The 111,331-nt window shown below is 70.7% G+C and carries 116 protein-coding genes and 1 pseudogene (2 of these 117 cut by a window edge); 44 read left to right on the forward strand and 73 right to left on the reverse strand.

Going from position 1 to position 111,331, the window contains the following annotated elements; all coding sequences use genetic code 11:
• The 3 genes from radA to AB0I04_RS16455 form a co-directional block, all read left to right on the forward strand.
• Positions 1-1,140 carry the 3' portion of a DNA repair protein RadA gene (radA, locus tag AB0I04_RS16445; protein WP_360884887.1) on the forward strand. Its footprint begins 261 nt before the window's first position, so only the last 1,140 of its 1,401 coding nucleotides appear in the window; the start codon falls outside the window, past its left edge; it ends in the stop codon at positions 1,138-1,140.
• A gap of 93 nt (positions 1,141-1,233) precedes the next feature.
• Positions 1,234-2,313 (forward strand): DNA integrity scanning diadenylate cyclase DisA, encoded by a 1,080-nt coding sequence (gene disA / locus AB0I04_RS16450; protein ID WP_360884890.1) that lies wholly within the window; start codon positions 1,234-1,236, stop codon positions 2,311-2,313.
• A 302-nt stretch (positions 2,314-2,615) separates the two neighbouring features.
• Entirely contained in the window at positions 2,616-3,755 is a 1,140-nt protein-coding gene (locus tag AB0I04_RS16455) for a serine hydrolase domain-containing protein (RefSeq protein ID WP_360884893.1), read from the forward strand.
• Positions 3,756-3,762: 7 nt separating this feature from the next.
• On the opposite strand, the gene AB0I04_RS16460 is transcribed toward AB0I04_RS16455, so the two are convergent.
• Positions 3,763-4,608 carry an SDR family NAD(P)-dependent oxidoreductase gene (locus AB0I04_RS16460; protein ID WP_360884896.1) on the reverse strand — a complete coding sequence of 282 codons (846 nt, stop codon included), beginning with the start codon at positions 4,606-4,608 and terminating at the stop codon, positions 3,763-3,765.
• A 94-nt stretch (positions 4,609-4,702) separates the two neighbouring features.
• Between AB0I04_RS16460 and AB0I04_RS16465 the strand changes: the two genes are divergently transcribed.
• Positions 4,703-5,275 carry a TetR family transcriptional regulator gene (locus tag AB0I04_RS16465; protein ID WP_360884899.1) on the forward strand — a complete coding sequence of 191 codons (573 nt, stop codon included), beginning with the start codon at positions 4,703-4,705 and terminating at the stop codon, positions 5,273-5,275.
• 4 nt (positions 5,276-5,279) lie between these two features.
• Here the strand turns inward: AB0I04_RS16465 and AB0I04_RS16470 are convergent, their stop codons facing one another.
• The gene (locus AB0I04_RS16470) at positions 5,280-5,948 is read right to left on the reverse strand and encodes a hypothetical protein (protein WP_360884902.1); all 669 of its coding nucleotides are present in this window, start codon (positions 5,946-5,948) and stop codon (positions 5,280-5,282) included.
• 65 nt (positions 5,949-6,013) lie between these two features.
• Here AB0I04_RS16470 and AB0I04_RS16475 point away from each other — a divergent pair, with 65 nt between their 5' ends.
• Positions 6,014-6,889, forward strand: a complete 876-nt coding sequence (locus tag AB0I04_RS16475) for an A/G-specific adenine glycosylase (RefSeq protein ID WP_360884905.1) — start codon at positions 6,014-6,016, stop codon at positions 6,887-6,889.
• A 20-nt stretch (positions 6,890-6,909) separates the two neighbouring features.
• Positions 6,910-7,437, forward strand: coding sequence for a DinB family protein (locus tag AB0I04_RS16480; protein ID WP_360884908.1), 528 nt, complete (start codon positions 6,910-6,912; stop codon positions 7,435-7,437).
• A 100-nt stretch (positions 7,438-7,537) separates the two neighbouring features.
• Here the strand turns inward: AB0I04_RS16480 and AB0I04_RS16485 are convergent, their stop codons facing one another.
• Positions 7,538-8,380 carry an SDR family NAD(P)-dependent oxidoreductase gene (locus tag AB0I04_RS16485; RefSeq protein ID WP_360884910.1) on the reverse strand — a complete coding sequence of 281 codons (843 nt, stop codon included), beginning with the start codon at positions 8,378-8,380 and terminating at the stop codon, positions 7,538-7,540.
• 12 nt (positions 8,381-8,392) lie between these two features.
• The gene (locus AB0I04_RS16490) at positions 8,393-9,271 is read right to left on the reverse strand and encodes an SDR family NAD(P)-dependent oxidoreductase (RefSeq protein ID WP_360884913.1); all 879 of its coding nucleotides are present in this window, start codon (positions 9,269-9,271) and stop codon (positions 8,393-8,395) included.
• Between the two features lie 76 nt (positions 9,272-9,347).
• Here AB0I04_RS16490 and AB0I04_RS16495 point away from each other — a divergent pair, with 76 nt between their 5' ends.
• A complete protein-coding gene (locus AB0I04_RS16495; protein WP_360884916.1) occupies positions 9,348-9,959 on the forward strand; it encodes a PadR family transcriptional regulator in 612 nt (203 codons plus the stop codon).
• A 10-nt stretch (positions 9,960-9,969) separates the two neighbouring features.
• On the opposite strand, the gene AB0I04_RS16500 is transcribed toward AB0I04_RS16495, so the two are convergent.
• The 4 genes from AB0I04_RS16500 to AB0I04_RS16515 form a co-directional block, all read right to left on the reverse strand.
• Complete coding sequence (locus tag AB0I04_RS16500; RefSeq protein ID WP_360884919.1) at positions 9,970-10,761, reverse strand: SAM-dependent methyltransferase; 792 nt, start codon at positions 10,759-10,761, stop codon at positions 9,970-9,972.
• Between the two features lie 218 nt (positions 10,762-10,979).
• On the reverse strand, positions 10,980-13,487 hold the full coding sequence (locus tag AB0I04_RS16505) for an ATP-dependent Clp protease ATP-binding subunit (protein WP_360884922.1): 2,508 nt from the start codon (positions 13,485-13,487) through the stop codon (positions 10,980-10,982).
• A 243-nt stretch (positions 13,488-13,730) separates the two neighbouring features.
• Positions 13,731-14,051, reverse strand: a complete 321-nt coding sequence (locus AB0I04_RS16510; RefSeq protein ID WP_252779361.1) for an Lsr2 family protein — start codon at positions 14,049-14,051, stop codon at positions 13,731-13,733.
• A 146-nt stretch (positions 14,052-14,197) separates the two neighbouring features.
• Positions 14,198-14,341 (reverse strand): hypothetical protein, encoded by a 144-nt coding sequence (locus tag AB0I04_RS16515; RefSeq protein ID WP_360884925.1) that lies wholly within the window; start codon positions 14,339-14,341, stop codon positions 14,198-14,200.
• 523 nt (positions 14,342-14,864) lie between these two features.
• On the opposite strand from AB0I04_RS16515, the gene AB0I04_RS16520 reads away from it, so the two are divergent.
• The gene (locus tag AB0I04_RS16520) at positions 14,865-18,158 is read left to right on the forward strand and encodes a UvrD-helicase domain-containing protein (RefSeq protein WP_360885342.1); all 3,294 of its coding nucleotides are present in this window, start codon (positions 14,865-14,867) and stop codon (positions 18,156-18,158) included.
• Here AB0I04_RS16520 and AB0I04_RS16525 read toward each other — a convergent pair.
• Genes AB0I04_RS16525 through AB0I04_RS16540 form a run of 4 tightly spaced genes read right to left on the reverse strand, consistent with a single transcriptional unit; the run spans position 18,144 to position 20,073 of the window.
• Positions 18,144-18,701, reverse strand: coding sequence for an RDD family protein (locus AB0I04_RS16525; RefSeq protein ID WP_360884928.1), 558 nt, complete (start codon positions 18,699-18,701; stop codon positions 18,144-18,146). The two genes, AB0I04_RS16520 and AB0I04_RS16525, sit on opposite strands and share 15 nt — an antisense overlap.
• Positions 18,698-19,285 carry an RDD family protein gene (locus tag AB0I04_RS16530; protein ID WP_360884931.1) on the reverse strand — a complete coding sequence of 196 codons (588 nt, stop codon included), beginning with the start codon at positions 19,283-19,285 and terminating at the stop codon, positions 18,698-18,700. Before AB0I04_RS16530 ends, AB0I04_RS16525 begins: the two co-directional genes overlap by 4 nt.
• Positions 19,286-19,288: 3 nt before the next feature.
• The gene (locus AB0I04_RS16535) at positions 19,289-19,798 is read right to left on the reverse strand and encodes an amino-acid N-acetyltransferase (RefSeq protein WP_360884933.1); all 510 of its coding nucleotides are present in this window, start codon (positions 19,796-19,798) and stop codon (positions 19,289-19,291) included.
• Positions 19,799-19,842: 44 nt separating this feature from the next.
• Complete coding sequence (locus tag AB0I04_RS16540) at positions 19,843-20,073, reverse strand: LuxR C-terminal-related transcriptional regulator (protein ID WP_360884936.1); 231 nt, start codon at positions 20,071-20,073, stop codon at positions 19,843-19,845.
• A gap of 503 nt (positions 20,074-20,576) precedes the next feature.
• Here AB0I04_RS16540 and AB0I04_RS16545 point away from each other — a divergent pair.
• Genes AB0I04_RS16545 through AB0I04_RS16555 form a run of 3 tightly spaced genes read left to right on the forward strand, consistent with a single transcriptional unit; the run spans position 20,577 to position 22,953 of the window.
• Positions 20,577-21,548 (forward strand): LacI family DNA-binding transcriptional regulator, encoded by a 972-nt coding sequence (locus tag AB0I04_RS16545; protein WP_360884938.1) that lies wholly within the window; start codon positions 20,577-20,579, stop codon positions 21,546-21,548.
• 41 nt (positions 21,549-21,589) lie between these two features.
• Positions 21,590-21,931 (forward strand): PadR family transcriptional regulator, encoded by a 342-nt coding sequence (locus AB0I04_RS16550; protein ID WP_360884941.1) that lies wholly within the window; start codon positions 21,590-21,592, stop codon positions 21,929-21,931.
• A complete protein-coding gene (locus AB0I04_RS16555) occupies positions 21,928-22,953 on the forward strand; it encodes a hypothetical protein (RefSeq protein WP_360884944.1) in 1,026 nt (341 codons plus the stop codon). Before AB0I04_RS16550 ends, AB0I04_RS16555 begins: the two co-directional genes overlap by 4 nt.
• An 81-nt stretch (positions 22,954-23,034) precedes the next feature.
• Here AB0I04_RS16555 and ugpC read toward each other — a convergent pair whose 3' ends face one another.
• The gene (gene ugpC / locus AB0I04_RS16560) at positions 23,035-24,258 is read right to left on the reverse strand and encodes a sn-glycerol-3-phosphate ABC transporter ATP-binding protein UgpC (RefSeq protein ID WP_360884946.1); all 1,224 of its coding nucleotides are present in this window, start codon (positions 24,256-24,258) and stop codon (positions 23,035-23,037) included.
• A gap of 159 nt (positions 24,259-24,417) precedes the next feature.
• Between ugpC and AB0I04_RS16565 the strand changes: the two genes are divergently transcribed.
• Positions 24,418-25,185 carry an IclR family transcriptional regulator gene (locus tag AB0I04_RS16565; protein WP_360884949.1) on the forward strand — a complete coding sequence of 256 codons (768 nt, stop codon included), beginning with the start codon at positions 24,418-24,420 and terminating at the stop codon, positions 25,183-25,185.
• 150 nt (positions 25,186-25,335) lie between these two features.
• The gene (locus AB0I04_RS16570) at positions 25,336-25,527 is read left to right on the forward strand and encodes a DUF5999 family protein (protein ID WP_360885345.1); all 192 of its coding nucleotides are present in this window, start codon (positions 25,336-25,338) and stop codon (positions 25,525-25,527) included.
• Between the two features lie 168 nt (positions 25,528-25,695).
• On the opposite strand, the gene AB0I04_RS16575 is transcribed toward AB0I04_RS16570, so the two are convergent.
• The 4 genes from AB0I04_RS16575 to AB0I04_RS16590 all read right to left on the reverse strand — a co-directional run bounded on the left by AB0I04_RS16575 (position 25,696) and on the right by AB0I04_RS16590 (position 28,133).
• On the reverse strand, positions 25,696-26,262 hold the full coding sequence (locus AB0I04_RS16575; RefSeq protein ID WP_360884952.1) for a hypothetical protein: 567 nt from the start codon (positions 26,260-26,262) through the stop codon (positions 25,696-25,698).
• A 160-nt stretch (positions 26,263-26,422) separates the two neighbouring features.
• Positions 26,423-26,755, reverse strand: a complete 333-nt coding sequence (locus AB0I04_RS16580; protein WP_360884955.1) for a hypothetical protein — start codon at positions 26,753-26,755, stop codon at positions 26,423-26,425.
• Positions 26,756-26,763: 8 nt separating this feature from the next.
• A complete protein-coding gene (locus AB0I04_RS16585) occupies positions 26,764-27,978 on the reverse strand; it encodes an MFS transporter (RefSeq protein WP_360884957.1) in 1,215 nt (404 codons plus the stop codon).
• On the reverse strand, positions 27,975-28,133 hold the full coding sequence (locus tag AB0I04_RS16590) for a hypothetical protein (protein ID WP_360884960.1): 159 nt from the start codon (positions 28,131-28,133) through the stop codon (positions 27,975-27,977). The genes AB0I04_RS16585 and AB0I04_RS16590 overlap by 4 nt, the downstream gene beginning before the upstream one ends.
• Before the next feature lie 357 nt (positions 28,134-28,490).
• Here AB0I04_RS16590 and AB0I04_RS16595 point away from each other — a divergent pair, with 357 nt between their 5' ends.
• The 6 genes from AB0I04_RS16595 to AB0I04_RS16620 all read left to right on the forward strand — a co-directional run bounded on the left by AB0I04_RS16595 (position 28,491) and on the right by AB0I04_RS16620 (position 33,198).
• Positions 28,491-30,443 (forward strand): tetratricopeptide repeat protein, encoded by a 1,953-nt coding sequence (locus tag AB0I04_RS16595; RefSeq protein ID WP_360884963.1) that lies wholly within the window; start codon positions 28,491-28,493, stop codon positions 30,441-30,443.
• 18 nt (positions 30,444-30,461) lie between these two features.
• A complete protein-coding gene (locus AB0I04_RS16600; RefSeq protein WP_360884966.1) occupies positions 30,462-30,935 on the forward strand; it encodes a GNAT family N-acetyltransferase in 474 nt (157 codons plus the stop codon).
• A complete protein-coding gene (locus tag AB0I04_RS16605) occupies positions 30,932-31,708 on the forward strand; it encodes a helix-turn-helix transcriptional regulator (protein WP_360884969.1) in 777 nt (258 codons plus the stop codon). Before AB0I04_RS16600 ends, AB0I04_RS16605 begins: the two co-directional genes overlap by 4 nt.
• A 5-nt stretch (positions 31,709-31,713) precedes the next feature.
• The gene (locus AB0I04_RS16610; RefSeq protein ID WP_360885348.1) at positions 31,714-31,866 is read left to right on the forward strand and encodes a DUF397 domain-containing protein; all 153 of its coding nucleotides are present in this window, start codon (positions 31,714-31,716) and stop codon (positions 31,864-31,866) included.
• A 153-nt stretch (positions 31,867-32,019) separates the two neighbouring features.
• The gene (locus AB0I04_RS16615) at positions 32,020-32,619 is read left to right on the forward strand and encodes a DUF1266 domain-containing protein (protein WP_360884972.1); all 600 of its coding nucleotides are present in this window, start codon (positions 32,020-32,022) and stop codon (positions 32,617-32,619) included.
• A 45-nt stretch (positions 32,620-32,664) separates the two neighbouring features.
• Positions 32,665-33,198 carry a GNAT family N-acetyltransferase gene (locus AB0I04_RS16620; RefSeq protein ID WP_360884974.1) on the forward strand — a complete coding sequence of 178 codons (534 nt, stop codon included), beginning with the start codon at positions 32,665-32,667 and terminating at the stop codon, positions 33,196-33,198.
• A gap of 18 nt (positions 33,199-33,216) precedes the next feature.
• Here AB0I04_RS16620 and AB0I04_RS16625 read toward each other — a convergent pair whose 3' ends face one another.
• The 5 genes from AB0I04_RS16625 to AB0I04_RS16645 form a co-directional block, all read right to left on the reverse strand.
• On the reverse strand, positions 33,217-33,672 hold the full coding sequence (locus AB0I04_RS16625; protein ID WP_360884977.1) for a DoxX family protein: 456 nt from the start codon (positions 33,670-33,672) through the stop codon (positions 33,217-33,219).
• 210 nt (positions 33,673-33,882) lie between these two features.
• Positions 33,883-35,370, reverse strand: a complete 1,488-nt coding sequence (lysX, locus tag AB0I04_RS16630; RefSeq protein ID WP_360884980.1) for a bifunctional lysylphosphatidylglycerol synthetase/lysine--tRNA ligase LysX — start codon at positions 35,368-35,370, stop codon at positions 33,883-33,885.
• 90 nt (positions 35,371-35,460) lie between these two features.
• On the reverse strand, positions 35,461-36,252 hold the full coding sequence (locus AB0I04_RS16635; protein WP_360884982.1) for a type III pantothenate kinase: 792 nt from the start codon (positions 36,250-36,252) through the stop codon (positions 35,461-35,463).
• Positions 36,252-37,148 carry a carboxylating nicotinate-nucleotide diphosphorylase gene (nadC, locus tag AB0I04_RS16640; protein ID WP_360884985.1) on the reverse strand — a complete coding sequence of 299 codons (897 nt, stop codon included), beginning with the start codon at positions 37,146-37,148 and terminating at the stop codon, positions 36,252-36,254. The genes AB0I04_RS16635 and nadC overlap by 1 nt, the downstream gene beginning before the upstream one ends.
• A 65-nt stretch (positions 37,149-37,213) precedes the next feature.
• Positions 37,214-38,842, reverse strand: coding sequence for an L-aspartate oxidase (locus AB0I04_RS16645; protein ID WP_360884988.1), 1,629 nt, complete (start codon positions 38,840-38,842; stop codon positions 37,214-37,216).
• 180 nt (positions 38,843-39,022) lie between these two features.
• Between AB0I04_RS16645 and AB0I04_RS16650 the strand changes: the two genes are divergently transcribed.
• Positions 39,023-39,679 (forward strand): response regulator transcription factor, encoded by a 657-nt coding sequence (locus AB0I04_RS16650; protein ID WP_360884991.1) that lies wholly within the window; start codon positions 39,023-39,025, stop codon positions 39,677-39,679.
• Positions 39,680-39,735: 56 nt separating this feature from the next.
• The gene (locus AB0I04_RS16655; protein ID WP_360884993.1) at positions 39,736-40,632 is read left to right on the forward strand and encodes an LLM class flavin-dependent oxidoreductase; all 897 of its coding nucleotides are present in this window, start codon (positions 39,736-39,738) and stop codon (positions 40,630-40,632) included.
• 13 nt (positions 40,633-40,645) lie between these two features.
• Here the strand turns inward: AB0I04_RS16655 and AB0I04_RS16660 are convergent, their stop codons facing one another.
• Complete coding sequence (locus AB0I04_RS16660) at positions 40,646-41,242, reverse strand: TetR family transcriptional regulator (RefSeq protein WP_360884995.1); 597 nt, start codon at positions 41,240-41,242, stop codon at positions 40,646-40,648.
• Between the two features lie 89 nt (positions 41,243-41,331).
• On the opposite strand from AB0I04_RS16660, the gene AB0I04_RS16665 reads away from it, so the two are divergent.
• Positions 41,332-42,276 carry a nuclear transport factor 2 family protein gene (locus tag AB0I04_RS16665; RefSeq protein ID WP_360884997.1) on the forward strand — a complete coding sequence of 315 codons (945 nt, stop codon included), beginning with the start codon at positions 41,332-41,334 and terminating at the stop codon, positions 42,274-42,276.
• A 16-nt stretch (positions 42,277-42,292) separates the two neighbouring features.
• Here AB0I04_RS16665 and panD read toward each other — a convergent pair whose 3' ends face one another.
• From panD to AB0I04_RS16705, 8 genes are all read right to left on the reverse strand, one after another.
• Positions 42,293-42,718, reverse strand: a complete 426-nt coding sequence (panD, locus tag AB0I04_RS16670; RefSeq protein ID WP_360885001.1) for an aspartate 1-decarboxylase — start codon at positions 42,716-42,718, stop codon at positions 42,293-42,295.
• Positions 42,719-42,843: 125 nt separating this feature from the next.
• Positions 42,844-43,713: a pantoate--beta-alanine ligase gene (gene panC, locus AB0I04_RS16675; RefSeq protein WP_360885003.1), complete on the reverse strand. Its 870-nt coding sequence runs from the start codon at positions 43,711-43,713 to the stop codon at positions 42,844-42,846.
• Entirely contained in the window at positions 43,710-44,627 is a 918-nt protein-coding gene (locus AB0I04_RS16680) for a DUF2520 domain-containing protein (protein WP_360885005.1), read from the reverse strand. Before AB0I04_RS16680 ends, panC begins: the two co-directional genes overlap by 4 nt.
• A 188-nt stretch (positions 44,628-44,815) precedes the next feature.
• A complete protein-coding gene (locus tag AB0I04_RS16685; RefSeq protein ID WP_360885007.1) occupies positions 44,816-45,139 on the reverse strand; it encodes a chaplin in 324 nt (107 codons plus the stop codon).
• 164 nt (positions 45,140-45,303) lie between these two features.
• Positions 45,304-47,814, reverse strand: a complete 2,511-nt coding sequence (locus tag AB0I04_RS16690) for an FtsX-like permease family protein (RefSeq protein WP_360885010.1) — start codon at positions 47,812-47,814, stop codon at positions 45,304-45,306.
• 1 nt (position 47,815) lies between these two features.
• The gene (locus AB0I04_RS16695; RefSeq protein WP_360885013.1) at positions 47,816-48,562 is read right to left on the reverse strand and encodes an ABC transporter ATP-binding protein; all 747 of its coding nucleotides are present in this window, start codon (positions 48,560-48,562) and stop codon (positions 47,816-47,818) included.
• A gap of 232 nt (positions 48,563-48,794) precedes the next feature.
• Positions 48,795-49,478: a response regulator transcription factor gene (locus tag AB0I04_RS16700; RefSeq protein WP_360885015.1), complete on the reverse strand. Its 684-nt coding sequence runs from the start codon at positions 49,476-49,478 to the stop codon at positions 48,795-48,797.
• On the reverse strand, positions 49,475-50,686 hold the full coding sequence (locus tag AB0I04_RS16705) for a sensor histidine kinase (protein ID WP_360885018.1): 1,212 nt from the start codon (positions 50,684-50,686) through the stop codon (positions 49,475-49,477). The genes AB0I04_RS16700 and AB0I04_RS16705 overlap by 4 nt, the downstream gene beginning before the upstream one ends.
• A gap of 90 nt (positions 50,687-50,776) precedes the next feature.
• Here AB0I04_RS16705 and AB0I04_RS16710 point away from each other — a divergent pair, with 90 nt between their 5' ends.
• The gene (locus AB0I04_RS16710) at positions 50,777-51,784 is read left to right on the forward strand and encodes an SAM-dependent methyltransferase (protein ID WP_360885020.1); all 1,008 of its coding nucleotides are present in this window, start codon (positions 50,777-50,779) and stop codon (positions 51,782-51,784) included.
• 110 nt (positions 51,785-51,894) lie between these two features.
• On the opposite strand, the gene AB0I04_RS16715 is transcribed toward AB0I04_RS16710, so the two are convergent.
• From AB0I04_RS16715 to AB0I04_RS16725, 3 genes are all read right to left on the reverse strand, one after another.
• On the reverse strand, positions 51,895-53,085 hold the full coding sequence (locus AB0I04_RS16715) for a cytochrome P450 (protein WP_360885023.1): 1,191 nt from the start codon (positions 53,083-53,085) through the stop codon (positions 51,895-51,897).
• 138 nt (positions 53,086-53,223) lie between these two features.
• Entirely contained in the window at positions 53,224-54,675 is a 1,452-nt protein-coding gene (locus tag AB0I04_RS16720; RefSeq protein WP_360885026.1) for a PH domain-containing protein, read from the reverse strand.
• Positions 54,672-55,337: a PH domain-containing protein gene (locus AB0I04_RS16725; RefSeq protein ID WP_360885029.1), complete on the reverse strand. Its 666-nt coding sequence runs from the start codon at positions 55,335-55,337 to the stop codon at positions 54,672-54,674. Before AB0I04_RS16725 ends, AB0I04_RS16720 begins: the two co-directional genes overlap by 4 nt.
• 178 nt (positions 55,338-55,515) lie before the next feature.
• On the opposite strand from AB0I04_RS16725, the gene AB0I04_RS16730 reads away from it, so the two are divergent.
• Complete coding sequence (locus AB0I04_RS16730) at positions 55,516-56,670, forward strand: NADH-quinone oxidoreductase subunit D (RefSeq protein ID WP_360885031.1); 1,155 nt, start codon at positions 55,516-55,518, stop codon at positions 56,668-56,670.
• A 58-nt stretch (positions 56,671-56,728) separates the two neighbouring features.
• On the opposite strand, the gene AB0I04_RS16735 is transcribed toward AB0I04_RS16730, so the two are convergent.
• Positions 56,729-57,607: a CU044_5270 family protein gene (locus tag AB0I04_RS16735; RefSeq protein WP_360885034.1), complete on the reverse strand. Its 879-nt coding sequence runs from the start codon at positions 57,605-57,607 to the stop codon at positions 56,729-56,731.
• A 12-nt stretch (positions 57,608-57,619) separates the two neighbouring features.
• A complete protein-coding gene (locus AB0I04_RS16740) occupies positions 57,620-58,195 on the reverse strand; it encodes an RNA polymerase sigma factor (RefSeq protein ID WP_360885037.1) in 576 nt (191 codons plus the stop codon).
• A gap of 32 nt (positions 58,196-58,227) precedes the next feature.
• Here AB0I04_RS16740 and AB0I04_RS16745 point away from each other — a divergent pair, with 32 nt between their 5' ends.
• The gene (locus AB0I04_RS16745; protein WP_360885039.1) at positions 58,228-58,482 is read left to right on the forward strand and encodes a hypothetical protein; all 255 of its coding nucleotides are present in this window, start codon (positions 58,228-58,230) and stop codon (positions 58,480-58,482) included.
• A gap of 56 nt (positions 58,483-58,538) precedes the next feature.
• Here the strand turns inward: AB0I04_RS16745 and AB0I04_RS16750 are convergent, their stop codons facing one another.
• Genes AB0I04_RS16750 through AB0I04_RS16770 form a run of 5 tightly spaced genes read right to left on the reverse strand, consistent with a single transcriptional unit; the run spans position 58,539 to position 62,879 of the window.
• A complete protein-coding gene (locus AB0I04_RS16750; protein ID WP_360885041.1) occupies positions 58,539-58,982 on the reverse strand; it encodes a PT domain-containing protein in 444 nt (147 codons plus the stop codon).
• A 34-nt stretch (positions 58,983-59,016) separates the two neighbouring features.
• The gene (locus AB0I04_RS16755; RefSeq protein ID WP_360885044.1) at positions 59,017-59,646 is read right to left on the reverse strand and encodes a hypothetical protein; all 630 of its coding nucleotides are present in this window, start codon (positions 59,644-59,646) and stop codon (positions 59,017-59,019) included.
• A 16-nt stretch (positions 59,647-59,662) separates the two neighbouring features.
• Positions 59,663-60,925, reverse strand: coding sequence for an ABC transporter permease (locus AB0I04_RS16760; protein ID WP_360885045.1), 1,263 nt, complete (start codon positions 60,923-60,925; stop codon positions 59,663-59,665).
• The gene (locus tag AB0I04_RS16765) at positions 60,922-61,665 is read right to left on the reverse strand and encodes an ABC transporter ATP-binding protein (protein ID WP_360885048.1); all 744 of its coding nucleotides are present in this window, start codon (positions 61,663-61,665) and stop codon (positions 60,922-60,924) included. Before AB0I04_RS16765 ends, AB0I04_RS16760 begins: the two co-directional genes overlap by 4 nt.
• Positions 61,662-62,879: an HlyD family efflux transporter periplasmic adaptor subunit gene (locus tag AB0I04_RS16770; protein ID WP_360885051.1), complete on the reverse strand. Its 1,218-nt coding sequence runs from the start codon at positions 62,877-62,879 to the stop codon at positions 61,662-61,664. Before AB0I04_RS16770 ends, AB0I04_RS16765 begins: the two co-directional genes overlap by 4 nt.
• Before the next feature lie 179 nt (positions 62,880-63,058).
• Between AB0I04_RS16770 and AB0I04_RS16775 the strand changes: the two genes are divergently transcribed.
• Positions 63,059-64,285, forward strand: a complete 1,227-nt coding sequence (locus AB0I04_RS16775; protein ID WP_360885054.1) for an efflux RND transporter periplasmic adaptor subunit — start codon at positions 63,059-63,061, stop codon at positions 64,283-64,285.
• 4 nt (positions 64,286-64,289) lie between these two features.
• On the opposite strand, the gene AB0I04_RS16780 is transcribed toward AB0I04_RS16775, so the two are convergent.
• The gene (locus AB0I04_RS16780) at positions 64,290-65,777 is read right to left on the reverse strand and encodes a hypothetical protein (RefSeq protein WP_360885057.1); all 1,488 of its coding nucleotides are present in this window, start codon (positions 65,775-65,777) and stop codon (positions 64,290-64,292) included.
• 146 nt (positions 65,778-65,923) lie between these two features.
• Between AB0I04_RS16780 and AB0I04_RS16785 the strand changes: the two genes are divergently transcribed.
• Both AB0I04_RS16785 and AB0I04_RS16790 read left to right on the forward strand, forming a co-directional pair.
• Complete coding sequence (locus AB0I04_RS16785) at positions 65,924-66,499, forward strand: TetR/AcrR family transcriptional regulator (protein WP_360885060.1); 576 nt, start codon at positions 65,924-65,926, stop codon at positions 66,497-66,499.
• A gap of 68 nt (positions 66,500-66,567) precedes the next feature.
• Entirely contained in the window at positions 66,568-67,356 is a 789-nt protein-coding gene (locus AB0I04_RS16790) for an SDR family oxidoreductase (RefSeq protein ID WP_360885063.1), read from the forward strand.
• Positions 67,357-67,408: 52 nt separating this feature from the next.
• On the opposite strand, the gene AB0I04_RS16795 is transcribed toward AB0I04_RS16790, so the two are convergent.
• Positions 67,409-68,278, reverse strand: a complete 870-nt coding sequence (locus tag AB0I04_RS16795) for an alpha/beta hydrolase (RefSeq protein ID WP_360885066.1) — start codon at positions 68,276-68,278, stop codon at positions 67,409-67,411.
• Between the two features lie 140 nt (positions 68,279-68,418).
• On the opposite strand from AB0I04_RS16795, the gene AB0I04_RS16800 reads away from it, so the two are divergent.
• Positions 68,419-69,036: a PadR family transcriptional regulator gene (locus tag AB0I04_RS16800; protein ID WP_360885069.1), complete on the forward strand. Its 618-nt coding sequence runs from the start codon at positions 68,419-68,421 to the stop codon at positions 69,034-69,036.
• A gap of 15 nt (positions 69,037-69,051) precedes the next feature.
• Here AB0I04_RS16800 and AB0I04_RS16805 read toward each other — a convergent pair whose 3' ends face one another.
• On the reverse strand, positions 69,052-70,527 hold the full coding sequence (locus AB0I04_RS16805; RefSeq protein WP_360885071.1) for an MFS transporter: 1,476 nt from the start codon (positions 70,525-70,527) through the stop codon (positions 69,052-69,054).
• Positions 70,528-70,640: 113 nt separating this feature from the next.
• On the opposite strand from AB0I04_RS16805, the gene AB0I04_RS16810 reads away from it, so the two are divergent.
• Entirely contained in the window at positions 70,641-71,522 is an 882-nt protein-coding gene (locus AB0I04_RS16810; protein WP_360885074.1) for a LysR family transcriptional regulator, read from the forward strand.
• A gap of 28 nt (positions 71,523-71,550) precedes the next feature.
• Here AB0I04_RS16810 and AB0I04_RS16815 read toward each other — a convergent pair whose 3' ends face one another.
• Positions 71,551-71,952, reverse strand: a complete 402-nt coding sequence (locus AB0I04_RS16815) for a carboxymuconolactone decarboxylase family protein (protein ID WP_360885077.1) — start codon at positions 71,950-71,952, stop codon at positions 71,551-71,553.
• Positions 71,953-72,077: 125 nt separating this feature from the next.
• On the opposite strand from AB0I04_RS16815, the gene AB0I04_RS16820 reads away from it, so the two are divergent.
• The 3 genes from AB0I04_RS16820 to AB0I04_RS16830 all read left to right on the forward strand — a co-directional run bounded on the left by AB0I04_RS16820 (position 72,078) and on the right by AB0I04_RS16830 (position 75,354).
• Positions 72,078-72,956: a LysR family transcriptional regulator gene (locus tag AB0I04_RS16820; RefSeq protein ID WP_360885080.1), complete on the forward strand. Its 879-nt coding sequence runs from the start codon at positions 72,078-72,080 to the stop codon at positions 72,954-72,956.
• A 123-nt stretch (positions 72,957-73,079) separates the two neighbouring features.
• Positions 73,080-73,919 carry a GH25 family lysozyme gene (locus tag AB0I04_RS16825; protein ID WP_360885081.1) on the forward strand — a complete coding sequence of 280 codons (840 nt, stop codon included), beginning with the start codon at positions 73,080-73,082 and terminating at the stop codon, positions 73,917-73,919.
• Positions 73,920-74,061: 142 nt separating this feature from the next.
• Positions 74,062-75,354: a protein kinase gene (locus AB0I04_RS16830; RefSeq protein WP_360885084.1), complete on the forward strand. Its 1,293-nt coding sequence runs from the start codon at positions 74,062-74,064 to the stop codon at positions 75,352-75,354.
• A gap of 76 nt (positions 75,355-75,430) precedes the next feature.
• Here AB0I04_RS16830 and AB0I04_RS16835 read toward each other — a convergent pair whose 3' ends face one another.
• Positions 75,431-76,366 (reverse strand): SDR family oxidoreductase, encoded by a 936-nt coding sequence (locus AB0I04_RS16835; RefSeq protein WP_360885087.1) that lies wholly within the window; start codon positions 76,364-76,366, stop codon positions 75,431-75,433.
• A gap of 124 nt (positions 76,367-76,490) precedes the next feature.
• Between AB0I04_RS16835 and AB0I04_RS16840 the strand changes: the two genes are divergently transcribed.
• Positions 76,491-77,108, forward strand: coding sequence for a TetR family transcriptional regulator (locus AB0I04_RS16840; RefSeq protein WP_360885089.1), 618 nt, complete (start codon positions 76,491-76,493; stop codon positions 77,106-77,108).
• Positions 77,109-77,110: 2 nt separating this feature from the next.
• Positions 77,111-77,443, forward strand: coding sequence for an ATP-binding protein (locus AB0I04_RS16845; RefSeq protein ID WP_360885092.1), 333 nt, complete (start codon positions 77,111-77,113; stop codon positions 77,441-77,443).
• Between the two features lie 45 nt (positions 77,444-77,488).
• On the opposite strand, the gene AB0I04_RS16850 is transcribed toward AB0I04_RS16845, so the two are convergent.
• Positions 77,489-78,355: a TetR/AcrR family transcriptional regulator C-terminal ligand-binding domain-containing protein gene (locus AB0I04_RS16850; RefSeq protein WP_360885350.1), complete on the reverse strand. Its 867-nt coding sequence runs from the start codon at positions 78,353-78,355 to the stop codon at positions 77,489-77,491.
• Between the two features lie 144 nt (positions 78,356-78,499).
• On the opposite strand from AB0I04_RS16850, the gene AB0I04_RS16855 reads away from it, so the two are divergent.
• From AB0I04_RS16855 to AB0I04_RS16870, 4 genes are all read left to right on the forward strand, one after another.
• Positions 78,500-79,672 (forward strand): serine hydrolase domain-containing protein, encoded by a 1,173-nt coding sequence (locus AB0I04_RS16855; protein WP_360885094.1) that lies wholly within the window; start codon positions 78,500-78,502, stop codon positions 79,670-79,672.
• A gap of 110 nt (positions 79,673-79,782) precedes the next feature.
• On the forward strand, positions 79,783-79,977 hold the full coding sequence (locus AB0I04_RS16860; protein ID WP_360885097.1) for a hypothetical protein: 195 nt from the start codon (positions 79,783-79,785) through the stop codon (positions 79,975-79,977).
• Positions 79,977-80,576 (forward strand): TetR family transcriptional regulator, encoded by a 600-nt coding sequence (locus AB0I04_RS16865; protein WP_360885100.1) that lies wholly within the window; start codon positions 79,977-79,979, stop codon positions 80,574-80,576. Before AB0I04_RS16860 ends, AB0I04_RS16865 begins: the two co-directional genes overlap by 1 nt.
• A gap of 98 nt (positions 80,577-80,674) precedes the next feature.
• Positions 80,675-81,610, forward strand: a complete 936-nt coding sequence (locus AB0I04_RS16870) for an NADP-dependent oxidoreductase (RefSeq protein WP_360885102.1) — start codon at positions 80,675-80,677, stop codon at positions 81,608-81,610.
• Between the two features lie 211 nt (positions 81,611-81,821).
• Here AB0I04_RS16870 and AB0I04_RS16875 read toward each other — a convergent pair.
• Positions 81,822-82,157 (reverse strand): annotated as a pseudogene (locus tag AB0I04_RS16875) (LuxR C-terminal-related transcriptional regulator); the annotation flags it as partial.
• A gap of 14 nt (positions 82,158-82,171) precedes the next feature.
• Between AB0I04_RS16875 and AB0I04_RS16880 the strand changes: the two are divergent.
• Positions 82,172-82,333: a hypothetical protein gene (locus AB0I04_RS16880; RefSeq protein ID WP_360885105.1), complete on the forward strand. Its 162-nt coding sequence runs from the start codon at positions 82,172-82,174 to the stop codon at positions 82,331-82,333.
• 15 nt (positions 82,334-82,348) lie between these two features.
• Here the strand turns inward: AB0I04_RS16880 and AB0I04_RS16885 are convergent, their stop codons facing one another.
• The 19 genes from AB0I04_RS16885 to dacB form a co-directional block, all read right to left on the reverse strand.
• The gene (locus tag AB0I04_RS16885; RefSeq protein ID WP_360885108.1) at positions 82,349-83,320 is read right to left on the reverse strand and encodes a hypothetical protein; all 972 of its coding nucleotides are present in this window, start codon (positions 83,318-83,320) and stop codon (positions 82,349-82,351) included.
• On the reverse strand, positions 83,317-83,913 hold the full coding sequence (locus AB0I04_RS16890) for a PadR family transcriptional regulator (protein ID WP_360885110.1): 597 nt from the start codon (positions 83,911-83,913) through the stop codon (positions 83,317-83,319). Before AB0I04_RS16890 ends, AB0I04_RS16885 begins: the two co-directional genes overlap by 4 nt.
• Before the next feature lie 161 nt (positions 83,914-84,074).
• On the reverse strand, positions 84,075-84,299 hold the full coding sequence (locus tag AB0I04_RS16895; protein WP_360885113.1) for a helix-turn-helix transcriptional regulator: 225 nt from the start codon (positions 84,297-84,299) through the stop codon (positions 84,075-84,077).
• The gene (locus tag AB0I04_RS16900; protein ID WP_360885116.1) at positions 84,299-84,913 is read right to left on the reverse strand and encodes a DUF2975 domain-containing protein; all 615 of its coding nucleotides are present in this window, start codon (positions 84,911-84,913) and stop codon (positions 84,299-84,301) included. Before AB0I04_RS16900 ends, AB0I04_RS16895 begins: the two co-directional genes overlap by 1 nt.
• Positions 84,914-85,003: 90 nt before the next feature.
• Positions 85,004-85,861, reverse strand: coding sequence for a haloalkane dehalogenase (locus AB0I04_RS16905; RefSeq protein ID WP_360885119.1), 858 nt, complete (start codon positions 85,859-85,861; stop codon positions 85,004-85,006).
• Position 85,862: 1 nt separating this feature from the next.
• The gene (locus AB0I04_RS16910; RefSeq protein ID WP_360885122.1) at positions 85,863-86,333 is read right to left on the reverse strand and encodes a MarR family transcriptional regulator; all 471 of its coding nucleotides are present in this window, start codon (positions 86,331-86,333) and stop codon (positions 85,863-85,865) included.
• 78 nt (positions 86,334-86,411) lie between these two features.
• Positions 86,412-86,753 (reverse strand): MmcQ/YjbR family DNA-binding protein, encoded by a 342-nt coding sequence (locus AB0I04_RS16915; protein WP_360885124.1) that lies wholly within the window; start codon positions 86,751-86,753, stop codon positions 86,412-86,414.
• A 56-nt stretch (positions 86,754-86,809) separates the two neighbouring features.
• A complete protein-coding gene (locus tag AB0I04_RS16920; RefSeq protein ID WP_360885127.1) occupies positions 86,810-87,283 on the reverse strand; it encodes a DUF3180 domain-containing protein in 474 nt (157 codons plus the stop codon).
• Positions 87,280-87,801 carry a 2-amino-4-hydroxy-6-hydroxymethyldihydropteridine diphosphokinase gene (gene folK / locus AB0I04_RS16925; protein WP_360885130.1) on the reverse strand — a complete coding sequence of 174 codons (522 nt, stop codon included), beginning with the start codon at positions 87,799-87,801 and terminating at the stop codon, positions 87,280-87,282. Before folK ends, AB0I04_RS16920 begins: the two co-directional genes overlap by 4 nt.
• Positions 87,798-88,163, reverse strand: a complete 366-nt coding sequence (folB, locus tag AB0I04_RS16930) for a dihydroneopterin aldolase (RefSeq protein WP_360885133.1) — start codon at positions 88,161-88,163, stop codon at positions 87,798-87,800. Before folB ends, folK begins: the two co-directional genes overlap by 4 nt.
• A 52-nt stretch (positions 88,164-88,215) precedes the next feature.
• Positions 88,216-88,650, reverse strand: a complete 435-nt coding sequence (locus tag AB0I04_RS16935; protein WP_360885136.1) for a nuclear transport factor 2 family protein — start codon at positions 88,648-88,650, stop codon at positions 88,216-88,218.
• The gene (gene folP, locus AB0I04_RS16940; RefSeq protein WP_360885353.1) at positions 88,647-89,450 is read right to left on the reverse strand and encodes a dihydropteroate synthase; all 804 of its coding nucleotides are present in this window, start codon (positions 89,448-89,450) and stop codon (positions 88,647-88,649) included. Before folP ends, AB0I04_RS16935 begins: the two co-directional genes overlap by 4 nt.
• A 90-nt stretch (positions 89,451-89,540) precedes the next feature.
• The gene (locus AB0I04_RS16945) at positions 89,541-91,301 is read right to left on the reverse strand and encodes a GNAT family N-acetyltransferase (protein WP_360885139.1); all 1,761 of its coding nucleotides are present in this window, start codon (positions 91,299-91,301) and stop codon (positions 89,541-89,543) included.
• Positions 91,302-91,447: 146 nt separating this feature from the next.
• Entirely contained in the window at positions 91,448-92,044 is a 597-nt protein-coding gene (gene folE / locus AB0I04_RS16950; RefSeq protein WP_360885142.1) for a GTP cyclohydrolase I FolE, read from the reverse strand.
• Positions 92,041-94,056, reverse strand: coding sequence for an ATP-dependent zinc metalloprotease FtsH (gene ftsH / locus AB0I04_RS16955; RefSeq protein WP_360885145.1), 2,016 nt, complete (start codon positions 94,054-94,056; stop codon positions 92,041-92,043). Before ftsH ends, folE begins: the two co-directional genes overlap by 4 nt.
• Before the next feature lie 193 nt (positions 94,057-94,249).
• Positions 94,250-94,822, reverse strand: coding sequence for a hypoxanthine phosphoribosyltransferase (hpt, locus tag AB0I04_RS16960; protein ID WP_360885148.1), 573 nt, complete (start codon positions 94,820-94,822; stop codon positions 94,250-94,252).
• Positions 94,823-94,859: 37 nt separating this feature from the next.
• A complete protein-coding gene (tilS, locus tag AB0I04_RS16965; protein ID WP_360885151.1) occupies positions 94,860-95,876 on the reverse strand; it encodes a tRNA lysidine(34) synthetase TilS in 1,017 nt (338 codons plus the stop codon).
• Between the two features lie 129 nt (positions 95,877-96,005).
• Positions 96,006-97,124, reverse strand: coding sequence for a zinc-dependent metalloprotease (locus tag AB0I04_RS16970; RefSeq protein WP_360885356.1), 1,119 nt, complete (start codon positions 97,122-97,124; stop codon positions 96,006-96,008).
• Positions 97,125-97,409: 285 nt separating this feature from the next.
• Positions 97,410-98,789, reverse strand: coding sequence for a D-alanyl-D-alanine carboxypeptidase/D-alanyl-D-alanine-endopeptidase (dacB, locus tag AB0I04_RS16975; protein ID WP_360885153.1), 1,380 nt, complete (start codon positions 98,787-98,789; stop codon positions 97,410-97,412).
• A 106-nt stretch (positions 98,790-98,895) separates the two neighbouring features.
• Here dacB and AB0I04_RS16980 point away from each other — a divergent pair, with 106 nt between their 5' ends.
• Positions 98,896-99,384 carry an inorganic diphosphatase gene (locus AB0I04_RS16980; protein ID WP_360885156.1) on the forward strand — a complete coding sequence of 163 codons (489 nt, stop codon included), beginning with the start codon at positions 98,896-98,898 and terminating at the stop codon, positions 99,382-99,384.
• On the opposite strand, the gene AB0I04_RS16985 is transcribed toward AB0I04_RS16980, so the two are convergent.
• The 5 genes from AB0I04_RS16985 to AB0I04_RS17005 form a co-directional block, all read right to left on the reverse strand.
• Complete coding sequence (locus AB0I04_RS16985) at positions 99,378-100,661, reverse strand: NlpC/P60 family protein (RefSeq protein WP_360885158.1); 1,284 nt, start codon at positions 100,659-100,661, stop codon at positions 99,378-99,380. The two genes, AB0I04_RS16980 and AB0I04_RS16985, sit on opposite strands and share 7 nt — an antisense overlap.
• A 539-nt stretch (positions 100,662-101,200) precedes the next feature.
• Positions 101,201-101,911: a hypothetical protein gene (locus tag AB0I04_RS16990; RefSeq protein WP_360885161.1), complete on the reverse strand. Its 711-nt coding sequence runs from the start codon at positions 101,909-101,911 to the stop codon at positions 101,201-101,203.
• Positions 101,908-103,701: a hypothetical protein gene (locus AB0I04_RS16995; RefSeq protein ID WP_360885164.1), complete on the reverse strand. Its 1,794-nt coding sequence runs from the start codon at positions 103,699-103,701 to the stop codon at positions 101,908-101,910. The genes AB0I04_RS16990 and AB0I04_RS16995 overlap by 4 nt, the downstream gene beginning before the upstream one ends.
• A gap of 208 nt (positions 103,702-103,909) precedes the next feature.
• Complete coding sequence (locus AB0I04_RS17000) at positions 103,910-104,971, reverse strand: saccharopine dehydrogenase NADP-binding domain-containing protein (RefSeq protein WP_360885167.1); 1,062 nt, start codon at positions 104,969-104,971, stop codon at positions 103,910-103,912.
• A gap of 78 nt (positions 104,972-105,049) precedes the next feature.
• Positions 105,050-105,778, reverse strand: coding sequence for a nuclease-related domain-containing protein (locus AB0I04_RS17005; protein ID WP_360885170.1), 729 nt, complete (start codon positions 105,776-105,778; stop codon positions 105,050-105,052).
• A 139-nt stretch (positions 105,779-105,917) separates the two neighbouring features.
• Here AB0I04_RS17005 and AB0I04_RS17010 point away from each other — a divergent pair, with 139 nt between their 5' ends.
• The 3 genes from AB0I04_RS17010 (at position 105,918) to AB0I04_RS17020 (ending at position 110,409) form a co-directional block, all read left to right on the forward strand.
• Positions 105,918-107,069, forward strand: a complete 1,152-nt coding sequence (locus AB0I04_RS17010) for a MerR family transcriptional regulator (RefSeq protein WP_360885173.1) — start codon at positions 105,918-105,920, stop codon at positions 107,067-107,069.
• A complete protein-coding gene (locus AB0I04_RS17015) occupies positions 107,066-109,666 on the forward strand; it encodes a VIT domain-containing protein (RefSeq protein ID WP_360885176.1) in 2,601 nt (866 codons plus the stop codon). Before AB0I04_RS17010 ends, AB0I04_RS17015 begins: the two co-directional genes overlap by 4 nt.
• 359 nt (positions 109,667-110,025) lie before the next feature.
• Positions 110,026-110,409: an ACT domain-containing protein gene (locus AB0I04_RS17020; RefSeq protein ID WP_360885179.1), complete on the forward strand. Its 384-nt coding sequence runs from the start codon at positions 110,026-110,028 to the stop codon at positions 110,407-110,409.
• Between the two features lie 39 nt (positions 110,410-110,448).
• Here the strand turns inward: AB0I04_RS17020 and AB0I04_RS17025 are convergent, their stop codons facing one another.
• Positions 110,449-111,331: the 3' portion of a hypothetical protein gene (locus AB0I04_RS17025; protein WP_360885182.1), read on the reverse strand. It continues 95 nt past the right edge of the window; only the last 883 of its 978 coding nucleotides appear in the window; its start codon lies beyond the right edge, outside the window; the stop codon is at positions 110,449-110,451.

Genomic DNA, 111,331 nt, shown 5'->3' on the forward strand with positions numbered 1-111,331 from the left:
GCGGTGGTGCTGCTGGCCGGCGAGCCCGGCATCGGCAAGTCCACCCTGCTGCTGGAGGTCGCGGCCCTGCACGCCGGCCGCGGCACCGCGCTGTACGTCACGGGCGAGGAGTCGGCCGAGCAGGTCCGGCTGCGGGCCGACCGGACCGGCTCGATCGCCGACCGGCTCTACCTCGCCGCCGAGACCGACCTGGCCGCCGTCCTCGGCCAGATCGACGCCGTGCAGCCCGAGCTGGTGGTCGTCGACTCGATCCAGACGATCGGCTCGGCGGAGATCGACGGCGCCGCCGGCGGCGTCAGCCAGGTCCGCGAGGTGGCCGCCAACCTGATCCGGGTCGCCAAGGAGCGCGGCATCACCACGGTCGTCGTCGGCCACGTGACCAAGGACGGCTCGATCGCCGGCCCCCGCGTCCTGGAGCACCTCGTCGACGTCGTCCTCTACTTCGAAGGCGACCGGCACAGCCGGCTGCGCATGATCCGCGCGGTGAAGAACCGCTACGGACCGACCGACGAGCTGGGCTGCTTCGACCTGTCGGAGATGGGGATCATCGGGCTCGCCGACCCCAGCGGCCTGTTCCTGACCCGCCAGGAGAAGCCCGCCCCGGGCACCTGCGTGACCGTCACGCTGGAGGGCCGGCGGCCGCTGGTGGCCGAGGTGCAGTCGCTGGTCGCCCCGTCGCCGCTCGCCAACCCCCGGCGGATGACCTCCGGGCTCGACTCCTCCCGGGTCGCGATGATGCTCGCCGTGCTGCAGCGCCGCTGCCGCATCAAGCTGCACGACCGCGACGTGTACGCCGCGACGGTGGGCGGCGTGCGGCTCGGCGAGCCGTCCGTCGACCTGGCCGTGGCGCTCGCCATCACCGGGGCGGCCAACGACGCCACGCTCCCCTCCGACCTGGTCGCCTTCGGTGAGGTCGGGCTGGCCGGCGAGGTCCGCGGCGTACAGGCGGCCAAGCGGCGCCTGTCCGAGGCGGCCCGACTCGGCTACCGGCGCGCCATCGTCCCGGGCGGGTCGCTCGATCCGACGAAGGGCCGCACGAGTGGCACGATCGTGACGGATGAGGGTATGCAAGTGGCAGAAGTGGATGACGTGTGGACGGCGCTCGGCATCGCGTTCGCCGTCGCCGGCGCGGACGCATGAGGCCGGGCGCGCCACGACCGAGCGAGGGGAGCGGGGTCGGCTTTCCGCGTTCACCGATAAACTGACCGCCGTCCAGCGACCTCCGGGGGTCACGTGCCAGCACAAGACAAGGGCAGAGACGAGCGACGCCGCGCAACCCTTGCCGGCATCGCTCCAGGTACGCAGCTCCGCGACGGGCTGGAACGCATTCTTCGCGGCCACACCGGCGCGCTCATCGTGATGGGGTACGACCGCGTCGTCGCCGGGCTGTGCACGGGCGGGTTCGAGCTCGACGTCGAGTTCTCCTCCACCCGGCTGCGCGAGCTGGCCAAGATGGACGGCGCCATCGTCATCGACGCCAACTGCACCCGCATCGTGCGCGCCGGCGTGCACCTCATGCCGGATCCGACGATCCCGACCGAGGAGTCCGGCACCCGGCACCGCACGGCCGAGCGGGTCGCCCGCCAGACCGGCTACGCGGTGCTGTCGGTCAGCCAGTCGATGCGGATCATCGCGCTCTACCTCGACGGCCAGCGTTACGTCCTGGAGGACTCCGCCGCGATCCTGTCCCGCGCCAACCAGGCCCTCGCCACGCTCGAGCGCTACAAGCTGCGGCTCGACGAGGTGTCGGGCACGCTGTCGGCGCTGGAGATCGAGGACCTCGTCACCGCCCGCGACGTCAGCGCGGTCGTGCAGCGACTGGAGATGGTCCGCCGCATCGCCGACGAGATCAACGGCTACGTCGTCGAGCTCGGCACCGACGGGCGGTTGCTGTCCCTCCAGCTCGACGAGCTGGTCTCCGGCGTCGACGTCGACCGGGAGCTGATCGTCCGCGACTATCAGCCGGAGGACCACGCCCGTTCGGTCGCGGAGGTCCTCGACGCGCTCAACCAGCTTTCGGCCAACGAGCTCCTCGACCTGGCCACCGTGGCCGAGGTCCTCGACTTCGGCGGCAACGACCCGCTCGACACGCCGGTAAGCCCCAAGGGTTACCGCCTGCTCGCCAAGGTCCCGCGTCTGCCGAGCCTGTTGGTCGAGCGGCTCGTCGAGCACTTCGGCGGCCTGCAGAAGCTCCTCGCCGCCAGCATCGACGACCTGCAGTCGGTCGGCGGCGTCGGCGAGTCCCGGGCCCGCAGCGTCCGCGAGGGCCTGTCGCGCCTGGCCGAGTCCTCGATCCTCGAGCGCTACGTCTGAGCCGGCGCCCTTCTTCCGAAGCCGATCCAGGCCCCCAACGTCAGGGGATACCGGCCTCGATTCGGGTCAGTCGGGTGGCGAGGATTTCTTCGAACGTGCCGCGGCGGTCCGCCCCGAGAGGGCGGACGTCGCGGCGAGCTTACGCACGCTGAACGACTCGGCGTCGCTCGTGCGCGGCAACTCCGCCGCCGTGTCCAGAATCTCACCGGTCGACCAACGCCTTCGGCCTGCCATCTCACCCCTCTCGTCCAGATTCAGAGCAGTGCGCTTGCCGTTGCACGCGGTGCGTGCATAATAAGGACATGTTGCAGAACCGACTGGATCCCGCAGAGCTGAACGCCGCCATCGAGAATGTCCACCGCGCCGGGATGCCGGGCCTGTTCGCCGAGGTACGTGACGGCGACCAGGTCTGGCGCGGCGCCGCCGGGGTCGCCGACATCGCCACCGGTCGTCCCGTCACCGCCGACATGCGGCACCGCGTCGGCAGCATCACCAAGACCTTCACCGCCGCCGCGGTGCTGCAGCAGGTCGAGAGCGGTCAGATCGGTCTCGACACGCCGATCGGCCGTTACCTGCCGAGGTTGGTTCCCGGAGAACGCGGGGACGCGATCACGGTCCGAACGTTGATCAACCACACCAGCGGGCTCGCCGAATACCTGCCTTACGCCTACCCCTCGCTCAAGGCGTTCCCCGCCCTGGCGGACACCACGCCCCAGAGCCTGGACGACAACCGGCTCACGCGATTCCACCCCACCGAACTGATCGAGATGGGGGTCACCGCACCTGCCGTCGGCACCCCGGGCGGCACTCCGGGGGTGTACTCCAACACCAACTACCTGCTCCTCGGCGAACTCCTGGAACAGGTGACCGGCACGACGGCCGAGAAGTACATCACCCAGAACGTCATCGAACGCGCCGGGCTCCGAGACACCGAACTCCCCGCCGAACCGTACGTGGGCGGGCCGCACTCGCAGATGTACGAGGCGTGGCTCGGCATGATCGACCCGCCGCGCGACTACAGCGTCTATGACATGTCATTCGTGGGACCGGCGGCCTCGCTCATATCGACCGTCGCGGACCTCAATCGCTTCTTCGGCATGCTGCTCGCCGGACAGATCGTCAGCCACTCGTCGCTGGCGCAGATGCAACGCACCGTCCCGGTCATCTCCCAAGAGGGCAGGACGATCGACTACGGCCTCGGCCTGCACCCGATGGCGGCTCCCGGCCAGGGCACCTTCTGGGGCCATGGCGGCACGGTCTGGGGTGCCGGAGCGATATCCATGACCCGTGCCGACGGCAAGCGGCAGATGTCCATCGCGGTGAACCTGCAGAGGTGGAACAGGCTCGACTCCTCGGGCAGGCCGCAGCCCCATCCCATCGACGATGCGCTCGCGGCCCTCCACCAGGTGGCGATGTACGGAACCCCGCCGGAAGAGCGATGACCCCCTGTCACCGGCGGGGCGCGGCCACCTGGGCCAGAAGGTCCGTCGTCACCTGGTGGAGCCGGTCGGCGGCGGCGGGGTCGAAGTCCGCCCCGGTGAGCGGGAGCGGCCGGCCTCGCTTGAACGCCGTGACGGCGGCTGCGGACGGATCGTCGAGCAGTCCGGCGATCGGCACGATCGCCTTGTCGACCGGCGTCGCGAAGAACCGGGCGAGCGTCTTGGTGATGGCCCGCTGGGGCTGCGGCAGCGGGTCGGCCATGGCGGTGGCCACGAAGCCGGGGTTGTAGAGGACATAGCGGGTCCGGGCGTCCGGATGCCGGGCGGCGAAGCCGACTCCGAGCAGGTCGTTGCAGCGAGAGGTCTGCATCGCGGCCCGCATCCCCTTGTACCCGTCGCGAAGCTGAAGGTCGTCCCAGTGGATCCGGCCCGGCATGCCGCCGGGTCCGGCGATGTTCATGATGACGGCCGACTCGGCGCGTTCGAGGTGCTCCATCAGGCCGTGGCCGATCACGAAGCGGCTCAGGTAGGCGAGCGCGAAGGTGAACTCGAGCCCGTCCTCGGTCTCCTCGCGCTCGGGGCGGAAGCGCTGTGCCCCGAAGATCAGTCCGTCCACCGCGTCGGCGACTCTCGTCACCTCGTCGATGACCTTGTGCATGCCCGCCACGGTGCTGAGGTCGGCCCGCACGTACCCGGCCCGGTCCGCGGCGCCGAGCCGGTCCGCCTCGGCGAGGAGGGCCCGGCCCTTGGTCTCCCCGCTCGCCACCGCGATCACCCGGTCTCCGCGCCGGAGGAAGTGCAGCCCCAGCCCCCGGCCCATCCCGTCCGTTCCGCCGGTGATCACGTATGTGCGCATGCCTCGACCTTCCGCCATAAGTCATCGATCGATGACAATGGATGCTAGGCGAGGCCCCACATCAAGTCAACACCTGATGACTTATGCTGACTTCATGACCCAGCCCAAGCGCCGCGACAAGGCGGCCACCCGCGCGGCGCTGCTCGAAGCCGCCCGCCTGCGCTTCGCCCAGCACGGCTACGACGGCACGGGCGTACGTGACATCGCGGGTGACGTCGGCGTGGACCCGGCGCTGGTCTTCCGCTACTTCGGCTCGAAGGACCGGCTCTACGGCGAGGCCGTGAACGTCGAGGTCCCGGCCGGCCTCGGCGACGACGGCCGTCCGCTCGCGCACATCACCGACGCCCTGCTCCACGACGTCGTATTCGCCGACTGGGAGCAATTCGACGGCGAGCACCCGCTGCTGGTGATGCTGCGCTCATCCGGCCGCCCGGCGATACGCGACCAACTGCGCGAGCGGATCTGCGCGGACTATCTCCAGGACTTCGCGGGCCGGATGGGCGGCGTGGACGCCGACCTGCGCGCCGAACTGGTGGGTGCGCTGCTGCTCGGTCTCGGCGTGATGCGCTCGCTCGTCGGCTCCCCGGCCCTGAGCGACGCGACCTTCGAGGAGACGCGCACGCTCGTCGCCCGCATGGTCACCGCCCTCGACGAAGACCGACCCTGACCCCTCAGCGGAGGCGGAAGACCTGGCCGTCCGTGCGGATCCCCCGGCCCTTGGCCGTGACGACGTACGTCCCCGGCAGCGCCCGGGAGTCGCCGCCGCAGCGCGTACGGTCCCAGCCGACGTCCGTGATGTACGGGACGCCCCGCCGGAGGAGCCGGAGGTCGGACGCCGGGCCCTCCGCGCACCGGTCGGACGACCAGACCGGGTCCGCGCCCGAGGTGATCCGGAGCCGGAGTGCCTTCGCGCCCACGTCGAACGTGCAGGCCCGGCGCCCGGTGTTCACCACGCTGAGCCGGAAGTGCGGGTGCTCTCCGCTCTTGTAGACGTCCTTGGTCGGCGTGAGCGCGACGACGACGTCCGCGTCGTCACAGCGATCCCCGCTGCGCGCTTTCCCGGCGATCGCGGCCGTGGGCGTGACCGTGACCGTGACGGTGGCGGCCGGAGACGCCGGAGACACCGGGGTCGCCGGGGTCGCGGTCGGAGTCACGGCGACCGGCAGCGGGCTCATCGTGGCCGCGGCGTTGCGCACCTGGGACGTCGGCTTCTTGGGGTCGGGACCCGAGCAGGCCCACGCCATCAGACCGATGGCGGTGATCCCCCCGGCCAGAACGTAGACCCGGCGGCGCCAGTAGGCGTCCGCCTCCCCCAGGTCTCGTTGCGTGTCGGAGTCCATACGCTCAGTATCCTTTTTCGATCAATGCACGGTACCGCGACCCGCCGTGTCAGGATCGAATCACCATGCACCGACCTACCTACGCCGAACCCATTCTCAGCTGGTATGCCGAGCACGCCCGGGATCTGCCCTGGCGGCGCCCGGACGCCTCTCCGTGGGCGGTCCTGGTCAGCGAGATCATGCTGCAGCAGACCCCGGTGTCGCGGGTGCTGCCCGCGTACGAGGCGTGGCTGACCCGGTGGCCGACGCCCGCCGCGCTGGCCGCCGAGCCGCCCGGTGAGGCCGTGCGCGCCTGGGGACGGCTCGGCTACCCCCGGCGCGCGCTGAACCTCCACGCGAGCGCCCGCGCGATCGTCGAACGCCACGACGGGCAGGTGCCGTCGGCGCATGACGACCTGCGCGCGCTGCCCGGCGTCGGCGCGTACACCGCCGCGGCGGTGGCGAGCTTCGCGTACCGGCAGCGGCACGCCGTTCTGGACACCAACGTGCGCCGGGTGCTGGCCCGGGTGATCAAGGGCGTGGAGTACCCGCCGAAGACGCAGACCGCCGCCGAGGTGCGCCTCGCCGAGTCGCTGCTGCCGGAGGAGGCCGAGACGGCCGCGACCTGGGGCGTCGCCGTGATGGAGCTGGGAGCGCTCGTGTGCACCGCCCGGACTCCGCGCTGCGCCGACTGCCCGGTCATCGCCTCCTGCGCCTGGCGGCTGGCCGGCAAGCCCGCGTACGACGGTCCGGCGCGCAAGGGCCAGACGTACGCCGGGACGGACCGTCAGTGCCGGGGCCGTCTCCTCGCCGTTCTCCGGCACGCCAGCGGCCCGGTGGAGCGCGCCGCACTCGACGACGCCTGGGACGACGTACGGCAGCGTGAGCGCGCCCTCTCGTCGCTCATCGAGGACGGTCTGATCGACCCCCTCGACGACGGCCGCTTCGCCCTTCCCCGCTGACCCCGTGGAGCTGGTGAGACATGACCTGGACGGCACCGGAGATCGACCGCGATCCCGTTCCCTTCGAGGCGCTGACCGGCGATGAGCGCACCAGCGCCGAGGCCTGGCTCGACCACCATCGGCGGACGCTGCTGGGGAAGTGCGGCGGGCTGACCGCCGAGCAGCTCAAGCGGCGCACCGTCGAGCCGTCGGACCTGTCGCTGCTCGGCCTCGTCCGCCACATGGCCGAGGTGGAACGCGACTGGTTCCGGTACCGGTTCGCCGGGGAGCGGCCCGGCTACCTGTACGTCACCGACGACGACCTGAACGCGGAGTTCGACGTCGACGCCGCCGACGCGGAAGAGGACTTCACCACCTACCTCTGCGAGGTCGAGCTCGTCCGCCGCATCACGTCGGGGCGCTCCCTCGACGAGACGTTCCTCGATCCCCGCCGCGAGGTCGAGATGAGCCTCCGGTGGGTCTACTCGGTCATGATCCAGGAGTACGCCCGCCACAACGGCCACGCCGACCTGCTCCGCGAGCGCGTCGACGGCGCCACCGGCCACTGATCGGACGCGGGCGCGTCATGGGCGGCGGCCGGTCCGGTGTCCTCGTCCGGACCACCGGCGCCGAGGCGTTCACCCGACCGCCGACGTGCGCTCGGCGCGGCTACCCGGCGGCGATCCGGCCATCGTCCGCCAGGAAGGGCGCCAGCAGCTCGGCGGTGACCGCGCGCAGCCGGGACCGGATCGCCGGGTCGTACGTCCCCTCGTGCGCCCTGGCCTCGCTGGTGCCGTCGAAGTAGCGGCCCGTGGCATCGCCGCCGGGCGGGCGGACCGCCAGGTTCATCACGGCCTTCACGCCCGTGCCGACGGTCGACATGGGCGGGACCATCGCCTCCCGGACCATGTGGGTGTTCATGAACGACGCCGGATGCAGGCAGTTGACGGTGACGCCGTCGTCGGCCAGCTCGTTCGCGAGGTCGAAGGTGAAGGCGGCGAGCGCGAACTTGCTGCGGAAGTACGCCTGGCTGCCGCTGTAGTGCGTGTCCATGCGCAGGTCGGCGAAGTCGACCGGGGCCTGCCCGACGGAGCCGACGTTCACGATCCGGGCGGGCGCGCCCTTTCGAAGGGCCGGTGCGAGCCGCCGGGCGAGCAGCACCGGTGCCAGGTAGTTCACGGCGAAGCGCAGTTCGTGGCCGTCCGCGCTCAGGTGCCGCCTGCGGTAGGGCGGGCGCCCGGCTCCGACGCCGGCGTTGTTGACCAGCAGCCGCAGCGCGCCGTGGTCGGCGCTCACCCGGTCGGCGAGGTCGCGGGCTTGGGCGAGCGAGGAGAGGTCGGCGAGGTAGGCCTGCGCGGTCCCGCCGGCCTTCTCGATCCGGTCCACGACGGCGGCGGCGCGCTCGGCGTCCCTGCCGTGCACGAGGATGTGCGTCCCGCGCTCGGCGAGGGCCGTGGCGACCGCCCGGCCGAGCCCGGCGGTGGCACCCGTGACGAGGGCGATGTCTGTCATCTCTTCTTCCTCTCAGGATCCGAGTGCGGGGCCGGCCGCCTCGGCCTTGCGCAGGCCCAGGAGGCCGACGACGACCCGGTCGCGGAGCCGCACCGGCAGCCGGGACACGAGCAGGGCCGGGCGGACATCGGAGTTCGCGAGATACCGTGCCTTCGGCCGGGTCGCCCCGACGGCTTTGACGATGGTGTCGGCGACCGTCTCCGGCTTGGACGGCCGCATCTTCGCCATGGCGGCGCCCATGGCCTCGATCCGTGACCGGTAGAGCGCCAGGCGCGCCGGATCTGCGTCCGCGAGGGCCGACTCGGCCGCCGCCTCCGCCTTCGCGAAGATCGGCGTCTCGACCGCTCCGGGGACGACCGTGACGACGGCGACGCCCTGCGCCCCGAGTTCGATCCGTAGGGCGTCGGACAGCGCGTCGAGCGCCGCCTTGCTCGCCGAGATGGGAGCGGCGAACGGCATCGCGAGCTTCGCCGTCGGGGCGCTGATGTTGATCAGGCGGCCGCGGCCTTCGCGGAGCAGTGGCGCGAACGCCCGGATGATCTCGGCGGGCCCGAAGACGTTGACGGCGAACTGGCGGCGCAGGTCCTCGGCCGGCACCAGTTCCATCGGGCCCTGGATGATGATCCCGGCGTTGTTCACGACGGCATGGAGGCCCTGGCCGCCCTGGAGCCGGGTGACCTCCGCTGCGGCCTCGGCGACGCTCTTCGGCTCGGTGACGTCGATGTGGATCTGTTCGACGCCGCGGATCTCGGCGAGGTGGGGCGCGTCTCCGCGTACGCCGGCGTAGACGCGATATCCGCGCTCGGCGAGGGCGCGCGTCGTCGCGGTGCCGATGCCGCCGGTGGCTCCGGTGATGAAGACGGCACGCCCGTTTCCGATGGCCTGACTCATGATCGACCTCACATGTACTTTGGGACATGTACCTTAGGACAGCACGATCATCAGGCGTACCGGAGGACATGTCAAGATGGACCCACGGATCTCGAGGGAGGACGGTGACGGAGTGTCGCTGCGGCATGGGCTGCTCGGGCTGCTCGCCGAAGGGCCCGCCAGTGGCTATGACCTGGCCCGGCGCTTCGAGGATCACTTGGGTCCGGTATGGCCGGCCCAGCACCCGAAGATCTACGCCGAGCTGTCCCGGCTCGCCGACGCCGGGATGATCGAGGTCGACAGCCACGGCCCGCGCGGCCGGAAGGCCTACCGGATCACCGATGCCGGACGGGCCGAGATTCGCCGCTGGCTGACCGAAGAGGAGGTCGACCACACCCTCCGCACCGAGTCGGTGCTCCGGTCGTTCTTCTTCTGGCTCATGGAGACCGACGACCTCCAGGCGCACCTACGCCGCGAACAGGAGTTCTTCTCCCAGGTCGCCGACATGGCGCGCGGGTACGCGGCGGCCAAGGACCGCGGCGACTTCGGGACGGCCCCCCAGACCCGCTCCATGCGGGTGGCCGTCGAGGCGGCCGTCCGGATCTACCAGGCGCTGGCGGACTGGGCAGAGTGGGCGCAGACCGTCCCTCCGGCCGTACCGGCGGCCGAAGACGACACCCACCCTCCGGCCGCGGCGAACGAGGTCTGAGACGCGGCGGTCAGCGCTTGATCGCAATTCCGCCGTACATGTGCGGCGCGGGATCGTCCGGATCGGCCGAGGGGCCGTCAAGATTCCACTCGGTGACCTTGGTGACGCCCGGCTCGACGAGGTCCAGGCCGTCGAAGAACCGCTCCGTCTCGACCTTGGTGCGCATCTTCATCGGAATTCCCTGGGAGCGGTAGGCGGCCACCCCGTCGGCCAGCGGGCTCTCTCGCTCGGCGTCGGGAACCACCGAGATCGCCAGCACGCTGCCCGGCGCGAGCGGCTCCACCAAGGCCCGTACGGCCTCGTGGGCCTCGTCCTCGTCGATGAAGAACTGCAGGATCGCGATGAGAGTGAGGGCGACCGGCCGGCTCAGGTCCAGGGTCTCGTGGAGCCGGGCCGACTCGAAGATCGTCTTGCTGTCGCGCAGGTCGGCGTCGATGTAGGCGGTCCTGCCCTCCGGAGAACTGGTGAGCAGCGCCCGGGCGTGCGCGAGCACGATCGGGTCGTTGTCGACGTAGACCACCCGCGTCTCCGGCGCGATCTCCTGGGCGGCCTCGTGCAGGTTCGGCGAGGTCGGCAGGCCGGTGCCGATGTCGAGGAACTGCCGGATGCCCATCTCGCGCACCAGGTAACGGGTCATGCGGAGCATGAAGTCTCGGTTGGCCCGCATGGAGACCGGCAGCGTGGGCAGATGCTTCACGATCTCGGCCGCCGCCGCGCGATCCGCCGCGAAATTGTCCTTACCGCCCAGCATGTAGTCATAGATCCGCGCGGAATGCGCGATATCAGTACGCAGATCCGTCACGTGGACCGCTCCGTCGCGCCGTTGCCCGCGCCGATCCCGCTCGCCGCCTCGCCCACGTGCGACCCTCCCGTACGGCATCCAGGAGTAAATGATCTTACTAGATGCCCGCCAGAGGGAACGCGATTGGTCAAATACAGAAAGCACAGAAACCGGACATATCGGGAAATGCAGAGGCCCCGCGCTCTGTGGGAGCGCGGGGCCTCTGACGTCGTACCGGGTTACGGGTGGTTGATCGACTCGGCCGCCGGGGGCGGGGAGTCGGGGACCGAGCCGGGCTTGGGCTCGCCGGTGAAGGTGAACTTCGCCGTCTCGCCGCTGCCCTCGACCCCGACGATGACGATCTCGCCGGCGTGCAGGTCGTTGTAGAGGATCTTCTCGGACAGGTTGTCCTCGATCTCCCGCTGGATCGTGCGGCGCAGCGGACGGGCACCCAGCACCGGGTCGTACCCGCGCTCGGCCAGCAGGTCCTTGGCCTCCTGGCGAAGCTCGATGCCCATGTCGCGGTCCTTCAGCCGCTCGTCCACCTTGGCGATCATCAGGTCGACGATCTGGATGATCTCCTTCGGCGTGAGCTGGTGGAAGACCACGGTGTCGTCGACACGGTTGAGGAACTCCGGCCGGAAGTGCTGCTTGAGCTCTTCGTTGACCTTCGCCTTCATCCGGTCGTACGAGCCCTGCTCGTCGTTCTCCCGGGCGAAGCCGACGGAGAGGCCCTTGGAGATGTCGCGAGTGCCGAGGTTCGTCGTCATGATCACGACGGTGTTCTTGAAGTCCACGACCCGGCCCTGGGCGTCGGTCAGGCGACCGTCCTCCAGGATCTGCAACAGGGAGTTGAAGATGTCCGGGTGGGCCTTCTCGATCTCGTCGAACAGGACGACGGAGAACGGCTTGCGGCGGACCTTCTCGGTCAGCTGGCCGCCCTCTTCGTACCCGACGTAGCCGGGCGGGGAGCCGAACAGCCGCGAGACCGTGTGCTTCTCCATGAACTCGGACATGTCGAGCTGGATCAGCGCGTCCTCGTCGCCGAACAGGAACTCCGCCAGGGTCTTGGACAGCTCCGTCTTACCGACACCGGAGGGGCCGGCGAAGATGAACGAGCCGCCGGGACGCTTGGGGTCCTTCAGGCCGGCGCGGGTACGCCGGATCGACTGCGACAGCGCCTTGATGGCGTCGTTCTGGCCGATGACCCGCTTGTGCAGCTCGTCCTCCATGCGGAGCAGCCGTGTGGTCTCCTCCTCGGTGAGCTTGAAGACCGGGATGCCGGTGGCCGTGGCGAGCACCTCGGCGATGAGCTCCTCGGTGACCTCGGCGACGACGTCCATGTCGCCGGCCTTCCACTCCTTCTCCCGCTGTGCCTTGGACTGGAGAAGCTGCTTCTCCTTGTCGCGCAGGGCGGCGGCCTTCTCGAAGTCCTGCGCGTCGATCGCGGACTCCTTCTCGCGCCGCACGTCGGCGATCTTCTCGTCGTACTCACGCAGGTCCGGCGGCGCGGTCATGCGGCGGATGCGCATGCGCGAGCCGGCCTCGTCGATGAGGTCGATCGCCTTGTCGGGCAGGAACCGGTCGCTGATGTAGCGGTCGGCGAGCTGGGCGGCGGCCACGAGCGCGCTGTCGGTGATCGACACGCGGTGGTGCGCCTCGTAGCGGTCCCGCAGGCCCTTGAGGATCTCGATCGTGTGGCTGAGCGAGGGCTCGGCCACCTGGATCGGCTGGAACCGCCGCTCGAGCGCGGCGTCCTTCTCCAGGTACTTGCGGTATTCGTCCAGCGTCGTCGCGCCGATCGTCTGCAGCTCGCCGCGGGCCAGCATCGGCTTGAGGATGCTGGCGGCGTCGATCGCGCCCTCGGCGGCACCCGCGCCGACGAGCGTGTGCAGCTCGTCGATGAACAGGATGATGTCGCCGCGCGTGCGGATCTCCTTGAGCACCTTCTTCAGTCGCTCTTCGAAGTCACCGCGGTAGCGCGAACCGGCGACCAGGGCCCCGAGGTCCAGCGTGTAGAGCTGCTTGTCCTTCAGCGTCTCGGGGACCTCACCCTTGACGATCTTCTGGGACAGGCCCTCGACGACCGCGGTCTTACCGACGCCGGGCTCACCGATCAGCACCGGGTTGTTCTTGGTACGGCGGGACAGCACCTGCATGACCCGCTCGATCTCTTTCTCTCGCCCGATGACGGGGTCGAGCTTGCCTTCGCGCGCGGCCTGGGTCAGGTTGCGGCCGAACTGGTCCAGCACGAGCGAAGTCGAAGGCGCGGCCTCCGACGGGCCGCCGGACGACGCCGGCTCCTTGCCCTGGTACCCGTGCAGCAGCTGGATCACCTGCTGGCGGACGCGGTTCAGGTCGGCCCCGAGCTTCACCAGGACCTGGGCCGCCACACCCTCACCCTCGCGGATCAGGCCCAGCAGGATGTGCTCGGTCCCGATGTAGTTGTGGCCGAGCTGCAGCGCCTCCCTCAGCGACAGCTCAAGGACCTTCTTCGCCCGCGGAGTGAACGGGATGTGTCCCGAAGGAGCCTGCTGCCCCTGGCCGATAATCTCTTCGACCTGCTGGCGGACGGCTTCGAGGCTGATGCCCAGGCTCTCCAGAGCCTTGGCGGCAACACCCTCGCCCTCGTGGATGAGGCCCAAGAGGATGTGCTCGGTGCCGATGTAGTTGTGGTTGAGCATCCTGGCCTCTTCCTGAGCCAGGACGACAACCCGCCGCGCGCGGTCCGTAAACCTCTCGAACATCTCGTCGCTCCTCACAGAGCGGTTGGGCAGTAGCCGGGATGTCCGACCCTGTCCTTCCGCATGCTAGCCCCGCCCCGCGGTCACTGCCTCGGCGCCGTACCAGAAGAGATTCCCCGGGCTAGGGCTGTTCATCCTCATCCAACTACCGCGCGGGCCCTGGATGTTCCCCGTACGCCGCAAGCGAACGGCCCGCTGCCGATAAATGTCGGGCAACGGGCCGATCTGCGTTGTGCATGCCGCGGGTCAGTGCGCGCGCTCGTACTCCTCGACGACAGTCGCCGGGATACGGCCGCGCTCGTTGACCTTGATGCCACGTGCCTTCGCCCACGCACGGATGTCCGCGCTGCGCTCGCGGCTCGAGGCGGCACGGCTGCGGCGGCGGCGTCCCACGCCGGCCCTCCGCGCGTGCTCCACGAACGGCGACAGAGAATCGCGCAGCTTCTTTGCGTTGTCGCTGCTGAGATCGATCTCATAGGAGACTCCGTCGATGGAGAACGGAACCGTCTCCTCCGCCTCGCCGCCATCGAGGTCGTCGATGAGGCGCTTAATGATCTGCTCTGCCATGGAGACTGACCTTTCACCGGAGCAAACTGCATTCGGTTGCCAAAGATATACCGCCACAGTGGTCGATGACAATTCGAACCACAGATCCGAGTTTAGCACGCCCGTTACGCAGCGTTATCCCCAGCAATCGCTCCGGATCCCTGGGGTTACTGGCCGCTCCGGCGGTTCTCCGGGGTGCGTTCGCGGCGGCGCTTACCGCCCATCTCTCGCCGCACCACCCAGAACACGCCTGCCAAGAACGCGGCGGCCACGGTGAGAGGCGGCGCGAGCGCCGCCAGGTCCTTCCACATCCAACCCACGCCTTCCGTTCCCGTCGGGTTTAACGGGACGCTCGCCCGGACTCAGTGGCCATGGGCGTGCATCCTCATGGTGAAATTGTCGCGCAGCACGTCCCGGTGGGGACACCCGCCCCTTTCCGGACCGGGCACCCGGCGAACATCGGACCCGCAGGAGCGCCGGGATTCGGCGGTCCCATCGCGAGACCCATGGTCAACGAGCGAGACCACTACCGGTGTTCCCGCAGCGTCCTGCGGTCGAGGCGGCGGAGCTGCGGCGATGAGACTGAGGCGCTAAACCTGGTCGTGTCTCCGTTTTCGCGATCGTCCCGGCATGGCGAATAACCGTGTCGAACCGGCGCTTAAGCCCCAGCACGGCACGCGAATGTGCCGTGCCGCCCGGCCGTGGAGTCCGGGATCCCCTGTGGCGAAGGGGCTCCGCGAATCCGCCCGGCCCCGCGATCCGGCGATCATAAGTCTCCGAGCATGGCAGGATCCAATGGGGTTGGGTCGGACGATCGAGACGACAGGCGACGACGTGATGTTCTACGCGGACCTTCATATCCATTCGAAGTACTCCCGCGCCTGCAGCAAGGACTGTGACCTTGAACACTTGGCCTGGTGGGCCGGGCGCAAAGGCGTATCGGTCGTGGGCACCGGGGATTTCACGCATCCGGCGTGGATGGAGGAGCTGCGGCAGAACCTCGTTCCCGCTGAACCGGGCCTGTTCCGGCTGCGGCCCGAGCTCGAGCGACGGGTCGCTCGCACACTACCGCCCGCGTGCCGGGCTCCGGTGCGCTTTCTGCTCTCCGTCGAGATCTCCACGATCTACAAAAAGGGTGAACGTACACGGAAGGTACATCACCTTCTTTATGCCCCCTCGTTCGAGGCGGCCGAGCGCATCACCACAGCGCTGGCCCGGATCGGCAACCTCACCTCCGACGGGCGACCCATCCTCGGCCTCGACTCCCGACACCTTCTCGAGATCACACTGCAGAGCGACCCGGGGTCTTACCTCATCCCCGCGCACGTGTGGACGCCGTGGTTCTCCGTCATGGGGTCCAAATCCGGGTTCGACGCCGTCGCCGACTGCTACGACGATCTGGCCGACCACATCTTCGCGGTCGAGACGGGCCTTTCTTCCGACCCCCTCATGAACTGGCGGGTCGAATCGCTGGACCGGTACCGTCTCGTGAGCAACTCGGACGCGCATTCCCCGCCCGCGCTCGCCCGCGAGGCGTCGGCCTTCGACACCGACATGGACTACTACGCCCTGCGCGCCGCCCTGGAGACCGGCGACGGGTACGCCGGGAGCGTCGAGTTCTTCCCCGAGGAGGGCAAGTACCACCTCGACGGGCACCGGAAGTGCGGCGTACGGCTGGAGCCCGAGGAGACCAAGGCGCAGGACGGACGCTGCCCCTCCTGCGGCCGGCCACTGACGGTCGGCGTGCTGTACCGCGTCGACGAGCTCGCCGACCACCCGGAGGGAAGGCGGCCCGAGGGCGCGGCGGACTTCCGCAACCTCATCCCGCTGCCGGAGATCGTCAGCGAGATCCGCGGCGTCGGGCCGCGCTCGAAGTCCGTGCTGGGGCACATCGCCGAGCTCGTGTCGACGCTGGGGCCGGAGCTCGCGATCCTCGACGAGGTGCCCCTGGACGACGTACGCCGGGCGGGCGGCGAGCTCCTGGGCGAGGCCATCGCCCGGCTGCGCCGCGGCGAGGTCGTCCGCGACGCCGGGTACGACGGCGAGTACGGCGTGATCCGGCTCTTCGAGCCCGGCGAGCTCCGCCGGGAGGGCAAGCTCGCCGTCGGTCTCCTCGGCGCGCCCGACGACTCGGGCCTCTTCGATCTTCCCGAGACCGCGCCCGCGAAGGCCGTACGGGAGCCGGGCCTGTTCGACGTGCCCGGCGCCGACGACCGTCCTCCTCCGTCCCAGAGCACCGCTCCGGAGCCGTCAGAGGCCACAGAAACGCCCGACGAGGTCGGGCCGGACGAAATACCTATCGAGGGGCAACAGGACATCCTGGAGGCCGTCGAGGCCGCCGAGCAGGACGATGCCGCCGGAGGGCCCACGCCGGACGAGAGCCGACACGGGCTCGACGGGGAATCGGCACCCGACACGGGCTCCAGGCGATCAGCGCCGGACGGGCGCTCCGGGGAATCAGTGCCGGACGAGGACCCTGGAAGATCCGTACTGGACGGGCTCGACCCCGATCAGCGCGCGGCGGCCGCGCATCCCGGCGGGCCGCTGCTGATCATCGCCGGGCCGGGCACCGGGAAGACCCGCACACTCACGCACCGGATCGCCCACCTCGTCGGCGAGCGCGGCGTCCCGCCGGAGCACTGCCTGGCGATCACGTTCACCCGGCGGGCGGCCGAGGAGATGCGCGAGCGCCTTGACGCGCTCCTGCCCGGACGCGCCGCCCGGCTCACCGTGACGACGTTCCACGGCCTCGGCGCGCTGATCCTGCGCGAGCAGCACGCGCGGGCCGGGCTCCCCGACGGCTTCCGCATCGCCGACGAGACCGACCGGCTCGACGTCGCCCGGGAGATGACCGGCACGGACAAGGAGGCACGGCGGCTGCTCGCCGGGTTCGACGGGCCGGGCGGTCCGGAGGAGTCCGAGGCCCGCAGTGCCTTCGAGAAGCGGCTGCGCGAGCGCGGCCTGGCCGACTTCACCGACCTGCTCCGCCTCCCCGTACGCCTTCTGGAAGAGGACCCGGAGCTGGCGGAGGCGTACCGCGGCCGCTGGCCGTGGATCAGCGTCGACGAGTACCAGGACGTCGACGAGACGCAGTACGCCCTGCTGCGGCTGCTGACCCGGCCCGACGGGGGGCTCACCGCGATCGGCGACCCGGACCAGGCGATCTACTCCTTCCGGGGCGCGGACGTCGGTTTCTTCCTGCGATTTCAGAACGACTTCGCCGGCGCGACGACGGTGCAGCTCACCCGCAACTACCGCTCCGCGCCCGCGATCGTCGACGGGGCCGTACGCGCGATCGCCGCCACCAGCCTCGTGCCCGGCCGGACGCTCGTCCCGCAGCGCTCCGGCGACCGGCTCATCCAGGTGCACGAGACGGCCGACGCCCAGGCGGAGGCCGAGTACGTCACGACCACGATCGACCGGCTGCTGGGCGGGTCGTCCTTCCACTCGATGGACTCCGGGCGCTCCGACGGCCACCACGCCGACCATCTCGACTTCTCCGACATCGCGGTGCTGTACCGGACCGACGCGCAGTCCGAGCCGGTGATGGAGGCGCTGACCCGCGCCGGCATGCCGTACCAGAAGCGCTCGCACGACCGGCTCCTCAAGCGGCCGGGCGTGCGGGAGCTCGCGCACGAGCTGCGCCATCACGGCGGGCCGCTGCGCGACCGGCTCCGCGCCGCCGTCGGCGCGCTCATCGAGATCCACGACGAGGCCGTGCTGTGGTCTGCGGCCGAGCTGCTGACGCCGCTCGCCGTCCGCTGCGGCGACGACCTGGAGGCGTTCCTCGGCGAGCTGGCGCTCGGCGCCGAGGTCGACGCGTACGACCCGCGCGCCGACCGCATCGCGCTGCTGACGCTGCACGCGGCCAAGGGCCTGGAGTTCCCCGTCGTGTTCGTCATCGGCTGTGAGGACGGCCTGCTGCCGCTGCGGCTGCCGGACAGCGACGAGGCTGAGGAACGCCGGCTGTTCTTCGTCGGCATGACGCGGGCGCAGACGCACCTGTTCCTGTCGTCCACGCGGCGCCGGGAGCCGTCGCCGTTCCTGCGCTCGATCCCCGCCGAACTGGTGACCCGCCCGGAGGCCGCCCGCCGCCGCCCCCGCGACCGTCAGCTACGGCTGATCTGAGCGCGGCTCGTCCACGAGCCCCGGCTCCGCCATGGAACCCGGCTCCTCCACGGGATCGGGGTCGTCGGCGGGGGCGGGGTCGCTCAGGGCGCGCGGCCGGACGTCGATGACGAGGGTGCCGGCCGCGCGGTCGTGGAGCGCCTGGCGGTACGAGCCCTCGAACTGCAGGCCGTTCTCGGCCAGCCAGAAGATCGCGGCGAGGATGTTGAGGATCGGGACGGGCCGCGCGGCAGGCGGCAGCGCGTAGATCGCCGCGCGGATGAGCGCCTGTACGACGGTCGGCCGCTCCCCCGTCACGGAGATCACCCGCAGTCCGGTGAGACGCTTGCCGACCGTGCGCCCCCAGACGGCGAGCTGCACCGCCTCGTAGAGAAAGAAGGTCACGGCGAAGGCGATCGGCGCCACGACGGTCTGCGCGGTCTCGCGGGAGAAGATCTCGGTCGCGCCCGTGGCGATGGGCACGCCGACGATCAGGGTGTCGATGATGCGGGCGACCAGACGCTGCGACGGCTCGGCGACCGCGTCGACGGCCTCCTCGGTCACTCGTCCGCGAACTCTCGGTCGTCGACCACGACGGTGGCCGCCAGCCGGTCGTGCAGCCCTTGGTGCAGAGGCTGGTCCCAGATCGCCCAGAGGTACGCCATCACCGTGCCGACTCCGCAGCCGAAGAGGTACACGACGTTGTTGACCGCCGCCCGGGCCGCCGCGCGGGCAGGCGTCAGCGGCTCCCCGGTCTCGGTGAGCACCCGCAGGCGCAGCACCCGCTTGCCGAGCGTCTGCCCCCACAGCGCGAGCTGCACCGCCTCGTACGCGAACGGCAGGATGCCCAGGACGAGGATCCACCCGACGATGGCCGTACCCGACCAGATGCCGCCGCCGTCCTTGACGTGGTTGGCCGGCTCGTTGAGGCCCACCGCCGCGATCATGAACGGGAGGATCAGGGCGAACCCCACGACCCCGAGCAGCCCCGCGTCGATCAGCCGCGCGCCGGCCCGCCGGGCGATGGGGGCGAGGATCAGCTCCGCCTGCGGCTCCTGTCCGCCGTACGATCCGTGGTGCTCGCCGCCGTACGACCCGTGCTCCGCGTACTCCGCCGACCGGCCGTACTGCGGATATGGCTCGCTCATTCACTACCCTTCCAGGTGCAGCAGCATCCGGGTGTTGCCCAGGGTGTTCGGCTTGACCCGCTCGAGGTCGAGGAACTCCGCCACGCCGTCGTCGTAGCTGCGCAGCAGCTCCTCGTACACCTCCGGTGAGACCGGAGCGCCCTTGAGGGCCTGGAACCCGTGCCGGGCGAAGAACTCCACCTCGAACGTCAGGCAGAACACGCGGCGCACACCGAGCTCGCGCGCGGTCTCGAGGAGCCGCGCGACGATCCGGTGCCCCACCCCACGCCCGTGCCGGGACGGATCGACGGCCACCGAACGAACCTCGGCGAGATCCTCCCACATGACGTGCAACGCGCCACAGCCCACGACGTCACCGCTCTCCCGGTCCTCCGCGACCCAGAACTCCTGGACGTCCTCGTAGAGGGTGACGGTGGGCTTCTCCAGCAGCCGGCCCGGCCCGGAGTACAGGTCGATCAGCCGCCGGATCGCCCGGACATCGGTCACGCGGGCACGGCGGATCGCTATCTCCACAACAGGGGACACTAGCCGGAACGCCGGGATGCCCTCGTCACCGATCAGATGAGCTGCCTCCGTGCCGCCCATACGACGGCCTCGATAGGGGTGTTCACGTCAAGGCGGTCACAGATCGATCGCAGCCTCCTCCGCAAGGTGCGCGCGCTGAGCTCGAGTTTCCGCGCCGCCACATCTGCGGTGACACCTGTGGCGATCTGCGAGAGCAAGCGGAGCTCATCCTCGCTCAGACGCGGATCGTCGGTGCCACGACGTGTGAGTGTGGCCTGTTCCACTCCGTCCTCCCTCGTCCCGGGTGATGGCTGCGGGGATGCGGCGACCGCCGCATGGGCACGGGTAGGCCGGAGCGCGCTTGACCGGAGTTGGCCTCCCGTCCGCATGAGGATGCGCGACGCGGGAACTCCGGGTAACGATTCATACGTTGGAGAGTTGAGCGGGAACGCCGCCTCCGGTGCCAAGTCGATGGCACGAGGAAACGTCCCGGCGCTGGTGCCGGGACCGAATTCGGCGTGTCCGGATGGGGTCATGTGTGCGCCCTCGCCCCCATCCCTTTCGCGCAGTGATCCGGCAAAGATCGTGAATCGTTTCAAGCTACGCTCCGCTCCGGAACGCTAAGCGGCCGTCTGCGGGGCGTCAAGGGTTCGCATGTTACGACGCGTAGACGCTCATATCCGTTCCGCTACGTAACACATCGGCCACAGTTCTTCACCCTTGTCGACCTGCGAAAACCGCACTCACCGGGAAGGTGGAAGCGTTGACGCGCGTCAGTATCCGAGATGTGGCGATACATGCAGGAGTCTCGGTGGGCACGGTTTCGAATGTCCTAAATCGGCCAAATCTGGTGGCCGAAGCAACCCGGGAACGCGTTCAGGCCGCCATCGGCGAGCTCGGCTTCGTCCGCAACGAGACCGCACGACAGCTCCGGCAGGGGCAGAGCCACGTCCTCGGCGTGGTCGTCCCGACCATGGCCAACCCGTACTTCAGCGATGTCGGCCGGGCCGCCGAGACGGTGATGAACGCCGAGGGGTTCGACGCCCTCTGGTGCACCAGCGAGGGTTCTCCGACGAAGGAACAGCGCTGTCTGGACTTCCTGGAAGAGCAGAACGTCTCCGGTCTGCTGATCAGCCCACTGGATCTCGGTGCGGCCCGCGTCGCCGAACTGCACGGGCGCGGGCTCGCCGTCGTGCTGCTCGACCGGACCACCGCCGGCGTCTGCTCGGTGGCGGTCGACCACCGCGCGGGCGGAGCGCTGGCAGCCCATCACCTGCTGGGCCGGCGCCACCGCCGGCTCGTGTTCGTCACCGGCCCGCGGTCGATCCGACCGGTCCGCGAGCGCCACGCGGGCGCCGTACGCGCGGCCCGGGACGCGGGACTGGACGAGCACGCCCTGACGACGCTCGAGCAGCCGGAGATGACGGCGTCGGCCGGGCGCGATGCGGCCCGGCGGCTGCTCGAGCTGGACCCCCTGCCCACCGGGGTCTTCTGCGGCAACGACCTGCTCGCGATCGGACTGATCAACGAGCTCGTACGGGCGGGCGTGAAGGTGCCCACGGAGATCAGCGTGGTCGGCTACGACGACATCGACCTCGCCGCGACGGCCGTCGTGCCGCTGACGACCGTTCGCCAGCCACGGGAGGAGCTCGGCCGGACCGCGACCGAGCTCGCGCTCGCGGAGACCGGCGACCCGGAGCAGCACGAGCACCGGCAGGTCGTCCTGTCCCCCGAGCTCATCGTCCGCGAGTCCGCCTAACACCTTGCACGATATCTTGTGTGCCGATATATGTTGGCTCCATGACAGAACGAGCGCTGACCGAACAGGCGTTCCTGGTCCTGACGGCGCTGGTCGACGAGCCCCGGCACGGTTACGGCATCGTGGGCGAGGTCGAGCGGCTGTCCGAGGGCCGGATGCGACTGCGGATCGGCACCCTCTACGGAGTGCTGGACCGCCTGACGACGGACGGGCTGGTCGAACTCGACCGCGAAGAGGTCCACCAGGGCCGGCTACGGCGGTACTACCGGCTGACCGATCCCGGCGCGGAGGCCCTCGCGGCCGAGGCCGCGCGCCTGTCGGTCCACGTACGGGCGGCGACCTCACGCCTGCGTGCGCGTCGCGCGTCGGAGGGCACGGCATGACGGATCACACCGGCCAGGACGAGAGCGTGATCGTCCGGAGGTACCGCTCGCTGCTGCGGATCCTGCCGCCGTCCTACCGGGCGGCGCGGGAGGAGGAGATGGTCGCGGTCTTCGCCGAGGGTGTCGGCGACTCGGAGGAGGAGCGTCTCGGCCGTCCCGATCCCGCCGAGGCGATCAGCGTCGTGGGGCTCGCGGTGCGCGCCTGGCTCGGCGGACCGGGCTCCGCCCCGCGCCTTTTCTCCTTGGGGCAGACCGTCCGGTTGTTCGGGGCTCTCGGCCTCCTCGCCCAGGCCGTCCTGGCCGGCGCCGACGTGCTGCGCCTGCTGACCATCGTCTTCTTCGGATCCAACGAGACACGCCACGCGCTGCGGGTGATATACGGGACGAACGTCGCCTTGACCGTCGCGTGGAGCCTGGCGGTCCTGCTCTGCGTCCCGGCCTACGTCGCGCTCGTGCGGGGGCAGCACCGTACAGCTCGGGTGCTGGCGCTGATCTCCGTCGTTCCGCCGCTGATTCGCGTGGTCATAGAGCCGTGGACGCCATGGGTCTCCTTCGCCGTCCTCATCCCGGTCCTGCTGTCCGCAGTGGCGGTGGCGGTGGCGTTCCACCGGGACGCGCCGGCCGTCCGCCCCATCGGCGGGCTCGCGGCACTGCCGGTCGGCGCGGTGGCCGTCTTCGCCGCGCTCTGGCCCTCGAGCCTGGCACTGAACCTGACGCCGGACGGCGTGTGCGGCTGGATCGCGCTCGCCGCCGGTGCCTTCTGTCTGGTCCGCGGCCGCGCGGCGGCCGACCATGACCTCGCGCACCGTTCGTCGGCCATCGCGCTGTTCGCGGCGCTGATCTTCGGCGTGCGGATGGTCACGGCCATCGACTACGGCGGCACCGAGCCGTACGCCGCTCCTGTCCTGTACGGGCAGGCGGCGGCGCTGCTGCTGGTTGCCGGCCTGCTCGCGCGCGTCTCCGTGCGCACGCTCCGGCGCGCCGGGGCGGCGCCGGGCGAGAGGCTCGGCCGGCCCACATAAGCGCGTATCTACCCCGACCGACCTCCCGGGGGTCGCCACGCACGTGGCGTGGCGACCCCCGGTTGATCAGATGCCGCGACCTCAGGCGGTGGCGGCGGCGACCGTGGCGGCCTCGGGGTGGCCGATGGCAAGGCCGGTGCCGACGTCGAAGAAGTGCAGGCGGCTGGTGTCGATCGACAGCTCGATGTCCTGGCCGGGACGCACGTGCGAGCGGGCGTTGACGCGAGCGGTCCACAGCGCCTTGTTGTCCGCCAGCGGGATCGCGGCGTCGTCCTCGTCGGCGTCGTGGGCGAGGTCGGCGGTGTCCTTGTGCTCCACCGGCGGGGCGTCGATCGTGAAGATCACGTTGATCTCACTGCCGAGCTCCTCGGTGACGTCCGCGTGCGCCTGGATGGTCGGCCAGTCGCTGCCGTTGTGGCCGGCGTCCTCGAAGTCGGACGGCCGGACGCCCAGGATGATCTCCTTGCCGAAGTAGTCGTCGAGGCCGGGACGCTCCTCCAGCACCGAGCCCGGGACGGGCAGCTTGTTGCCGGCGAAGACGACGTGGGCGCCGTCGTCGCGGACCAGCTCGGCGGTCACGAAGTTCATCGCCGGGGACCCGATGAACCCGGCGACGAACAGGTTGACCGGGTTGTCGAAGAGGTTCTGCGGGGTGTCGACCTGCTGGAGCTTGCCCTCGCGCAGCACGCAGACCCGGTCGCCGAGGGTCATGGCCTCGATCTGGTCGTGGGTGACGTACACCGTGGTGACGCCGAGCCGGTCGTGCAGCTGGTTGAGGGAGGCGCGCATCGACACGCGGAGCTTGGCGTCGAGGTTCGACAGCGGCTCGTCCATCAGGAACGCCTGCGGCTCACGGACGATCGCGCGGCCCATCGCGACACGCTGCCGCTGACCACCGGACAGGGCGGCCGGCTTGCGCTTGAGGAACTGCTCGAGGCCGAGCATCTTGGCGGCCTCGTTGACCCGCTTCTTGATCTCCGGCTTCGGCGTGCCGCGCAGCTGGAGGCCGAACGCGAGGTTCTGCTCGACCGTCATGTGCGGGTAGAGCGCGTAGTTCTGGAAGACCATCGCGATGTCGCGGTCCTTGGGGGCCAGGTTGTTGACCACCCGGTCGCCGATCGAGATCTCACCGCCGGTGATGTCCTCCAGGCCGGCGATCATCCGCAGCGCGGTCGACTTGCCGCACCCGGACGGGCCTACGAGGACCATGAACTCCCCGTCCTGGATCTCAAGGTTGAGGTCGTCCACCGCCTTGACTTCGTTCGTGTAGGCCTTAACCACATGGCTCAGGACGATCTTGGCCATAGGGGAATCCTCCGGGTACTCGACCGCTAAAAGTGTCCACAACCATAACCAGTGTTCGCATATATGAACAAGGCTTGAACGAGACTAAGCTGTCTCCTGGCTCCGGCGTGGTCGCCGGGCCGCGCGATGAGCGCAGGCCGGGTGCTCTGGAGGGGTTGTATGGACGCGACCGAGCGAGCCGCGCCGGGCGTCAAGTCCGCGACGCGGACCGTCGCGCTGCTCGACTTCTTCGCCCGCCAGGGCGGGATGTACAGCCTGACCGAGATCCAGCAGGAGCTCGGCTACCCCAAGAGCAGCCTGTACGCCCTGCTCCGCACCCTCGTCCAGCTCGGCTGGGTGGAGACCGACCCCACGGGCACGCTGTACCGCATCGGCATGCGCGCGCTGCTCGTCGGCGCGTCCTACATCGACGGCGATCCCGTCGTCGGGATGGCCCACGAGGTCCTCGACTGGCTCGCGGAGGCCACCGGCGAGACCGTGCACTTCGGCCGCCTCGACGACTACGACGTCGTCTACCTGTCCTCCCGGCCGTCGCGGCACAACCTGCGGCCCGTCATCCGCGTCGGCCGGCGCGTGCCCGCGTACAGCACCTCGCTGGGCAAGGCCCTGCTGGCCGACCGCCCCGACCCCGTGCTCCGCGGCGCCCTCGAGCGCCAGACCGAGCACACGATCACCGATCAGGACGATCTCCGCGCCGAACTCGGGCGCGTCCGCGAACGCGGCCACGCCATCGACCGCGAGGAGAACACCTCGGGCGTCTGCTGCTTCGGGGTCGTCCTGCGGCTCCAGCGCCCGGCCCGCGACGCGATCAGCGTGTCGATCCCCGCCATCCGGCTCGATGACGCCCGCGAACGCGAGATCTCGGCGCTTCTCCTCCAGGCCCGCGAGCGCATCGAGTACGCCGCGTACCACCTGATTCACCCCTGAGCGGGTCTTCCGGCGACCCGCATACGTATACCTACGTACGCGGTTCAGGTAGTCGTCCGGGTATTTTTCCCACTTCGGTGGCGCAGGTCACGCGGCATGCTGGTGGATGAGAACGACTACATGCCCAGCGAAGAAAGGGGAGGTTCCGCGATGTGCCAGCACCAGCCGAAGTGCCCGACGGCGGACGCTCCCGATCACGACGCGGCTCGCCTCGTCTCATACCACCCCGAGCAGGGGTGGGGACTGCTCTGCAACGGCGTCATCGTCTTCGACGACACCGGCGAGCTGCTCCCCGACGGTCGTAGCGTCCCCACTCACCGGGAGCTCGCTTACGCCGCCTAAGACCAACGACCTTCCTCGCCTGCGGATCAGAGGAAAACCGGCCGGAGACGGCCGTACGAGGCCCTAGCCGGGCCGCCCCCACCCCCCCGGGACCCCTGAGACCCCCGGTCCCCCGGTTGGACGCCGGGGTCGACATGCCCACCGTGTCGACCCCGGCGTTCACGTCTCTCAGCCCTTCCGCGCCCGGCGACGGGCGTACGCGATCGTCAACACCGCCACGAGCGGCCCCCACGCCAGCAGCGGCGCGTAGCAGACGTCCATGATCACGCCGGCCGTACCCTGTGGGAAGTCGGGATTGTCCAACGGGCCGTGCGATGTCAGGGTGACCGCCGCGCACAGCCCCATCACCGCGACGGCACCGACCGACGCCGGGACGATCGCCACGAGGGGCGGGATGCGACGCCCGCCCAACCACGGCACCCACCCCGGCACGACCTCACCCCACGGCCGCACCAACCCGAGTGTGAGGAAGGCCGCGGCCTGCGAGGCCACCGACAGGAACAGCACGTACGCCAGGATCGCGGTCCCCGTGTACATATGCCCGAGCCGGCCGGTGAAACCGACGTCGACGCCGACGCCGAGCGCGAGCCGCCAGATCGAGGACGGGACCGTGCACAACACCGTCGCCCACGCTGCGACGACCGCCCAGCGGGGCACATCGGCCCCTCGCCGAGCCTGAGCGGGTTCGGGACGTACGACGTCGACGGTGGTGATCGAGACAGGCGGGGTGACCACGGCGATCGGACCTCCATATCCAGGCTGCGCTGACCTCTTAACGATCACGCGCGGCGCGTCCGGCCGGACCCCTCGCGGCGGTGAGGCCCCTCCCCCTCGCGGGGGAGATGTCAGCGCGGGCCGGGCATCGGAGCCCGGCCCGCGCTGACCGGTAGATCGTTCAGCGCCGCCGGTCGTGGGCGGCGTAGGTCTCGCGCAGCGACCGGGTGATGGCCTTCTGGCGATCCACGCGTTCCTTGCGCAGCCGCGCGTCGGTGCGGGAGGCCGCCCAGGCGTTCTCGCGCTCCAGCCTGCGATAGCTGTCCAGCCGCCGTCGGCTCAGCGCGCCGTCGGCGACTGCGGCCAGGACCGCGCAGCCTGGCTCGGACTCATGGCCGCAGTCGCCGAAGCGGCACTCCCGAGCGAACTCCTCGACGTCCGCGAACGTCCGCCGCAGCCCCTCCTCCGCGTCGTACACGCCGACGCGGCGCAAACCCGGAGTGTCGATGAGCACGGCGCGAATTAACGCCTGCGCAGCGGTGAGGCGATGAGGATGGCGAACGGGAACGCGAAGAGGCCGGCCGCGAGGCTGAGCGCCGCGCGTACCCCGGTCCAGGTGGCGATCAAGCCGAAGATCAGCGTGAAAAGCGGCCGGATCCCCCATGACAGCCAGCGTGTCGTGGCGTTCATCCGGCCGAGCAGGTCCGGTGGGCAGATGAGCTGCCGGTAGCTGAGGTTGGCGTTGACGTAGGCGAATTCGCCGGCCAGGGCCACGAAGTATCCGACGGTGACCACGACCTGACCGGTGAGACCCGGCCCGACGAGCACGGTCGGCACCAGGTCCAGTACGTACATCGGCGTGGTGACCAGCATCAGCAGCGGGAGGCCGAGCCGCCTGGCGAGCGGTTCGGTGCAGAGTCCGCCCAGCACGCCGCCGACCGCGGCGACCCCCTGGCACAGGCCGGCGACGGTCATCGACCAGTGCAGGTCGCGGACGACGTACAGCACCCACAGTGACCACGAGGCGCCGATCGCCGCCGAGACCATCGTGTTCGCCAGGACGACGGGTCGCATCAGCCGGTCGCGGAACACGTAGCGGAGACCTTCGCCGATCTCCGCCCGCATCCGGGTGCCGCGCCGTTCCGGAGGCGGTTCCCGGGCGGCGATCAGTTTCAGGGACACCGCGCTCATCAGTGAGGAGACCGCGTCGACCCCGATCGTCCCGGCGGCTCCCAGCGCGGCGACCAGCCAGCCGGCCGTGCTCTGCCCGACCACGGTCGCGAACGCGTAGGAGGCGCCGAGCTTCCCGTTGCCGTCGACGAGTTGCCGCGCGGGCAGCAGCGACGGCAGATAACTCTGGTACGCGGGATCGAAGAGGGCGGCGAGCGAGGCGACGACGAACGCGACCACGCTCAACTGCCACAGAGTGAGGTCGCCGCACACGATGGCGACCGGCACGGATCCGAGGGCCAGTCCTTGGAACAGGCTGCACCACACCATCAACGGCCGGCGCCGGAAACGGTCGACCAGCGCGCCCGCGGGCAGCCCGGCCAGCACGTACGGTACGAATCCCATCGCCGACAGCAGGCTCACCTGAAACGCCGACGCGTGCAGCACGGAAAGCGCGATCAACGGAACCGCCAGTTGGCTAACCTGCGTGCCCGTCATATTGATCGTCTGGCCGCCCCACAGCAGCATGAAGTCCCGGTGACGCCACAAAGAGTCGGCCCGCGTCACTCCGGCTCGCCCGGCTTCAACCGTCCGCGTCCTGCGTTATTCGCGAGCCAGGCATCAAGGGATTTCGCGAAGCAGGGTAATGCAGATGAATAATCACCGGCGAGGTGCGCCGAACAGCTTGGCGCGAGCAGCTCACGCACGTCGTCCGCTGGCACGCACGGCATGATATCCGGCGTCACCGAGTCCCGGTCAACCACTTGACAGGCCGCGACCTGCGATGTTGAGTGATCGGGACCCCAACCCATGACTCCACCCGAGAGGAGGGGGAGCGACGCATGAAGAAAATAGGTGTGCACAAGTCAGAGATAAAGCAACTGGGAGGCACGTCGGCCACGGCACACGGCAGTTCTTAATTACCTAAATTAATCGGCGACTGCCGATCCGGCCCGGCAGTCGCCAAACACCGATACCGTAGATGGAGCTTTGAGGTGCCGCTTCGTCATCGCGTCATAATCGTGCCCCCGAGTTGGGATCGAGAAAGCCTCGTCGATTCCTTGGGCCTACCGAAACTCTTGACGCCGGTAATCGACGCGCATGCCGCTCTCCGCGGCCCCTACACCGCGGGCGGCGCGATCATCAGGGCGGTTGCTCCCACGGCCCTCGCCATCGCACCGGACCTGGTCGAGCGGCACGATCTGGAGATCCGCACCGTCGCACCGGAACTTCGCGCCACGGTTCCAATCGGGCGAGAGACGCTGTTCCATCAGATTCCGGACGCGGAACGCACGCGTGTCCACTCTCGCCTCCGTACGACGCGGATCGCCCACGGAATCACCGACTTTCTTCAGGAGTACCTCAGGCGGCTGAACACGGAATCCGCCGCTCTCGTCCTGGAGAACGTCGACCAGGCCGACGCGACGGACCGCGAGCTGATCGCGATACTCCTGCGGCGATTCGACCCGTCGCTACTGTCCCTGCTCCTGTGCACCAGGACATCGATCGAAGGCTGGCCGCAGGCCGAGGCCATCGAGGGGAACACCGACGCCACGCCGCTCGACGATTCGGGTGACCTCGCCGCACGCGTTGTGGCCGCCGACGGCACGTGCGACGCCCCGCGGGCGCTCCAGGCCTACGAACGACTCGAGGCGAGCCAACGAGCGCGGCTGCACGACGCCCGCGCGGACGAACTCCTCACCGGAGACTGGTCATGGCGCCTCGGCGCCATCCCGTACCACCGCGAACGCGGCACCGACCCCGACGCCGCCGGCACCGCGCTCGCCGCCGCGCAGGATCACTGTTTCGCCCTGGGCTTCCACGAGGCATGCGTCGACCTCGGCCGGCGCGGGCGGGCACGAACCGAGCCCGGGGGCGACAACTGGTGGCGGTTCACCCGGCAGATGGCGCTGTCCCTGGCACTGCTGGGCCAGGGCGACCAGAGCGAGGCGCTCTACGGGGAGGCGTGCGCGGCCTCCGCCGACCCGGCCGTGCACCGCGTCGCCGCCTATGAGATCGCGATGCTCTACACCCGCCACCACGCCCCGGAACGACACGACTACACGCGGGCGATGGCATCGATCAACGCCGCGATCGCCATCGCGTCACTGCTCCCCGACCCGCAGGATCGGGCCTTCTACGAGATCTTCTACCAGAACGGAAAAGCCCTGATCGAACTCCGGCTGGGCAACCCTGCGGGGGCGCTGCGACGCGTCGACGAGGGCATCCGGCGAATGGACAGCGAGCTGCCGCCGGACCGGCACCTGCTCGATCGATGCACCCTGCTGTCCAATCGGGCGCGCCTGCTGGCCATGCTCGGCGACACCGCGGAGGCCCTGCACGCGTACGACGCGCTGCTCGCCGTCGACCCCGACTACGCCGAATACCACTTTGACCGCGCCAATCTGCTGCACGCGGCCGGACAGGACGAAGCGGCGCTGGCCGCGTACGACACCGCGATCCGCCTCGGCCCGCCCTTCCCCGAGATGTACTTCAACCGCGCCGTCCTCCATCAGGCACGCGATGACGCCCGTAAAGCATTGCGTGATCTAGGCCGGGTCCTCGACCTCGACCCCGGATACGTCGACGCGTATGTGAACCGGGCCGGCCTGCGATCCATGATCGGAGACGATGACGGCGCGGCGGACGACATACGGACCGGCCTCTCCGTGGATCCCGGCAACCCGCACCTGATCTGTGTACGCGGCCAATTGGCGGCCGCCGCGGGTAACGTCGACCAGGCTCAAAGCGACTTCGACACGGCGCTCGCCGCAGAGCCCGGACTCGTCGCGGCACTCGCCGGCCGGGCAGCGCTGGCCGAGGCGGACGGCAACCCGACAGCCGCGGTACGGGACCTCACGCGCGCCCTGGCGGCCGGCGAAGACGCCGCACTGCTGTACAACCGCGCCGTCGCACACCGATCCGCCGGGCAACTCGCCGAGGCACGCGCCGACATCGCCCACGCGCTGACATTGGCCCCGGACGATCCGGACATCGCTCAGCTCCGGATCGAGCTCGAGTCCTCCGATTGAAGGCGCCAAGATGATCAGATGACCGACATCGCGATTCGTCCTGCCCGGCCTGAGGATCTCGAGGTTGTCGCCGAACTGCGTTGGCGGTGGGTGGAAGAGCTCTACGGCACGTCCAGCACCCCACTGGACGAATTCGTCCCCCGCTTCGTGGCCTGGGCGGAAGAGAACCGGTCATCCCATCGGTGCCTGGTCATCGCCCGCGGCGACGTGGTCATCGGCATGGCATGGCTGGTGATCGTGCAGCGCGTCCCCCACCCCCGCGCATTCGAGCGAGCCTCGGGTGACGTGCAATGCGTGTACATGCTGCCGGAAGAGCGCAACGGCGGTCTGGGAGGCCGGCTGATCGACGCGGTCCTGGCACTCGGACGCGACCTCGGACTCGAGCGCGTGACCGTCCACTCCAGCGACCAGGCGATCTCGGCCTACTCCCGCCACGGCTTCACATCGTCGCCGCGCCTGCTCCAGGCGCATGTCAGGCAGAGCGCCGGTTGACCTCGGGGCGGGGCGGCGGCCCCGCCCGCCGCCACCGCGAACGCATGGGTTGGCACCGCGACGAACTCGCCAACCGCGTCGCCTGGTCGGTATGGACGATCACGTCAGTCGAGCAGGGCCGCCGCAAGCCCCCGCCGGGCTTCGGCGAGCACGTCGACGCCTTGTTCAACCTCCCGGGCGTCATGACCGAACTGGCCAAGAGGGCGCAGAAAGATCGCACCCCTTTCGGCGATCGGCTGGAGATCGAACAACGAGCCGGCTCGATCTACGAATACGACATGCGCCTCGTTCCCGGGCTGCTCCAGACGGAGGGTTACGCCCGCGCGGTTCACCAGGCTCGTCGTCGCACCCTCTCTTCGGAGGAGATCGAGCGCCTGGTCGAGCTGCGGATGCAGCGCCAAGAAATCTTCGAACGAGAACATCCGCCGATCCTGCACGCGATCATCGACGAGGCGGTTCTGTGCCGCCGAATCGGGGACCCAGCCACCGTGCGCGAACAACTCGCCGCGCTGACCGCCCCTCGCCAAAGCGTGACTATCCAGGTCCTCCCACTCTCGGCAGGTGCGCATGAAGCGATCGGTGGCCCGTTCACGGTGATGCGCCTGCCTGACGAACCAGACGTCGCCTACTCAGACGGCTGGTCGTACGGCCAGCTCATCGACACCCCTGCAGAGGTGCTCCGAGCACAGCACGCATTCGAGGAACTCGCCGCGTTAGCGTTGCCGCCGAACCTGTCGGCAGAGATGATCGAGGCATACGCGGAGGAGGCATGACAACGATGCGAACCTGGCGGAAAAGCAGCTACAGCGCGGATGGCGACTCAAACTGCATCGAAGTAATACTCCAATGGCGTAAGGCGACATACAGCGCTCACGGCGAGACCGAGTGCGTTGAAGTCTCCGAGTGGTCCAACGAAGCAGAATTGTCGTGAGTCTCCGCTGGGGGCGGTGCCATCGCTTCCAGCGCGTTCTACTCAGGCGAGAGTTTTCCCGCCTCACGAGAAGCCCGGGACCGGCGAGATCCTGGCCGTCTGGAGCGGCAGCCGGCCCCGGGCGGCGTGTCGTTTGTCGTAAGGTGCACGGTTATGTTGCGAGGGCCGAAGGTCGAGGAGAAGTATCCGGTTCCGTTGACGATGCACCAGCTGTGGATCGTGTCGCTGTGCGCTCCGGTCAATAGAGGGTCCGAGGCGTCGCGGACGACGCTGTATCCGTTCAAGCGGATCGATGACAAGCGCGCTCGGCGGTGGCTGACCGAGAACTGGGAGATCTCCTCGCAGGGCGACGTGGTCGAGTCGCTGAGCGGCCTGGCCGAGCGCGGCTACCGGGCGCAGATCGCCGAGCGGTTCGGGCTGTCGCCGCTGGCCTGGGATGTGGCGCTGTACGTGGACGTCGTCCGGAACGCGTTCGCCGCTGGCTACCTGGACGAGGGCGAGGCGTGGCAGTTGCTGTGGAACGTCGTGCGGCCGACCGCGGCGGCGTACGGGTCGTGGAAGGAGTACGCGGACGACTACCTTCTCGGCCGGATCGTCTGGATGGGCATGCTGCGCGGCACGCCGGACGAGGACTTCCCGGCGCCGCAGGAGGTGTCGGACAAGCACATCCAGACGCTCCTCGAAGCACCGGACAGCCCGTGGAACACGGTGCCCTGGCCCGCGATCGGCGAGCCCGACCGGCACCGTGCTTAGGGCGGCGGGTTGTCCGCGTCGGGGATCCATGGCGAGGATGGCGCCGTGATCGAGATACGTACGGTGCACACCGGGGAACTGGACGCCGCCGTCCTCAAGACGGTGCGGGCCCTCCTCTACGACGTCTTCGAGGGTGATTTCGACGATCAAGACTGGGATCACGCCCTGGGCGGGATGCACGTCCTGGCGTGGGAGGACGCCGAGCTGGTCGGGCACGCGGCCCTGGTCCAGCGGCGGGTGCTGCACGGCGGGCGGGCGCTGCGAACCGGCTACGTGGAAGCCGTCGGAGTGCGCGCCGACCGGCGCCGCCGGGGATACGCCGCCGCCCTGATGGACCCCCTCGAACGGATCCTGCGTGGCGCCTACGAGCTGGGGGCGCTCGGCGCCTCCCACGAGGCCGTGTCCTTCTACCGGGCGCGCGGCTGGACGCCGTGGCAGGGACCGACCTCGGTGCTCACGCCGACCGGCGTTGAACGTACCGAGGACGAGGACGGCTCCGTCCACGTCCTTCCGCTGGCGGCGCCGCTGGACCTGGCCGGCGAGCTCGTCTGCGATTGGCGGGAGGGAGCCGTCTGGTGATCGCCGAGGTGAACGGCCCTATGCCGTCGTCGCCGTTTCGGGGCGGGCGTCGGTGGTGCGGGCGGTGACCGCGGCACGTGAGCGGCTCACCAGCGAGTCGACGGCCCAGACACCGGGGCCGAAGACCGCGATCAGGAGGAACGCCCAGCAGAACATCGCGGCCGGCTCGCCGCCGTTCTGCAGCGGGATGATCCCCTTCTCCACGTGGACGGTGAAGTAGGCGTACGCCATCGAGCCGGACGCGAGGACCGCGGCGGGACGGGTCAGCAGGCCGATGAGGACGAGGGCGCCGCAGATCAACTGGATGAGGGCGGCGTACCAACCGGGCCAGGTGCCGACCGCGATGGAGTGACCGTTCCCGTGGCTTCCGCCGAAGACGCCGAACAGCGAGGCCATGCCGTGGAAGACGAACAGCAGGCCGACCACGATACGGAACAGGGACAGCACCGGGCCGCCGAGCCGATCTATGTTCATGAGAGCACCCTCCGGTTGACGTCCGATCGCGCGGTCAGAATGGGCTCTGACAAGTGAACTGTCAATAAGTCATCACGATTGACAATATTGAGGTCGCGTTGACCAGCGACTCTGTCGGCTGTCAGGTGGCCGATCCTGAAAGGAGGGTGAACGTGCCGTCTCGCGGACGGATCGAGCCCCGGCGGAGCGGACCGCCGGGGCTCGCGGAGGTCACTCCGGCTTGACGAGCGGGAAGAGGATCGTTTCGCGGATGTTCTTGCCGGTGAAGGCCATGATCATCCGGTCGATGCCGATGCCGACGCCGCCCGTGGGGGGCATGGCGTACTCCAGGGCCCGCAGGAAGTCCTCGTCGAGCTGCATGGCCTCCGGGTCGCCGCCCGCGGCCAGCAGCGACTGCTCGGTCAGCCGGCGGCGCTGCTCGATCGGGTCGATCAGCTCGGAGTAACCCGTGCCCAGCTCGGTGCCGAAGCCGATCAGGTCCCACTTCTCGGTGAGCAGCGGGTTGTCGCGGTGGGTGCGGGCGAGCGGCGAGGTCTCCAGGGGGTAGTCGCGCACGAACGTCGGCTGGACGAGGGTGTGCTCGACCAGCGCCTCGAACAGCTCCTGGACGAGCTTGCCCTGCCCCCACTTGGGGTCGAACTCCAGGCCGCGCTGCTCGCAGATCTTCCGGACGTCCTCGATCGGCGTCTCGGTGGTGATCTCCTCGCCGACCGCGTCGGACACCGAGCCGTACAGGGTGACCTGCGGCCACTCGTCGCCCGCGAGGTCGATCTCCTCGCCCTTGTGGACGACGACGGTCGTGCCGAGCGCGGCGACCACCGCGGCCTGGTACAGCTCGCGGGTGAGGGTGGCGATCGTGTCGTAGTCGCCGTACGCCTCGTACGCCTCGAGCATCGTGAACTCGGGGTTGTGCGTGGAGTCCGCGCCCTCGTTGCGGAAGTTGCGGTTGATCTCGAAGACCTTCTCGATGCCGCCGACGACGAGCCGCTTGAGGTACAGCTCGATCGCGATCCGCAGGTAGAGGTCCATGTCGTACGCGTTGATGTGCGTGACGAACGGACGAGCCGTCGCGCCGCCGTGGATCGGCTGCAGCATCGGCGTCTCGACCTCGAGGAACTCGCGGCCGGTGAGGTACTCACGGATCGCCCGGACCGTGTCGCTGCGCAGCCGGGCCATCCGCCGCGCGTCGTCGTTGACGATCAGGTCGACGTAGCGGAGGCGTACGCGCTGCTCGGGGTCGGTCAGGCCGGCGTGCTTCTCCGGGAGCGGGCGCAGCGACTTGGACGTCAGCGCGAACCGGTCGGCCATGATGGACAGCTCGCCGCGCCGCGACGTGATGACCTCACCCTCGACGCCGACGTGGTCACCGAGGTCGATGTCGCGCTTCCAGGATTCGAGGGCCTCCTCGCCGACGTTGGCGAGGGAGAGCATGACCTGGATGTCGCCGCTGCCGTCGCGGATCGTGGCGAAGCAGAGCTTGCCGGTGTTGCGGGCCAGGATGACGCGGCCGGTGACGCCGACCTTCTCCCCGGTCGACGCGCCCGGCTCGAGGTCGGGGTATTTCGCGCGGACCTCCGCGATCGTCGCGGTGCGCGGGAACCCGAGGGGGTAGGGGTCCACGCCGTTCGCGCGCAACCGGTCCACCTTCTCGCGGCGGACCCGCATCTGCTCCGGAAGATCGTCGTACGACTCGCTCACGGCTAAGAAGGCTACCGGTCCGGCGCACCCACCTCGGCCGCCGGACCGGCCTCCGGCGCATCCATCTCGGCGTCTCCGCCGGACCGGCGCTCAGGCGGAGACGCCGATGTTGCGCTCGTAGACCAGGCGCAGGCCGATGAGCGTGAGCCACGGCTCGTACACGTCGATGCTGCGGGCCTCGTCGAGGACGAGCGGGGCCAGACCGCCCGTCGCGACGACGGTCACCTGCTCCGGGTCGTCGGCCAGTTCCTCCGACATGCGGCGCACCACGCCGTCGACCTGGCCGGCGAAGCCGTAGATGATGCCCGACTGCAGCGCCTCGACCGTGCTCTTTCCGATGACGCTGCGGGGGCGTACGAGCTCCACCTTGTGCAGTTGTGCGCCGCGGGCGGACAGCGCGTCCACGGAGATCTCGATGCCGGGGGCGATGGCGCCGCCGATGTACTCGCCCTTGGCCGAGACGGCGTCGAACGTCGTCGCGGTGCCGAAGTCGACGACGATCGCGGGGCCGCCGTGCAGGTGGTTCGCGGCCAGCGCGTTGATGATCCGGTCGGAGCCGACCTCTTTGGGGTTGTCCATGCGGATCGGCACGCCGGTCTTGACGCCGGGCTCGACGATGACGGCGGTGACGTCGCCGTAGTAGCGACGGCACATCTCCCGCATCTCGTGCAGGACGGAGGGGACCGTGGAGCACAGGGCGATGCCGCTGATGTCGGTCTCGGCCAGCAGCGGGCTCTGCGCGACGAGGCCCTGCAGGACGACGGCGATCTCGTCGGCGGTGCGCCGCGAATCGGTGTTGATCCGCCAGTGCTCGATGACCTCCTCCCCTTCGAAGAGGCCCAGCACCGTGTGGGTGTTGCCGACGTCGATCGTGAGCAGCATCAGGTCCCCGCTGTCGTGAGGTCAAGGCCGATGTCGAGCGCCTTCGCCGAGTGGGTAAGCGCTCCCACGGCAAGGTAGTCGACTCCGGTCTCGGCCACAGCGCGGGCCCCGTCCAAAGTGAGGCCGCCGCTGGCCTCCAGCTCGGCCCGGCCCGCGGTCAGGCGTACGGCCTCGGTCATCTCGGCGACGCTCATGTTGTCCAGCAGGATGGATCGCGCCCCGGCGGCCAGCGCCTCGCGTACCTGGTCGAGGGTGTCGCATTCGACCTGGACGTGCAGGCCAGGGGCGGTCACGGCGGTGAACGCGGCGGTCACCGACCCGGCGGCCGCCACGTGGTTGTCCTTGATCAGGGCCGCGTCCGCGAGGGACATGCGGTGGTTCACGCCGCCGCCGCGGCGCACGGCGTACTTCTGCAGCGCCCGCAGCCCCGGCAGTGTCTTGCGGGTGTCCCGGACCCGGGCGTCGGTGTGCGCGATCGCGTCCGCCCACTGCCGGGTGAGGGTGGCGACGCCGGACAGGTGGGTGAGGAAGTTCAGCGCGGTGCGCTCGGCGCGCAGCAGCGGCACGAGCGGGCCCTCGACGGTGAGCAGGACGTCTCCGGGGGCGACCCGGGAGCCGTCCTCGACGCGGGTCACGACCTTGAGGTCGCCGCCGGTCTCCAGGAAGTAGTCGACCGCGGTGACCGAGGCGAAGACGAGTTCGGCGACGGGGAGCCCGGCGACGACGCCGGGCTGCCGGGCCACCATGTCGGCGCGGCCCGTCGCGGTGTAGCCGAAGATCGGCTCGCTGGTGACGTCCTTCCCGCCGTCCTCGGCCAGGGCCGTACGGACGAGGCCGTCCACAGCCTGTGGATCGAGTCCGGCGGCGCGCAGTCTCGTCTCCAGCTCGGCGTTCATGCGGCCTCCTTCGTCGGAGGAGTGACCGTGGCGTGCTGTGCTCTCGATTCGCTCGCTCCGCTCGCTCATGACAGCTCCTGGGGGTCGTAGCTCGTGGTGAGGGTTCCGTCGTCGGCGAGGGTCGACACCAGGTGACCCCGCCAGGTCTCGTCGGCGTCGGGGAAGTCCTCCCGCCAGTGGCTGCCCCGAGTCTCCTCCCGGCGCCGTGCCGCCGCCACGATCAGGGAGGCGACGGTGTGCAGGTTGGTCGCCTCCCACGCCTCCGTACACGGCTTGTCGGTCGTCCGGCCCGAGAGGGCGGCAAGCTGGTCGGCGGCCCGCTCCAGACCTGGACCGTTCCGCAGCACGCCCGCGTCCGCCGTCATGATGCGCTGCACCTCGGCGTGCACGCTCGGGTCGAGCAACCGCGCCTCCGGGAGGTCGCCGCGCGCCGCCGCCACGGGGGCTTCGCCGGCGAGGTCGCCGGGCAGCACCTCGGCGATCCGCTGCCCGTAGACCAGACCCTCGAGGAGGGAGTTGGACGCGAGCCGGTTCGCGCCGTGCACGCCGGTGCAGGCCACCTCGCCGCAGGCGTACAGGCCCGGGACGGTGGTACGGCCCCACAGGTCCGTCCGGACGCCGCCGCTGGAGAAGTGGGCGGAGGGACGGACCGGGATCGGCTCGGTCACCGGGTCGATGCCGTGCTCCTCGCACACCGCGAGGATCGTCGGGAAACGCGTCGCCCAGATGCGGGGCCCGAGGTTCCGGCCGTCGAGGAACGCGCACGGGTCGCCGGTCTCCCGCATCATCGTCATGATCCCCTTGGCGACGACGTCACGCGGGGCGAGGTCGGCCAGGGGATGCCGCCCGACCATGAACCGGTCCCCCCGCTCGTCGATGAGGAACGCGCCCTCGCCCCGGACGGCCTCGGAGATCAGCGGCTGCCGGCCCTTCGCACCCGGTCCCAGCCACAGCGGGGTGGGATGGAACTGCACGAACTCCAGGTCCGCGACGGCGGCGCCGGCGCGCAGCGCGAGCGCGACTCCGTCGCCGGTGGACACCTCCGGGTTGGTGGTGGCCTGGAAGACCTGGCCGAGCCCGCCGGTCGCGAGGATCACCGCGCGGGCGTGGACCGCTCCAACACCGTCGCGGCGTCCCTCCCCCATGACGTGCAGCGTCACGCCGGCGGCCCGGCCGCCCTCCATCAGCAGGTCGAGCACGAGAGCGTGTTCGATCACCTCGATGCCCTGGTCCTTGGCGGCCGCCAGCAGCGCACGGCTGATCTCCGCGCCGGTGGCGTCCCCGCCCGCGTGGGCGATGCGGCGCTTGAGGTGCCCGCCCTCGCGGGCCAGCGCGATGCCCCCGTCGTCGTTCTGGTCGAACTCGGCGCCGAGCTCCATCAGCCGCCGCACCGCGTCCGGGCCCTCGGTCACGAGCACGCGTACGGCCTCGGGGTCGCACAGGCCGACACCGGCGGTGAGCGTGTCCTGGAGGTGCTCCTCCGGGGAGTCGTCCGGGTGAAGGGCCGCCGCGATGCCTCCCTGCGCCCATCGGGTGGACCCGTCGTCGAGCAGCGCCTTGGTGACGAGCAGCACTCGTCCTGCCGTACGGGCCCGCAGCGCCGTCACGAGTCCGGCGATGCCGGAGCCGATCACGACGATGTCGGCGTCAGTGGTCCAGCCGGGTTCGGGGGCGGTGAGGCGTCGAGGGATCATGAGCCCTCCTCCTGAGGCGAGTTCTCGTCAGATTGACTATAACCGCTCGCCCCCAATGTCCCATTCCTCCGGGTCCGCTATCTCCACCAGGGTGTCGTGCCGCTCAGATCGCGCTCGACGTTGGTGACGCTGGGAGGTGACGGCCGTCCTGCCACTGCCTGGCGGTGTACGCTCGCCGTCGTGATCAGCCGGGTCGTCATCGCCGATGACCAGGATGACGTCCGCAGCGGATTCCGGATGATCCTGAACGCTCAGCCTGACATCCGGGTCGTCGGGGAGGCCGCCGACGGCATCGCCGCCGTCGAACTGTCCCGGCGGGAGCGTCCCGATGTGGTGCTGACCGACATCCGGATGCCCGGCCGGGACGGCCTGGAAGTCACCCGGCTCCTGGCAGGCCCGGACGTACGCGACCCGCTTCCGGTGGTCGTCGTCACCACCTTCGACCTCGACGAGTACGTCCACGCGGCCCTGCGCGCCGGAGCCTGCGGCTTCCTGCGCAAGAGGTCCGGCCCCGCCCTGCTCGTCGAGGGCGTCCGCGCCGCGGCCGAGGGCAACGCCCTCATCAGCCCGGCGATCACCGTACGCCTCCTCGACCACTTCGCGACCCGTCGCCCGCCCGCGCCGGTGACGGAGCCGCGGCTGACCCAGCGCGAGGCGGAGGTTCTACTGCTGATCGCCCGCGGCCGTACCAATGCCGAGATCGCCGCCGAACTGTTCATCACACCCGGCACCGCTAAAACGCACGTCGCGAACCTCCATCGCAAACTCGGCCTCCGCAACCGAGTAGAGATCGCCGCGTGGGCCTCGGAGAACGGCCACGTCACCCCCGGCTCGTAGTCCCATTCCCCGCAGGGAATTGTGGACGCCCTACGGCGGCCGTGAACATCGTCGGCATGGACATCGGTGTGCTGCTGCCGACCGGAAGCGCCCAGTGGGGCCCGGACGGCGCCCCCCGCGACCTCGTCGCCTTCGGCGTCCACGCCGAGCGCTCGGGGTTCTCCTCGCTCTTCGTCAACGACTCCCTGATCAGCCCGCGCATCGAGGCGCTGACCATGCTCGCCGCGCTCGCCCCGGCCACCGAGCGCGTGACGCTGGGGACCGGCGCGCTGCTGCCGTTCCTGCGCCGCCCGATCCAGGCCGCGCAGCAACTGGCGTCGATCGACCTGCTGTCCGGCGGCCGGCTGACGGTGGCGGTCGGCGCGGGCTTCCCCGGCCGCTTCGGACGGCCCTTCTACACCCTGTCGGAGGTGCCATGGGAACGGCGCTTCGCGCGGCTGGACGAGACCGTGACCCTCTGGCGCGACCTGTGGAACGGAGCGACCTCCTTCCACGGCGAGATCCTCCGATTCGACGACATCCCGCCCGCGACCATGCCCCGCACCGGTACGTCGCCGCGGGAGCGCGCCACCTCGTCATCCGCCTCGGCGCCCTGGACCTGCGCGCCCAGCGAGACCAGCTCGACCGGATCGCCGCCCTGCTCCCCGAGCTACGGGCAAGGGCGGATCAAGGCTGAGCCTCGCGAAATTCGGTGGTGCCCGGGCGCCCAGGGTGCCAGGATGCGCGGCATGGCCGCTCCGGAGGGCTTCGACTACACGATCCGCGCGGACGGCTCAGTGCTCATCGAGCACCGGGGCCGCGCCGCGACGACCGTGCGCGGCGAACGCGCGGCGGCGTTCCTGAGCGAGGTCGAGCTGGGCGACCCGCAGGAGGTCATGGCGCGCTGGACCGGCAACTACCGGCGCGGCAACGAGCGCGCCGCGAAGAACCACCCGCGCAACGCCCATCGCTGAGCGCCGCTGAACGTCACGCCTCGGATCGGCCCTGAGGATCGCGGCCGGGCGTTCCGGTCAGCGCCTCGATGCAGGGGCGCAGCAGTCGCGTGATCTGCTCCGGCGTCGCGTCGCGCAGCGGGCCGAGCCCGATGAGGTTCCGCCCCGTGGACACGCCGAACAGGATGGCCAGGATGAGCGCGGACCGCAGCTCGGCCTCCTCGCCTGGCAGGACGGCGCTCGCCTGCTCGACCTGCCGGGTCATCGCGTCCCGCATCCGCTCGGTCGCCTCGGGGTGGGTGAAGGTCGAGCGGAGGAGCGGCAGCGACGTCTGCGGGAGCTCGCTCAGCTTCACTCCGACGATGGACAACAGCAGCTCGGTGAGCTGCACGGGGTCGTCCGGCAGCTCCTCGTCCGGCGGCACCTCGACGGCACGGCGGAACAGCTCCTTCTTGTCGCCGAAGTACTGCATGACGAGCGCGGGGTCCACGCCGGACCCACCGGCGACCGCCCGGATCGTCGTGCGGTCGTAGCCGACCTCGGCGAATCGCTCGCGGGCGGCGGCGAGGATCCGCGCCTCCGTGCGCCGTCTCCGCTCCGCCCGCGTCATCGGCTGGTTCGCGTCTTCCACGACCTGACTCTACAGGCGTTGACCGGATACTCGATTTCACTCTACGCTCGTTGAGCCTCAACGAACGTTGAGCGAATGGAGGTATTCGCATGCCCACATCCACCGGCCCCCTGCAGGTCTTCGAACGCTTCCGGGACAGAGTCCTCGCGGGCGAATGGGGAGCATGGACCGACCACTCCGACGACATCACGATCGAGCTGCCCTGTGCGCCCCCGGGAAGTCCCCGGCGCTTCCACGGCGGCGCGGAGTTCGCCGCCCACACCGAGGCGAGCCGCGCGGCGATGCCCGTACGGTTCGAGGAGTTCCGCGACGTCGTGGTGCACGAGACCACCGACCCGGAGGTCATCGTCGTGGAGTACACGATGGCCGGCACGGTCACGACCACCGGCCGCTCCGCCTCCGCCCCGTTCGTTCTCGTCCTGCGGGTCCGCGACGGCCGCGTGCTGCTGTGGCGCGAGTATCAGAACGTCCTTGCCATCGCCGAGGCCCTCGGGACGGTGGACGCTCTCCTCGCCGGCGTCGGCGGTCGCCCCGTCCCTCCGGAGCCGGCGAACAGTCCCGCGCCCGCGCCGGGCGCGACGTCCAGGCCGGGCATAGCGTCCGGGCCGGGCACGGAGTCCGGGCCGGGCGCAGCGGTCTACGACCGCATACGGCGGGCGGTGCTCGACGGGTCGCCCGACGACTACGCCGACCTGTACGCGGCGGACGCGGTCCTGAAGTTCCCGTTCACCGCGCCCGGTTTTCCGCGCTCCCTGCACGGTCGGGAGGAGATCCGCGCGCACCTGCGCGCCGCCTTCGGGCGGGCGGTGCGGATCGAGGAGTTCCGCGACGTCGTCGTGCACGAGACCACCGACCCGGACGTGATCGTCGCCGAGCACGCGATCGTCGGGGCGGCGACCGCGAGCGGCCTACCGTGCTCGATCGCGAACCTCCTCGTACTCACGATCCGCGACGGCCACATCGTCCACCAGCGCGACTACCTGGACGTCCTCGGCGCAGCCGTCGCGGCCGGCCGCCTTCCGGCGTCGCGCTGACCGATCTCGGACGGGGTCAGGCGGGGACGTCCTCCACGGCGTCGCCGCGGACGGTCGTCGTGTCCGGGACCGGTTCGGCGGGGTCGGTGCCCAGGTCGATGATGCGGTTGTCGCGGTCGACGTGGACGACGCGCGGCTGGAACGACCGGGCATCCGCGTCGGCCATCGTGCCGTAGCTAATGATGATCACCAGGTCGCCGGGGTGCACCAGGTGCGCGGCGGCGCCGTTGATGCCGATCACGCCGCTGCCGCGCGGGCCGGTGATGACGTAGGTCTCCAGGCGGGCGCCGTTGTCGATGTCGACGATCTGGACCTGCTCGCCGGGCAGCAGGTCCGCCGCCTCCATGAGGTCCTCGTCGATCGTCAGCGAGCCGACGTAGTGCAGGTCGGCCTGCGTCACCGTGGCACGGTGGATCTTCGATTTGAACATCGTGCGGAACATCGCGGCACTCCCGAACCTAGGCTCCCTGCCTGCGCTTTCTGCAAGTCAAGGGCGATTCGCTCACCCTACAAGGCCGTCGGCGGCTCCTCGTTCCGGGCCGCGGCCGACGGGCGGAAGAGGGGGCGTCACTCCGCGGGGCCGAAGTGGAGGGAGACGTTGTCGATCAGGTGGGTGGTGCCGACCCGGCCGGCGACGGCGAGGACGGCAGGACCGGTGTGGGCGTCGTCGACCTCCTGGAACGTCTCCGGGTCGACGAGCACGAGGTAGTCGAGGTCGAACGGCGGGTCGCTCGCGATCGCCCCGTCGAGTACGGTCCGCGCCGCGCGTACGACCTTGGCGGGGCCGTCGTCGACCGCGTCCGCGCCCGCGCGCAGGGCCATGGACAGCGACACGGCGGTGAGGCGCTCGGCCGGGGACAGGTAACGGTTGCGGCTGGAGAGCGCGAGCCCGTCCTCCTCACGCACGGTCGGGGAGCCGACGATGCGGACGGGGACGTTCAGGTCGGCGACCATCCGGCGGATCATCGCGAGCTGCTGGGCGTCCTTCTCACCGAAGACGGCGAAGTCCGGGCGGACGAGGTTGAACAGCTTGAGGACGACGGTGAGCACGCCGTCGAAGTGGCCCGGGCGGCAGGCGCCCTCCACGATCGTGCCCATCTGGCCGGAGTCGACCGTGACCCGGGCGCCGAGCGCGGTGGGCGGGTAGATGACGTCGACCGTGGGCGCGAAGATCAGGTCGACGCCCTCCGCGGCGCACACCTCGATGTCGTCGGGGAGCGTCCGGGGGTACCGGTCGAGGTCCTCGTTCGGCCCGAACTGCAGCGGGTTGACGAAGATGCTCACCGCGACGACGTCGGCGACCTCGCGGGCCCGGTGCAGCAGCGACCGGTGGCCCTCGTGCAACGCTCCCATGGTCGGCACGAGCGCCACGGTCCCGTGCAGGGAGGCCCGGGCGGCGGAGAGTTCCTCACGTGTGCGAGCGATGACGGGTGTCATGGCCGGTTCCCCTCGGTGTCTTCGCCACGGCCGCCCGCGAGGACGTCGAGCAGTCGCTCGGCGTCCTCCGCGCGGAGCAGCCCGGCGGCCAGCGCGCGGTCGGCGGTGAGCCGGGCCAGCGCGACGTACGCGCCCAGTGCCTCGGGCGAGACGCGGGTGAGTTCGGTGACGTGCTCGGCGACCGTGCCGGCGTCGCCGCGGACCACGGGCCCGGTCAGGCCTCGCACGCCGAGCCGTAGGGCGTTGTCGAGCGCGGCGCCGAGCAAGGGCCCGAGCATCCGGCCGGGCTCCTCGACGCCCGCCCGCGTCAGCAGGTCCATCGACTCGGCCACGAGAGTGACGAGGTGGTTCGCGCCGCCGGCGAGCGCCGCGTGGTAGAGCGCGCGCCGCTCCTCGGGGATCCAGACGGGGTCGCCTCCCATCTCGACGACGAGGGCCTCGGCGACGGGGCGCAGCGGCTCGGGCGAGGTCACGCCGAAGCAGATGCCGGCCAGCCGATCGACGTCGTCGGGCCGTCCGGTGAAGGTCATCACCGGGTGGAGGGCGAGCGGGAGAGCGCCGGCGCGCGTGGCGGGGTCGAGGACGCGGACGCCGTACCGGCCGCTCGTGTGCGCCAGCAGCTTGCCCTCGACCTTGACGTCGGTGGCGACCAGCCCCGCGATCAGCGGCGGGAGCGCGTCGTCGGGAACGGCGAGGAGGACCAGGTCGGCGGCGGCGACGACGTCCGGGACGGGACGGAGCGGAACGCCGGGGAGTCGCGCCCGCGCGCGTTCGTGCGAGGCATCGGAGACGCCGGCGGCGGCCACGACCGTGTGGCCGGCAAGGGTGAGTGCGTGGCCGAGGGCCGAGCCGACGCGGCCGACTCCGACCACGCCGACGGCCAGCCGTCCCGGCCGGTCGTGGGACGCGGTCATCCGGCCTCCGTCCGCAGAGGCATGGAGAGGGGTAGTAGCCGACTTCGCTCGGTCATGGTCGTTCCAGTCCTTTACGGGTACCGGACGGTGCCGCCACAGACTACCTTCGGCCGGAATCGACAAAGCGCACCGGCCCGCCCGGTGGCACTGCGGGCGGGCCGGAGCACGCTTGCTCGGGGGTCAGCGGGTCAGGACGACGACCACCCGTTGTGGCGGTGGCACGGCGGCCGGTGCCGACGGTGGCAGGGCGGGCGGTAGTAGGGCGGGCGGTGGTAGTGGCCGCCGCCGACCGAGGCGCCGCCCTTGCAGCCGGCGCCCGCGATGCCGAGGACGGAGACGGCGTTGCCGCACACGTTGATCGGGGCCGTGATCGGCACGATGACCTGGTTTCCGGACAGGACGCCTCCCTCGCCGCTCGTGCCGATGATCCCGGCGTTGGCGGGGGCGGCGAACAGCAGCGCGCCGGTGACGGCCGCTGCGGCCACCCCGGCCGCGGTGAGCTTCTTGAGCACCTGAATTCCTCCCGTACTTCGGTTCACAGCCGCCCCGAAGGGCGGCCGGTACGTACGGTAGTTATCCAGATACTCCTAGGTAATAGTAAGCGGATCTACCTGGGCGTAATCGCATCGTTACAATAAGTGACTGCATTGTCGCCGTCTGTCGACATTGACCGCCTCTACTCGGCGGCCAGCGACTCGACGATCGACGTCCGCGCGGCCCGCCTTCCGGGCATGATCGCCGCGACCACGCCGGCGACGGCCGCCAGGACGAGGAACAGGACGATCCGGCCGATCGGCAGACCGAGCACCGCGTTGTCGATGGCGGCGGAGATCGCGACCCAGCCGAGCGCCGCGCCGAGCACCACGCCGATGAGCGCGCCGATCACCGAGATGATCAGGGCCTCCAGCGACAGCATCCGGCGCAGCCCCCTCCGGGTCAGGCCCAGCGCCCGCAGCAGCGCCGACTCCCGGGTCCGCTCCACCACCGACAGGGTCAGGGTGTTCGCGATGCCGATCAGCGAGATGACGATCGCCAGCGCGAGCAGGGCCGCGACGATCAGGAACACCTGGTCCAGGGCGTCCGACAGCTGATTCTTGATGTCGGCCGCGGAGGCCACCCGCACGATCGGGTAGTCCTTGAGTGCCGTATCGACGGCCGCGCGCGAGGTGGTCGCCGACACCCCCTTCTTCGCGATCAGGAAGACCCGGTCCGGGTCCTTCGAGCCGAACGACCGCGTGAAGTCCGTCTCGTCGAGCAGGATGTCCGGGAGGATGGACTCGCCCGACACGATCGCAACCACGCGCAGCGTCGCGGTGCCCTGGCGGGTCTGCAGGGACACCGTCCCGCCGACCCGCGCGCCGAGCCCGCGCGCCTGGTCCTGGTGCAGCACCACGGCGCCCGGTCGCAGGTCGGCCAGCGAGCCGGAGGCGACCGTCGGCTTGAGATCACGGCCGAGGTAGCGCTGGGTCATCGACCCGACGTCCCCGTCCTGCCCGTTCACCTTGGCGGACGCCGTGTGGACCTCGATGACGGCCGAGAAGTCCGGCTGGGCGCGCAGCCGCGCGACCGCGCCGCCGGGGATCGGCCGGTCCTCGCTCGCCTGCGTGCTCGCCTGCGCGCTCAGCTGGTAGTCGACCGGGTACTGGTGGGTGAGGCTGTGGTCCGCCGTCGACCGTACGGACGCCAGCGCCACCGAGAACATCGTCATCAGCGTGACGCCCACCGTCAGCGCCACCGTGGTGACCGCCGCGCGCTTGGGATTGCGCCGGGAGTTCGCCAGGGCGAGGCGGCCGGGCACCCCGAAGATCCGCGCGGGCAGCCCCCCGACGATCCCGCTCAGCGCCCGTACGAGCAGCGGACTGAGCGCGACGACGCCCAGGAAGACCAGCGCGCCCGCCACCATGACCATGAGGAATGGGCCCTGCCCCGGTTTGGTGGTCAGCGCGAGGGTGGCCACCCCGGTTCCGGCCGCGGTGAGCAGCGCACCGACGATGATGCGGATGATTCCGGCCCGTCCCCGCACCGGCCCCTCCGACTGGGTACGGAGCGCGGCGACCGGCGGCACGCGCGTCGCCGCGCGGGCCGGCATCAGGGCCGACAGCACGGTCACGGCGAGGCCCACCGGGATGCCGACGAGGAACGGGGTGGCCGAGACGACCAGCGAGCCGCCCGCCATGCCGGTCCCGGAGTTGAAGACGAGGGCCGCGCCGTACCCGAGCCCGATTCCGACGATCACGCCGAGGACCGAGGCCAGCAGGCCGACGACCGCCGACTCGATCAGGACGCCCCGGAAGACCTGGCCCCTGGTCGCGCCGACGCAGCGCAGCAGCGCCATCTCCCGCGTCCGCTGGGCGATGAGGATGTTGAAGGTGTTGTAGATGACGAGGGCGGCCACGAACAGCGCGACGAACGCGAAGGCCAGGAAGAACGTCGCGATCTGGTTGACGTCCAGGCCGGATCGGGCGGCGAGCCGCTTGGCGAGCCCGTGGCTCGTCACCGTGATGAACGACGATCCGGCCGCCTGGGCGACGGCGGTGCGCAGTCCCTCCGCGGAGACGCCGGGGGCGGCCTTGACGTCGACCTCGACGTAACCGCGCTCGCCGGTCATCTCGGCGGCGACCGGTTTGGTGAAGCCGACGGCGCCGCGGAAGCCGATCTCCTGGTCGACGCCCACGTCGACCAGTCCGGTCACCGTGAACGTGTGCGGGACGCTCTTCTTGTCCAGCACCCGGATCGTGTCGCCGACGTGGTAGCCCGTGTGCGCGGCCACCGTCTTCTCCAGGACGGCCTCGCCCGGGCCGGCCGGAGCGCGGCCCTTCTCGATCGTGTAGCGGGCCAGTTCCCCGGTGGCCATCGACATGCCCACCGTCGGCGTGTCGCCGTACACCCGGCCGTTCTTGCCGAGGAGCGGGGCGTCGCCGCGTACCTGCCCCTGGGCGTCCTCGACGCCCTGAACGGCGCGGATCGCGCCCAGCGTCGCCTCCGGGACCTTCTTGTCGCCGTCTGCGAGGACGGCCACCGAGACTTTGTCGGCGGAGGCGGTGAACTGCCGGTCGAACCCGGCCTTCATCGTGTCGGTGAGTACGAACGTGCCCGCGACGAAGCCCACGCCGAGCGTGATGGCGAGGGCGGTGAGCATGAGGCGCAGCAGGTGCGAGCGGAGGCCCGCCAGTGTCGTCTTCAGCATCTCAGGACTCCAGCCTCTTCAGCGCGTCCAGGACGCTGTCCGGGGTCGGGCCGTACAGCTCGGAGGTGATCCGCCCGTCCCGCAGGAACACCACGCGGTCGGCGTACGAGGCCGCCACCGGGTCGTGGGTGACCATGACGATCGTCTGCCCCATCTCCCGCACCGAGGAGCGCAGGAACGACAGGACCTCGGCCCCGGACTTGGAATCGAGGTTCCCCGTCGGCTCGTCCGCGAAGATCACCTCGGGCCGGCTGACGAGCGCCCGCGCGCACGCCACGCGCTGCTGCTGGCCGCCGGACAGCTCGCTGGGCCGGTGGCTCAGGCGCGGCCGCAGCCCGACGGTGTCGACGACCTGGTCGAACCATCGGCGGTCCGGGGTACGGCCCGACAGTTCGAGCGGGAGCAGGATGTTCTGCTCGGCGGTCAGCGTGGGCAGCAGGTTGAACGCCTGGAAGATGAAGCCGACCCGGTCGCGGCGGAGCAGCGTGAGCTGCTTGTCCGACAGCCGGGTGACCTCCACGTCGCCGATGCGGATCGTGCCCTGGTTCACGGTGTCCAGGCCCGCCAGGCAGTGCATGAGGGTGGACTTGCCGGACCCGGACGGACCCATGATCGCGGTGAAGGCGCCGCGGGCGAACCCCACGCTCACCCCGTGCAGGGCGCGGACGGCGGCCTCTCCGGAGCCGTACTCCTTGACCACGTTCTCGGCCAGGACGGCGGGTGGTGCGCCTACGACGGTGCTTGTCACGGATGACTCCTCGGTCACGGAAGGATTGCCGTGACCGAAGTTAGATTTCGGGCGCCGATCCGCCATCGGCCCGCAGGAGAGCGTTCGGTCAGCTTTCTCGGTGACATGTCCGCCGGTTGTCAGACCTGGGTCGTACGGCGGCGTCACACCGCAGGGCTGCTCAATCGGAGGTGCCGCGTGGACCAGACCGGTCTCGCCCGGCTCACGCGGCGGGATCGCCCGCCAGGGTCGCTCAGTCGGACGTGCCGCTGTGGACCAGGCCGGTCTCGTACGCGAACACGACCGCCTGGACCCGGTCGCGCAGCTCCAGCTTCATGAGAATCCGCCCGACGTGCGTCTTGACCGTCGCCTCGGAGACGTAGAGACGGCTCGCGATCTCGCCGTTGGACAGGCCCTTGGCGACGAGGTGGAGCACCTCGCGTTCGCGGGCGGTCAGCGTGTCGAGCCTGCCGTCCGGCGCCGGCTCCTCGGCCGGCAGGTGCGGTACGAAGCGGTCGATCAGGCGACGCGTCGTGCTGGGCGCGACGACCGCGTCGCCGCTGCACACGGCGTGGATGGCCTCGATCAGCTGGGTCGGCCCGGCGTCCTTGAGCAGGAACCCGGCCGCCCCGGCCTTCAGCGCCGCGAAGGCGTACTCGTCCAGGTCGAACGTGGTCAGGATGATCACCTTGGGGGCGTCCGGCAGCGCGCAGATCCGCCGGGTCGCCTCGATGCCGTCCATGCGCGGCATGCGCACGTCCATGAGCACCACGTCCGCCGTGGTGTGCCGGAGGACGTGCAGGGCCTGCTCGCCGTCGCCGGCCTCACCGGCGACCTCCAGGTCCTGCTGCGCGTCGAGCACCATGCGGAATCCCGCGCGCACGAGCTCCTGGTCGTCGACGAGCATCACCCGGATCGGCGTCGCCTCGTCCGTCATGCCGCACTCGTTTCCGCTCGTCGGGGCTCGGTCACCGGCAGGTGGGCGAAGACCTCGTATCCGCCGCCGGTCCGCGGCCCGGTGCGCACCGACCCTCCGTACAGGGCGGCCCGCTCGCTCATACCGACCAGACCGTGCCCCCGCCCGTCGGAGGGGGCGGCGGCGCCCCGGCCGTCGTCACGGATGCGGATCTCCACCGAGTCATCACCGTAGTGGAGGTTCACCTCCGCCGTGGCCGCGGGTCCGGCGTGCTTGCGGGTGTTCGTCAGCGCCTCCTGCACGATCCGGTAGACCGTCAGCTGCAGCGCGGTGGGCAGCTCCGCGGGCACCCCCTCGACCGTGAGGTCGACCGGTAGCCCCGCCGAGCGGATCTGGCCGACCAGCTCGGTCAGCTGCTCGACGCCGGGCTGCGGCGCGTACGGGCCGGCGTCGTCGTTCTCGCGGAGCACGCCGAGCATGCGCCGCATCTCGGTGAGCGCCTGCCGCCCGGTCGTCCCGATCGTCTCCATCGCCCGTCTCGCGCGGGCCGGGTCGATGTCCACCATGTACGACGCACCGTCGGCCTGGACCACCATGACGCTGACGCTGTGCGCGATCACGTCGTGCATCTCCCGGGCGATCCGCGCCCGCTCACCCGCCGCCGCGACCTGCATGTGCGCGTCCCGTTCGCGTTCCAGACGCTTCGCGCGCTCCTCCAGCTCGGCGGTGTACTTGCGCCGCGTGCTGACGTAGAGCCCCCACACCCAGATCGCCCCGACGAAGATCGTGAAGGGGAGCAGCGTGCTCCACTTGTCGCCGGCGTTCTGATCCACCCACCAGCGCCACACGGCGAGCACCGCGCCGAGCTCGACGACGGCGGCCGCCGCGATCGACCAGACGAACGCGTATTCGGCCGCGATCAGGTACAGCATGACGAACAGGTTGAGGTCCACCGGTGCGACCTGGAGGTCGAGCAGCCACTGCACGAACGCGCCGCAGGCGACGAACGCGAACACCGCACGCGGCCACCGGCGGCGCCAGATCATCGGGACGCACATGGCCGCGACGAGGGCCAGGTAGACGTACCAGGCGATGGGTCGCTGGCCGAAGATGCGCGGGTGGGTGAACGTCTCGAGGACGCTCAGCGAGATGCCGATGATCGGCAACGCCCACAGCAGGTCGACGAGCCGGGGATGCCGCCGAAGCCAGCGGAAAAGACGCGCGAACACCGAAACAGCGTACGTTCGGCCATCGGGAACCGCGTCAACCGAAGGTCTGACACGGCCTCCGCCGCGAGGCGCACGCGGTACGGTCAAGACGTGAGTCAGGTCGGGTGGCGAACGGCGATGGAGCGGGCGCTGTACGGGCCCGAGGGCTTCTACACGCGGGGCGAGCGGCCCGCGGCGCACTTCCGGACCTCGGTGCACGCCTCACACCGGTTCGCGCTCGCCGTGGCGCGACTGATCGTCGAGGTCGACACCGCGCTCGGGCACCCGGCCCGGTTCGACCTCGTCGACGTGGGCGCGGGGTGCGGGGAGCTCCTCACCGAGATCCTGCCCGTGGCGGGCCTGTCCGGACGGCTGCGCCCGGTCGCCGTCGAGGTCGCCCCGCGCCCGGAGGGCCTGAACTCCTCGATCGAGTGGCGATCCGCCCTGCCCGAGCGGATCACCGGGCTGGTCATCGCCAACGAGTGGCTCGACAACGTCCCCCTCGACATCGTCGAGTTGACCGGCGACGGTCCCCGCCTCGTGGTCGTCGACCCGCGGACCGGCGCCGAGTCGCCAGGCCCCACGCCCGCCGCGGAGGACGCCGAGTGGCTCGAACGCTGGTGGCCGCTGCGCGAGCCCGGCGACCGCGCGGAGGTCGGCCGGCACCGGTGCGCCGCGTGGGCGTCCGTCCTCGAGCGGCTTCACGGCGGTCTGGCCCTGGCCATCGACTACGCGCACGAGCGGGACCACCGCCCGCCGTACGGCACCCTGACCGGCTACCGCGACGGCCGCTGCGTCGCCCCGGTCCCCGACGGCTCCTGCGACATCACCGCGCACGTCGCCCTGGACGCCTGTGCCGACGCGGGACGGCAGGCCGGGGCGACCGCGACTGCGCTGACCACCCAGCGCGCGGCACTGCGGGCCCTCGGCCTGCGTGGCGAGCGTCCCCCCCTCGAGCTGGCCCGCTCCGATCCGCGCGGCTACATCCAGGCGCTGCGCGCCGCGGGCGAGGACGCCGAGCTCATCGACCCGGCAGGCCTGGGCAGCTTCGGCTGGCTGGTGCAGACCGTCGGCATCGACGTGCCCACCTTCCTGGAAACGGCTCAGACCTCGGTCTGAAGGGCGCGCGGGAGGCGAGTCAAACCTCGACCGGAAAGGCTGCCCGCAGGCCGCGCTGGAGACGGCTCAGATTTCGGCTTGAAGGGCCCGCAGGCCGCGCTGGAGACGGCTCAGGCTTCGACGTGAAGGGCCCGTAGGCCGCGCAGGACGAAGCCCGGCTTCCACTCCGGCTCCGCAGCGAGGCTCAGCTTCGGAGCGAGGTCGAGGATCGCGCGGAACGACTCGGCCAGCTCCACCCGGGCCAGCGGGGCGCCCAGGCAGAAGTGGATGCCCGCGCTGAACGCCAAATGCGGGTTGGGCGTACGGGACAGGTCGAGCACGTTCGGGTCGGCGAACACCTCGGGATCCCGGCAGGCCGACGCGAACTGCAGGGCGACCTCGGCGCCGCGCGGGATCGCCACGCCGCCGACCTCGATGTCCTCAAGGACCCAGCGTTCGAACAGCGGGAGCGGCGTGTCGTACCGCAGCAGTTCCTCCACGGCCGTGCCGATCAGGCCGTGGTCCGCGCGCAGCCGCTCCAGCTCACCCGGGTTGCGGAACAGCGCCCACCAGGAGTTGCCCGTGGCGTTCACCGTCGCCTCGTGCCCGGCGTTGAGCAGCAGCACGCACGTGCCGATCAGCTCGTCCTCGGTGAGCCCCTCGACCTGGCACAGGGCGCTGATGAGATCGTCGCTCGGGTCCGTCCGGCGGGCGCGGGACAGGTCGCGCAGGTAGTCGGAGAACTCGATCGACGCGCGTACCGCCGCGTGCTGGATCTCCTCCGACGGGTTGAGCTGGTACATCCCGCAGATGTCCGCCGACCAGGGCCGCAGCAGGTGCCGGTCGCCCTCGGGGACGCCGAGCATCTCGGCGATCACGGTCACCGGCAGCGGCTCCGCGACCTCGGCGACCAGGTCGCCACCGCCGCGCTCGACGAGGCCGCGCACGAGGCCCTCGGCGAGCGCCCGGATCCTGGGCCGAAGGTCCTCGACCATGCGCGGCGTGAACGCCTTCGACACCAGCCGCCGCAGCCGGGTGTGGTCCGGCGGCTCCATGTCGAGCATGCCCGCGTTGTTGAGGTCCCAGAAGGGCGCGAGGGACTCCGCCGGGGCCGGCCGCCCGAACTCCTCGTGCGTGGCGACGTGGAGGTACGTCCGGCCGAGCCGCCGGTCCCGCAGCAGCGCGTTGACGTCGGCGTACCGGGTGATGACCCACTGATCCGACGGCTCGTGGAAGAACACCGGCGACTCGCGGCGCAGCCGCTCGAACACGGGGTACGGGTCGGCCACGAACTCCGGCGACCCGGGCGCGTAATCGGTCATCGAGCCCACCTGTCGGTACGGATGTCGGCGGCGCAGGCCCGGTGCGCCCGCGCAGGCGCGTAGGCGATCACCTGGCCCACCTGTCGATAGGGAGGTCGGCGGCACAGGCCCGATGTGCTCTCCCAGGCGCGTAAGCGATCACCTGGCCCACCTGTCCGTAGAGATGTCGGCGGCGCGAGCCCGGTCCGCTCGCCCAGCGGCCGACTCGACGATCGCGCGCGCCTCGCCGAGCTCGCGGTTCTCCGCGGCGACCTGTACCGGTCCGGGAGGCGCGTCGATGTGGACGGTGCCGAACCCGAACAGCCGCTGCAGCGGACCGGCGGTGAGGCGGACGCTCTGCGCCCGCGCGTGCGCGATCACGTCGAGCCGCCGGCAGACGCGGCCCCTGCGGGTGACGAAGAGGGAGTCATCGGTGCCGGCCTCGCCCGCGCCGAACGGTGCCAGCCACGACCGGCGCGCGGGCAGCAGCGGCACCGCCTCGGGGTTCGTGCCGGGGAAGATCAGGCCGACCATCTGGATGGCGATGTGCCGGGGCGCGACCGGCAGCAGCACCGACGACAGCGCCTGCCGCTCCCCGACGTAACCGGCGACGGTGACGTCGATGCGCGCCCAGCCGTTCCCGCGCCAGAGCAGCGGCTCCACGACCCGTACGGCCTGCACCCGGCCGGGCGGCACGGTCTGCATCCGCGTCTCCATCAGCCCGTACCGCAGTCGCAGGCCGTCCGGCGACAGGGCGGCCTTGAAGTTGGTGTGCATCACCAGCGGGGCGATCACCCCGCGGGCCAGGCCGAGCAACACCGGCAGCGCGGCGGCCAGCACGCCCAGCTCGCCGAAGACGACGCCGAACGCCAGCAGCCCCACGAAGAGCAGCAGGGCCCCGATGACGGGCAGCTTCATCAGCTGCGACCCGAGGAGCGCGCCGAACCCGACCCGCCAGTACGGGCGTTCGGGCGCCTCGGGCGTGTGGCCCGGCAGCCCGGCGGCCCGCGCCAGCAGCTCGGCCCGCAACTGCTCGGCCAACGGCCGCCCGAGGTAGCGGAACTTCGTCTCGGCCTGGTCGCCGCCGGCGAGTTCCACCCGCACCTCGGCCAGCCCGAACATGCGGGACACCAGCGGCCGTACGACGTCGACGGCCTGGATGTGCGACAGCGGGACCCGGCGGTTGCGCCGGCGCAGGATGCCGGTCTCGACCACCAGGTCGTCTCCGGCCATCCAGAACTTCAGCGACCACCACGTCCAGAAGCCGACGGCCGTCGCGATGGCGCTGACCGGCAGCATCACGACCAGGAAACGGACGATCACGGCGGGCGTGAGGACCAGCGCGATGCCGCTGGTGGTCTGGGTGACCAGCAGCGAGTAGCCGCCGAGCACGAAGGCGATGACGACGACCCCGACCGCGTTGATCACCGCGGTGGCCACGTGCAGCCGGTGCACGCCCTGGGAGAAGTGCACCGGCGGGCGGGGCGGCGGACCGTACGGCGGCGGACCGTATCCGGGCGGCGGTGGCCCGTACATCGGCGGCCCGAACTGGGGGCGCGGGATGTGCGACGGACCGTACGGCGGCCGGCCTGGACCGTAGGGACCGTTCAAAGCCCGATCGACCTCGATTCGCCCTTCTGCGCGAGCCGGTCCCGCAGGATCGCGGCGTCACGGGCGGGCAGGCCGGGGATGCGCGCGTCGGTGGCCGCGGCCGCGGTGTGCAGGCGCACGGTCGCCACGCCCAGCCACTGCTCGAGCAGCCCGGCGGTCACGTCGACGTACTGCATGCGCCCGTACGGCACGACGACGAGGTGGCGGACGAAGAAGCCGTGGGTGACCAGAAGGTCGTCCGCCCGCTCGGCGAAGCCCCAGGACCGGTAGGCCAGCTCGGCGACGATCCAGCCCATCGCGCAGGCGACCAGGACCAGCGCGAGCCAGACGAGCCCGCCGGCGAGGCCGCTCGTCCGGGACATCACGAAGGCCCCGACGATCGTGACCGGCAGCGCCCACAGCAGCACGGCGATGCGCCGATGCCAGGTCAGCCGCGGCGATACCCGCGCCCACGTCATGCCGCTCGGCGGGTCGAACGCCTGCTCCGCGCGGGCGCCGATCGGCACCGGCGAGGGCCCGGCCGGACCGGCGGGGGCGGGCGGCGGTGGCAAGGGAAGCCCTTGCTGCGGCGCGGCGGACGCGCCAGGTGGCAGGATGCTCGGGCTGCCCGGCGGCATGTCGTGTCCCTCGCGCGGATTGGGGTACTGATCGCCTGCATTCATGTCGCTCCCAAGTCAACCCCAACCGGGCCACGTTCCGCGAGACCTCGCATGGCACGATGGGTGATCGGAGCGACTGAGAAGGCGAAGCGATGACCACCGAGCGGCGAGCCGCCGAGCGAGTGGAGTGGTCGGTGAGGAACGAACCGGCCGCGGAGCGAGTGAGAAGGCGAGCGCGGCAGTGAGCACCGAGCGGGTCGTGGGTGTAGGGGCGGGGACCAAGGACCTCGCCACCGAGGACATGACGCTCAACATCGGACCGCAGCACCCGTCGACGCACGGCGTGCTCCGGTTGCGGATCACGCTGGACGGCGAGCGGATCACCGCCGCCGAGCCGATCATCGGGTACATGCACCGGGGCGCGGAGAAGCTGTTCGAGGTGCGCGACTACCGGCAGATCATCGTGCTGGCCAACCGGCACGACTGGCTGTCGGCGTTCGCCAGTGAGCTCGGCGTGGTCCTCGCCGTCGAGCGGATGCTCGGCATGGAGGTGCCGGTCCGCGCCGTGTGGGCACGCACGCTCCTGGCCGAGCTGAACCGCGTGCTCAACCACCTGATGTTCCTCGGCTCCTACCCCCTCGAGGTCGGCGCGATCACCCCGATCTTCTACTCGTTCCGGGAGCGCGAGCAGCTGCAGCGGGTCATGGAGGAGATCTCCGGTGGCCGGATGCACTACATGTTCAACCGGGTGGGCGGCCTGAAAGAGGAGCTGCCCGCCGGATGGCTCGGCCGGGTCACCGACGCCGTCGAGGCCGTACGCCGCGGCATCGGCGACCTCGACCGGCTCATCAGCGGCAACGAGATCTTCCGGGCCCGCACCCGCGGCGTCGGCGTGCTGACCCGCGAGCAGATCGAGCAGTACGGCGTGTCGGGCCCGATCGCCCGGGCGTCCGGGGTCGACTTCGACCTGCGCCGCGACGAGCCGTACCTCGCCTATGGAGAGCTGCGGGACGTGCTGCGCGTGGTCACCCGCACGGAGGGCGACTGCCTGGCGCGGTTCGAGTGCCTGCTCGACCAGGTGCACGCCTCCCTCGACCTCGCCGACGCCTGCGTCGCCAGGCTCAAGGCGCTGCCGCCCGGGCCGATCAACGTACGGCTGCCGAAGGTGCTCAAGGTGCCGGAGGGCCACACGTACGCCTGGACGGAGAACCCTCTCGGCATCAACGGCTACTACCTCGTCTCCCACGGCGAGAAGACCCCGTGGCGGCTGAAGCTCCGGTCGGCGTCGTTCAACAACATCCAGGTGCTCCGCGAGATGCTCCCCGGCCACCTCGTCGCCGACATGATCGCCATCCTGGGCTCGATGTTCTTCGTCGTCGGCGACATCGACAAATAACCCTCCTGGCAAGCGAGGGCGTTCTGTGTGTGACACGGGAGAACGCCCTCGCTTGGTCTCAGGGGCGCTGGCCCTCCCGGTCGACGACTCCGGAGCCGAGCAAGGCGGAGGAGTAGGTCATGGTCGCTCCATTGACCTGGGCGGTGTCCTGCTCGCCGAGGAAGCGATAGGTCTTCCGGTCGAAGATGAACGCGTCGGTCTGCGGACTGGGCGAACGGATGGTCCACACCAGCGCGACCCCGTGCCGCCCGGCCGCGTCGACCGCGTCCTTCTGAACGGTTCCGCCGGGGATCAGGGCGAGGGCCCGGTAGAGGGTGGGGCGCAGGCGGGGCGGCAGCACTCCCGCGTCTCGCACGATCCGATAGAGAACGAGGAACTCGCCCCGGTCGGTACCGGCCGCCTCCGGAGCGTCATGCCGGATTCGGGCCAGCAGCGCATGGGGCTCGGTCGGCAGGGACTGCAGGTACGGGTAATCCGTACGCATACCGAATTTCGCCTTCTCTGGGTGCCGTCCCTTGTCGGCCGGCCACCACTGCTCGGCCGTCCGAGGGGGCTGCGGAGGGCGGCCCTTCATTCCTTTCATCATGTTGCCGCCGACCATGATCTTTTGGTAGATCCACTGGCCCGGGCGGGGAACCGGGTCCGGGTACTTCAGCGCGGCGGTCGCGGCCTTCTCGGTGAAGGCGACGATCTCGGTCGTCGGTGTGCGCCGGGGTTCGGGCCGGTGGTCGGTCGCCACCACGATGGCAGTGGTGACCAGCGCGGCCGCGGCGCCGCCCGCGATCGCGAACTGGAAGAACGACCGCCGGGTTCGTGCCCGGACCGGTGTGCCGGCGCCTTCGGGCATCCCGGCCCTGAAGCGCTGGTGGGCGATGGTCAGGTCGGTGTCGGTGGGCACGTCGGCCCGCAACCGCTTCACGATGGTGATCTCATCCATCGCAGAACTCCTTCAGATCGTGTTGGGATCGATGTCGCCGAGCTTGCGGCGCAGCTTGGCGCGGACGCGGTTCATCCGAGAGCGCACGGTGCCCTCGGGGATACCGAGCGACTGAGCGACCTGGTCATAGGTCAGATCGGCCCAGGTGACCAGGAGCAGCACATCGCGGTGCCCGGCAGGCAGCCCGGCGATGGCGGCGGCGATCCGCCGGCTCGCGATGTCCGCGCTGACCCTCGCCTCGACCCTTTCGGTGAACGGCTCAGTGACAGGGTCGACGCCGGTCTTCTGCAGCGCTTTCAGCAGCCGTATCTCATCGCGCTTGTGGCGACTGATCAGGTTGGTCGCGATGCCGTACAGCCACGCCCGCACCTCCCCGCGCTCCCGCTCGTACGAGTCGCGCAGGCGGAACGCGGTCAAGAACGTCTCAGCGACGATGTCGTCGGCCGGGCCCGGGCCGAGTCGGCGCACGGCATATCGCTTGATCTCCGGCGCGTACCGGCGGAAGAGGACTTCGAACCTGTGGGGTTCCCCGGCGGCGACGTCCGCGTCATCCGGGTCCTCGACGACCGGTCGGGGCGTTTCGAACATGTCCTGCCTCTCGGAGGTCCGTCCGTACACCCGTGATTGCCCGCAGCCGCGCGCTTAGGTCCCCCAAAATCGGAACGCGGGCGACGATCGTCCGATCGCCGCCCGCCATCACCATCGACACGTCAGTCGTCCGGCCGTTCTCGTACCTGAGTCTGGGTCACACCCCGACGTTTACGCGCCTCGGCGAGCCGATGGCGCCGTACTTCGGCCGACAGTTCCTCTCCGAGCGCGGCGATCCGCTCGAAAGTGGCGGCAGTCTGGCCACCATTGCCGCCTTCCGATACTGATCGCGCCTATCTGACTACTTTGAGCAAGAATACGGACGGAGCACTCTTGATGCGCGTCAAGAGCCGGGCTGGGTGCCGCTCTGTCCGGCCGGCTGCCCGCCAGGGCCGCCGGGGCCGGCGCTCGGGCGGAGGGAGGCGCAGGCCTTCAGGGCCTTCTGCTGGGCTGCGGACAGGGTCGGCATGCCGCTCGGTCGTCCCGACGGCTTCCCCGTCGGTCTGTTGGTGGGCATCCCCGACGGCTTGCCGGTCGGTCTGCCGCTCGGGCCGCCCTGGCCGCCAGGCCCGCCGGGGCCGCGGCTGGGCATCTTCACGCCCTGTTTCTCCATGCACTGGCGGTAGGCGGCCATGGCGCTGGAGTTCGGGCCGCCGCCCTGGGCGGCCTGCCCGCCGGTCTGTGCCGAGGCCTTGCCGCTGCCGCCGCCGCAGGCGGCGCTGAGCAGGAGGGTTCCGGCGACGGCCGTGCCGCCGAACAGTCGGATCGTCATCTGCTTGGTGATCATGTTCTTCTCCTTTGAATCGGGTTGCGCCGAGCCGTCAGCCGCCGGACGGCGTGTTCTGGGTGACGGATGTGGCGGTGAGGGTGCCGTCCGTGGCCTGGGTGCCTTGGACGACGACGGTGGTGCCGGTCTTGAGGGCGGAGGCCGAGCCGGTGCGGAGCACGCGGAGGCTGGTCGTGCCGGTGACCTTGACGCGTACGACGCCGTTCGTGGTCTTGACGTAGATCGTCGTGCCGTCGACCTTCTGGACCGTGCCGGTGGTACCCGAACCGGCTCCGGAGGTCCCGGTCCGGCCTCCAGACGCCCCGTTCGCGCCCGCCCGGCCGCCGCCCATGCCGGGCATCCCGCCGCCCGGCATGCCGCCGCCCGGTGTCGCGCGGGTGCCCTGGGCGGTGGCCGTCGCCTGGTGACCGAAGTGCCGGTCGACCTGGGCGCCGATGCCGAACCCGGCCGCGAGCAGCGCGCCCGCGCCGAGGTAGGCGGTCAGGCCCGGGAGCCGCCGACGTTTCGGGGCCTTGGCGAGTTCCGCCTCCAGGTCGCCGCCGAACGGCGAGCGGGAGAGGATGTCGTCCCGGGTCACGGAGGCCGGGGACCCCTCCGGCCGGTCGTACGGCGCCGCAGACGCGTCCGCCTCCTCGTACGGCGTCCATGGTCTGCGACCGCTCACGGCGTTCTCCTTCGGGTCACTCATGGCGCAGGGCCTCGATCGGGCGCAGCTTGGCCGCGCGGTTGGCCGGGTAGCTGCCGAAGAACAGGCCGATCGCGACCGATACGCCGAGCGCCAGCGCGATCGAGGACGGCACGATCACCGGCTGCACACCGACGACCTTGAACAAGCTGCCGACGACGCCGACCAGGACGCCGAGTACGCCGCCGAGGAGGCTCAGCACGGTCGCCTCCGCGATGAACTGGCCGAGGATCGCGCCCTTCGGTGCCCCGATGGCCTTGCGGATGCCGATCTCGCGGGTCCGCTCGGTGACGGTCACCAGCATGATGTTGGTGATGCCGATGCCACCGACCAGCAGGCTGATGGCCGCGACCGCGCCGAGCAGCACGGTGAACGTCCGGCTGCTGCTGCTGATCGCCGACTGCAGGCTCGCCTGGTTCAGGATCTGGAAGTCGGCGCTGTTCGACCCGGAGATCTCGTGCCGCTGGTTCAGGATGTCGGTGATCTCGCTCTGAGCCTGGTCGGTGACGTTGGAGCTCTTGGCCTCCACGACGATGGAGCTCAAGGACCCGAAGCCGGTGATGTTCTGCTGGACGGCGGTGAGCGGGCCGATCGCGACGTCGTCGGCGTCCTGCATGCCGGAGGAGCCGGATTCCTTGAGCACGCCGACGACCGTGAACGGCGTGCCTCCCACGTTGACCTGCTTGTTCAGCGGGTCGACGGTGCCGAACAGGTCCTCGGCCACCGTCTGGCCGATCACCAGGACCTTCCGGCCGCTCGTCACGTCGTCGTCCGTGAACGCGGCTCCCCGGGCGATCTCCTTGTTCGCAGCGGCGAAGTAGGCGGGGTACGTCCCGACGAACTGGCCGACCGAGTGGCTCGACCCTTCGTACGTGGTCGTCACGGACGAGGACGTCGTGACCGGGGAGGCGCTCTTGACCGAGGGGGCGTTGACCGGGTCGACGAGGGCCTCGGCGTCGTCGACGGTGAGGTCGCGGGCCTGGGTCCGCGGGCCGTTGCCCTGCTGGCGGCTCCGCATGCCTCCGAAGCCTCCGAAGCCGCCCGCGCCTCCGCCGGAGGTCGACTTCATGACGGTGAGGGAGTTGGCGCCGAGCCGGGAGATGTTGTTCTTGATCTGCTCGGAGGAGCCGTTCCCGACCGCCACCAGCATGATCACGGCGCCGACGCCGATGAGGATGCCGAGCATGGTCAGGCCGCTGCGGAGCTTGTTGGCGGTCAGGCCGCGCAGGGCGAACCGCAGGATCTCCCAGGCGCTCACCGCACGCCCTCCACGAGCGACACGGCGGGCGGCGGACCGTCCACCCGGCCCTGCCGGCGGTCCTCGATGATCGCGCCGTCGACCAGCCGGATCACGCGCTTGGTGCGGGCCGCGACCTCGTCCTCATGGGTGATCAGCACGATGGTGCGGCCGGAGAGGCTGAGCTGGTCGAGGATGCCGAGCACGTCGGCGGTGGACCGGGTGTCGAGGTTGCCGGTGGGCTCGTCGGCGAGCAGGAGTGCCGGCGCGGTGACGAGAGCGCGGGCGACGGCGACGCGCTGCTGCTGGCCGCCGGACAGTTCGTTCGGCTCGTGGTCCATCCGGTCGGCGAGGCCGACCTGCCGGAGGGCGGCCTGGGCCCGCCGCCGGCGTTCGGCGGGCCGTACGCCGCCGTAGGCCAGGGGCAACTCGACGTTGGCGAGCGCGGACATCCGCGGGATCAGGTTGAACGACTGGAAGATGAACCCGATCCGGCGGTTGCGCAGGATGGACAGCCGGCGTTCGTCGAGCGCGCCGACGTCGGTGCCGTCGAGGAGGTAGCGGCCGCCGGTCGGAACGTCGAGACAGCCGAGGATGTTCATCAGGGTCGACTTGCCGGACCCGGACGCCCCCATGATCGCGACGTAGTCGCCGCGCTCCACACGGAGGGACACGCCGCGCAGGGCGTGCACGGCGGTGTCGCCGTGGCCGTACACCTTGGTCAGCGCCCGGACGTCGAGGACCGGGTGGCCCGGCGTCACGGCCGTCCTCCCCCGGGACCGCCGCCCGGCGCGCCGCCGCCGATGCCACCGCCCAGGCCGCCGCCACCGGTCCGGCCGAAGCCGCTCGAGCCGCTCGTGCTGGTGGTCGTCGTCGTGATCTGGACCTGGTCGCCTTCGCTGAGCCCGGACTTGATCTCGGTTCCCTGAGTGCCCTTGACGCCGGTCTGGACGGGCTTGATCACCTGCTTGCCGTTCTGGAGGACGGTGACCGTGCTCTCCCCCCCGGCAGACCGGACGGCCGCCGTCGGGACGTACAGGACGTTCTGCGCCGTTGCGGTGGTGACCTGCACGGTCGCGGTCTGGCCGATCCGCACGGAGCCCGGGATCTTCGTGAGGGTGACGGTGGCGCCATACTGCACGACGTTGTTGCTCGTGGTCGGCGACATGTCGATCTGGGTCACCTTGCCGGTGGCGGTCACGCCGCTGAGCGCGTCGAAGGAGACGGTGGCGCGCTGACCGGTCTTCAACTTGATCGCGTCCGCCTCCGTGAACTCCCCGGTGACCTTGAGCTTCTTCGGGTCGGCCAGCTCGATGAAGCCGCTCCCGGAGGAACTGCTCGACGAGCTGCTCGTGGAGGAGGACGACGAGCCGCCACTGCCACCGCCGGACGGGCCGCCCGACGAGCCGGACCCGGAGCTCTGCGAGCTGGAAGAACTGGAAGAAGACGAGCCGGAGCCGCTGGAGGAGCCGCCGACCGTGCCGTTCAGGGTGACGACCGTCCCGGAGAAGGGCGCGTGCAGCTCGGTGCCCGCGAGGGCGCGGACGGCCTGGTTGTAGGCGTTCTTCGCCGATACGTACGACGAGTAGCCCGAGGCGCTGGAGGTGTCGCCGTCCTCGGCGGCGCTGAGGTTCGCCTTGGCCGACTTGAGGTTCTCCTCGGCCGAGGTCGTGTCGAGGAGGGCGAGCAGCTCGCCCTTGGAGACCTTGTCGCCGGCCTGGACGTAGATCTTGGCGACGGTGCCGGAGGTGGTGAAGGACAGCGACCGGCTCCGGGCGCTGTCCACCGATCCCGAGGCCGACACCGACGAGACCACGGTGCCGCGCATGACCCGCGTCGTACGGGTGAGGGCGGACGCCCCCGCCGAGTCGTCTCCGCCGGTCAGCGAGAGATATCCGACGCCGATGCCGGTGACCAGAAGCACGCCGAGCGCGCCGTTGACCACGAGGGATCTGCGCCTGAGTAGACGTTTCACCCCGCACAAGCTGGCGGCGCGAGGTTGAATTCCCCTAATCCGAAGATAAGAAAACGATGAGAGTGCGCTTCAAGGAAACTCTCATTTTCGGCCAAGACTTCCATCATCTGAGCTCGTCATCATGGCGCGCCATGAGATTTCGGGTGTCCGCGCCGAATTTCCGGCGTAAACGTACCCAGATGGCGACCGGCATATTCGGCGTCGTGGTGGTCGGCACGGTGACGGCCGTCGTCCTCGGCACGGGCGGCCGGAGCGGGGCGGCCTCGACCTACGCCACCGTGGCCGAGGGTGGGGTGACCGCCACGGCGGGCGCGGCGGGCAACGTCGCGAGCGCCGACAGCCGCGACCTGGCGTTCAGCACATCCGGAACGGTGAAGAAGGTGTACGTCAAGGTCGGCGCCAAGGTGAAGGAGGGTGCCCGCCTGGCGCGGATCGACCAGACGAAGGCCCTGGAAGACGTGACCGCCGCCCGCGCAGCGCTGACCGCCGCCGAGTCGTCCGCCGCGACCGGGACCGCCGGGACGAGCGGAGGCACCGCAGGAACGACCGCGACCGGGAGCGGCGGGGGCATCGCCGGAGCGGCAGCCGGGAGCGGGAGGAGCGCCGGTGCCGCGACGGGGAACGAGACGGTCGCCCCGGCCGCTTACCGGCCGACGGCGACCGCGACGCCCACCCCGACGCCGTCGACGAGGCCGAGCACGACGAAAAGGCCGTCGAGCCGGCCGAGCAGTACGCGGAATCCAGGCACCTCGAAATCGCCCGCCACCGGGAAATCGGGATCGCCGGGCGGAACCACGTCTACGGCGCAACTCGAGGCGCGGGTCATCCAGGCCAAGAACACCCTGACCCAGGCGGAACGCGCCCTCGCCGGAACGATCATCAAGGCGCCGATCGACGGCACCATTCTCGCCGTGAACGGCCAGACCGGCGACACGGCGTCGGCCTCGTCCACGTTCATCGCCATCGGGGACCTGAACGAGCTGCAGCTGAAGGCGACGTTCTCCCAGAACGACGTGGCGCACATCCGCATCGGCCAGGACGCGAAGATCACCCTCAGCACGGACAGCACGAAGACGTACGCCGGATCGGTCACGCACATCGACGCGAACGCCACGACCAGCGACCGGCTCGTCAAGTACGGGGTGATGATCGCGTTCGACGACGTGCCGTCGAAAGTGCTGATCGGCCAGTCCGGGACCGTGTCGGTGACCACGGCGTCCGCGGCGGACGTGCTCTACGTCCCGTCCTCGGCCGTACGGACCGGGGCGAACGGCGCATCCACCGTCCGGGTGCGGCAGGGCGACCGGACCGTCACCCGTACGGTCACGGTCGGCGTCCGCGGCGACACGTACGTCGAGGTCAAGTCGGGCCTGTCGAAGGGCGAGCGGGTGGTGACGTCCGGGTAGCCGGTCAGCCCGCCACCCGGTAGGCCCGCGAGATCGTCTCGGTCACCTGGTTCCCGGCGTTGTCGAGCACGGTCGCCCGCAGCGCGACGTACCCCGCCTGGGCCGGATTCGTGACCGAGACGACGCCGTTCGCGACGGGGAGGGTCTGCCAGGTCTTGGCCCCGTCGGTGGACGCCTCGACCTTCAGTGTGGTGACCGCGTGGACCGTCGCACCGGGGTTGGTGACGACGCGGACCGGGATCTCGGTGGTGGAGGCGGGCGCGGCGGCGTTCCGGTCGTCGAGGCCGCGCGGGGCGAACCGTACCGTGGTCAGCGGCAGCGCCGTCTTCTTCGCCGTCCGGGCGGACGTGAACACCCAGCTCACCTGGACGCGGTCCGACAGCGTCGCCTCGGCGCCGTCGCGGGTGGCCGTCACGTCCAGGCGGTAGGTCGCCGTCTTCTTCCCCAGCGTGACGTCCGGCTCGTATGCGTCGAGCCCGAGCGTCTTCGTGCCGGTCCGCAGCTTCACGTTGGCGATCGTGAACTGGTCGAAGCCCCAGTTGCCGGGGGCGTCGGACAGCAGGTTGACCGGCGTGTAGTGCAGCGTGTCCCCGGTCCGGTAGCCGCCGGGTGCCGCGGGTGCGAACACCGCCGCGTTCCAGGTCTCCGCGGGTGCCTCGCCCTTGGCGTACGTGCGGGTGCCGACCGTCACGTTGCCGAACAGCGGGTGGGACGACGACTCGTACCAGAGCTCCCGCTTGCAGGCCGCGCCCGGCTGGACGTACTCGGTCACGGTGGCGGGCGCGTCCAGCCACATCTCGTCGTCGCCGCCCCAGATGGTGCCCCGGCAGCGCGGGTTCACCTTCATGCCGTCGCCGAACGACCGGTAGGTGACCTTGACGGACGCGAGGTCCGCCTTCGTGACGTGCTGCGTCACCCCCGCCGGGATGCCGCCGGAGTAGGAGGTGCCGAGCCGGTAGAGCACGCCGGAGCCCGTCCACGTGCTGCCCTGGCTGAACGTCACCCCGGACCGTTTGACGGGCACGGCGTACAGCCGCCCGGGGACGTCGTCGGTGGTGAAGTCCATCGCCCCGTGCCGTACGTGGACCCGGATCCGGCCCTGCACGGACGGGTCGCCGACGGAGAGGTCGATCGGCTTCCCGCTCTTGGCGCTCAGTGTGACGTGGTCGTGTCCCTTGGACAGTTTGAAGGTCGTGAGGACGACGGTGTTCTCCGGCGCCTCATTCGGCTCGGCGCGGGCGAGGGTCGCGTAGATCTCGTACGTCCGCTTGTCCGGGAGTTTCGCCACGGCGTTGTCGCGCCCCATGACGGGCCAGGACTTCTGGGCGGCCGGGTCGTAGATCTGCGCCGTGATCCAGGGCACCTTCCCGGCCCGGCTCAGCCCCTTGATCGTGAGGTACCGCCAGGTGGTGGCCGACGCGGTCGCGGGCAGCGAGGCGAGGACGAGTGCCCCGCCGAGCCCGGTGATGAGCGCAGATCTCCGGAACCCCATGACCATCCTCCGCCACAGCCCAGAATGAAGATCACAAACCTTACATTCCGGGCATTGCGCGCAAGCGGCTTGGCCGCACCAGGCCACCGGTGATCGCGTTCGGAGGGTATTTGACCTCTAGGTTAAATACTCGCTACGGTGCAGCCATGGGGAGACCGAAGAACTTCGAGCCGGACGTGGTGATCGCGCAGGCGATGGAGACGTTCTGGACCAACGGCTACGCCGGCACCTCCCCTGCCGACCTGGCCGAGGCCACCGGGGTGGCCAAGGGCAGCCTCTACCACTCCTTCGGTTCCAAGCGGGAGCTGTTCGACAAGGCCCTTGCGCTCTACGACCGCGTCGGCTCCGAGGTGACCGAGGAGTTCCTCTCACGGCCGGGCACCGCCAAGGAGCGCATCCGCGCCTACCTGGTGTTCCTCGTGGACATGGACCTGAACGGTCCGGTCCGGCGCGGCTGCCTCGCCGCGAACACCGCGCTGGAGCTCGGCGGACGGGACGAGGAGGCCACCCGGGCGGTTCGCCGCACGGAAGAACGCACCATCGAGTTGCTCGCCGCCCGCATCGAGCAGGGCCGGCGTGACGGCGATGTCAGCCCCGAGATCGACGCCAGGGCGCAGGCGCAGTTCCTCATGAACACCATCGTGGGCCTGCGCGTCATGGCCAGGACGTTCGACGGGCCGACCCTGTACCGGATCATCGACACGGCTCTGGCAGGCCTCTGACCCACGATGCCCTGCTGCGGCCCTTCTTTGCACCCCGATTTTTGACCCGCAGTTCAAGAAAGGAAATCATGGAACTCGGAATCGGCGGAAAGACCGCCATCGTCACCGGCGCCGGCCGCGGCATCGGCCTCGCCATCACCCAGGCCCTGGCCGCAGAAGGTGTCCGGGTGGTGGGCGCTTCCCGCACCATCACCCCCGAGCTGGAGAAGGCGGCCGCCGCCACCGTATCGGTCGACCTGAGCACCCGCGCCGGGGCGATCGCGGTGGTCGAGCAGGCGATCGCCGCGGTCGGTGGGATCGACTTCCTGGTCAACAACGTCGGCGCAGGTGATCCGGACAGGATGTCCCTGGGCGGCTTTCTCGACGTCGACGACGAGCAATGGCAAGCGGTCTTCGACCTCAACCTGTTCAGCGCGGTCTGGACGACCAGGGCAGCGTTGCCGAGCATCCTGGAACGCAGGGGCGCTATCGTCAACATCTCGTCGATCAACGCCCGGGTGCCCACAGGGTCACCGGTCGGCTACGCCGAGGCTAAGTCGGCACTGACCCAGCTCAGCAAGCGGCTCAGCGAGGAACTGGCACCGCACGGCGTCCGCGTCAACACCGTCTCCCCGGGTGTCGTCGCGAGCCCGCTCTGGACCGACCCGAACGGTTTCGGCGGCAAGGTGGCCGACGCCTTCGGCGTCAGTCACGGCGATCTTCTCGCGAACATCCCCGGGCAGTTCGGCATCGCCTCCGGACGCATCACCATGCCTGAAGAGGTGGCAGACCTGGTCGCCTTCCTGCTCTCCGAGCGCGCCGCCAACATCCACGGCGCCGACCACGTCATCGACGGCGGCACCCTGAAGTCCGCCTAAGAAGTTCAAGCGGCGAGTCGGCGGACTGGAAGGAGGGCCTGTTCCGGCGACCTCACCGCGCGGCGGCGGTGCGGAAGAACTCCGCGAGGACGCGTGCCACGGGTTCGGGGTCACCGCGCAGCTCCTTGTTCCAGGTGGAGGAGTGGTCGAGGCCGGGCAGCTCGACGCGCGTGGCGTCGGGCACGGCCTCCGCCACGCGGGCCAGGGCGTTCTTGATCAGTGCGGAGCTCTTGCCGCCACCGATCAGCAGCACACTCGCCCGGATGTCCCGAAAGGCGTCCGGGCGATCGCTCATCTCGGTGATCAGGTGGCCCTCGTAGTGCAGGGCGGCGGCCAGCTCGGTGAAGGTGGGATAGCCGCCCTCGGGCATCCGGCTCGCCATGCCCTTCGTCATGGCGGTCAGCAGCCAGTGCGGCATGGCGTTCAGGAACCCCGGCCCAAGGCGCGCACCCTTCATGGCCGTGGCGAGCGCCGCCGCCACATTCCCCTCGGCCAGCTCCCGGTCGTAGCGCGCCATCACCCTGGCGCCGGTCGCCCGATCGGGGAACAGCAGCGGATCATAAAGGGCAAGCCGCTCGATGACGGGCAGCGTGAGCGCCGCCTGCATCGCGATCAGCGCTCCCGCACTGACGGCGAAGACGCTGCGGGCCCCGGTCGCGGCGAGCACCGCTTCCAGGTCCTCCACGTCGCGTGCGATGTCGTGGTCGTCACGGTACGGCCCGCTGAGGCCGCGTCCGCGCCGGTCCATCAGGTGGACGGTGAAGGCGCCGGCCAGCGCCTCGGCGAGCTGCAGGTGGTGATAGCCCGACGACATCGCTCCGTGGACGACGACGATGCCGGGGCCCCGGCCGAGCCGGCGGTACCCGATCGTCGCGCCGTCCTTGGAGACCACTGACAGCTCGGTTCGGGTGCTGGTGTCCATGGGCTCTCCCATCTCCTCTGGGTCCGTCGGCGCCGCTTGGGCGCGACCTCGACGATAGTTGATCCTGACTATAAGAACGCAAATAGTCGACGTCAACTATCTGATGCTTTATAGTCGGGCCCGACTGGAAGGTGTGTGTGATGGCGAAGCAGCGCAAGGTGTCGAACCCACTCGCGCTGGTGGTGCTGGCGTTCCTGTCCACGGCGTCGATGCACCCCTATGAGCTGGGCAAACGACTGAGGGAGACCGACAAGGATCGCAGCGTCAGGTACAACCACGGCTCGCTCTACATGGTGATCAAGCAGCTCGCCAAAGCCGGCCTCGTCGCCGAGCAGGACACCCTCCGCGAGGGCGGACGGCCGGAACGCACCGTGTACGCGATCACCGACGAGGGCCGCGACGAGATGCGGGGCTGGCTGCGGGAGCTGGTCGCCGAGCCGCAGCGCGAGTACCCGCACTTCGGTGTGGCGCTGTCGCTGATCAGCGTCCTGCCGCCGGACGACGCGGCCGACCTGCTCGACCGCAGGCTACGGGCAGTGGCGGCGGAGATCGAGGAGATCCGCACCGCCTCGGGGGCTGCCGCCGACGCCGGCGTGTCCTGGGTGTTCCTGGTCGACGAGGAGTATCACCTCGCCCTCCTGGAGACCGAGCACCGCTTCGTCTCCGGGCTCGCCGACTCGCTCCGCCGCGCCGCCGAAGAGCAAGCCCCCGCCGGTTCGGCCGAGCCCCCAGGGCGCCGAACCACCCATAGAGCCTGAAGACCTCTGGGTCTATCAGGCGTCGTCGAGGTCGCGCCGTTTCCAGGTCGCGGTGGCCGCGGCCCCACGGCGCCCGCGCTCCGGGAGCAGCAGGTCGGTGATCGCTACAAGTAGCGCCAGGCCCACCAAGGCGGCGGAGCCGAAGAAGCCTCGGCCGGCGGACAGGGGAAAGTCTCCGCGGGATGCCGTGAGCGTGCCCAGGAACACCGACCCGGCGATCGCCAGGCCGAACGCGGACCCGATCCGCTGCCCGGTCTGCAGGACCGCCGCCGCGGTGCCGCCCTCCGCCGGTGGAACATGCTGCAGGGCGAGTGTCAGATTCGGTCCGATCACCAACCCACTGCCCCAACCGGCGACCAGGAGCGGTCCGAGCAAGAGCAGCCACATCCGGCCGCCATGGTCGTATCGGACCAGGAGCGCGATGGCCGCCAGCGCGAGGACCACGGTGAGCGTGCCGGTGACCACCAGGAGGCGACCGAAGCGGTACGCCACACGACCGCCGAGCGCCGCGCTGATCGAAGAGCCGATCGAGAATGGTGTTCCCGCCGCCCCGGCGGCCAGCGCCGAATATCCCAGGCCCTGTTGGAAATACAGCGACAGGATGAACAGGACGCCGGTGTACCCGGCGAAATAGAGCACTCCGACGAGCGAGCCGATCGCGTACGGTCGCCGACGCAACAGTTCGAAGTTGACCAGCGGCCGGCCTTTCCGCCGGCGGTAATGCCCCTCCCAGGCGACGAAGCACGCCAGGAGGACGGCACCGAGGCCCAGCAGGGACCACGGAGCCGATCCCTGTCCGCGCTCGGCCACGATCAGCGGCAGGATGACGGCGGTGATTCCGCCTCCGAGCAGCGCCACGCCGACCAGATCGAGCCGGCCTGCCCAGGCACGCGCGGGGTCGCGGGGAAGCAGCCGGGTCCCGAGGACGAACGCCGGCAGGCCGATCGGCAGGTTCACGAAGAACACCCAGCGCCAGCCGTTCGCCGAGCCGGCCGCCTGGATCAGCAGACCTCCGGCCAGGGGACCGATCGCGGTGGCCGCCGCGACCATCGCGCCGTACAGACCGGCGGCCACGCCGCGCTCGCGCCCTGTGAAGAGCTGCTGCATCAGCCCGACCACCTGGGGTGTCAGCATCCCGCCCGCGACGCCTTGCGCCAGCCGCGCACAGACCAGCCACGTGCCGGAGTCCGACAGCCCGCACAGCACGCTCACCGCGGTGAAGACGGCCACGGCGATCAGGAACATGCGCCGGCGGCCGAAGGTGTCGCCGAGGCGGCCCGCGGGCACGAGGGTCAGTCCAAAGGTCAACGTGTAGCCCGCGACCGCCCAGGACAGCGCCTCCGACGAGACCCGCAACCCCGCCTGCAGTGACGGCAACGCGACGTTGACGATGCTGACATCGAGCAGCGTCATGGCCCCGGCCACCAGGCAGACCGCGAACGCCCGCCACCGACCCGGATCCGTTCCCGGCATGAACTCCGATCGATCCACCAGCCCTCCTCCACACGCGACATCGGGCCCCAGTCGACCGGTCGGGGCGAGTGCCCATCAATGAGCAACCTCGCCGTGGAACAATCACCGAAAGGAATCGGTGGGAGCGTGTCGTGGAGGTTCGGCAACTTCGCTACTTCGTGGTCGTCGCCGAGATCGGCCACTTCGGCAGGGCGGCGGAGCGGCTGCACATCGTCCAGCCCGCCGTGAGCAAACAGATCGCTGGCCTCGAACGCGAACTCGGGCTCACCCTGTTCGACCGCTCACGCCGGACGATCAGGCTCACCGCCGACGGCGAGGCGTTTCTCCCCCACGCCCGTCGCGCGCTCCAGGCCATCGACCGCGCGGCGAGAGCGGCCGCCGACCTGGCCGCCGGCACCACCGGCATCCTGCGCGTCGGCGGCAGTCACGGGCTCGGCAGGCGCATCGAGGAGATCCTCACCGAGTTCCGCGGTACTCATCCGGGCGTCACGATCCACCTGACGACCACGTCGTCCACCCCGGGCAAACTCGCCGCGATCCTCGCCGGCGACCTCGACGCCGCGTTCGTCACCGCTCCGCCGAGCACCGACGGCATCGTCGTCCATCACCTCTGGGACGAACCGCTGCTGCTCGCCGTCCCAGCGGGGCGGGCGGCGACCGCCGCCGATCTCGTCGCCCTCGCCGACCTGCCCCTCGCCCGGTCCGTACGTGAGGAGGACCCCGGAGGCTTCGATCTGATCACCGATGTCTGCAGAGCGGCCGGCTTCGTTCCCCGCCCTGGCCCCGCTGTCGTCAATGTCCAAGACGTTCTGGCCGGACCGGTCGCGGCCGGAGACTGCTGGACGCTGCTCCCCTCCGGCGGTATCCGGGGCGACTCGGTGGCGGTCGCCTTCGTCGAACCCAGCCGGCCGGTACGCCTACCCGTCGCACTCGCCCTGCCCCACCCGAACGAGCGTCCGCTCGCCGCGGGCCTGCTGACCGCCACCAAAGCCACCCCGGCGGTCGCCATGTGAGGCGACCGCCCGAGGATCTCGGCCGGGATCACGCCACGTTCGTGATCGGGAGCAGGCCTCGTTCGGCGAAGACCTTCTTGGCGACGAGCGTCGCGTTGATGGACCTCGGAATGCCGCAGTAGACGGCCGAGTGCAGCAGCGCCTCGGCGATCTCGGTAGGCGCGAGGCCGACGTTGAGCGCCGCGTTGATGTGCACCTCCAGCTCGATCTCACAGCCGCCGAGCGCGGCCAGCACGCCCAGGGTGACCAGCTGCCGGTCGCGGGGCGGCAGCTCGGGGCGGGCGTACATGTCGCCGAACGCCCACGCGACCACCTGGTGACCCAGTTCGGGGGAGGTGTCGGCGAGGGAGTTCACGATCCGCTGACCCGCCTCGCCGTCCACCTGCTCCAGGACCTTCATGCCGTGCTCGTAACGCTCTTCGCGGGTCATCCCGTCTCTCCTAGATGTCGTTCGCATCGGCTCGTCCGGTGCGATGTCTCAAGCGTGGCCTGGACTACGGCCCAATGCGCGCCGAGGGCATCGATGGCTATGCTTCCCATGCCTTGGAGGTATGGATGGATCTGAGATTGCTCGGCTACGTGGTCGCGATCGCCGAGGAGGGAAGCGTCAGCGGGGCGGCCCGGCGGCTGCACCTGACCCAGCCGACGTTGAGCCGGCAGCTCCGTGAGCTCGAACGACGGCTGGGCGTCGAGCTGTTCTCCCGCGAGGGCCGGGGCCTGACGCCGACCGCCGCAGGCCAGGCCCTCGTACGGCGGGCGACCACCGTCCTGGCGGAGGCGGAAGGCGCGCTCGAAGACGTACGGCTGGCGGCTCAGGGACTGACGGGACGGCTGACCGTGGCCTTCGCCGGCTCGGGGATCAACGGGCCGCTCGGCGGGGCTCTCGGGCGGATACGCCGGGAGCTGCCACGCGTCGACCTGCGTCTGGCGGAGAGCTTCAACGACGCGGAGATGTCGACCGGAGTGCTGGACGGGCGCTTCGACATCGCGGTCCAGCGGCTGCCCATGCGGGACGCCCGGCTGGCCACGCGGGCCTGGTGGCGGGAGCCGCTCACGCTGTTCATGCCCGCCGGGCATCCGCTCGCCCACTCGCCCGAGCCGGCGCCGCTGTCGACGCTGGGACAGATCCCGCTGGTCATCTGGCCACGAGACGTCTCACCCCGCTCGTACGACGAGATCATCGCGCTCTGCCACCACGCCGGCGTCGTGCCGAAGATCGGCGCGGAAGGCCGGAGCGCGCAGACGCTACTGGCCCTGGCCGCGGCCGGGTTCGGTGCCGCCGTGATGTCCGACTCCCACCGCGCGCTGCGCCGGGTCGGCGTGGCGGCCCGGCCGCTGGCCGACACCACGACCACCCTCTACCTCGTCTGGCGGGCGGGCGACACGAACCCGCTCGTCGAACGTTTCCGCGAGGTCCTCGCCGACCTCGCCTGATACTGCGACGGCGCTACCGCCCTGCATCGTGATCGTTCTGTTACCAGGGCCTCCGAACGATCTTCGATGACGCCGAGTCGTACCACCCCGACGGAAACGATCTTGAACGGAAGGAGCGCTGCCATGCGTTCAGCTCGGCGTACGCGCCGTTTCGTCACCATCCTCGCCGCCGGGACGGCACTCGCGTGCGGTGCGTTGACCGCCGGCACAGCGGCGGCCGCCACTGCCACACCCGGTGGTGGACTCGCCCACCCCGACCAGGACCATGCCGGAGGCGCGGCTGCGCGGCACGGGGAGTCGGTTCGCGCGGCGGTCGCTCCGTCCGGGATCCCCGGCCTCGACGTCAGCGGGTGGCAGGGCAACGTCGACTGGAACGCGGTCAAGGCCAACGGCGCGGAGTTCGCGTACGTGAAGGCGACCGAGAGCACGACGTACCACAGTTCCTTCTTTCCCCAGCAGTTCAACGGGGCTCACGACGTGGGCATCGTGCGGGGCGCGTACCACTACGCGATCCCCAACAAGGCGAGCGGTGCCGCCCAGGCCGACTACTTCGCCGACAATGGCGGCGGGCAGACCGGTGACGGCATCACCCTGCCCGGTGTACTCGACATCGAAGACGACCCCTACACCGACACCGACGGCACGAACAAGTGCTACGGCCTCACTCCGGCCCAGATGACGAGCTGGATCCGCGACTTCCTGAACGAATACCACGCGCGCACGGGCTGGAACGCGGTCATCAACACCTTCACCGAATGGTGGAACGACTGCACCGGCGGCTCCACCGAGTTCGCCGCCGACCACCCGCTATGGATCAACAACCACGGCGACACACCCGGCGCGTTGCCGACCGGCTGGAGCAGAGAAGCCATCTGGCAGTGGGCCGACAACGGTGTGTTCCCCGGCGACCAGGACGTCATCCGAACCGACACCTTCAACAAACTGCTCGCCCAAAAACGCTGAGCGATTCGCGTGGCCGCTCCCGCCCACATGGAGCGGCCACGCGCCTGGTCACCTGTCGAATCGTCGCAGGGGCCCGCCAAGACGCACAATCTGACCCGGACACGCCCTAAACTGCACGCACATCGATCAAGAGAATCAGAGAATGCATGTGGAGAACGCCGCGGTGCAGGGGGTCGGCCGATATCGCCTGATGACAGTGCTCGGCAAGGGAGGAATGGGCGTCGTCTACCGGGCGACCGACGAGGACGGCCACGACTTCGCGCTGAAACTGCTCAAGCCCGAACTGGCCGAGGACGCCGCCTTCCGCAGACGGCTGGCCCGCGAAGTCGACGCCATGCGCCGGGTGCGCAGTCCGTACGTCGCGGAGGTGGTCGACGCGGACGTGACGGCGGAACGCCCGTACATCGTGACCCGCTTCATCGACGGCCAGCCGCTCGACGCCGTCGTCCAGGCGGTCGGGCCACTGCACAGCGACCTACTGGTGCGGCTGTCGGCGGGCCTGGCCGAGGCGCTCATCGCGATCCACGATGCGGGGATCGTCCACCGCGACGTCAAGCCCAACAACATCATGCTCGTCAACGGCGACCCGGTCCTGATCGACTTCGGTATCGCACACGCGGCCGACGCCACTCGCCTCACCCAGACCGGCATGTTCATCGGCACGCCGGGCTACCTGGGGCCGGAGGTCATCGACGGCAACCCACCCGGCCCGGCGATGGACATCTACGGCTGGGGCGCGACGGTGGCATTCGCGGCGACCGGCCGGCCACCGTTCGGCATCGGATCGCTGCAGGCTCTGCTCGCCCGCGCCGTCTCCGGCGAACCCGACATCGTCGGCGTGCCGGCGCACCTGGAGCCTCAGGTCAAAGCGGCTCTCTCCCGTGATCCGCAGGACCGCCCATCGGCGACGCAGATCGCGAGCTGGGCGCGCCAGGTCCGCAGCGATCCGCCAGTGCCGCCCACCGCGCTCGCCTCCGTCGGCCAGGGCGGCCCGGCGGCACGGACGACCGTCGCCGCGGACTCCGGCGTTGCGGACTCGACGGACCGGCCGGTGCCAGAGTCGAGCGGATCGCCGTCGACGGACCCGAAGCCGGCGACACGTCGGTCGTCAAGGAAGCGACGTCACTCCTCCCCGACGCATCGCCCACCGGCGAACGCCGGGCCGGCGGCCGGGACGCCACTGGTGCCGGCCGAGCCGACAGCGGTCGAACAGCGGGACACGACGTCGCCACGTAGACGGGCCGGACGCCGTGAATCGCCGTCTTTGTACTCCAGGAAGGCAGTGTGGGCCGGACTGATCGCCCTTCTCGTCGTGGCGACTTCCTGGGCCTTCTGGACATTTACTCCGTCCTCCGATTATTACGAGCCGCTCGACGGTCCATCCAGCTTCGCCCACGTTCTGTGGTTCAAGATCGACTCGCTGTTCGGCGACTGAGACGGCGCCCCTTGGTCGGCCGGCGATGGCCCCTGGACCGCCGGGCACATCGCCGGCGGCCAGGGTCCAACCGCGGCTACGCGGAAGCGGTGTGGAAGTAGTGGCCCTTGTCCAGGTCGTCAATGAGCCCGGGGCCGGTCGGCTGCCATCCCAGTAGCTCGCGGGTCAGCGCGCTCGACGCCGGGCTGTCGAGCCCGACGAAGCCGGCCAGCCAGGTGAAGTGCTCGCCCGCGTCTTCGGGAGAGACGGCGACCAATGGAACGTCGAGATGCCGGCCGACCACTTCGGCGATCGCACGGATCGGCACGCCCTCGTCGGCGACCGCATGCAGCACCGACCCCGCCGGGGCGTCCTCCAACGCCAGGCGGAACAGGTGTGCCGCATCGGTCCGGTGGACGGCGGGCCAGCGCTGGGACCCGTCACCGATGTAACCGGAGGCGCCCTTGTCCCGGGCGATTCCGACCAGGGCCGTCATGAAGCCGTTGTCTCCTTCGCCGTGCACGGTCGGAGGGAGACGCAGTACGGACGAGCGGACGCCGCGGGAAGCGAGGGAGAGCGTCAGCTGCGCCGTGCCGTACCGCGTCTGCGGGCCACCGCCCAGATGCGCCGCGGACCAGGCGGGATCGGCCCCGTGCCGTTCGGTCGCGACCTGCCCCGGCGCGAGCCCGAGCAGCCCAGAGGCCAGGACGAACGGCCGATCAGAACCCGCCAGTGCCTCGCCGATCGTCTCGACGGCGCGGCGATCCGCGTCGGCGGCGCCCTGGAAGTCCCCCGAGAAGGCGATGTCGTGCTTAAAAGCGAGGTGGATCACGCCGTCCGACTCGGCGGCCGCGCTCCGCAGGACGTCGAGATCGTCGAGGGTGCCGCGACGCACCTCGGCCCCGGCCGCAGTGAGGGCGGCGGCCGACTTGTCCGAACGTGCCAGTCCGATGACCCGATGACCAGCGCCGATGAGCTCGGGAACCACGGCGGAGCCGATCCAGCCGGACGCGCCGGTGACGAAAACGCGCATGAGAAGACCTCCAGGTACGTCGGCCGTCCTCCGCACACGACTTGCGCGAAGACGACACGATGTCAGTGGCTGTCATCAGCATAGCCGAGCATGTCAGCGGCTGTCATCAGGCTACGATCAGAGGATGGGGCGATGGGAGCCGAACGCGCGCGGCCGACTCGAGAAGGCGGCGCTGGAGCTCTACGGCGAGCGCGGGTTCGAGCAGACCACGGTGGCGGAGATCGCCAAGCGAGCGGGGCTCACGGAGCGGACGTTCTTCCGGCACTTCGCCGACAAACGCGAGGTCCTGTTCGGGGGCTCGGTTCACCTGGAGGATCTGGTCGTACGCACCGTCATCGAGGCGTCCGATCCCACGGCGCCGATCGACGCGGTGGCCGCAGCCCTGGAGGCGGGCGGCGCCGTGCTCATCCACGAACGCGCCCGGAAGCGTCACGCCGTCATCGTCACGAACGCGGAGCTACGAGAGCGCGAGCTGATCAAACTGGCCTCACTCGCCTCGGCGCTCGCCGACGCACTCCGCCGGCGCGGCGTCGCCGACCTGGCCGCACAACTGACCGCCGAGGCGGGAATCGCCGCCTTCAAGGTCGCGTTCGAGCACTGGGTCAGCGACACCGAAGAGAAAGACCTGTCGCACCTCATCCGAGAGTCATTCGACGAGCTCAAAGCCGTCACCGCAGGCAACTCGCACTCCATGTCCATGACGCCTCCGCACCGATCGCCCGAAGGTTCGCCGAGGCGATAGCGGTGGAGCACGGCGCGGACCGCGACACGATCGGCCTGGTCACCAGTGAGCTGGTGACGAACGCCCCGCGGGCCGCCCGGAGACTCGTCGACGACGGACTGGTTCCGGCCTGGACGCACCCGGAGCGACCGGTACGGATCGGCGTCCTGGCGACCACCCGGTGGATGCGCCTGTCCGTCACCGACCCCGACCCCCGGCCGATCGATCCGCAGGCGGTACCGAACAACGGCTGGGGATTAGGGATCGTCGACACGCTCTCGGCGGCGCGCTGGACGACGTACGACGCCGACAGCAAGACTGTCCACGTCATCGTCCCCTCGCCAGAAGTGGAGTGACGGCGGCAGAGCTGAGCGTTCTGATGCGGTGATTCGCCGAGCCGCTTAACCGGTCGCCCGCTGGGCGAGGGCCTTGTTCATGGCGCTGAACTGCGGGAGCGTGTTCGACTTCAACTGGCCCTCGATGAAGGGGACGGCGACGCCGGTGAAGCGCTCGCTCTGGGTCAGGCGGACGCGGTGCGGGCCGAGCTGCTCGATGCGGAACCGGTGCTCGCCGTCCGCGATCCATCCTGGGCCGGCCTTTCCGAGCCAGCGCAGCTCACGACCCGGGCGGGCGGTCAGCACCTCGGGGGTGAAGGTCATGTCGCCACCGGCGTCGTGCAGGTGGATGCGCATGCGGGCACCCTTCGCCAGGACGCCGCCGGACGAGGTCACCTGCGCCGAGGTCATAAACGGATTCCACCGCGGGTAGGTGGCGAAGTCCGTCAGCACCCGCCAGACCTGGTCCGGCGTCGCATCGATCTCCGTGGACGCCGTCAGCGTCACCGGGCGGATATTGGTCCACAGCGTGTATCCGGCCAGCACGGCGAGCAGGCCGGACAGCACGGCGAGCAGCCGGCGCCGTCGCCGGGGAGAGGCGGACGGCGTCTCGGTCTCGGCGACGCGCGTGGGCAGTTGTGCGTGAGTCATCGTTTCTCCTGCTCCCCGGGTGGAAGGTGCGGCGCCGGTCAGCGCGCTGGTGACGAGACGGTGGACGTAGGCGGTGTCGATGGGTTGACCGGTGACCAGCAGCCGGTAGTACAGGGCTCCGGCGAGCTGGTCGAAGACGACCTCCGGCTCGGCGTCCGAGCGCAGCTCACCGGCCTCCTTGGCGGTCTGGAGCAGGGCGAGCACCAGGGCGTTGCGCCGGGCGAACATCTCCTGGACGGTCGCGCCGACGTCGGCGTGACGCGCCGCCGCGGCGTCGACTATTTACGCAACGGCCGTAGCGAAATCCCCGGCCGCGCCTCGGCCGCGCGGGGGAGATGCGGCGTTCGCCTCCGTCGTCCGGGCGAGGCGGAAAGATGGGCCGGCTCGGCGATCCGCCGGGCGCTCCTGGGCTGAAGCATGGAGCCCATGCGAAGACACCTGATCATCACCGGCGCGATGCTCACGCTCACGACGGCCCTCGGGCCGACGGCATCGGCCGGAACGCTGCCGCCCCTCGACCCGGCGGTCCTGCAGAAGGCGATCTCCGGTCTGCCGAGCGCGACCGTCACCGGCGCCCTCGTCCGAGTCAGCGGCCCCGCCGGGCGGTGGAGCGGAACGTCCGGCACCGGCGACGTCGCCACGGGTGAACCCGTCCCCGCGAACGGGACGTTCCGGATCGGCAGCACCTCCAAGATGTTCACCGCGGCGGTCGTTCTCCAGCTCGTCGCCGAACACCGGATCGACCTCGACCAGACCGTCCAGCACTACCTGCCCGGCCTCCTGCCCGCGTGGTATCCGGCGATCACCGTTCGCGAGATCCTGAACCACACCAGTGGCCTGCCCGGCACCTCCCTCGACTCGGGCGACGCGCACTGGTTCGTCGAGCACCGCCTCGACAGCTGGACGCCGCAGGAACTCGTCGCCGACGCGGTGACCCACCCGTTGGAGTTCGCGCCGGGCACCCGGCAGCGGTACAACGGCACGAACTACTTCGTCGCCGGCCTACTCATCGAGCGGGTCACCGGGCGGACGTACGCCGAGGAGGTGCGGCGGCGGATCATCGAGCCGCTGCGGCTGCGCGACACGTACGTCCTGGACCGGCACGACCCGCGGCTGCCCGGGCCGCACGCCCACGGATACGTCGCGGTGACCGACGGGGGCGTGACCACGCTGCACGACGTGTCCGAGCAGAGCCCCTACCCGTGGGCCGAAGGCGGCATCATCTCCAGCGCCGGCGACCTGACCCGTTTCATCCGCGCGCTGTTCGGCGGCCGGGTCGTGCCACGGACGGAGCTGCAGGCGATGTTCACCGTTCCCGACGTCGAGTACGTCGGCGGCGAAAACTGCAACGTCGGTCCGAACGCCGGACGGGCCTGCTTCAGCGTCGGCCTGACGCGGACCGTGTTCCCGAACGGCGTCACGGTCTGGGGGAAGACCGGTGCCCGGCCGGGTTACACGGGCGGGCTGTTCGCCACCCGGGACCTGCGGCGCGTCCTCGTCTACTCGCTCAACGCGACCGGCAACAAGGACGGCTCGGAGTCGCCGTACCTGGTGAAGATCGCCGCCGCGGTCTTCGATCCGGAGCTGGGGAACTCGTGACGATGGTCGCCGCTCACGGGGCGTGGCGAACTCTCCCCAAGTCGAGATCTTACGAGGTATCAAGTTACAAATTTTGACATCTGTCACCAACCCACTTTAGCGTTCCTCGTATGGAGCAGAGAACACTCGGCGCCAGGCGACCGCGCCGCATCGCCGAGACGGTAGACGCCACCGGCCTGCGGCTGACCGAGGACGACCTGGACGCGAACGAGCAGGCCGCCGCGCGAGGGGCGGTCGCCGGAGAACGCCATGCCCCCGCCCTGCTCGCGCTGCTGGACAGTGAGCGAGCAGGGCGCAAGCACTGATGCCTGCTCGAACCCCGCTGGACGCGAACACCATCCTGGCGGCCACCGAGGAGATCCTGCGCCGCCACGGACCGGACAAGGCAACCGTCGTCGACGTCGCCCGGGCACTAGGGGTCAGCCACGCCGCCGTCTACAAGCACTTCGCCTCCAAGCAGGCGCTACGCGAGGCCGTGACCCGACGCTGGCTCGACCACAACCGCGGCACTCTCGCCCTCATCGCCGCCGACAGTGCGGTCCCGCCAGTGCGGCGACTGCGTACCTGGCTGCACGCCGTCCTGGCCGTGAAGCAGGCCAAGATTCGCGAGGACCCGGAGCTGTTCGCCGCCTATGGAATCCTCGCGGCTGCGCACAGTAGCGTCGCCACTGACCACGTCGCCGACCTCTTGGGCCAGCTGGCAGCCATCATCGCCGACGGCGCCGCCGACGGCAGCTTCCGCGCCGACGACGCGGAGGCCACCGCCCGCGTGGTCTTCCGCGCCACCGCCAAGTTCAACCACCTCGCCCATGCCGCCGAATGGCAGAACCCCGGCATCGGCGCCGAGCTCGACGAGGTGTGCAGCTTGCTGCTCCAGGGTCTTCAGGCCCCCACATCGCCGTAACCGGACTGGGTTGGCCACACGCGCGGCCGAGGTCAGCGGCGCGGTCGGTCCTCCCCATCACCACCCAGGCAGCATCGAACAAGGAGTGACGAACAACCGTGGTTCAAGCAATCGGAGTGACACGACCAGGCGGACCGGACGCTCTCGACAAGCTCGACCTGGCGGCCGAAGCGATCGGTCCCGGTCAGGTCAGGATCCGGGTCGGCAGCGCCACGGTGAACCCGGCCGACGCAATGATCCGTTCTCGTCCGCGGCAGGATGAGGCGGACACGGTACGGGTGCCGGGCATGGAGGTCGCCGGCGTGATCACCGAAATCGGCCCCGCCGTCGACCGCCCGTTCGCGATCGGGGACGCCGTCATGGCCATCGTGGTGCCCTCGGGCGAGCATGGCGGCTACCGGGCAGACCTGGTCGTGCCCGCACGATCCGTCGCGAAGATCCCGGCCGGGCTCTCGGACGTCCAGGCCGCCACCATCCCGATGAACGGGCTCACCGCCCAGCTCGCGCTCGACACGCTGTCGCTCCCGGCCGGCGCGACGGTCGCCGTCACCGGCGCCGCCGGCACCGTCGGCGGGTACTTTGTCCAGCTCGCCAAGCAGGCCGGGTTGGTCGTCGTCGCCGACGCCGCCCGGCAGGACGAGACCTTCGTCCGCGACTGCGGAGCCGACGAAGTCGTGCAGCGGGGGGACGACTTCGTCGCGAAGGTCCGCCGCCACCACCCCGGCGGCGTCGACGGGCTCCTCGACGCCGCAGCGCTGGAGGCCGCCGCGCTCCCGGCCGTCAAGGACGGCGGCACCGTCGTCACCGTCCGCGGTTACCAGGGCGACGGGACCGACCGGGTCCGCGTCGCCCCGATCTTCGTCCGCGACTACGTCAAGGCCGCGGCCGAGCTCGACCGGCTCGCCGAGCTCGCCGGCGATGGACGGCTCACCGTCCGCGTGGCCGGCCGACTGCCCGCCTCCCGAGCCGCCGACGCGCACCGCTGGCTCGAACAACGCGGCATTCGCGGGCGGTTCGTCCTGCAGTTCGACTGACCGATGCTCGAGCAGCTGAACGACGATCGGCAGACTTCGAAACGCAGAGCTGCGTCAAGTTAAGCGGGACACACGCCGACATTCCATCCACCTGACCTGACGCATCAGCTCAGCTACGCCAAATCAGATGAGACGCGACAACTGGGGAATACGTGCTGATGGTCGCCGCTCATGGGCGAGACGAAACCGCCGAGGATGAACCCCCGCTCCGTCAGGAGCCGAGGTAGCGGAGGACGGCCAGGACGCGGCGGCTGTAGCCGCCGTCGCCGGACAGGCGGAGCTTGTCGAAGATCGCGTTGATGTGCTTCTCGACGGCGCTCTGCGAGATGTAGAGGTGGGCGGCGATCGACGCGTTGGTGTGGCCCTGGGCCATGTGGGACAGTACGTCGCGCTCGCGGGCGGTGAGGTGGCTCAGCGGGTCGACGTGCGTCGTACGGGCGAGGAGCTGCCTGACCACCTCTGGGTCGAACGCCGCGCCGCCCGCGCCCACCCGTTCCAGCGCGTCCAGAAACTCCTGCACCTGGGCGACCCGGTCCTTGAGCAGGTAGGGGCGAGCTGAGCGTGCCCTATCCCGAACGGATCGCACGCCAGTTCGCGACGCTGCTCGGCGCCGAGGGCCAGGTGCGCTCGCTGCGCGGCGCCGAGCCGCTCACCGACGCCCAGATCGAGGAGATCGCCCGGGAGACCGCGGATCTGATCATCCGCGCCTGCCGGGTCCAGTGATGACGCCCTGACGGGCTACCCGCCGAACCGCGCGATGAGCTCCTGGTACGTGGCGAAGGCCGGCTTCGGCTCGTAGTCGTCGGTCAGGAGGCCGAAGCTGTGGAACATCCCCGGCACGCCGCTGTCGGCGTCGCGCAGGGTGAAGTGCGTGTAGGCGCCGACCCCGACCGTGGTCCGGCACTCGGCGATCGCCCGGACGGTGGTCTCCAGGACCTCGGCCTGCCGCTCGGGTGACCGGTCCGGGCCGGTGGGCCAGCCGTTCTCCGTGATGTGCAGCGGGACCTCGGAGGCGATGCCGGCGGGTGCGAGGCGCTCGGCGCGATGCATTCCGAGCAGGCCGGTGACGGCGTCGTACAGGCGGTCCAGGGGTACCGGCTGGAAGACGTCGGGGAAGAAGTCCAGGCCCATGTAGCCGAGGGCGTCGACGAACCGCTCGCCGCCCAGGTCCGTGACCGAGGCGATGAAGTCGGCGCCCGGCCCGAACAGCGGCGTGGTGTTGAAGCCGACCCGGAGACGGTCGAAGCCCTGCCGCCTGGCCTCGTCGGCGGCGGCGACCACCCCTTCCACGAGGGCCTCCCGCACGCGCGGGTAGTACCCGTCGAGCGTCGCGTTGCCCGTCATGTTGGGCTCCTCGGTGACCTGCAGCGTCGCGGTCCGGTGCCCGTGACGGCGGACCAGGTCGCGGACGAAGCCGACGTATCCGGCCACGTCCCCGCTGCGGGACTGGTACTGGGCGACCAGGTCCAGGACCAGCCCGTCTCCGGCGTACTGCTCGACACGTTCCGGGCTCTGGGTCACCTCGCGGGTGTCGTCGGCGTCGACGAACGAGATGTATCCACGGACCAGGAACGGGCGGCCGCCGGGCCTCAGCCGGTCGAGGGCGGCCCGGATCCGTTCGGGGTCGTCCTTCGGGCCGGTGGCCAGGCCCCCGGTGTCGTCGCCCGTCGCTCCCCCGGGGTAGATCCCGAAGAGCAGGCCGTCGCTCATCGTCGTTCTCCTTCGTCGTCACGGTGCTCGGGCCACGGCAGGGCTCCGGTGACGATCTGCTCGGCGGTGGCCTCGACCCAGGCCAGCTCGCTGCGCGCCATGTGCAGCGCGTAGTCGGCCTCGATCACGAACAGGCGCGGCACCTCGCCCGACCGCAACGCGTCATTCAGGGCCCGTTCGTCGTCGGCGATGGCGGCCCGGAGCCGGTCGGCGCGCTCCCGCAGCGCGGCGCGGGCCCCGTCCGGGCCCAGCGCCCCGAGGTACGCCACGGCGGTGAGGAAGACCGGGAACTCCCGTCGCGGGTTGCGGATCTGCTCGTCGAGCCGCTCGACGAAGACGGCGCGCCCCGTCTCGGTCAGCGCGTAGACCGTCCGGGCCGGCCGGTTCCCCTCCTGGAACCGCTCCCGTGGCGTGATCCAGCCTTCGCGCTCGAGGGCGGCCACCACGTCGTACAGCGATCCCCGGTTGATCCGGACACTGGCGTCCTTGCCGCGCTCGCGGAGCACGGACGCCATCTCGTACGGGTGCATGGGCCGTTCCATCAGCAGCCCCATCACCGCCAGCCCCAGCGGGTTGTCGGCACTCCGCGGCATAGTCGCCTCCTGATATCAGAAACCGACTATATCTCAGACGGCGGAGTCGCCATTGACGCGGAGCCCCGGACCCGGTGCGGCACACGGTGACCGTGCCACCGTCCATCGAGCGCGCTGCGGAGACCTGACCGCCGTCGGCGCCTTCGCTTCGGGGCGGTCGGCTACGGGCCGTCGAAAGTCAAGATGTCGCCGGGCTGGCAGCCGAGTTCGCGGCAGATGGCGCTGAGGGTGGTGAAGCGGATCGCCTTGGCACGGTCGTTCTTGAGGATGGACAGGTTGACGACGGTCACGCCGACGCGCTCGGCGAGTTCGGCCAGGGTCATGCCGCGCTCGGCCAGCAGACGGTCCAGGCGGACCTTGATCTGGTGCGGCTCCTCCGGCGGCATCAGACCAGCCCTTCGGTGTCGGCACGCAGCCGGGTGCCCTGACGGAACGCTTCGGCCGCGGCGGCCAGCAGGAGTGCCAGCAGCACGTAGGGACCCGAGAGCTCGTAGGCGATTGGGACTTTGGAGCTCAGCTGCGTGCCGCTCACCAGGAGGGCGGTGGTGACGGTGTCGACCAGCGGGATGAGCGTTGCGAGGACCAGGACCGCTACGGCGATGACGCCCAGCCGCCGGGTGTTCTGCGCGATGAAGACGTCGCCGTCACGAAGGCTGCGGACCATCCGGCGGAGCAGCTCCAGGATCACCAGCAGGAGCAGCGCCCTGGTGACGCCGGGGAGCACGAGCAACAGGCGCTCGGTGAGGTCGGGGTGGGTGAAGGCCAGCTCACCGGCGCGCGTGCCGCGGAGCGACGCGCCACCTGACGCGATGACGGCGGGCGAGCGCGTGACGTCGTGGAGCTCGACCTTGCGGATGTGCGCCGGCGGAAGCGCTCCGGTCACCCGCAGGATGGGGAGGAGGACGCCGGAGAGACCCACCAGCAGCAGGGCCAGGCCGAGGGCCGCTGCCAGGGTGCGATTGTCACTCCGGCTCCACATCTGCCAGGGCTTGCCGCTCATACTCGCTCCACTCACCGGGGCATATCGTTGTTCGATAATAACGATAAACGATATGCCGCCGATGCGGGAGCCGTAGCAGGGAGAGGTCGCCTAACGCAGGACGTGGCGGTCCGCCCAGGCGGAGATGGCGGTCGCGATCTCCGCTGGGCGGTCCTCGGCGGCGTGGTGGCCGGCCTTGCCGCAGGAGACGGTCTCCAGGGCTGCGATATTGGCCGCACACCAGGCGGCCATCTCCTCGCCGATGAGCAGCGTGGGCGAGCCCTCGAAGGTCATGAGGAGCTTCGGCACGTCCGGGCTCTTCGCCAGCCACGCGTCGTACGCCTCGATGCGGGCGACCAACTCGGCGGGATCACCGCCGAGCGGTATCTGGCGCGCCCAGGCGAGGATCGGGCGGCGGCTCTCCGGGGTCGGGTACGGGGCGAGGTAGGTCTGCAGCTCCTCGTCGGCCACCGGGGTGAGCACGCCGCCGGTGAACGCCGAGCGGAGGAAGAGGTTCTGCTCCAGGACCATCTCCTCGCCCGTCCCGGGCGTGCGGATGGCCTCGGAGCGCTTGCGCGCCTGCGGCGACAGGTCCTCCCAGGCCATCGGCTTGACGATGCTCTCGAAGAACGCCAGCCCGAGGACCCGGTCGGGGTGGCGGGCCGCCCAGTCGAAGGCGAGCGCCCCGCCCCAGTCGTGGCCCACCAGGACGACCTGCTCCAGACCGAGGGCGTCGAACCAAGCGTCGAGGTAGCGGGCGTGATCAGCGAAGTCGTAGGAGATGCCGGGCTTGCCGGAGCGGCCCATTCCGATGAGGTCGGGGGCGAGCAGCCGGCCCGCGCCAACGCCGGGCAGGACGTTCCGCCACACATGGGACGAGGCCGGGTTGCCGTGGAGGAAGACGAAGGTCGTCCCTTCGCCGGAGTCCTCGTAGTGGATGGTCGAGTCGAGCACGTTGATCTCTGGCATGTCAGGAGTCCCTTCGCGAGCGATCAAGGGGGGCGTCGAGAAGGGCCGTCAGGTCGCGGACGAACGCCGCGGTCCGTGCGTCGTCCTGCCCGCCGAGCGGGGCCAGCAGCTGATCCAGCAGCTCCTGGACCAGCTGGATGGCCGGTCGGACGACGTCGCGCCCTTTCTCGGTGAGGGTGAGGCGGACCGTCCGGGTGTCGGCGAGGTCGCGGGTGCGCGCGATGAGGCCGTCGGCCTCCAGCGAGCGGGCGAGCTTCGAGACGTACAGCGGCTCCAGGCCGGTGTGGTCGGCCAGCTCACGCTGGCTGGGCCGCGACCCGGAGTGCTCGATCCCGAACAGCGACGACAGCATCACGTACTGGGCGTGTGTGAGGCCCAGCGGCGCGAGCGCGCGGTCCACCGCGACGCGCCATTTGTTCGCCAGCCGCCAGACCAGGTAGCCCGGCGTCGGCCCCTTCGGTGCCTTAGCCATGCCAGTTACAGTACATGGCTACAGTAGCCATGGCTAGTATTTCCCTTCAGAGATCACCAGCCGGTGGCGGGCCTCGGACTAACGACCCGTCTCGTGGGTCTTCACGAGGCGTTTCGGTGCGGTCAGCCGCCACGCGTCGGTGAGGAGCTCGCGGAGGTGATCACCGTCGATCCGCGCCACGTCGACGCCGATCCAGCCGTGCCGCCCGACGTACGCCGGGAAGGAGAAGATCTCCGGGTCCTCGGCGAGCAGGGCCGTCTGCTCGTCCTTGGTGGCCTTCACGCTCGCCGACGCGCCGTCGTCCGACAGCATCGCGAAGATCTTGTCGCGGACCCGGAACGTCGCCCTGCCCCAGGTCTCCCGCTCCTCGGCCTCGGGCAGCGCGAGCGCGAACCCGCGGAACTCCTCTACGGACGACATCCGCGCCTCCTGTCTCGCTGAACCGCCGTACGAAGAATGGCAGCCGGCGCCGACATTCAGAGGCGCGAAGCGTGCCGGTGGTCGTCCTCGTCCTCCGGGCCCTTCGGGACCCGGCAGGCGTACTCCAGGAACAGCGCCGCGCCGATGAGCGCGATACCGGCCAGGGCCGTCCCGCCGCTGACGAAGAAGTCACGCCGGGGCGTCGGCTTGTCCAGCGACGAGGCCAGGAAGACGGCCATGCCGGCGAAGCCGCCGACCAGCACGGCCGCCGCGTGCGAGCTCGCCTTGCCCAGGGCGGCCAGGCGTGCGGCGACCAGCGGCTCGACCGGCTTGGTGCCGGGCTTGTGCTGGATCCGGGCGCGGGTGAAGAAGGCGGTGTACAACTCACCCAGGGCGAGCAGCAGCAGCGACGGCACCATCGTCCAGGGCAGCGGCGGCAGCGAGGTGTACCAGAAGCGCACCACCGCCCACACGACGACGGCGACACCGACCAGTACGGCGGCCAGGATCGCGATCCGTGTCGGTTTCACGCGGGCGGCTGCAGGGCTAGGTCGTCGCGGCGCCGGAGCTCCTGACCGGCGACCGAGGGCAGCAGGTCCACGATCCGGCCGTGGCCCGGCAGCGAGGCGTCCGGGTCGACGTCCGCCCACGGGACCAGCACGAACGCCCGCTCGTGGGCGCGCGGGTGCGGCAGGGTCAGCTCCGGGGCGTCCGACGTCACGTCGTTCACGGTGACGATGTCGATGTCGAGCGTGCGCGGCCCCCAGCGGACCACCCGCACACGGTCCATCGACTCCTCGATGTTCAGCACTCGCTCGAGCAACGACTGCGGCGCGACGCTGCTGTCCGCCACGATCACCACGTTGAGGAAGTCGTCCTGCTCCGGACCCCCGACGGGCTTGGTCTCATAGACCGGGGAGATCGCGACGAAGTCGAGGCCGGGCGCGTCGAACAGCGCGTCTATGCCCTCCTGCAGGTTGTCGAGGCGGTCGCCGAGGTTGCTGCCCAGCGACAGCACGGTCCGGCGCTTCTGCTCGGTAGTCGTCATGAGCGGCTCCGGTGGATCGTCACGGCCACGTCTGTGAACGGGTGCGGCACGGGGGCGTTCGGCTTGTGCACGGTGATTTCCACGCTCTCCACCTGTGCCGTGTCGAGGCAGCGGGCCGCCAGGCGCTCGGCCAGCGTCTCGATCAGGTTGACGGGTTCGCCTTCGACGACGGACACCAGCCGGTCGGCCAGTGCGCCGTAGTCGACGGTACGCAATAGATCATCTCCGGCCGCGGCGGGGCGGATGTCAAGGCCCAGAGCGACGTCGATGATGAATTCTTGGCCGAGCTCACGCTCGGCGGGCAGCGCGCCGTGTCGGCCCCATGCCCGCAGGCCCCGCAGCACGATCCGGTCTGTGCTCACTGCCGCGCTCGCCTTCTTACTCGCTCGGTGCTGCTCACCGCGCGTTCCTCGCTCACTCGGCCACTTCTTCTTCCCTGCCCAGCACGGGCGAGCCATGGTGGAGCCACAGCCGCCACCCGGTCTCGGTACGTACGAACACGTTGGTGGTCACGACGCTTCCCCCGGACGTGAGGCCGATCTCGGTCTCCTCCGCCGCGGTGATGATGTTCTCCGCGCAGCTGACGACGGCCTGGTCGCCGGAGATCCTGATCTGGGTGTCCGTGAGCACGAACTGGATGTACGGGGTGTTCGCCATGATCAGCGCCCAGGAGCGGAGGACCGCGCTGCGGCCGCGGATCAGCGGCCAGCCCGGGTGCACGCACACCACGTCGTCGGCGTGCGAGCCGTCGGCCCAGACCGCCCCCATCCGGTCGAGATCGGCCGACTCGAAGGCGGCGTAGAACTCCGCGTGCGCCACCTCGACCGCGTGTACTTCCAGCTCGGTCACCGGGCGGCTCCCCATGCCGCCGCGACGCGTACGGCGTCGGCGTTGGGGCGGACGTCGTGCACACGTACGCACCAGGCCCCAGCGGCGGCGGCCAGCGCGGTGATCGCCACCGTCGCGTCGTCGGACTCGGCAAACGGGCGTGGCGTGCCGTCGGGGGCGGCGAGCAGCCTGCCCAGGAACCGTTTACGGGACGCGGCCACGAGGACGGGGTGGCCCAGAGCCCGCAGGGCGTCGAGGTGGGCCAGGAGGGTCCAGTTGTGGTTGTCCTCGGGCCGCTTGGCGAAGCCGAGCCCGGGATCGACGATCACCAGGGACGGGTCGACGCCCTCGTCGATGACCGCCTCGATGCGGGCCCGAAGCTCGTCGCGTACCTCGCGCACCACGTCGGCGTACACCGCGCGCTTGTCCATGTCATGGCTGTGCCCACGCCAGTGCATCACCACGTACGGGACGGCGGCCTTGGCCACCACCCGGGGCATGGCGGGGTCGGCGAGCCCGCCGCTCACGTCGTTGACCAGCCGGGCCCCGGCGGCGATGGCGGCCTCGGCGACCTCCGCCCGCATCGTGTCGACGCTGACCGGCACACCCTCGGCGGAGAGCGCCTCGATCACCGGGATCACACGGCGCAGCTCCTCGCGCAGCGAGACCCGCTGGGCGCCCGGCCGGGTCGACTCGCCTCCGACGTCGACGATGTCGGCGCCCTCGGCGACGAGGTCGAGGCCCCGCCGGATCGCGGCATCGTGGTCGAACCAGGCACCACCGTCGGAGAAGGAGTCGGGCGTGACATTGACGACGCCCATGACGAGACAGCGCCCTGGGTCGGGCAGGCCGGCGACGCTCATGGTCATGCGCTCAGCCTATGGGCTCGCCGCGCGGGCCGTACTGCCGGGTCAGGTGCGCCTGGAGGGGCGTTTGAGGCCAGGGATGCGCAGGCGCGGCCAGACGATGAACGCCTCCGCCTCCAGGGCGGCCAGCGCGATACGGGGCGCGTCGCCCGGGCTCGGGTAGACGAAGAACCTCGGCTGCCACACCGGTTGGAACTTCGCGTTGAACTTGTACAGCGACTCGATCTGGAACCAGCGCGACAGGAAGATCAGCAGGCCGCGCCAGGCCTTGAGGACGGGTCCGGCGCCGATCCGCTCGCCGCGGGCCAGCGCCGCGCGGAAGACGGCGAAGTTCAGCGAGACCCGCTTGACGCCCAGGTCGGTGGCCGCCTTGATCGCCTCGACGATGAGGAAGTCGTTGAGACCGGGCTGGGCGGCGCGGTCGCGGCGCATCAGGTCGAGGGACAGGCCGTCGGTGCCCCAGGGGACGAAGTGCAGGATCGCGTGCAACTCGCCGTCGTTGGTCGCGGTGGCGATCACGCACTCCTCGTCGCCGCGCTCGCCCACGCGGCCCAGCGCCATCGAGAACCCGCGCTCGGTGTCGGTGCCGCGCCACGCGTCGGCCTGGTCCCACAGCGCCTTGAGCTCGTCGGGCGCGAAGTCCTTCTCGCGGCGGACCTCGGCGGTGTACCCCTGGCGGGCCACCCGGTTGACCATCTGGCGAACATTGCGCATCGTCCGGCCTTCGAGGGAGAACTCCGCGACGTCGACGACCGCCTCGTCGCCGAGCTCGAGCGCCGACAGGCCCGTGTCCCGGCACCAGATCTCCGCGCCCAGCTCGCTGCAGCCCATCACGGCGGGCGCCCAGGCATGCCGGGCCGCCTCCTCCAGGAACGCCTCGATGGCGCCGGGCCACGCCTCCGGGTCGCCGATCGGGTCGCCCCCGGCCAGCATCACGCCGGACACCACGCGGTAGGTGACGCACGCCTTCCCGGTCGGGGACCAGATGACGCTCTTGTCCCGGCGGAGGGAGAAGTAGCCGAGCGAGTCGCGGGCGCCCTGGCGGGCGAGCAGGTCCCGGATCCGGTCCTCGTCCGCGGCGGACAGCGACGGGGCGGGCTCGGCCGGCCGCAGGAACAGGTAGATCGTCGTCCCGGCCGTGAACAGGCCGAGGCTGCCCAGCATCGAGCTGAACAGGTCGTTCCGGCGGTCGGAGACGAACGTGACCGGCCCGGACGCGCCGAACAGGCCGCCGATCACGTGCCGCAGGCGCTCGGCGAAGGTGTAGTCGCGGACGAGCCCGTGGTGGTTCAGCGCGATGAACAGCAGACCGACCCCGACGCTGGCCGCGGCGAGGAACGACCCGACCCACAGGGCCCGCCACCGGGTCCGCGGGTCGCCGGTGGCGTAGAACTCGTCGCGGAAGTAGATCAGCGCCCCGAAGATCACGGCGGCGACGATGGCCGACAGCGCGAAGTCCTTGACCGCGTGGGAGACGATCGTGAAGGCGAGCAGGCCGACGACCGCGCGCCACGCGCGGCGCTTGCGGCGGCGCAGGCCGTGGGACAGCAGGAGCAGGAGCAGCCCGGCGACGAGCGTGGCCGTACGGGCCGCGTTGTTCAGCGAGCCGGGGACGTACTCGTCGAGGCGCACCATCCGACGGTGCCACTCGGGCAGCAGGGCGCCGATGACGTCGTGGAGGCCGATCAGGAACGACAGCCACCCGGCGGTGGCCGGGACCCAGCGCCTCCGGGTACGGCGGTCCAGCGTGCCGGTGTTTTCGTCCGGCTCGGCGCGGCGCGGTGCGTCGCGCTTCGTCTCCTCCATCAGCGGCCCCACAGCGTCGTCGACCGGGTTTCCCCGGCATGCCGGCAACACCGACATCGGTTCCTAGAGAGGTTTGACGATCGGTCAGCGTCAAGAGTTCGCGGGCGGCCTGCTTGGTCAGTAAGCCGTCACTGCGCGGACAGCTGTCAGCGGCCCAGAATTAGGCTCATCGCCTCTGCGCGGGTGCTGGGCGAGTCGCGGAAGTCCCCCCGCACCGCGGAGGTCACCGTCTTCGCGCCCGGCTTGCGCACCCCGCGCATGGTCATGCACAGGTGCTCGGCCTCGATGACGACGATCACGCCGCGCGGCTTCAGGACCTCCATGAGCGCGTCGGCGATCTGCGACGTCATCCGCTCCTGCACCTGGGGGCGCCGGGCGTACACGTCGACGAGCCGGGCGAGCTTGGACAGTCCCGTGATCTGCCCGCGTTCGTTCGGCGTGTAGCCGACGTGCGCGACGCCGTGAAACGGCACGAGATGGTGCTCGCAGGTGCTGTACACCTCGATGTCCTTGACGAGCACCATCTCGTCGTGGTCGGCGTCGAACACCGTGGTGAGCACGTCCTCGGGCCGCTGCCGCAGCCCGGCGAACTGCTCGGCGTACGCGCGGGCGACCCGCGCCGGGGTGTCGAGCAGCCCGTCGCGGTCGGGGTCCTCCCCGACCGCGATCAGGATCTCACGGACCGCCTTCTCGACCCTTGCGTGGTCGATCGGCGGTCCGTGCGGTTCGAGCTCTTCGCTCACGCCTTGCCTTCGGAATCGGTGTCCTGGTGGTGCTCACCGAGCACCGGGCGGGACGAACCGCTGCCGTTGCCCTGGGTGAGGTCCTGGACGTCCTTCGGGCCGAGCAGCGCCAGCTCCTTCGGCGTCAGCACCGGCGGGCGGTCGGACGGCAGCCGCTTGCCATAGCCGCTGTACGACGGGTTCGCCGGCCGCTTTTGAATCGGCGCGAAGATCTCCAGCACCTGGCTCTTGGAGAGCGTCTCCTTGTCCATGAGCTCGAGCACCAGGTTGTCGAGTACGTCGCGGTACTCGACGAGGATCTCCCACGCGATGTCGTGCGCGGACTCGATGAGCCGCCGGACCTCGTCGTCGATCGCCGAGGCGATCTCCTCGGAGTAGTCGCGGCTGTGCGACATCTCCCGGCCGAGGAACGGCTCGGCGTTGTTGTCGCCGAACTTCCGGGCGCCGAGGCGCTCGGACATGCCGTACTCGGTGACCATCTTGCGGGCGATCGAGGTCGCCTTCTCGATGTCGTTGGCCGCGCCGGTCGTCGGCTCGTGGAACACCAGCTCCTCGGCCGTACGGCCGCCGAGCAGCATGCCGAGCTGGGCGAGCATCTCCGAACGGCTGGCGAGGAACTTGTCCTCCATCGGCAGCGTCATCGTGTAGCCCAGCGCCTGGCCGCGCGACAAGATCGTGATCTTGTGCACGGGGTCGGCGTTCGGCAGCGCGTGCGCCACGAGCGCGTGACCGCCCTCGTGGTAGGCGATCGTCTTCTTCTCCTGGTCGGACATGACCCGGCTCTTGCGCTCCGGCCCCGCCATGACCCGGTCGATCGACTCTTCCAGGGTGTTCATGTCGATCTGCTTGCGATCCTGCCGTGCCGTCAGCAGCGCCGCCTCATTGATCACGTTCGCGAGGTCGGCACCGGTGAAGCCCGGCGTACGGCGCGCGATCGTGTCCAGTTCGACGTCCGGCGCGAACGGCTTGCCGCGGCCGTGCACCCGCAGGATGCCCTTCCGGCCCTCGAGATCGGGCCGGTCGATGACGATCTGGCGGTCGAAACGGCCCGGGCGCAGCAGCGCCGGGTCGAGGATGTCCGGCCGGTTGGTCGCGGCGATCAGGATGACGCCGCCCTTGACGTCGAAGCCGTCCATCTCGACGAGCAGCTGGTTCAGCGTCTGCTCGCGCTCGTCGTGACCGCCGCCGAGGCCCGCACCGCGGTGCCGGCCGACGGCGTCGATCTCGTCGACGAAGATGATCGACGGGGCGTTCGCCTTGGCCTGCTCGAACAGGTCACGGACTCGCGAGGCGCCGACACCGACGAACATCTCGACGAAGTCCGAACCGGAGATCGAGTAGAACGGCACGCCCGCCTCGCCCGCGACCGCGCGCGCCAGCAGCGTCTTACCGGTACCGGGCGAGCCGTACAGCAGCACGCCCTTGGGGATCTTCGCCCCGATCGCCTGGAACTTGGCGGGGTTCTGCAGGAACTCCTTGATCTCCTGCAGCTCCTCGATCGCCTCGTCCGCTCCGGCGACGTCCGCGAAGGTCGTCTTGGGGGTGTCCTTCGTGACCAGCTTGGCCCGCGACTTGCCGAAGTTCATCACCCGCGAGCCGCCGCCCTGCATCTGGTTCATGATGAACAAGAAGATCAGCACGACGACCACGATCGGCAGGAAGCTGAACAGCAGGCTCAAAAAGACGTTCTGCTTCGGCACCGAGGTGTTGTAGCTCTTCAGCTGACCGGCATCGGTCTTGCTCTGCAGCAACTTGGCCAGGTCGTTGCCCTGGCCGCTGACCCACGAGGCCTGCAGCTGCTTGCCGTTCTTGAGCTTGACCTCGATCCGCTGATCCTTGTCGATGATCTGGGCGGAGGTCACCTCGTTGTTCTGGATGGCCTGGATGACCCTCGAGGTGTCGGCCTTCTCGTACGAGCCGCCGGGATTGATCCCGTACATGACGAGGAGCACCAGCGCCCCGAAGGCCAGAATCCATAGCAACGGCCCGCGAAAGTAGCGCTTCAGATCCATTTATGCGGTGCCCCGCGATGGGGCCCGTCCCTCCTGACCAGCGTCTTCAAGACCTCGCCGCGTAAGGCGGCGAGGCGGCCTTCCCGAGTGTGGCTCCCCGCATTACAGCCGGGGTACCGAAGGTACACCGGTCTCACGGAAGGCCGCAGCACGACGACCGGGTGCCCTACTTCGCAACGTGCAACGTACTAAGCTAACCCTCTTGTTCCCCACTTCCACCGTAGACGTGTGGCGCAAGTGTTCCCACGAACGGAAGGTTGCGATACCTCTCGGAGTAGTCGAGGCCGTAACCGATCACGAACTCGTTGGGGATGTCGAATCCGACGTACTTCACGTCGACCTCGATCTTGGCGGCCTCCGGCTTGCGCAGCAGCGTGCACACCTCCAGTGAGGCCGGGCCGCGCGACTCGAGGTTGCTCATCAGCCAGTGGAGGGTGAGCCCCGAGTCGATGATGTCCTCGACGATCAGGACGTGCCGGTCCATGATGTCCGCGTCCAGGTCCTTGAGGATGCGCACCACGCCGGAGGACTGCGTGCCCGAGCCGTACGAGGAGACGGCCATCCAGTCCATGGAGATCGGCGCGTGCAGCGCGCGGGCCAGGTCGGCCATGACCATGACCGCGCCCTTCAGTACCCCGACGAGCAGGATCTCCCGGCCCGCGTAGTCGGCGTCGATCTGGGCTGCGAGCTCCCGGATCTTTCTTTGGAGCTCTTCCTCCGGAATGAGCACCTTCTCCAGATCTGCCCGCATGTCCATTTCGTCCACCGCAGAGCCTTTCGCGATCATGCGGCCACCGGCCGCGTCACTCCCTGCCCGCCCGAACAGTCCGGGTCGCCTGGCTTGTTTCGGACGGCCCGAAGAGCAGCTTTTCATACCTGCGCCACGCCCGGACGTGGCCGGGTAGGTCCACGTGAGACTGCCCCCGCCACGCCGTGACGAGGGCGTCCACCGCGTCGACGTGGACGGCCGCCAGGGTGCCCGGTGGGCTGCCCGCGGCGATCGCCGCACGCCGCAGAACGCGGGTCCGCACCGCACGCGGCAGCCCGCTCAGCACGTCGATCCGCAACCCGTCCCCGGGCGGGTCGGCGGCCTCCTGGAGTGCCTGCTCGGCCCAGGCGTCGAGGGCGTCGGCGTCGTCGCGCAGCATCCGCGCCGTACGGGCCAGCGCGGCCGCCACTCCCGGTCCGAGCTCTTTCTCCAGTACGGGCAGCACGTCCCGGCGGATCCGCGCCCGTGCGAAGGCCGGGTCGCCATTGTGCGGGTCGTCCCACGGCGCCAGGCCCATCGCCATACAGGCCCGGCGGATCAGGTCACGGTCGAGGTCGAGCAGCGGACGGCGGTAGCGGCCCGCCGCCGTCGCCATCCCGGCGAGAGACCGCGCGCCCGAGCCGCGCGCCAGGCCGAGCAGTACGGTCTCGGCCTGGTCGTCCAGCGTGTGCCCGAGCAGCACGGCGGTGGCGCGGTGACGCGCGGCGGCGTCGGCGAGCGCGGCGTACCGCGCCTCACGGGCGGCCGCCTCGGGGCCGCCGGACTCCCCGACGACGACACGGACGGCCTCGACCGGGTCGAGACCGAGCCCCGCCATCGTCCGTACGACGTCGGCGGCGCGCTCGGCCGAGCCCTCCTGCAGGCCGTGGTCGACGGTGATCCCGCCGGCTCGATGGCCGGATCTGGCCGCCTCGAAGGCCAGCGCTCCGGCCAGCGCGAGCGAGTCGGCGCCGCCGCTGCACGCGACGAGCACCAGGTCGCCCGGCTCGATCTCGCGGAGGGTACGGCGGACCGCCAGGCGTACCGCCGCGACCGCCGGATCAGGTCCCACGCCCCCATTCTCCAGGGCGGCGACCGGCGACGGGGCGGCCCCCGCCGAATACGGCCCCCTGACTGCCGGTCGGCTGAGGCCCCGTCCGCCAGTCACTCGCCGAGGGACGGTCCGCATCCGCGCACGCGGTCACTCGCCGACGGGTGGTAGCTCCGGTTTGCCGATGACGCGGCCGATCCACAGCGTGGGGTCCTGGATCTCGGAGTGGGTCGGCAGGGTGTTCGGCGAGGTCCAGACGCGGTTGAACCCGTCCATGCCGACCTGGTCGATGACCTGCCTGACGAACCGGGAGCCCTCGGCGTACTGCTTCATCTTCAGGTCCAGGCCGAGCAGCCGGCGGATGGCCCGGTCCACCTGGGACCCGCCCTCGCGGCGGTGCTGGAACCTGGCGCGGATCTCCGCGACGCTGGGCACCACCTCGGGGCCGACGGCGTCCATCACGTAGTCGCCGTGCCCCTCGGCGAGGGTCATCACGGCGGTCAGGCGGTCGAGAATCTCGCGCTGCTCCGGTGTCTGGATGGCGTCGATGAGGTTGCCCTCGCCGCCGCGTACCGCGTCCGCGACCGCCTCGCCCACGTCGCGCAGCCGGTCGAGCAGCGCCCCCGGGTCGAGGTCGGCGGCCAGCAGGAACGCCGTCATCTGGTCCTGGACGTAGGCGCGCAGCCACGACACCGAAGCGAACTGCGCCCGGTGCGTCTCCTCATGCAGGCACACCCACAGCCGGAAGTCATGTGTGTCGACGTCGAGCTCCTGCTCGGCGCTGACGATGTTGGGCGCGACGAGCGTCAGCCGGCCCGTCGGCGCGCGGCCGGTCGGGTCCGGCGGTAGGAACAGCTCGTACTGGCCGAGCACTCGGCTGGCCATGTACGCGAGGATCGCCCCCACCTGGGCTCCGGTCACGCGTGAGCCCACGGCCTGGACGACCGCGCCGCCGGCGGCTCCGCCCAGCCCGCCGATACCGCCGAGCATCCCGCCGCCCCGGCGCTCCTGAAGCTGTTCCATCAGGGGTTCGAGGACGACGCGGAAACCGTCGACGTTCGCCTTGATCCACCCCGGCCGGTCGACGACCTTGGCCGGTGACGGGTCGAGCCCGCCGTCCATTCCGGTGAACTCACGGACATGGCCCTGCGCGATCCGCGACAGCTCTCTGAGCTCGACGACGACCTGGCGGGCCTCGGTGGGGCTCACCTGGGGTCCCGAGCGGACGAGGCGTGTCCCCGTCTGTACGGCGACGTTCCAGTCGATCATGGATGCTGGCATCACAAACCTCTCCGGCCGGGCACCTCTACCGTACGTCCCCGCTCTTGTCCGGGGCATACCCATGTCCGCCCAACGCGTGAACGGGCGCCGACGACTCCCGGAGGGTTCGCGGCGGTCGGCGACGGCCGACTCCGGAAAGCGTCGCCAAGGTCGGCCGGTCGCCTGCCAGAACGATCGCCGAGGTCAGCGGCAGCCGCATGCCGTGAGGCTGCCCGCCGACTCCGGGAGGTTTCGCGAACGTCGGCCGGTCGGCTCCCAGAGCGATCGCGGAGGTCAGTGGCAGCCACACGTCGTGAGGCTGCCCGCCAAGCGGTCGAGTGCGGCCAGCGCGGCGGTCGCGTCCGTGACGTGGTTGGCCATGAAGGCGAACGAGAGGAGCCGCCCGTCGGCGTCGTAGGCCACTCCGGCGAGGGTGTTGACGCCGTCGAGCGTGCCGGTCTTGCCGCGGACGAGGCCCATTCCGGTGGCGGACGGGCCGGTGCGGTAGCGGTTCGCGAGGGTGCCGGAGAAGCCGCCGATCGGCATCCCGGACATCACCGAGGCCAGCTCCGGGTGGGCGGGCGAGGCGCCGGCCACCAGGATCCTGGCCAGGGCGTTCGGGGTGATCCGATTCTGGGCGGACAGGCCGCTGCCGTCGACGGTGTCCACGCCGGTACCGAGGCCGAGCCGCGCCAGCGTCTCGTGTACGGCCGCCGCTCCCCCGGCGAACGACGCCGGCCGGTGGCGGGCGAGGGCCACCTGCCGGGCCATCGCCTCGGCGATGTCGTTGTCGCTGCGGGTCAGCAGCTCCTCCACCAGTGCCGAGACCGGCGGGGACTGCACGGCGCCGAGCTGCTGTGCGCCCTGGGGGGCGGTGGTGGACGCGCCGACCGTCGCGAAGATCCCCTGCTTCTTCAGCAGTTTCACGAACGCGTCGACGGCGATGTGGGTCGCGTTCGCGACGCGCTGGTGCGCTGTCGGGGCGACCCGGCCCTCGTCCACCTCGAGCGCGGACACGGGGGAGACGTCGCCTTCGGCGACGTACTCGGACTTCCAGCCGGGCCCCATCTGCGAGCCCTGGTAGAGCGACAGGTCATAGTCCACCCGGACGCGCCGAGTGCCGGCCGCCTTCAGCGCGGCGGCGGTCTGCTTGGCCAGATCGGCGAGCGAGGCCGGCCGGGGGTAGGCGTTCTTGGCCGCCGTACGGGTCAGGGTGGGGTCGCCGCCGCCGACGAGGATGACGCCACCGCCGCCCTTCACGGCCTTGGTGGTGAGCCGGTGGTCGGGCCCGACCGCCGCGAGGACCGCCGTCGAGGTGGTCAGTTTGGTGGTCGAGGCGGGAACGGCGGGCTTGTCGGCGTTGCTCGCGTACAGCGCGCGGCCGGTGGCCACGTCGATCACGGTGCCGGTCAGGTTCGAGCCCATCCCGGCCGCGCGCATCAGCCCGTCCAGTCGCGACGTGAGGTCGCCCGCCGCCGGCAGCGGCGCGGTCGCGGCCGTGGGGCCCAGCGCCGGTGCCGCCGCGGTCACGAGTGCCCGGTCCGCAACGGTTGGTGGGCGTACCGCCAGGGAACGGTCTGGTGTGAGCTTGACCACTGCGAGCGCGGCGGCGACGAGGAAAACGTTCAGGAGCGCCAGTGTGAGCATGGCCACGACGCGCTCAGGCCTCGGCACGTGACGCCCCTCCCCCATCGCCGTGCACTCATGACGTGCGACATGCTTGTACGAGCCAACATCCAACCAGAACTACCTCGGCCCGCCCCGGGGAGCGGAGGACATTGTGGAATTCGACGTAACTATCGAGATTCCTAAAGGTCAGCGCAACAAATACGAGATGGACCACGAAACCGGACGAATCCGACTTGACCGGATGTTGTTCACCTCCACCCAGTATCCCGCTGATTACGGGTTCATCGACAACACCCTGGGCGAGGACGGCGACCCTCTCGACGCTTTGGTCCTGCTCCAGGAGCCGACGTTCCCCGGCTGCCTGATCCGGTGCCGAACGGTCGGGATGTTCCGGATGACCGACGAGGCCGGCGGCGACGACAAGGTGCTGTGCGTCCCCGCCACGGACCCGCGCATGGAACACCTGCGCGACATCCACCACGTTCCCGAGTTCGACCGCCTGGAGATTCAGCACTTCTTCGAGGTCTACAAGGACCTCGAGCCCGGCAAGTCCGTCGAGGGCGCGAGCTGGACCGGCCGTACGGAGGCCGAGGCCGAGATCGAGCGTTCGCTCAAGCGGGCGGCCCAGCACGGTCACTGAGCGGCAGCGGGGCGGGTGGCTCCGGCGTAATCCGGGCGGAACGCCGGGGAGATCCGCACCCGTGCCCCGGTGAACGGCGCCTCCACCATCTGGCCGTTGCCGATGTAGATCCCGACGTGATGGATCGTGCCCGGGTCGGCGGGGTCATGCGCGAAGAAGACCAGGTCGCCCGGGCGCAGCTCGTTCTTCGAGGGGTGCGGTCCGGCGTTGTACTGCGAGGTGGCGTAGTGGATGAGCCGGACCCCCGCCCGCGCCCAGGCGTACGTCACCAGGCCGGAGCAGTCGAAGCCCACGGTCCCCGCCCCCTGCGCGATGCCCCGGGTCGGCCCGCTCTCGTTGCCGCCGCCCCACGAGTACGGGGTGCCGATCCACTTCAACGCAGCGGACGCGGCGACAGAGCCCAGGTCGGAGGCCCGTGCGAGGCCGCGGGCGAGCGTCTTGGCGCCGGCGCCGAGCCGGGCGCCGGTCGGGACCACCTGGTGAGTGAAGACGGTCCGCTGGGTACGGAGGCGGGCCCGTTCCAGCGCGGCGGCGCGGGCCTTTTCGAGGGCCGTGGCATGCGTACGGGCCGCGTTGAGTTCGGCGACGAGCGCGGCCTTCTGCTGCTGGATCCGCTTCACGGCCTCCTGCTGCCGCGCCACCGCCGCGGCCGCCGCCTGCTGGGCCTCGGCGGCACCCTGGGTCGCCCCCTGGCGGGCCGCGAGGGCGTCCCGCGCCTGACGTTCGAAGACGTCCGCGACGGTCTTGGCGGCGGACTCCCGCTGTAGCAGGGCGCGCCGGCGGTCGGCGAGCACCTGCATCGTCGTCGCCCGCTCCAGGAATCCGGCCGGTCCCCCCGGCCCGCCCAGCACGGCGGCACCGGACAGCAGGCCGCCGCCACTCTGATAGGCGCTCGCCGCCAGGGCCGCCACGTCGCCCCGGACCTCGGCGAACCGGCGGCGCGCATCCGCGGTCCGCTGCGCCGCCGCCTCGTACGCCGAGCCGGCCTCGGCGAGCCTGGCGCGCTCGCCGTTGTAGCGTTCGACGGCCAGTTCCGCCTGGGCGGCGAGGTCGTCGAGCCGACCGTCGGCCTCGGCGAGGGCAGCACCGATCCGCCCCACGCGCGAGGCCTCCTCCCGGACCCGTTCGTGGCTTCGCGCGACGTCGCGGGCGCTGGGACCGGACCCGGTGCCCGCGGCGGGCCGCGCACCGGCCATGCCGGGCCGCGGACCGGTGTACGGCCGGGCGGCGACCGGACCGGCCGACAGGCCGGCGATCGCGAGCGTCGTGAACCCCATGGCGCCGAGCCGACGCCCACGCCGGATCGCAACTGACAAAGTGCCCCCCTCGGGCCGGCCATCGCGAGTGACTCACGCGTGATCTGTCAGTCAGGTAGCCCCAGGTGTCACAAGAGAAACACCAGCCACAGCCAACCAAACCTCAGGAGCACGCCGCCCCGGCTCCGTGAGCGCACCGATCACCGAGCGGTTCGACCACATCTGGGAGCCCGCCGACCGTCCCCGCCTCCGCCGATCTCGGCCCCGCCTTGGCAGCCTGCCGACCGTCGAGGAGCACCGGCCGCAGCTCAGAAACCCACCGACCGGCCCCGCGAGCGCGCCGGCCTCCACAACGCTCAGCCCCCGGGAGCCCGCCCACCGTCGGGAACACCGGCCACAACTCAGGAGCCGCCGACCGCGCCCACGAGCGCGTCGGCCTCCGGAATCTCGGCGCCGCCCCGGGAACCCGCCGACTCACCGAGAAGACCGGCCACAGCTCGGAGGACCGTCGGCCCGGCGGACTCCGCCCCCTCACGCGAGCGCGCCGGTCTCAGGGAAGGTCAGACGCACCTCAGGAGGCGGCTGATCCACGGCCGTACCGCCGACTTCGGGGGTACCGGGCCCCGGGGATAGGTGAAGATCGGGACCGCGGCGCCGTGGCCGGCCCGCAGCTCCGCCGCCTTGCACCAGTCGGCCGGGGTGCGCGTCGCGGCCCATGCCACGGCGAGCGCCTGGCGTACCTCGGGCACGCGGTCCCACAGCTGGAGCAAAGTCATGGTGGCGTGCGCCGCGGCGTACCCGTCGTCGGGGTAGGCGCGGCTGGCGAAGAACGGCGCGGTCACCCGGCCGCCGTGCGGGTTGGACATCGCCCAGGTCCAGTTCGCGACGACGAGCTCACGCACCGGGTCGGCGAGCCGCTCGGCGGCGTCGTACATCCGTTCCTGGCGGCGACCGGTCAGCCGATGGGTCTGCAGCAGCCAGTCGATGTCGGCCGGGGCGTCGCCCTCCGCGAGCCAGGCCAGCACCGTCAGGCCGCGCGCGGCCTGCAGCCGGCAGAGCTCGGCCACCTCGCGGCGCATCCGGACGCCGGGCTCCAGCCACTGCGGCCACGGGGCCCGCTGGATCCGCTCCACGACGTCGACGAGGTGGGGAGAGACCGCCAGTGGGGCGATGAGATCGCCGCGTACGTCGCCGACCCGGACGGTATAGGCCGACTTGACGTCCTCTCCACGCCGGACGGCGAGGGCTTCCGGTGGCTGGGGCGCGTTCACGTGGTCTCGGCTCGCGGTTGGTCGGCGCTTCGATCGTGGGGTGCCACTTCCGTGGGAGAACCCGGATGTGGCGCCGGCTCGGACCGGCGCTCGGGGACCGGGCGTCGCTCGGGAACCGAAGCTTGCCCGGAAACCGGACGTTGCTCGGGGGCCGGACGTTGCTCGGAACCCGGAGATTGCTCAGGGATCGGGCGTCGCTCGGGAACCGGGCGTTGCGAGGGCGGGGCGGAGTGGGATGTCGGCCTGGCACCGGAGGAGGGCGCCGGTGGCTCTCCGGACGGCGGCGGCTGCGTGGTGGGTGGCGGCTGGGTGGTGGGTGGCGGTGCCGGGGTGGACGGCGGCGGGGACGTCGGCGGCGTGGTGGTGGGCGGTGGGGAGGGCTCCGGGGGGCGGGACGGCGGGGACGAGGGGCCGCTCCAGGCGACCGCCACGCGTGCCCCCGACGGCCAGATGACGATCACCGCGTCGCCGGGGCCGTCGGCGGGGGCCTGAACGGAGACGGTGACCGTCTCGCCGGGGGCGAGCGCTCCGCCGGTGGGGCTGACCCTGACCGCGCCCGTCACCGCGGCCTGCCACCGGACCGGGCCGCCGACCGCGCGGAGGGTGATGGTGCCGCTGCCGCCGGGTCCGAGGGTGAGCCGGCCGGGCGCGACGTCGAGCCGTCCGTCGCCGGGGGCCGGCGCGAGAACCTTCGGCCGGCCGCCGCCCAGCGGGCTCGCCGGAACTGCCGTGGCGCGCGGGCCGAGCGGGAACGTCGCCGACACCGGCCGCCCGACCGCCGGCGGCTCGACGGGGCCGGGGCTGGGCACGCGGGCGCGGGGTGCGGGCACTCCGCCGCCGGCCGCGTGGGTGTGGTGGGTGTCCTGCCCGAGCCACTGGCTCACCGTCACGGCGGCGACGGTGGTGAACACCGCGCCCGTCACGGCGATCAGCCCGCGTGGCCAGCGCGGATCACGGGCGGACGCGCGCAGGCTCTCGGCCCCCCGCTGCTCGGGGAAGCCGCGGGCTCCGAACGCGCGCAGCCGGGCCGCGGCGAACAGCAGGTAGCCGGCCAACCGTGGGTCGGTGAAGCAGCCGGTGACCTCCTGCCGCAGCGCGTCGGGCGGCGTGGTGTGCGGCAGCAGGGCGCAGACCTTCGCGGTCGAGATCGTGCGCGGGAGGTGGGCGGCGCAGACGTCGCACTCCATCCCGTGGCAGACCAGGGCCTCACGCAGGTCGTCGCCGAGCTCACCGCGCCGGTGGCGCAGGATCGCGGCCCGGCCGTCGCACTCGAAGGGGTCCTCGTGGGCGAGGATCTCCGCGATGACGGCCGCCTCCAGCAGGGCACTCGCCTGGCCGAGAAGGTCGGTGACCTCCCGGGTGGGGAGCCCGACGACACCGGCGATGTCGCCTGGCTCGAGGGTGTGGCGGTGCCGGAGGTCGAGGAGCTCCTGGCTGAGCGCCGGCAGGGCGGTGAGGGCCTGCCACGCGATTACGCGCAGGTCGACGTCGTCCTGGTCGTGGCGGGCGATGGCGATGTCGGGGTGGAGCGCGCCCGGAGGCCGCCTGCGACGGCACTCGATCCGCGCCAGTGCGTACAGCCAGGGCCCGAACCGCTCGGGTGCTCGCAGCTCGCCGATGTGCGCCTGCGCGCCGAGCAGCGCGTCGCGGAGCGCGAGCCGTGCAGCCTCGCGGTTGCGCAGCTGAAACCAGCAGTAGTCGTACAGGCGGTCGGCGTACGCGTCGTACACCGCGCCGATCGCGCCGGGGTCGCCCGACCGCAGGCCACCGACCAGTAGGCGGTCTTCCATGGCGTGAAGGTAAAGCCTTTTCCGCTTCGCATTCAACTATTTCCCGCGAGCCTTGCGTAGATAATTAGCGGCTCACAGATAAATGATCTCCATTAGGGGCTTCGATAGGCGGAAAATGACCCTTTGTCACTGTTTACCGCTATCGCCGGGAAGGCGGCTCGAACGCCACCTTCGCGCAGGTCGTCCGCACGAACGCACCCTCAGGGCCTCAGCCGGTCACGCGCGCTATTCCGGCCATGGCACAGCCCGCCTCCAGCTCGGACAGGCCAAAAGCCGCAACCGGCCCGAGCGCCCCTGTTTCCGTCATTCCACAGGCGGCCTGGCGGGCGCCCCAGGCGAGGATTCCGGCCGTGAAATCGTACGGATCACCGCCGGACATATGGACCTCGGTCAGCAGAGAGCCGTCCGCGTCGTAGGCGGCCGCGACGATCCGCGACGTCAGCGTGCCCTTGCCGGCCCTGCGGCGGGCCAGACGCGCCAGGCCGCCGCCGCACACGCGGATCACGGCCGCCGTGGCGCGGCCGCGCGGCAGCCGGGCGGCCACGTGCGTCGCCGCGCCGAACCAGCCGAGGTAGACGTTGACCTCGCGCAGCCCGGGATGGGACGACGGCAGCGTGAAGTGCTCCGACGCCCCGATGGACACGCCCATTCGCGACCGGCCGGCCATCTCGAAGTTCCGCACCCGCGATCGCCGTTCGTCCACGACGCCGTCCTGGTAGGTGTACATCCGGGTGGCGAGCAGGCCGGGGGCCGAGTCGAGGGTTCCGGCGGACAGCCCGCGTACGAGGGAGCCGCCGCCGACGAAGTAGCCGACGTCGACCCGTACGGCGTCCTCACCGACGCGGTCGAGGGCGAGGGCCCCGGCCAGGTTGCCCGGCACATAGTCGTAGCCGAAGGAGGGGAGCAGCGCGGAGCTCGCCTTCACGCCGTACCCCTCGAAGACCTCCCGGACGAACAGCGACTCCCCTGCCGTGTCCAGGTAGTGCGCTCCCGCGTCGACAGCCGCCTCGAGGGCCGCTTGCCCGTACCGGAGGAAGGGGCCGACCGTGGTCACGAGCACGTCGTCCCGCTCGACGAGGGCGCGGACGGTCCGCGGCTCGGTGGCGTCCGCGTACGCCGTCTCCAGCCCGCCCAGTTCGTCGGCCAGCGCGGCGAGGGCCTCGGCGTCCCGCCCGGCGAGGACCGGTCGGACGCCTTGGTCGGCCAGGGCGCGCGCGGTCCGCATGCCGGTGTAGCCGGTCGCGCCGAAGACCACGATGCGACCTTCCATACGATCACCCCGGCTGCGAAAAATCTTCAGCTGTCGCGCTGAGCGTACTAATCCGTCACGAAGCGTGCTGGTTTTTCGTTATATGTCGATCATCGGAGGCAGGGCGCGCTCCGCCGCGGCGGCGATCGCCGCGACCTCGGCGGTGGTGTAGAGCACCGGCTGCCGTTCGATGAGCCGGTTCACGCGCTCGGCCCGGTGCAGCAGCACGCCGTCGAACAGGATCCCGCCGCGCGACAGCCGGCCGCCGTGCACGGCGATCATCGGGGACACCTCGACGTCCTGGCCCGTTTCGGCGGCGATGCGGTCCGCGAGCGCGTCCGCGACCCGGCGGGCCCGGACGGGCAGGCGGGCCAGGGGGCGGCGCCCGGCCCACAGGCGGCCGTCGTCCCGCCGCAGGCGGGTGAGCGGCGGCCATCGCCGGGAGGAGATCGCGTACACACCCGTGTGGCCGACGACCAGATGATCGAGGTTGCCCCGGAGGCCGCCGGGGAGCGCCCGGTCGTGCAGCACGTGGAAGTACGCCGGATCGAGCCGGGACAGACGCCGCCCCGTCCGTCGCTCCGCCGCGGCGCCGCGCCGCCAGTTCCTCGCCCTGCCGGGCCGGATGCGGAAGTAGAAGGTCTGCCCGAACAGCAGCGCCAGGCCGACCGCCAACCCGGGCAGCCAGCCGAACAGCCCGGCGGCCATGGACCCGGCGACACCGGAGATCACGAGCCGCGCGACGGCCCGTTCCTGTCGCTGTTCCGCCCGCAGGGACCGGTACCTGGCCTGCGCCGACGCGCCGGCCATGGACGCACGTCCGGACACGGCACTCCTCCTCATCGGAAAGAGTGCTGCCGAGATCGCGACCGATCAAGGCACTTGAACGGCCTGTTCAAGCGACTTGACGAAGTGTCGACCCGCGCGAACATTGACACTGCAATAGTTACAGTGTCATCGTTGAGCCATGGACGGACCATGGACGCTCGCCGAGCTCACGGCCAAGGCCGCCTCCGTCCTGTCGGACGGGCGTGCGGCGCCGCCGAGCGGCCGCATCCGGGATCTGCCGGGCGAGCGCACAATTCGGTGGTACGTGACGATCGGCCTGGTCGATCCGCCGCTGAGCCGACGCGGCCGGATCGCCGTGTACGGTCCGCGCCACCTGCTGCAACTCGTGGCCATCAAGCGCCGCCAGGCCGAGGGCCGCTCCCTCGCCGACATCCAGGCCGAGCTCACCGGTGCCACGGACGCCACGCTCCGTCGGATCGCCCGGCTCGACCCTCTCAACCTGGGTTCGGCCGAAACGGCCGCCGCTCCGGCCCCGGTCCCTACCAGAGACTCCCCGGCACCCGGCGAAAGGTCGTCGGCACCCGGCGCGCCGGTCCCTGGTGAAGCCGCACCGGAGTCCGATGCCGACGGAGCCGGGCCGGAAGGGGTCACCGGTGGAAGCCGGCCGGACAGGCTCGGTGGCGGGCCTGCGCCGGGGCGCACCGCCCGCCGATTCTGGGCCGAGCGCCCGGCGTCCCCGGCGGAGCGAGGCACGGCGCCGCCGGAAGGCGAGCCCGCTCCACGCGCCGACGTCGCGCCCGATAGCCGCGGTGCTGCCGGTGCTGCGGGCGCTGCCAACGGCGCTCAGGATGTCGTCGAGTCCATCCGCGCTGCCGATGAGCAGGGTGCGATCGGTGCCCTCGATGCCGGCGGCATGCCCGGCACCGCCGGTGCCCGTGGTGCCGCGGCGAACGACGCCGACGATGCGTTCGGCACGATCAGTGCGCCTGATGCCGGCGGTACCGCCGCTGCCGCAGGTGCTGCCCGTGCCAAGGATGCCTACGGCGCAATCGGAGCCGGTGATGCCGGGCATGCCGTCGCCGCTGCACAGGATGCCGCCGGCACGTCGGCGGCCGACGACGCGGTCGGCGCGACCGGAGCCGGTGACACCGTCGCCGTTGCACGGGATGCGGCCGGCGCGTCAGGGGCCGGTGCTCTGGTCCGGGGCGTCCGGCTGGCGCCCGGCGTGACGCTGCTCCTCGACTCGTCCCCATCCTCCGACGACGCCACGGCCATCGTGGCCGCCGCAGCTCCCCTGCTCGACCTCCTCTCCGAAAGGGGACTCGTATGAAGATCGAAACGCTGCCCGACAAGGTGGCACCCGTACCGGAGGCCGGGCTGGGCGCTCTGCGCACCGAGCGCGGCAACCTGCCCCTCGACTCGGTCGACGTCCAGGCGGCGGTCACCGGTCTGTCCGCCCGGATCACGATGACGCAGGGGTTCCAGAACCCCTTCGACGTCCCGTTGGAGGCGACGTACGTCTTCCCGCTGCCCGATCGCGCCGCCGTCACCGGAATGCGCATGGAGGCCGCCGACCGCGTCGTCGAGGGCGTGCTGAAAGAGCGCGGGCAGGCCCGCGAGGACTACGAGGCCGCGCTGGCGGCCGGGCAGCGGGCGGCGCTGGCCGAGGAGGACCGGCCCGACGTGTTCACCATGAGCGTCGGCAACATCCTGCCCGGCGAACGCGTGACCGTACGCCTCACGTTGAGCCAGCCTCTGCCGTACGAGGACGGTGAGGCGACGCTGCGGTTCCCCCTCGTCGTCGCGCCGCGCTACATCCCCGGCACGCCCCTGGACGGGCCGTCCGTCGGCGCGGGCACGGGACCCGACACCGACGCCGTGCCCGACGCGTCCCGCATCAGCCCGCCCGTGCTGCTGCCCGGCTTCCCGAACCCGGTGCGGCTCACCCTGGCGGTCGACGTCGACCCGGCCGGGCTGCCCCTCGACGGCGTACGGTCGAGCCTGCACACCGTGACGGCGGACGGCCGTACCTTCCGGCTGGAGCCGGGCGAGCGGCTCGACCGGGACTTCGTCCTGCGGCTGCGGTACGACGCGGGGGCCTCGTGCGCGGTGTCGGGTGAGACGTTCACGGTGACCGTGCTGCCGCCGCCCGGTCCCGCCGCGCCGCGCCCCCGCGACGTCGTCATCCTCCTCGACCGCTCCGGCAGCATGATGGGCTGGAAGATGGTGGCGGCGCGCCGCGCCGCCGCCCGCATCGTCGACACGCTGCGCAGTGGGGAGGACGGCGGCGACCGGTTCGCCGTGCTGTCCTTCGACCACGAGATCGAGCGGGCGCTCCCCGGCGGTCTCTCCGCCGCGACGGACCGCAACCGGTACCGCGCCGTCGAGCACCTGGCCCGGCTCGACGCACGCGGCGGCACGGAGATCCTGCGACCGCTGGAAGAGGCGGTGGCGCTGCTGTCCGACGAGGGCGACCGCGACCGGGTGACCGATCAGGCCGGCCGCGACCGCACACCCGCTCACGCCGAAATCCCCGCTCGCGCCGACCGCGACCGGATCACCGGTGACGCCGATCGCAACCGGGTCACCGACCACGCCGACCGCGACCAGGTCACCGATCACGCGGACGGCGACCAGGTCACCGGTGACGTCGGCCGCGATCGGATCATCGTGCTGGTCACCGACGGTCAGGTCGGCAATGAGGACCAGATCCTCGGACGGCTGTCCCTGAACGGTCTCCGCGTGCACACGATCGGCATCGACCGGGCGGTCAACGCCGGCTTCCTGGGCCGCCTGGCCGTCGCGGGCGCCGGCCGGTGCGAGCTGGTCGAGTCGGAGGATCGGCTGGACGAGGTCATGGACCACGTGCACCGGCGCATCGCCTCGCCCGCGGTGACCGGTGTGTCCCTGGACATGCCCTCGGTGGTCCCGGGCACGCTCGCGCCGGGGCGTCCCGGGGACCTGTTCCCCGGCGTGCCCCTGGTCGTCCGCGGCCGGTGCGCCGCGCCCGGGCCCGTCACGCTGCGCGGTGTCGCCGCCGACGGTTCGCCCTGGGAGCAGCGCCTGGAGCCGGTGACGACCGACGACGCGGCGGCCACCGCCATCTGGGCCCGCGCCCACCTGCGGGAGCTGGAGGACCGTTATCTCGCGGGCGACGGCGACCCGGAGCGGGCGATCGAGCGGATCGTCGACACGTCCCTGCGGTACGGCGTGCTGTGCCGGTTCACCGCGTTCGTCGCCGTCGACACCCGCGTCGCGGCCGACGGGGCACCGGCGCACAAGGTGATCCAGCCCGTCGAGCAGCCGTCCGGCTGGGAGGCGGCGACACCCGTGGCCGCTCCCTTCGCGGCGAGCTCCCGCAGCGCCCTGCCCGCGCCGGGCGGCTACGGAGCCCCACCGGTCGCCCCTGGAGCACCGGCCGCGCCAGGCGGCTACGGAACACCGCCGGCGCCAGGCGTGTACGGTGGCGCGCCGATGCCGGCCGCCGCGCCGCCGCCGCGCGGCCCCGTCCCCGGCGCCGCACCGAGTGGGCCCACGCGGGGCTTCGCCCCGGCCCGAGCGCGCATGCCCATGCGGGAGAGCACGACGGCGTCCGCCGTGGACGCCCGTGCTCAGGTCGCCGAGGAGCTGCGGCGGCTGCGCGCGGCCCGGCCGGTCTCGGAGCTCGAACGCCGCCAGATCCTCGCCGACCTGGGCAGTCGCCTCGAGGTGCTCGTCCCGGGCGCGCTCACCGATCTCGTCGCCGCGCTGCGGTCCTGCGACGACCCGGCGGGCCCCCGCGGCCGGGACCTGGAGGAGCTATGGGACCGCACGCTCCACGAGCTCGCGGCCTACGCGGACGAGGCAGGCGATGCGGGCCAAGCCGAACGGACGGACGGAACGGAACGGCCCGAACGCAAGCCGTTCTGGCACCGTCGCCCACGCTGAACGTCACCCACGCTGAACACGGTCGACCTTGATCGCCGAGGATCCTTGGGGTCAGAACCCCGAAGGGTCCTCGGCGGAAGTCGTCGGCCGCCGCGAGCGCTACCTGCCGGGATCGGGGCCTCGCCGACTCGACCGGCGGCTCGACCGGCGGCTCGACCGGCGGCGCGACCGGCGGCGCGTCCGTGCGCCACGGTGGCTCGACCGGCGGCGCGTCCGTGGGCCGCGGCGACCCCGGCGGCGGGCAGGCCGGTCGGATCAGCGACCGGTCGCCTCGCCGCCGTGAGCGCCGACCGATGCGGGCATCGTCCTCAGCGTCGGGGATGGGTAGGTTCTGCGTTAAGTGGGAAAGATGTGATGCCATGCCGAGAGATCTGACGGTCATCATCGAGGACCGGCCGGGCGAGCTGGCCCGGCTGGGTGAGATCACCGGCGAGGCGGGCGTGAACATCCACGGTCTCGCCGCGTTCACCGGTGAAGGTAAGGGCGTCGTTCACGTGCTCGTCGACGACGACGACGCGGCCAGGTGTCATAAGGCTCTCGAAGCCGCCACCATCGGGGTCGCCGACGAGCGTGAGGTCCTCGTCGTCGACATCGAGGATCGGCCCGGCGCGCTCGGGGAGCTGGCCAGGCGTCTCGCCGACGCGAACGTCAACGTGGATCTCGTCTACACCACCTTCGGCGGGGTGAAGGTCGTGATCGCGACCGACGACCTGAACAACGCGCGTGCGGCGGTCGACTACTGAAGCGGCGAGATCCTCGGCGGAAGGCCGCCGATCGTCCGCTCAGAGCAGGGGGATGATCGATGCGACGAGCCCGAGGATGCCCAGGACGATCCCTGCCGCTTCCCAGGGATGCCTGCGGATCACGTCGAGGGTGGTAGCGCGCCGGACGGCCGGCAGGGTGGGCTCTAGTCCGGACAGGCCGCCGGGCAGGCCGACGAGCCCGAAGATGATGGGTGTCCCGTCCGTGGTCCGCCCGGCCAGCAGCTCTCGTTCGGTGACCCAGCGGTCCGTCGGGCCGAGCGTGAGGCGTTCGCGGCGGCTGCGCAGTAGATAGACCGTGATGTCGTAGTGGGTGAGTACGGCGTATGTACGAGAGACCCGCTTGCTCTCGAACCGTTGAAGCTCGACGAGGCCGTCGGTTCGGCGATCGAACGTGAAGTCGGTGAGCTCCTCTTCGAGCTCTCGGATCACCGTGTGCTCGATCGTGGGGTCGTCGTGGCGGCGGTGCCCGCCGATCAGTTGGTACTGGCGGGCCCGGTCGTCGAACTGGACCAGGTAGCGGGCGTCGCGGCCAGGGCCTGACGCCGCCTTGATGACGGCTTGCGCGATCTCCACCCGGTCCAGCGGGACGGCGGACTCTCCGCTCCCGGCCAGGCGGTTCTGCTCCATCGCGAAGAGGAACTGCGGCCCGGACAGAACCAGTGAATCTGAATACGGCGGATCGCTGACTCCGGTCCGGCCCCAGTTGCGCAGAATGCTCGAATCGTGGGTCAGATACTCGGCGACGCTCCTGATGAAGGTGAACGCGAGGGGGGTCGCCGCCTTGAATCGCGCCGCGCCGTCCGGGTCGTGCTGGACGGCCAGGACCCCGAAGACCTTCAGCATGGCCAGTACGGCGTCGACGCGCTCGGTCCCTTCCGGCCCCAGCCCGGCGAGCTCGGCT

It is taken from the genome of Actinoallomurus sp. NPDC050550, from assembly GCF_040655075.1.
In the GTDB taxonomy this organism is placed as follows: domain Bacteria; phylum Actinomycetota; class Actinomycetes; order Streptosporangiales; family Streptosporangiaceae; genus Actinoallomurus.

Coding starts and splice junctions, on each gene's coding strand:
- AB0I04_RS16455 (WP_360884893.1), top strand. CDS start 2,616: ATGTTGCAGAACCGACTGGATCCCGCAGAGCTGAACGCCGCCATCGAG.
- AB0I04_RS16460 (WP_360884896.1), bottom strand. CDS start 4,608: ATGCGCACATACGTGATCACCGGCGGAACGGACGGGATGGGCCGGGGG.
- AB0I04_RS16465 (WP_360884899.1), top strand. CDS start 4,703: ATGACCCAGCCCAAGCGCCGCGACAAGGCGGCCACCCGCGCGGCGCTG.
- AB0I04_RS16470 (WP_360884902.1), bottom strand. CDS start 5,948: ATGGACTCCGACACGCAACGAGACCTGGGGGAGGCGGACGCCTACTGG.
- AB0I04_RS16475 (WP_360884905.1), top strand. CDS start 6,014: ATGCACCGACCTACCTACGCCGAACCCATTCTCAGCTGGTATGCCGAG.
- AB0I04_RS16480 (WP_360884908.1), top strand. CDS start 6,910: ATGACCTGGACGGCACCGGAGATCGACCGCGATCCCGTTCCCTTCGAG.
- AB0I04_RS16485 (WP_360884910.1), bottom strand. CDS start 8,380: ATGACAGACATCGCCCTCGTCACGGGTGCCACCGCCGGGCTCGGCCGG.
- AB0I04_RS16490 (WP_360884913.1), bottom strand. CDS start 9,271: ATGAGTCAGGCCATCGGAAACGGGCGTGCCGTCTTCATCACCGGAGCC.
- AB0I04_RS16495 (WP_360884916.1), top strand. CDS start 9,348: ATGGACCCACGGATCTCGAGGGAGGACGGTGACGGAGTGTCGCTGCGG.
- AB0I04_RS16505 (WP_360884922.1), bottom strand. CDS start 13,487: ATGTTCGAGAGGTTTACGGACCGCGCGCGGCGGGTTGTCGTCCTGGCT.
- AB0I04_RS16510 (WP_252779361.1), bottom strand. CDS start 14,051: ATGGCAGAGCAGATCATTAAGCGCCTCATCGACGACCTCGATGGCGGC.
- AB0I04_RS16515 (WP_360884925.1), bottom strand. CDS start 14,341: ATGTGGAAGGACCTGGCGGCGCTCGCGCCGCCTCTCACCGTGGCCGCC.
- AB0I04_RS16530 (WP_360884931.1), bottom strand. CDS start 19,285: ATGAGCGAGCCATATCCGCAGTACGGCCGGTCGGCGGAGTACGCGGAG.
- AB0I04_RS16550 (WP_360884941.1), top strand. CDS start 21,590: ATGACAGAACGAGCGCTGACCGAACAGGCGTTCCTGGTCCTGACGGCG.
- AB0I04_RS16555 (WP_360884944.1), top strand. CDS start 21,928: ATGACGGATCACACCGGCCAGGACGAGAGCGTGATCGTCCGGAGGTAC.
- ugpC (WP_360884946.1), bottom strand. CDS start 24,258: ATGGCCAAGATCGTCCTGAGCCATGTGGTTAAGGCCTACACGAACGAA.
- AB0I04_RS16565 (WP_360884949.1), top strand. CDS start 24,418: ATGGACGCGACCGAGCGAGCCGCGCCGGGCGTCAAGTCCGCGACGCGG.
- AB0I04_RS16570 (WP_360885345.1), top strand. CDS start 25,336: ATGTGCCAGCACCAGCCGAAGTGCCCGACGGCGGACGCTCCCGATCAC.
- AB0I04_RS16600 (WP_360884966.1), top strand. CDS start 30,462: ATGACCGACATCGCGATTCGTCCTGCCCGGCCTGAGGATCTCGAGGTT.
- AB0I04_RS16610 (WP_360885348.1), top strand. CDS start 31,714: ATGCGAACCTGGCGGAAAAGCAGCTACAGCGCGGATGGCGACTCAAAC.
- AB0I04_RS16615 (WP_360884972.1), top strand. CDS start 32,020: ATGTTGCGAGGGCCGAAGGTCGAGGAGAAGTATCCGGTTCCGTTGACG.
- AB0I04_RS16625 (WP_360884977.1), bottom strand. CDS start 33,672: ATGAACATAGATCGGCTCGGCGGCCCGGTGCTGTCCCTGTTCCGTATC.
- AB0I04_RS16635 (WP_360884982.1), bottom strand. CDS start 36,252: ATGCTGCTCACGATCGACGTCGGCAACACCCACACGGTGCTGGGCCTC.
- nadC (WP_360884985.1), bottom strand. CDS start 37,148: ATGAACGCCGAGCTGGAGACGAGACTGCGCGCCGCCGGACTCGATCCA.
- AB0I04_RS16645 (WP_360884988.1), bottom strand. CDS start 38,842: ATGATCCCTCGACGCCTCACCGCCCCCGAACCCGGCTGGACCACTGAC.
- AB0I04_RS16655 (WP_360884993.1), top strand. CDS start 39,736: ATGGACATCGGTGTGCTGCTGCCGACCGGAAGCGCCCAGTGGGGCCCG.
- AB0I04_RS16665 (WP_360884997.1), top strand. CDS start 41,332: ATGCCCACATCCACCGGCCCCCTGCAGGTCTTCGAACGCTTCCGGGAC.
- panD (WP_360885001.1), bottom strand. CDS start 42,718: ATGTTCCGCACGATGTTCAAATCGAAGATCCACCGTGCCACGGTGACG.
- panC (WP_360885003.1), bottom strand. CDS start 43,713: ATGACACCCGTCATCGCTCGCACACGTGAGGAACTCTCCGCCGCCCGG.
- AB0I04_RS16680 (WP_360885005.1), bottom strand. CDS start 44,627: ATGACCGCGTCCCACGACCGGCCGGGACGGCTGGCCGTCGGCGTGGTC.
- AB0I04_RS16690 (WP_360885010.1), bottom strand. CDS start 47,814: ATGCTGAAGACGACACTGGCGGGCCTCCGCTCGCACCTGCTGCGCCTC.
- AB0I04_RS16700 (WP_360885015.1), bottom strand. CDS start 49,478: ATGACGGACGAGGCGACGCCGATCCGGGTGATGCTCGTCGACGACCAG.
- AB0I04_RS16715 (WP_360885023.1), bottom strand. CDS start 53,085: ATGACCGATTACGCGCCCGGGTCGCCGGAGTTCGTGGCCGACCCGTAC.
- AB0I04_RS16725 (WP_360885029.1), bottom strand. CDS start 55,337: ATGAATGCAGGCGATCAGTACCCCAATCCGCGCGAGGGACACGACATG.
- AB0I04_RS16735 (WP_360885034.1), bottom strand. CDS start 57,607: ATGGATGAGATCACCATCGTGAAGCGGTTGCGGGCCGACGTGCCCACC.
- AB0I04_RS16740 (WP_360885037.1), bottom strand. CDS start 58,195: ATGTTCGAAACGCCCCGACCGGTCGTCGAGGACCCGGATGACGCGGAC.
- AB0I04_RS16750 (WP_360885041.1), bottom strand. CDS start 58,982: ATGATCACCAAGCAGATGACGATCCGACTGTTCGGCGGCACGGCCGTC.
- AB0I04_RS16775 (WP_360885054.1), top strand. CDS start 63,059: ATGGCGACCGGCATATTCGGCGTCGTGGTGGTCGGCACGGTGACGGCC.
- AB0I04_RS16780 (WP_360885057.1), bottom strand. CDS start 65,777: ATGGGGTTCCGGAGATCTGCGCTCATCACCGGGCTCGGCGGGGCACTC.
- AB0I04_RS16785 (WP_360885060.1), top strand. CDS start 65,924: ATGGGGAGACCGAAGAACTTCGAGCCGGACGTGGTGATCGCGCAGGCG.
- AB0I04_RS16790 (WP_360885063.1), top strand. CDS start 66,568: ATGGAACTCGGAATCGGCGGAAAGACCGCCATCGTCACCGGCGCCGGC.
- AB0I04_RS16795 (WP_360885066.1), bottom strand. CDS start 68,278: ATGGACACCAGCACCCGAACCGAGCTGTCAGTGGTCTCCAAGGACGGC.
- AB0I04_RS16800 (WP_360885069.1), top strand. CDS start 68,419: ATGGCGAAGCAGCGCAAGGTGTCGAACCCACTCGCGCTGGTGGTGCTG.
- AB0I04_RS16815 (WP_360885077.1), bottom strand. CDS start 71,952: ATGACCCGCGAAGAGCGTTACGAGCACGGCATGAAGGTCCTGGAGCAG.
- AB0I04_RS16820 (WP_360885080.1), top strand. CDS start 72,078: ATGGATCTGAGATTGCTCGGCTACGTGGTCGCGATCGCCGAGGAGGGA.
- AB0I04_RS16825 (WP_360885081.1), top strand. CDS start 73,080: ATGCGTTCAGCTCGGCGTACGCGCCGTTTCGTCACCATCCTCGCCGCC.
- AB0I04_RS16830 (WP_360885084.1), top strand. CDS start 74,062: ATGCATGTGGAGAACGCCGCGGTGCAGGGGGTCGGCCGATATCGCCTG.
- AB0I04_RS16835 (WP_360885087.1), bottom strand. CDS start 76,366: ATGCGCGTTTTCGTCACCGGCGCGTCCGGCTGGATCGGCTCCGCCGTG.
- AB0I04_RS16840 (WP_360885089.1), top strand. CDS start 76,491: ATGGGGCGATGGGAGCCGAACGCGCGCGGCCGACTCGAGAAGGCGGCG.
- AB0I04_RS16855 (WP_360885094.1), top strand. CDS start 78,500: ATGCGAAGACACCTGATCATCACCGGCGCGATGCTCACGCTCACGACG.
- AB0I04_RS16860 (WP_360885097.1), top strand. CDS start 79,783: ATGGAGCAGAGAACACTCGGCGCCAGGCGACCGCGCCGCATCGCCGAG.
- AB0I04_RS16865 (WP_360885100.1), top strand. CDS start 79,977: ATGCCTGCTCGAACCCCGCTGGACGCGAACACCATCCTGGCGGCCACC.
- AB0I04_RS16885 (WP_360885108.1), bottom strand. CDS start 83,320: ATGAGCGACGGCCTGCTCTTCGGGATCTACCCCGGGGGAGCGACGGGC.
- AB0I04_RS16890 (WP_360885110.1), bottom strand. CDS start 83,913: ATGCCGCGGAGTGCCGACAACCCGCTGGGGCTGGCGGTGATGGGGCTG.
- AB0I04_RS16895 (WP_360885113.1), bottom strand. CDS start 84,299: ATGCCGCCGGAGGAGCCGCACCAGATCAAGGTCCGCCTGGACCGTCTG.
- AB0I04_RS16900 (WP_360885116.1), bottom strand. CDS start 84,913: ATGAGCGGCAAGCCCTGGCAGATGTGGAGCCGGAGTGACAATCGCACC.
- AB0I04_RS16905 (WP_360885119.1), bottom strand. CDS start 85,861: ATGCCAGAGATCAACGTGCTCGACTCGACCATCCACTACGAGGACTCC.
- AB0I04_RS16910 (WP_360885122.1), bottom strand. CDS start 86,333: ATGGCTAAGGCACCGAAGGGGCCGACGCCGGGCTACCTGGTCTGGCGG.
- AB0I04_RS16915 (WP_360885124.1), bottom strand. CDS start 86,753: ATGTCGTCCGTAGAGGAGTTCCGCGGGTTCGCGCTCGCGCTGCCCGAG.
- folK (WP_360885130.1), bottom strand. CDS start 87,801: ATGACGACTACCGAGCAGAAGCGCCGGACCGTGCTGTCGCTGGGCAGC.
- folP (WP_360885353.1), bottom strand. CDS start 89,450: ATGGGCGTCGTCAATGTCACGCCCGACTCCTTCTCCGACGGTGGTGCC.
- AB0I04_RS16945 (WP_360885139.1), bottom strand. CDS start 91,301: ATGGAGGAGACGAAGCGCGACGCACCGCGCCGCGCCGAGCCGGACGAA.
- ftsH (WP_360885145.1), bottom strand. CDS start 94,056: ATGGATCTGAAGCGCTACTTTCGCGGGCCGTTGCTATGGATTCTGGCC.
- AB0I04_RS16970 (WP_360885356.1), bottom strand. CDS start 97,124: ATGATCGACTGGAACGTCGCCGTACAGACGGGGACACGCCTCGTCCGC.
- AB0I04_RS16985 (WP_360885158.1), bottom strand. CDS start 100,661: ATGGGGTTCACGACGCTCGCGATCGCCGGCCTGTCGGCCGGTCCGGTC.
- AB0I04_RS16995 (WP_360885164.1), bottom strand. CDS start 103,701: ATGGAAGACCGCCTACTGGTCGGTGGCCTGCGGTCGGGCGACCCCGGC.
- AB0I04_RS17000 (WP_360885167.1), bottom strand. CDS start 104,971: ATGGAAGGTCGCATCGTGGTCTTCGGCGCGACCGGCTACACCGGCATG.
- AB0I04_RS17010 (WP_360885173.1), top strand. CDS start 105,918: ATGGACGGACCATGGACGCTCGCCGAGCTCACGGCCAAGGCCGCCTCC.
- AB0I04_RS17015 (WP_360885176.1), top strand. CDS start 107,066: ATGAAGATCGAAACGCTGCCCGACAAGGTGGCACCCGTACCGGAGGCC.
- AB0I04_RS17020 (WP_360885179.1), top strand. CDS start 110,026: ATGCCGAGAGATCTGACGGTCATCATCGAGGACCGGCCGGGCGAGCTG.